Below are 115,343 nucleotides of genomic sequence, written 5' to 3' on the forward strand. Positions count from 1 at the left end.
TTTATTGGTCCTAATGCAACGGTTTCTGAAGCCGATGCATTGATGGGAGAATATCGCATCTCCGGTGTACCCGTAGTTGATGAGAGACAGAAGCTCATAGGGATTATTACCAATCGTGATATGCGTTTTATTACTGATATGTCACTTCAGGTCAAGGAGGTCATGACGCCTGCACCACTTGTGACAGCAAAGAAGGGAACAACCCTCGAAGAGGCAGCAAAGGTACTTCAGAAACATAAAATAGAGAAACTACCAATCGTTGACAAAGAAGAAAGACTTATAGGGCTGATTACTATCAAAGATATTGAAAAAAAAGAAAAACATCCCAATGCAAATAAAGATGAGCATGGTCGTCTTAGAGTAGCAGCTGCTATTGGTGTAGGACAAATTGACCGTGCCAAAGCATTGGTAGAAGCAGGGGTTGATGTGATTGTGCTTGATTCTGCACATGGGCATTCACAAGGTATTATTGATACGGTCAAACTGGTTAAGAAAGAATTTGATGTTGATGTAATTGCTGGAAATATTGCTACAGGAGAGGCTGCAAAGGATCTTATTGATGCTGGTGCAGATGGTGTTAAGGTAGGAATTGGACCAGGATCTATTTGTACGACACGCATTGTTGCTGGTGTAGGTGTACCACAAATCTCTGCTATTGATGAGGTAGCGCAAGTGGCTAATAAGGTAGGTGTACCAGTTATTGCAGATGGAGGAATTAAATATTCTGGTGATGTGGCAAAAGCACTTGCAGTAGGCGCTAGTACTGTCATGCTTGGTTCTGCTTTAGCAGGAACATATGAAGCACCAGGTGAGATGATTATCTATAATGGGCGTCAGTTTAAAGAGTATCGCGGTATGGGAAGTATTGGTGCAATGACCAAGGGGAGTACTGATCGTTATTTTCAGGAAGGAACTGCAACAGATAAACTTGTTCCTGAAGGGATTGAAGGGCGTGTACCCTATCGTGGAAAGATTACAGATGTGATTCGTCAGATGATTGGTGGATTGCGCGCATCTATGGGATACTGTGGCTCTAAAAATATTAAGGTATTTTGGGAAAAAGCAGAGTTTGTAGAGATTACTGCAGCGGGACTCAAAGAGTCCCATGTGCATGATGTAACCATCACTAAAGAGTCTCCAAATTATCATGGATAAGATATCTACAAAATAAACAGTAATTTTTTATTGTTTATAATTTTAAGAACCAATAGTTATTACCTTTATTGTATATATTTTTATTTAAATAAGATACAATATACAGATTAATTATCTCCCATTAGGGCAAAAAAAGGAATAAGATATGGCATTTTTTGGTAAAAGTAAAAGTGAATTTGATACAGAAGTGATGATGTCTAAAGTACCAATGGCACCCAAAAATAGTGCAACAACTATTATGGAGTGTATGGAGATACAAGGTAATGTTAAAGGATGTGGAGTAGTTCACGTAGATGGAAAAATTCATGGAGACCTTACTATAGATGGTGATATTATTATTGGTAAAGAGGGTGTTATTCATGGAAATGTCTCGGCAAAGAAAATTATTATTAGTGGAAAGATTAGCGGTAGCACTAAATGCGAGGCTCTTGAAGTAACACAAACTGGAGAGTTAGCAGATACTATTGTAGCTTCAAAAATTGTCTCTGATGGAAAACTTGAAGCTATAATAACTGACTGTGAATCGATTCACATCACAACAAATGGTCAAATTGTTACAAAAAAGATGGTAGGTAAAAATATTGTTATTAATGGAAAAGTAGAAGGAAATATTATTGCAACAGAATTACTTGAGATTAGTAAAAGTGGTATCGTTAAAGGAGAGATACAGGTCAAGAAGATCAAAGTCTCTGAAGGTGGGTTAATGTTGGGCACGATGCTTACCTATGAACCATCTAGTCCTGTGAGAAAAGTAGAAAAGAAAGCAGGTAACCAAAATAAAGAGACAACTTTGTCTAAGAATGAACAGGCAACTTCACTTAAAGAGATTGTCAAGACTAAAGAGAAATAAAAATAAGAGAGATATGATGCATGAGCAGACCATAGCCGTACACGCAGGTTATGACAAGGATACACAGGGTACTATGGCAGTACCAATCTATCAGAGTACAGCATATGAGTTTAGAGATACTGAACATGCGGCAGATCTTTTTGCTCTTAAAGAGTTAGGCAATATTTATACCCGTTTAATGAATCCGACTACGGATATTTTTGAGAAGCGTTTTGCTACTCTAGAAGGTGGCGTGGCAGCAATTGGTACAGCATCAGGAATGGCAGCAATTTTTTATGTTATTGCTAATGTTGCTGAAGCAGGCGATAACATTATTGTTGCCAAACAGGTTTATGGTGGAACAACCACATTGACAGGACATACCATTAAACGTTTTGGTATTGAGACCCGCTATTTTGACGTCACTGATCCTTTGCAAATAGAGGAACTCATTGATGAAAAGACAAAGTTGATTATCTTTGAAAGTATTACAAACCCAAGTATTGATGTAGCAGATATTAGTGAGATTGTTGCTGTCGCCAATAAGTATAATATTTTAACTTGTGTGGATAATACAGTTGCCACATCAGTACTGTGCAAGCCTATTGCCTATGGAGTTGATCTTGTCGTTCACAGTACAAGTAAGTATACAACAGGGCAGGGGCTAGCACTTGGTGGGATTATTGTTGAGCGTGAAAATCTTGTAGAGAAAATTAAAGATAATGACCGTTACTATCACTTTAATGAGCCTGATGCAAGTTATCATGGATTAATCTACTCTGATCTACCGTTACCACTTTTTACATTACGTGTACGTTTAGCATTATTGCGTGATCTTGGTAGTGCACCAAGTCCATTCAATTCATGGTTGCATATTCAAGGGCTTGAGCACCTCTCACTTCGTATGGAACAGCATTCTAGTTCAGCACTGATGATTGCTCAATTTCTTGAAGCACACCCAAAAGTGAAAAAAGTTAATTATCCTGGACTTAAAAGTTCTTCACAGTACCATTTGATTGAAAAATATTTTAAAAATGGGATGGCAAGTGGTTTACTCTCTTTTGAAGTAGAAAATAAAGAGGAGGCACAAAAAGTTGCTGATGCAACAGAGATTTTTTCTGTGGTTGTCAATATTGGTGATAGTAAATCGATTATTACTCATCCAGCAAGCACAACCCATCAACAACTTTCAGCGCAGGAGCTTATTGATGCTGGTGTACCAGGAGGACTTATCCGTCTTAGTATAGGACTTGAGAATACACAAGATCTTATAGATGATCTCAGAAAAGCATTGGATTAAAGCGCAAATACGATAAAATAATAAGTTAACTCCAATTCCATGCACGAAGCAGTCTATGAATATCAAAACCAAAATAGCCCATTTCAGCTCTCCACTTTACCTCGAGAGCGGTCGTATTTTAGAACCATATGAGATTGCCTATGAGACCTATGGTGAACTAAATGAAGAGAAATCCAATGTAATACTTGTTTGTCATGCGCTCAGTGGCTCGCACCATGCAGCAGGGTTTTATGATGGTGACCGGAAGCCAGGATGGTGGGATGGACTCATTGGTGAAAAAAGGGCAATCGATACAACAAAATACTTTGTTATCTGTACCAATGTTATTGGCTCCTGCTTTGGCTCTACTGGTCCCATGAGTGAAAGTTATCCATCACTTGAACCGTATCGCCTCAAGTTTCCGGTTGTAACTATTAAAGATATGATATGTGCGCAGATGCATCTGCTCTCCCAACTTGGTATCTATCATGTTAGAGCAATCATAGGGGGTTCGATGGGCGGAATGCAGGCATTACAATTTGCGGTGGACTACCCCAATTTTGCTGATGAGATTATTTCTCTTGCTGCAACTTATGCAACACGCCCATGGACAATTGCTTTTAATAAAGTTACTATTGAGGCGATTCGTCGTGATCCACGCTTTAAACATGGTAATTATGGCACAAATGACTTCAAAGAAGAGGGGCTTGATGGGCTTGCTATTGGTCGTATTGCTGGTCATATTTCTTACCTCTCTCCTGATTCAATGGATGAAAAGTTTGGACGTAACTACGTTAGTAATGATGGACTTTTTGAGCTTTTTGGGCGCTATGAGGTAGAGCGTTACATGGAGTACAATACCAATAATTTTGCACGTATCTTCGACCCACTTAGTTATCTCTATATTGTCAAAGCAATTAATACTTTTAATCTCAGTCGTGGTTATGATTCATTGCATGATGCAATTAGTCGTATTAAGGCAAGGGTGCATCTAATTAGTTTCTCTTCGGACTACCTTTTCTTTCCTTCAGAGATGGAACACATTGCCCATATGATGGCACGCAATAGACAGCCCCACACCTATGTGAAAGTAGAGAGTAGCTATGGTCATGATGCTTTTTTAGTGGAGATAGAGAAGTTTGATCAACATATTAGAAATATTTTATGTATCAAAAAGGGTAGGCACAATGAAAACTGAAACATTTGAAGAGAAGCTTGAATACTCTAAGAGGGTACTTGAAAAGTTAATGGATCCAGAGATTACGCTTGAGGAGTCTATCAAGCTTTATGAAGAGGGACTTCAAGGTATCAAGGAGGCACAGAAGATGATCGAGGAGGCAAAAATAAAGGTCTCTGTGATCGATCAAAAAAATCAGAATCTTGAAGTAGATGTGCAATGAAGAAGCTTGTAGTTGCTGCCTTACAGCTCCCAACATTGGGAATGAATGCAACCCGTTTGGAGTTCTATCTTAAGAAAGCAACTGAGCGTGGTACACAAGTAATGTTGCTTGGAGAATATGTTCTCAATCATTTTTTTAAAGAACTGGCAATAATGTCAAAAAGTATGATTAAGGCACAGACTAAGAGGCATCTTCAATTACTCAAAGAGCTTTCTATAGATTATGATATAGTCCTTATTTCCCCCATTATTCTTGTAAAGAGTGATGGTTACTATAAAACAATTGTCAAGATTACTCCTAAGAATACTAGTTACTATGAACAGCAAATACTCATTCCCTATGAACATTGGAATGAGAAGATTTTTTTCTCCAATAAGGTCAAACCATTTAAAGATCCAATGGTTTTTAGGTTACAAGGTTTTAAAATTATGGTGATGGCAGGGTTTGAGATGCATTTTGATTTATTTTGGCAGAAGGTGATGGAGAAGAAGGTTGATTTGGTATTGCTACCGACTGCTTCAACATTTGATTCACATAATCGTTGGCGTGAAATTATTAAGACTAAAGCATTTTTACATGGTTGCTTCATCTTACGTGCTAATCGACTAGGCGAATATGTGGACAAAGGGACGAAGTGGCATTTCTATGGTGACACAATGCTTGTTTCACCAAAAGGTGAAGTAGAGATGATGCTTGAGGACAAAGAGTCTATGTTGATAGAAGAGATAGATAAAAAAGAGATCACTGAGCACCGGAAGATATGGAAATTTGAAAAAATACTTAGGGAGCACAAGGAATGACACCAGAAGTATATTTTGATCGCCAAATACAGCTATGGGGAGAGGCGACACAGAAATCTTTAGAGAAAAAGAAGATTGCTATTATTGGTTCAGGTGGACTAGGATCGACACTAGCACTAGCACTAGGTACCTCAGGTATTGGTGAAATTCATCTTATTGATTTTGATACAGTCTCTATCCATAATATTCATCGACAGATTGCATTTGCATTAGACGATGAAGGAAAAAATAAAGCTAAGTGTATTGTTAATCTACTAGAGAAAAAAAACCCTTTTATTAAGGCTGTTGCTTTCAATATATCTTTTGAAGATTTTAAAGAGATGGGCAACTGCTATGACCTTATTCTTGATGCAACAGACAACCTATCTGTACGTGGAGAGATAGATAAGTATGCTAAGCAGATAAAGATACCATGGATTTATGCTTCTGTAGAGGAGTTCAACGGGCAGGTCTGCTTTTTTGATAAGGCAGATTTTAAGATCTTCAATATTTCTGATCGTAAGCCAGGAGGTGTTACTGCACCAATTGTGATGCATATAGGGTCACTTCAGGCAAATTTGGCACTACGTTATTTGGCTGGACTTCCTGTTGTGAAAGACAAGCTCTACTACCTTTGTTTTAATGAAGAGGGAGAGTTGGTGACACAGAAATTTGGGATGCCTAAGTAGTAAAAATGAGATCAGACTAACAGATTGAAAGATTTAACCAGAAGCCAATTGTGTTTTTATAATATATGGGAAAACTATAGGTTTTGTAAATTGTGTATTGGGCTCTTCCCAAAAAAATAAAAAAATCTGTTGAGTATTTGATTGTAATAATTTTTACACCCAATTGTAATTACGATATGAATATCTCTGTACCCGTTTCCCTTAATGCTAATGTGTTAGAATATAGATATCGATAGCTATACTCTTTTCTTTCGAAATATAGAAACAAATACTAAAAAAAAGGATAATTTATGATAAGACAGATTACAACTAATGAGGCGCCACAGGCTATAGGACCATACTCTCAGGCGATTGTAGCCAATGGATTGGTTCATACGTCTGGGCAGATTGCACTCATGCCAGATGGCAAGATGGAGGAGAGAGGAATCGAGTATCAGGTCAAGCAAGTTCTAAAAAATCTTTACTATGTTCTTAAGGCAGCAGGTTCTAGTTTTGATCATGTCATTAAAACAACTATCTATTTAGCAAACATGGATGACTTTGCAAAGGTGAATGAGATATATGAGCACTATTTTGCTGATCATAAACCCGCACGCAGTACTGTAGCAGTTAAAACACTCCCAAAAAATGCTTTGGTTGAGATTGAGTGTATTGCATTTGCAGATCAGCATGTTGATTTTGGTTAATTTGTGTAGTTTCAAAAAATATTAAACATTGATTGGGTATAATCACAAACTTTTTTAAAATATATAGACAGTAAAGGGTTTGCAATGTACGCAATCATTAAAGCAAGTGGTCAGCAATTTAAAGTTCAAGAGGGTGATATCATCTGTTTTGATAATATGGGTCTTGAGCCAAAAGCAACAGTAGAATTTACAGAAGTTCTTGCGCTTAATAATGGTGAATTGACAGTAGGTACTCCTCTCATAGAGAACGCAGTGGTTAAAGGTGAGGTGATTAATGAAGGAAGAGATAAGAAAATAATCATCTATAAGAAAAGAAGAAGAAAAGATTCAAAACTTAAAAGAGGTTTCAGAAGAGACTATACTAGAGTTAGAATTACTAAAATCGCATAGTTTTAAGTATACAATAGAAGGAGAAAAATATGGCACACAAGAAAGGTCAAGGGTCTACTCAGAATAACCGTGATTCCGCTGGACGTCGTCTTGGCGTAAAAAAATATGGTGGTGAAAGAGTAATCCCTGGAAATATCATCATTAGACAAAGAGGAACAAAAGTTAAGCCTGGTAATGGTGTAGGTATAGGTAAAGACCATACAATTTTTGCACTTGTTGAAGGTATAGTCAAGTTTGAAAACCATAGCAGAAGCCAAAAAAGAGTTTCAGTTATTTCAGCATAAGTATACCTCTTAAGCAATCCAGTTTTTGGATTGTACCCTCTCTCATTTTTCAAAATATTACATTCTTATTTTATTTTTTCTATCATACGTCATGACTTGTCTTGGAAAGCGATTATATTAGGTGTCTCATCGTTTGGTGCATTATATCAAAACGGATGATTTTAGATATAATTTTATAATTTATTTTTCCATCTCTAATAAAAGAGTGGTTTTGTACTATGAAAAGGTTAAATTATATGTTTGTAGATAGTGTAGATCTGATCATCAGTTCTGGCAAAGGTGGTGCGGGCGCAATCTCGTTTTGGACAGAGAAATTTGTTATTAAGGGTGGACCTGATGGTGGAGATGGTGGAAGAGGCGGCTCTGTCTTTTTAAAAGTAGATAATAATACTGATACTCTCTCTGGACTACGTGGACGTAATCATATTAAAGCAGAGAATGGTCGCCCAGGTGAAGGACGTAAAAAGTATGGACGCAAAGGAAAGGATGTAACCATCATAGTACCTTCTGGTACTGTAGTGATAGATGCAGAGACAGAAGAGGAGCTACTTGACTTGGTTGAAGAGGGGCAGATAGTGAAGTTTCTTGAAGGCGGTAAAGGTGGTTTGGGAAATATGCATTTTAAGAGCTCAACAAATCAGCGTCCAACTTATGCACAGCCAGGGCTTCCAGGTATTACTAAACATGTACGCCTAGAGATAAAGCTCATTGCTGATGTGGGACTGGTGGGGTATCCTAATGTTGGCAAATCGACACTTATTTCTACCCTTTCTAATGCTAGACCACAAGTAGCCAATTATGAATTTACCACACTAACACCCAAGTTAGGAGTTGTGCATATTAGTGATTATAACTCTTTTATGATGGCAGATATTCCAGGCATTATTGAGGGGGCAAGTGATGGACGTGGTCTTGGATTGGCATTTCTTAAGCATATTGAGCGCACCAAAACACTACTCTTAATGATCGATGCAACCAACTATCGTGAGATGAAGTATCAGTATGAAACATTGTTGGTAGAGCTAGAACGTTACTCTCTGACATTAGCAAAACGTAGATATGCGATTGCCATAACTAAAATAGATTCACTTTCTCAAGATGAGGTCAATACTCTCACAGAGCAATTTCTTAAAGATATTAACATTAAACCCAATGATGTATTGAAACAATACAAGATCAATACAGATTATGTTAGTTATGGATTTAAAGTTGATCATGGTATAGAACTACCTGAAAAAGAACCACTTTTTGTATTACCTGTCTCATCAGTGGCACATCTTAATATAGAAGTACTCCGCTATGCTCTTGGTGATTTTGTTAAGCATGTAGCAACCCAAGAAAAAGAAGAAAACAAGGAGGCATAATGCGTCTAGTTATAAAGGTTGGCTCACATGTATTAACAGAGAATGGCAAAATTGCTAGAGAGCGAATGATGGCACTGGTAGAGTTTATTGCCCAATTAAAAAAAGTAAACTATGAAATCATACTGGTTAGTTCTGGTGCAGTGGCAGCAGGATATACTCAATTACCACTTGATCGTAGCTCTGTTGCAAACCGTCAAGCACTTGCTGCCATTGGACAACCGTTATTGCTAAAAATGTATCAGGAGAAATTTGCAACATTTAATCTGCTCTGTTCGCAGGTACTACTTAGTGCCAATGTGTTTGATTCACATAGGGCAACCACTCATGCTAAAATTGCAATTGATACACTGCTTTCCAATGGTGTGGTACCGATCATTAACGAGAACGATACCGTGAGTATTGAAGAGCTTGTTTTTGGTGACAATGATAGACTCTCCGCACATACAGCACACTATTTTGATGCAAAGATGTTGGTCATACTTTCAGATATTGATGCACTTTATGATAAGGATCCTAACTCCCACAATGATGCTATGGCGAGAAAAATAGTAGAGCATATTAGCAAAGATGAGCTCTGTGCATCCCATACCCCCAATAATGAATTTGCTACAGGGGGCATTGTAACTAAATTACAGTCTGCAGATTTTCTAATGAAGCATGGTAGGAAAATGTTCCTTGCATCAGGATTCAACCTTTCCGATGCTAAATCTTTCTTACTTGAGAATATACATAAGGGTGGAACACTCTTTGTAACCCAAAAAGGTAATCAGTAGTGAAAAAGAAGATTATCTATATGGGAACCCCTCATTATGCAGCAGAGATACTTAAAACACTGATTGAAACAAATGATATGATAGTGGAGCTTGTTGTTACGCAACCTGACCGTCCTGTTGGAAGAAAAAAGATAGTGACACCATCGCCTACCAAAGTAGTTGCCAAGAAAAATAGTATTTCTGTATTGCAGCCAAATAGGCTGAGTGACAGAGGGGTAGAGGAAGCAATGAATAAAGTCAACCCTGACTTTATTGTAGTAGCAGCATTTGGACAACTTCTTCCCAAGAATATTCTTAATATTGCTCCTTGTATTAACCTGCATGCCTCCTTATTACCTCAGTATCGCGGTGCTTCACCAGTACACCAGTCTCTTCTGCATGGAGATAAAGAGACTGGTGTAACCTCTATGTTAATGGAAGAAGGACTTGATACAGGTGATATTTTGAAGAGGAAAATATTTATTATTCCACCTGATATGCGACTATATGCTTTGATGGATCAGCTAACACAAGATGCTTGCGATGTGACACTTTCAACATTACGAAACTTTGATAGTATTATACCTCAACCACAAAATAGCAAAGAGGCAACACTCTGTAAGAAGATAAGAAAAAGTGATGGAGAGATAAGCTGTTCTGATGCAATTGAGGTTTACAATAAATATAGAGCTTTTGAAGGGTGGCCTGGTATTTTTACATCTAATGGTACAAAGTTAGACAATATTGTATTGATAGAAAAAAATCAAATATATACACCATTTGAGATACTCTCTTTTAAGAATAATGATATAGTTATTGGTTGTGGTATAGGAAGCTTAAAAGTTGGCACACTTCAACCTGTAGGAAAAAAACCAATGAGTGCAAAAGCTTACTGTGTAGGAAGGGGGTTGAAAGTTGGAGATACACTCTTTTCGTAGACTTCCTTCAACACAACATTATCTAGTTGAGGCACTAAAAAAGAAAAAATTACAAGCTCCAGTTGCTGTCATTACCCAAGAGCAATATGCTGGTATTGGAAGTCGAGACAATGGATGGGAGGGCGAGCATGGAAATTTTTTTGCCTCAGTTGCCATCAAACTTATCAATCTTCCTAAAGACCTTCCTCTACCTTCAGCTTCTATCTATTTTTCATATATAATGAAAAAAGTCTTGCTGAACTACCATGAGGATGTGTGGCTTAAGTGGCCTAATGATTTTTATGTGGGAGAGAATAAAGTTGGCGGTACAATTACACAGAAAGTAGATGATGTTTTGGTATGTGGTATAGGGATTAATCTAAAAAAAAATCAAATAAATTATAGTGCTTTACAGACCAGTGTTTTACCAGAAGTGCTGCTTGAAAAGTACCTAAGTATATTACAGCAATATCCAACTTGGAAGCATATTTTTAGTAAGTATCAGGTAGAATTTGAAAAGAGCAGAAGGTTTTCGGTACATACAGAACAAGGCAGAAAGAGCTTGAAAGGTGCGCGTTTGTGCAAAGATGGTTCTTTGTATATTGATGGAGAAAAGGTATTTAGTGCAAGATGAGTGAAATAATTAGTATAGCCAATCAAAAAGGAGGGGTGGGAAAAACTACCACAGCTGTTAATTTGGCAGCTGCTCTTGCCGAAAAGGAGAAGAGAGTATTGCTTCTTGATATAGATCCACAATCTAATGCTACAACTAGTTTGGGATTTAATAGAAGTGACTATGAGTACAATATTTATCATGTACTTATAGGGAGCAAAAATCTTTCTGAAATTATTCTTAAAACACATCTTGAGTATCTTGATATAGCACCTTCTAATATAGGCTTGGTCGGAATTGAAAAAGAGTTCTATGATCCACATAAGAAAAATAGAGAGCTTGTACTCAAAGAAAAACTTAAGGAAGTAAAGGATAAATATGACTTCATTATTATTGATTCACCACCAGCATTAGGTGCTATTACCATTAATGCTTTAAGTGCATCTGATTCAGTGATTATCCCTATTCAGTGTGAATTTTTTGCCCTTGAAGGTCTTGCGCAACTTTTAAATACAGTTAGCCTACTCAAAAAGACAATTAATCCAGAATTAAAGATTAAAGGTTTTTTACCAACAATGTACTCTACACAGAATAACCTTTCCAAACAGGTTTTAGAAGACCTATCTCATCATTTTAATAATAAACTTTTTCATTTAGAGGAAAATTCTAAAGAGTATATTATGGTTCCAAGAAATATAAAGATTGCAGAATCACCCAGTTTTGGTAAACCTGTAATTGAGTATGCATCTAGCTCAAAAGGCTCAATAGCATACCGAGATCTTGCCACTGTAATTGTGAGAGGGTAGCTATGGCACTAGGTCGTGGATTGGGAGAGATCCTCTCTGAAGTAGAAGAGGCATACGAGAAGGACTTAAGTAATATTAATAGTTTTGAATTAGAGGCACAGGGTGCACGGATAGAGGAGTTACCCGTTGAGAAAATTTCACCCAATCCTTTTCAGCCTAGAAAACATTTTGATGAAGTAGCCCTAAAGGAATTAAGCCACTCCATTCAAACCCATGGTTTGCTTCAGCCTATTATTGTTATAGAAAAAGAAGATGGCTATTTGTTGGTTGCCGGTGAACGTCGTCTTCGTGCCCATAAGCTAGCACAGCTTTCTAGCATTAAATCAATTATTGTTAATGTGGAGATTGATGACTTCCGTATGCGGGAGCTTGCACTTATTGAAAATATTCAGCGTGAAAATCTCAACGCCATTGAATTAGCAAACTCCTATGCTGAATTGATTGAGGTACACAAGATTACCCATGATGAACTTGCAGACATTGTCTATAAAAGCCGTTCACAGATTACCAATACGATACGTTTGCTTACATTGAGTGAATATGCAAAAAGACAGATTGCAGAGGGTAGGATTTCCCAAGGACATGCAAAGGTTTTGGTAGGCTTGGATGAAAAGAGGCAAAAGACCATAGTTGACTCTATTATTGGGCAAAAATTGAGTGTACGCGATGTAGAAAAAATGGTTAAGCAGAACAAGAATAGAGAGGATTTAACGAAAGATATCAAAAGACCCCTTTCGTTACTTGATGAATATGCCAATGAGATTGATACACATCTTCTTTTTAAACATAAATATAAAGCCAAAAGTATTGAAATATATTTCGAAAACACACAAGAGGTTGAGAACTTTCTTGCATTCCTCAAAAATCGTTCATAATTAACCCCTATCTCATCTATAAGATGGTAATATTTTGCGAAATTACTAGAGGAGTTTGAATGCTTGATATACATATATCGTTGATAATATTTGTATTTGTGTTATTCCTAATCCTTCTTGTTGTTTTGAATCGATTGCTACTTAAACCATTATTGAATTTTATGGATTCGCGTGACCATTCTATAGCAAAAGATCTCAAGGTGGCAAAGGGGATGAATAGCAATATTGATGAACTTAATGCTAAAGCAGAGGAGAATATCAGCAATGCCAAGAGTGAAGCTGCTGCAATTAGACAAAAGGCTATTGAAGAAGAAAAGATACTTGCCTTAAGTAAGATTGAGACCAAGCAGGGAGAACTAGATAAAGTATATGCGGAGTTTATGGAAAATTTGGTTGAGCAGAGACAGAACCTTAAAAATAAGCTTTTATCACAGATGCCTCTCTTTAAAGAGAGTCTAAAGGCAAAGTTTAGCAAGCTATAAAAGGATAAATGTGAAAAGATTACTATGGATATCTCTACTTTTTTTGCCTCCCTTGCTTTTGGCAAGTAATGGAAATGGTGGAGAGGTAAATCACTATTTGGCACAGACAGGGAGAGAGAATGACTTTTGGCCTAGAGTGATTAACTTTACAATTTTTGCGGTACTGCTTTGGTATCTTGTTGCTAGTCCTATCAAGGATTTCTTTATAGGTAGGAGTGAAAGAATTGCATCACAACTAAAAGAGACTGAAGAGAAGTTACAGGTAGCCAAAGAGGAGAAGAAAGAGGCACAGGCAAGGCTTAAAGAGAGTATCAAGAAAGCTGACCAAATTATTAAAGATGCAAAAAAAGAAACCTTGATACTTGCAAAGAAGATAGCAGAAGCAAATAAGCAAGAGCTAGAAGCAATACAAAAACAATTTGAAGAAAAGATTGTGTTTGAAGAGCGTAAGGCAACAAGAGAAGTTATTGATGAGGTATTGAGTGAAAATATTACAATAGATGACATTGTACTTGATGAAGCCAAGGTTATCCATATTATTTCAGGGAAGGTGGCCTAAATGGAAGAGTTGATTGCTAAACGCTATGTGACCGCACTCACATCTGCAAGTAAAAATATTACTTCTATCACCAAAATTTTAAATGTATTGACAGAAGTAATTAGCAATGATGAAGTGATGACAATATTAAAATCACCAATTATTTTAACTGAAAAGAAGACAGAGATGATTCTTTCAGCGATAGGCGATGGGGCAGATGTAACATTAACAAACTTTATTAAAATACTTGGCGAAAATAAAAGGCTTGATCTTATTCCAGCCATTACAACAGTTTTAAATAAGGAACTTCAGAAATCTTCCAATAAATATGAAGGTGTGATAAAAAGTGCTAAAAGACTTAGCAAGGAAGACCTTTCTAAACTAGAAGAGATACTCGAAAACTATTCTGGAGCAAAGATTAAACTTAAGCAGCAAAAAGACTTACCAGATAGTCTTCGCATATTGGTAGATGATTTAGGTATTGAGGTAAACTTCTCTAAGCAGAGGGTTAAGGAACAACTAATTGATTTCATTAAGAAATCATTATAAGAAAGGAGTAGTAGTGGCAGTAAAATTGCAAGCAGATGAAATAAGTTCTATCATCAAAGAGAGAATTGAGAATTTTGAGATTGATATTAATATCAATGAAATAGGAAAAGTTGTAGGTATTGCAGATGGTATTACAACTGTATATGGTCTAAATAATGTTATGGCTGGTGAAGTTGTAGAGTTTGAGAACGGTGCAAGAGGCCTTGTTTTGAATCTAGAAGAGGCAAATGTTGGCGTTGTTGTTCTGGGAACAAGTGCAGGTATTAAAGAAGGTATGAGTGTCAAAAGGCTTGGAGAGCTTCTCAAGACACCAGTAGGCGAAGGGTTGATGGGAAGAGTAGTGAGTCCTCTTGGAGAGGCACTTGATGGCAAAGGTGCAGTTGAATTAACTGAATATCGGTTTATTGAAGAGAAGGCACCTGGTATTATGGCACGTAAATCTGTTCATGAGCCTCTTCAGACAGGGATTAAAGCAATTGATGCACTTGTGCCAGTAGGTAGAGGACAGAGAGAGTTAATTATTGGTGATAGACAGACAGGAAAGACAACACTTGCAATTGATACAATTATCAATCAGAAAGGTCAGGATGTTGTATGTATTTATGTTGCCATTGGTCAGAAGCAATCTACAGTTGCGGCAACTGTTAAAAAACTTGAAGAACATGGCGCAATGGATTATACAATTATTGTTAATGCAGGTGCTTCTGATTCTGCAGCACTTCAGTTTCTAGCACCATATGCTGGTGTTACCATGGCAGAATACTTTAGAGATAATGGTAGGCATGCAGTAATCTTCTATGACGATCTCTCTAAACACGCTGTTGCATATAGAGAGATGTCACTTATTCTTAGAAGACCTCCAGGTCGTGAAGCATATCCTGGAGATGTTTTCTATCTACACTCAAGATTGCTTGAAAGGGCTGCAAAGCTTAATGATGATCTTGGTGCAGGCTCAATTACTGCATTTCCAATTATTGAAACACAAGCAGGTGATGTTGCAGCATACATTCCAACAAATGTTATCTCTATTACGGATGGTCAAATTTTTCTTGAGACAGATCTTTTTAACTCTGGTATTAGACCTGCGATTAATGTTGGTCTTTCTGTATCAAGAGTTGGTGGTGCTGCACAGATTAAAGCAACAAAACAGGTTTCTGGTACACTAAGACTTGACCTTGCATCATTCCGTGAGCTTCAAGCATTTGCACAGTTTGCTTCTGATCTTGATGACCACACAAGAGCACAGCTTGAGCGTGGACAGAGAATGGTTGAAGTACTTAAGCAGGGACCATACTCTCCAGTACCTATTGAAAAACAGGTAGTAATTATTTTTGCAGGCGCTAATGGCTATCTTGACGATATTCCTGCTTCTGCTGTAGTAAAGTTTGAGGCAGAGCTTATGCCATTTATGGAAGCAAAATATATGAATGTGCTTGATATGATAAGAAATGATAAAAAGATTACAGATGAGACAGATACTGAATTGAGAAAAGCAATCGAAGATTTTAAAACTTCATTTGCGGTATAAGAAAGGCTAGTTATGGCTAATTTAAAAGAGATTAAGCGTAAGATTGGAAGTGTAAAGAATACACAGAAGACTACTAATGCCATGAAACTTGTCTCTTCTGCAAAATTAAGAAGAACAGAGGAGCTTGCAAAAAGATCACGAGTTTATGCCACAAAACTGACTGAACTCCTCTATGAGATTGCCCAGAAGATACAAAGAGCAAGTAAAGATGAGATTGACAATATCTACTTTAAGGCAGCAAAAGAGCCTAAGGTGGTTGATATTGTCTTTATTACAGCAGACAAAGGTCTTTGTGGTGGATTTAATGCACAGACGATCAAAAGAGTTAACCAGATGATTTCTGACTATAAGGCTACCAATATAAAAGTACGTCTTAGAGCGGTTGGAAGAAAAGGAATTGACTATTTCAAGTTTAATAATATTGAGTTAAATAATGAGATTGTGGGACTCTCTGCCGCACCAGATTATGCGCAAGCAGCAGAGTTTATCAATGAAGTCTCTCAAGCATTTGTTAGTGGTGAAACGGATCGTATCGTCATGGTTCATAATGGATATGTTAATATGATTTCACAAGAAATTAGAGAGAATCAGGTACTCCCTGTTGATCCATCTGAATTGGATTTAGTATCTGCATCTACTTCAGAACTTGAAGTAGAGCCTGATGATGATAGCACACTGCTTGATGCACTGGTTAAACGTTATGTAGAGTATAGTATGTACTATTCACTTATTGACTCACTAGCAGCAGAGCACTCTGCACGTATGCAAGCAATGGATGCGGCAACAAAGAATGCTAAAGAGATGGTTAAAACACTGACTATACAGTATAACAAAGCAAGACAAGAAGCGATTACAACTGAACTCATTGAGATTATCAGTGGTATGGAATCAATGAAATAATTAGAGGAGAAGTAATGACGGGTAAAATTGTACAGGTTTTGGGACCAGTAGTAGATGTTGATTTTAATGACTACCTTCCTGAAATTAATGAAGCACTAGAGACTACACTTGTTGTAGATGGAAAAGAGGGCAGATTGGTTTTAGAAGTTGCTGCACAGCTTGGTGATAACAGGGTTAGGACCATTGCAATGGATATGAGTGAAGGACTTGTAAGGGGGCAGGAGGTCAAAGCAACTGGTGCACCAATCAAAGTTCCTGTAGGAGAAGAGGTTCTTGGACGTATTTTTAATGTTATTGGTGAAACGATTGATGACAATGGTTCATGTGATACCAAAGAGTATTGGTCTATCCATAGAGATCCACCACCATTCGAAGAGCAAAGTACCAAAACTGAAATCTTTGAGACAGGTATTAAGGTTGTAGATTTACTTGCACCGTATGCAAAAGGTGGTAAAGTTGGACTTTTTGGTGGTGCTGGTGTTGGTAAGACTGTTATTATTATGGAATTGATTAACAATGTTGCAATGAAGCACAGTGGCTACTCTGTATTTGCTGGTGTTGGCGAAAGAACACGTGAAGGTAATGATCTCTATTTTGAGATGAAAGAGTCTAATGTCCTTGATAAGGTTGCACTTTGCTATGGGCAAATGAATGAACCTCCAGGAGCACGTAATCGTATTGCATTAACGGGTCTAACAATGGCTGAGTATTTCCGTGATGAAATGGGACTTGATGTTCTGATGTTTATTGATAATATCTTCCGTTTTGCACAGTCTGGTTCAGAGATGTCTGCACTTCTTGGTCGTATTCCCTCAGCAGTGGGCTATCAGCCAACACTTTCAAGAGAGATGGGTGCACTTCAAGAGCGTATTACATCAACAACAAAAGGTTCTATTACTTCTGTGCAGGCAGTCTATGTGCCAGCAGATGACTTGACAGACCCAGCACCTGCTTCTGTGTTTGCACACCTTGACGCGACAACAGTTTTGAATAGATCGATTGCCGAAAAAGGTATCTATCCTGCAGTTGATCCACTTGATTCTACATCAAGAATGCTTGATCCGCAGATTATTGGGGAAGATCACTATAATATAGCACGTGGTGTACAGCAGACCCTACAGAAGTATAAAGATCTTCAGGATATTATTGCAATTCTTGGTATGGATGAACTTTCAGAAGATGATAAGCTTGTAGTAGAAAGAGCAAGAAAGATTGAAAAATTCCTTTCTCAGCCATTCCATGTTGCTGAAGTATTTACAGGATCTCCAGGTGTCTATGTGACACTTGAAGATACAGTTGAAGGTTTCAAGGGACTACTTGATGGCAAATATGACCACATGAATGAAGCAGCATTCTATATGGTAGGAAATATGGCAGAAGCTATTGCAAAAAATGATAAGATTAATGCTAAATAAGCTTAGTTCTTATCTAACAAAGGATACTTATGGAACTAATGAAGCTTGAAGTTGTCACACCTAATGGTGTAATTTTTAATGATAAAATTCGACAAGTAACGTTACCGGGATCTGAAGGAGAATTTGGAGTACTTCCTGCTCATGCTACACTTGTTTCTCTACTTGATACTGGAGTGATTGAGATTGTTAGGGCCAATGGAGTTGAATTAGCAGTCGCTATTAACTCTGGATATGTCAAGGTTGATGAAGAGAAGACTACCTGTATTGTTGATGGTGCTGTAGCTTTTAGTGGAGAAGATAATGATCTTGCTAAAGCGCTTAACGAGGCAAAAGAGCTTCTGAAAAAAGCAGAGTCTTCTAACACCGTTATTGCAGCAGCAGTAAGTAAAGTAGAACAAATTGGAAAGTCTTTCTAAGTTGAATTCATTCTTTAATTATTTTGCTAGCAGTAGCGCAATCACTATATTTGTACTACTGTTATTGTCTATTTACTTCATTGTAACATTTTGGATCTTTCTAGACCGTTACTACATACTAAATTCCCGAATTTTATCTGAAGCACATTCACTCAAAGCACTTTATACGAATCAGTCAAGATCAGCGGCAAGAAATTCACTTATTTTTACTTATCTAACAAGGGTTAGTAAGCCCAATAAGGCTATACTTGAAGCAGCAATCTCTGATGCTTTACGTGTTTCGACAAAAGGATTGACGTGGCTCTCCATTATTGCTTCAACCTCTCCTTTTATTGGACTCTTTGGAACAGTTATTGGGATACTGGAGACTTTTTCAAAGCTTGGTTCGCAGTCTTCTGCCTCTCTTAGTGTGGTGGCACCAGCAATTTCTGAGGCACTGATTGCCACAGCGGCAGGTATTGCTGTGGCAATTTTTGCCTATAGCTTTCACCTTATTCTTAAGCGTAAAGCCTATGAGCTCTCCTCTTTGTTGACTTCACAATCAGAAGTGATTTTATCGCAGGCTTAAAGGATTGAAATAATGTTTTCTTGGGATGATAGTCCAGATCTAAACATTACACCTTTAGTTGATGTCATGCTAGTACTAATGGCAATTTTGATGATTACTGCACCTACAATCAATTTTCAAGAGCAAATTGATTTACCCCAAGGTTCTAAAACAGTTAAGGTAGTTAAGCCCAAAACACTTACTATCCGAATGGATAAGAATCAAAAAATTTATCTAAATAGAGATACATTTACATTAGCAACTTTTGCGGATGATTTTATTAACAAATCTATCTCCATGGATAAAAGTTCTGAGGTTTATATCCGTGCTGATGAACATTTGCGCTATAGGGATATCATGTATTTACTCAAAAAGTATTAAAAGGCAGGGTTTGAAAGGTATCACTTATAACATTATGATTCAAAAATCATTAAAATATGTTTGGGAATTATTGTTTCGATAGAGTATCTATTTTGTTGTTGTTGGAGTATTTTTATTTTACTTTAAACTATAGGCATATAGAAGGAAAAAAAAACATTATGTAAAAAGATGAACATCGTATCAAATAACACTTTCTTCGCCAAGAGAACACTATCCTCAATAAGAAGAACATAAGTAAAACCTAAAAAACCTAAAAAAGTTAAAAAAGTTAAAAAAAGTTAAAAACCTAAAAAGTTAAAAAGTTAAAAAGTTAAAAAGTAAAAAGATTTTAAAGATCTCTTCCGTGGCAAAACAGATTCAAAACCACCAAACTAAAGATTAACGTGAGCCCTCTCCGAGTCCAAACAACTTTTTGAGAAAAAAGAGAAATCACTAAGTGCAATTGAGCATATTAGAAATTCATTAAAAAAGCAGAAAGAGATGGATAGTGGTGTGGAAGATGCTTATCGCGCACATGTACAGGAGATGCTTGAAGGGTGGCCTACACAAAGTAATTTTGCTGGAGAGAAGGTGAAGGTGCATCTTATGATAGACCCAGATGGACACTTTGAGTTTATGATTAAACGTAAGTCAGCCGATTCAAATTTTAATATAGCATTAGAAGAGTATTTAAAGCAACTTCAAAAGCTTGGTTTTGGTCCACATAAAGGAAGTCGAGCCTATCTTTTTGAAGTGCATTTTATAGCCAAAGATTAATCTTTAACTGGTCTTTGTATTGGTGCAGGTAGTGACTCCACATAAATACTTTGTGAAGGAAAGGCAAAACTACTGTCATTACTTTCAACAATCTGCATAATCTTAAGATGAATATCCTCTCGTATTTCAAGGTATCTTCCCCAGTTTGTTGTCACAGTAAAGGCATAAATGAAAATATTCAATGATGAACCCCCGAAAGAGTCAAAATAGATCATTGGCATATCTTCTTGGCTGATACCTTTATGGTTTTTGAGCATTGTCTCAATCTCTTCTTTAATCTTAATGATCTGTTTCGAGGTTGTACTATAGGTCAATCCTACATACATCTTAATACGGCGAATACCTCTGCGAGAGAAGTTTTCTATGGGTTGGTTGGCAATCAATTGATTGGGTACAGTAATGAGAGTTTTTTGAAATGAACGTATTTTTGTAGTTCGCATACCAATATCTTCAACTACCCCCTCAACATTGCTAACCTTAATCCACTCACCAATACGAATAGATTTATCTGCAAGCAGTGCAAAAGAACCAAAGAGGTTAGAGGCAGTATCTTTGGCAGCTAGAGCAAAGGCAAGACCACCTAAGCCAAGTGATGCAATAAGAGCAGTGACATTGATGTTCCAGACAGTAAGTATAGTAGCAAGTCCAATACCCCCAATAAGAATCTTTAACAAAGTCAGTAAAAAATTCCCCATTTCTATAGAGAGATCAGGGTTTAAGAAAGATGTTGCACGGTACAAAAGCCCACGGAGTACTTCAATCATGTTTAGTATAGCCCAAAAGAGCGTATAGACTAGCATGGAATTGAGAAGGTTTTTAATAAAAAATGTCTCTTTGTAGGATAGAAGTAAAAAAAGATGTACCGCAATGATAATAAAAAGAAAGCGCAATGGCTGCTTAAGGGCTGCAATAATACGATCGTCGTAAATAGTTTTGGTGTACGCTGCAATTTTATATAAGAGAGTTAAAATAATATATGTAAAAAATTCTCTTAGCAATAGCACAAGAATAAATACAATAGTAGCAGCGATGAGATTTGCTAATGGGATACCTAGTATCATCTTGGTCAAAAATGGGTATTTTGTATATAGGGGATCCAAGGATCCTTGGATCTGCCATAGAATCGAATGATCGATTGTATTAACTTCTTGAGGAATTTTTTCTACAATTTGTTGTGTTGATGTGTTCACATCTAAAGGCATACACTATTCCTTTTTTACACAATTTTACTATAATCATTGAAATAGATTTGAAAAAGGGTTGCATTGTGCTAAGAAAGATTATAACGGTTTTAGGCTTAATGGTATTGATGAACAATACATTATTGGCACAAATACTACATGCAAAGTATAAAGTTACCTATGGAATTATAGGTAAAGTAGGGACTGCTCAAGCAACTCTAAAAAAGAGTGGTTCTCGCTACCGCATACATATTGATATGGCAGCAACTGGTTTGGCAAAATTTCTCAGTGGTAATCGAAAAGAGAAACATATCTCTATAGGACATATTAGGAAAGGTATTATGATAAGTGACCGCTATGAGGTTACAAGGGAATATCGAGACACCAAAGTAGTTAAATATTATGAAATCGATCATCGTCACAAACGTGTGCATAAAGTGTATAAAGAGTATAAAGAAGGGAAATTGGTCAAAGAGGAGAATCAAATACTTGACTTTTATGCCTCTAATGACCTGCTAACACTCTATTTTAATTTAAATTATCTTCTGCCCAATAAACAAAAACCAGGGCAATATGAATTTATGGCAGTTGGTGCAGAGAAGCAACACGGAAGAATATCAGTTCTTATACCATCTCATCGGGAGATTTCATCATACAAAGATGATCTAGGTAAGGGAGCGGCATGGTACGCTACGGTTATTATTCACCAAAGAATATTTATGAGCAAAGAGGGAAGGCTTCAGATTGCTGTAGGCAAAGATGGAGTTACGCAAATTGCCCTTCTTAAGGATCTCATTCTATTTGGAGATATTCGTGCAAAGAGGTTTAAATAACTTAGTATTCTATAGCTTATCATTATAAGAGCTTATTCAATTTTTCTCAGCATCGAACACTACCCCTTATGATACACTTCTACAAAAAATGAAGGATGTGTATACATTTCTACATATTTAAACATGAGATAATTACATGAAAGAAAAGATTAAAAATATGGATAGAGGTATTTTATTAATGCTTCTTGCCTCTCTAACCTTTGCTATAATGGGTGGATTTGCCAAGCTACTTACACAGCAGATGCCTGCACTTGAAGTAACCTTTTTTCGAAATATTTTTGGTGTGGTCATTATTGCTGTTGCTATTTGGAAAACCCCACTTAAGCAGCAAGGAGGTAAACCAGTTTTACTTTTTTTCCGTGGAGTTATGGGATTCTTGGCACTGCTTGCCTATTTTTATATTATGGGTCATATTCCCTTGGGCGAAGCAATCACCTACAATAAGACCTCTCCACTCTTTGTTGCTTTTTTTGCATGGATTTTTCTTAAAGAAAAACTACATTGGAGTGCAATTATTGCATTAATTCTTGGATTTTCAGGCATTGTTCTCATTGCTCAGCCTCAAGGTGGTGTGTTTGATAAGTATGACATACTCGGTATTTTCTCTGGTATTGGTGCGGCACTTGCCTATACTTCCATACGAGAATTACGTCAATATTATGATACCCGTGCTATTGTAATGAGCTTTATGCTACTTGGTACACTCGGACCGTTACTTTTTATGGCAATAGGTAGCATGTATGAGGTGCCACAGGAGTGGGATTGGATTATTGCACCTTTTATAATGCCACAAAAGGTACAGTGGCTCTATATTGTAGCAGTGGGTACCAGTGCAACCATCTCTCAATTACTAATGACTAAAGCATATGAACTGACCAAGGCAGGGGTTGTCGGAACCATTAGCTATACTAATATTATTTTTGGAATGTTTATCGGGATTGTCTTGGGTGATCCCATTCCCTCTTTTTTAACCGTTTTGGGTATAATATTAGTTATTATGTCTGGGCTAATTGTGGCATTGGTCAAAGAGAAGCCATAAAAGGATACTGATGATTTTAATTGCTGGACCTTGTGTTCTTGAGAGCCGTGATAATGTAATGCGTATTGCTGAGTCACTTAATAAATATCATGAAGACTGTACTAAAAATTTTTATTTTAAAGCAAGCTTTGATAAAGCTAATCGTACCTCGCTTGACTCATTTCGTGGACCAGGACTTGAAGAGGGTCTAAAAATGCTTGCCGAGATTAAAGAGCAGTTTGGGTATAAAATACTCACCGATGTACATGATTATACACAACCTCAAGCAGTGGCAGAAGTAGCCGATGTACTTCAAATACCAGCATTTTTGTGTCGTCAGACTGACCTATTGATTGCAGTAGCAAAGACTGATGCGGTGGTGAATATCAAGAAAGGGCAGTTTCTTGCTCCTGCAGCAATGGAGCATTCGGTCAAGAAGATACTTAAAACCCGTGGTTTTGAAGGAAAGGTAAGTTATAAAAATGCACAGAAGTATAAGGTATGGCTAACTGAGCGGGGTACAACATTTGGTTACGGTAATCTTATTGTTGATATGCGAGGCTTGGTAACTATGCGAGAGTTTGCTCCAGTTATCTTTGATGCAACCCACTCGGTACAGATGCCAGCATCTGGAGGAACAAGTAGTGGTGGAGATAGCTTGTTTGTCCCATATCTCTCGAGAGCGGCAGCTTCTGTAGGTGTGGATGGCTTCTTCTTTGAGACTCACTTTGACCCAAGTATTGCGCTCAGTGATGGTCCCAATATGATACAATTACAAAAACTAGACACACTCATTGAACAGATTGATACAATTAGATTAATTGTAGAATAATGATCAAAATAGATTTTTTTGTGTTATGTGGCACGAGCATATAAATTTATAAATATACCATTACAAAGGAATAGAATGAAAATTGTAGAAGGAAATCTCTCTGTAGATAAGAGTAAAAAAGTGGCAATTATTAATGCACGTTTTAATCATTTCATTACTGATAGACTGGTAGATGGAGCCAAAGATGCATATGCAAGACATGGTGGAGATCCAAAAACACTTGATCTCATTTTGGTACCTGGGGCATTTGAAATCCCATTTGCACTTGATAAAGCATTGACTTCAGGAAAATATGATGCTGTCTGTTGTCTTGGTGCGGTTATTCGAGGCGCAACACCTCATTTTGACTATGTCTCAGCAGAGGCAACTAAAGGTGTAGCAAATATTACACTTAGGCATGGTAAACCAGTAACTTTTGGTGTATTAACGGTTGATAATATAGAGCAAGCAATAGAGAGAGCAGGTACAAAAGCAGGGAACAAGGGTACTGAGGCAATGGTAGGATTGATAGAGTTAATGAACCTTTATGGTGAGATGGAAAACTAATGGCAACACGACATCAGGCTAGAACAGTAGTAGTGGGATTGCTCTATGCTTATGACCTTGGTAATGAAAACATTGCAAAGTTCTCTGATGAAATTCTTGAAGAAGATAAGATACGCAACAAACAGAAAGTGTTTTCCTATCAACTGTTTGATGGTACTATTGAAAACCTCAAAATACTTGATGCTGAGATACAAAAATATCTAACAGACTGGGATTATGATAGTATTGGAAAAGTTGAGAAAGCAATCTTACGTCTAGGGGCATATGAGATTCTTGTAGCCAAGACAGACCGTGCTATTATCATTAATGAGGCAGTAGAGCTTGCAAAGGCTTTGGCGGACGACAAGGCTCCAAAGTTTATTAATGGTGTATTGGATGCAATTGGAAAATGACAACAAATATGATAAAAAAACGTATGACTATCGATGAAGCAGTCGATCTTATCGAAAATACTGACCTTAAAACATTGGGGAAGATGGCATTAGAGCGAAAGTATGAGTTGCATCCTAAGAAGGTAACAACCTTTGTGGTAGATCGCAATATTAACTACACCAATATTTGCTGGGTTGATTGTAAATTTTGTGCTTTTTATACATACGAGAAGAGAGAAGATGCTTATATTCTTAGTTTTGATGAAATTGATCAGAAGATTGAAGAATTGCTTTCTATTGGTGGTACGCAGATACTCTTTCAAGGTGGAGTGCATCCCAAACTAGAAATCGAGTGGTATGAAGACCTTATCGAGCATATCCACCAAAAGTATCCACAGGTAACCATTCATGGGTTTTCTGCAATTGAGATTGACTATATTGCGCGCCGTTCCCATCTCTCTATCTCTGAAGTATTGGCACGACTTAAAGCTAAGGGACTTAGTTCTATTCCTGGTGCAGGAGCAGAGATATTATCTGATCGTGTACGTGATATTATTGCACCAAAAAAATTGGATAAAGATACATGGCTAGAAGTTCACAAAGAGGCACATAAATTGGGGATAAAGTCCACTGCAACAATGATGTATGGAACAGTAGAGACGACACAAGAGATTGTTGAACATTGGGACTATGTACGCCAGCTTCAAGATGAAACAGGTGGTTTTAGGGCATTTATTATGTGGAGTTATCAAAGTGACAATACACAGCTCAAGCGTGAGCTGCCTACTATTGTTAAAACTACTCCCAATCAGTATTTGCGTTACCTTGCTGTTGCAAGACTCTTTTTGGATAATGTACCTAATATTCAAAGTTCATGGGTAACACAGGGAAGTTATATTGGGCAGATGGCACTACTTTTTGGGGCAAATGACCTTGGATCAACAATGATGGAAGAAAATGTTGTTTCTGCTGCTGGTGCAAAGAATGAGATGAACCAAGAGGAGATGATACGACTTATTAAAGATATTGGTGAGAATCCCGCCAAGCGTAATACGGCGTATGAGATATTGGAGCGCTACTATTAAAGTTCTTAATCTAAAATAATTTAGATTATACGGTATAGTAACCTCCTCTCTTTATTGATAGGTATAAGGAAGTGTATATGTTTTTTTCAATGAAAGTATTATTACAACGTAGTGTAGATCAAAACTATTTACTAAAAAATATTATACTGATAATCTTTTTATCGCAAGGAATTCTGATGGCAGAAACTGTACAAAAAATCACTTATAAAGATACTAAAATTCCTATTGTATTTGAGACAGGAAATTTTGTACCCATTATTTCTATGCAATTGGTTTTTACCAATGCTGGACACCTTTCCAATGAGAAAGATGGGCAAGCAGATATGAGTGCAAGAATACTTAACGAAGGTACCAAAAAAGAAGGGGCAGTTGGCTTTGCTAAGAAGCTTGATGCACATGCAATTGAGCTTTCCGCACATGTAGGGCGTGAAAGTTTTGTTATTGAGCTCTCTGCACTTAAGGGTGAGTTTGAATATGGTGTAGATCGCCTTAAAGAGCTACTTGAGAATCCTAATTTTACCCAAGAGGCACTTGCGCAGGTTAAGCAACAGAAGATTGGTCAACTAACACAAAAAAAGAGTGATTTTGATTACATCGCCTCAACTGGTTTGCGTCAGGAACTTTTTAAAGGTACTCCTTTGGCACGTTCTTATAATGGGACAATGGATAGTGTTAAAGCAATGAAGATTGTAGATATTGAACATTTTCTTAAAACCCATCTGGGCTATAACAATCTTGTAGTAGTGGCAGGTGGTGATATTGATTTTGATAAGATACAACATTATTTATTACAAGTTTTGCCATTACTTCATAAAAGCAAGACCACACCTACTAAATTCGTTAGAGCTTCGGATAACAATAGAACTAGATTGATTAAGAAAGATACACAGCAAGCATATATTTACTTTGGTGCACCATTTGATTACTCCTATAAAGAGAAAGATCAGTATAAGGCTAAGATTACAGAGTATCTTCTTGGTGGAGCAGGGTTTGGGAGCCGTCTTATGGAGGAGTTACGCGTTAAACGTGGTCTAACTTATGGTGCATATTGTGTACTTCGACGTACCAAGTATAGTTCTTATCTTAGTGGTTACCTTCAGACCAAGCTTTCGACACAAGATGAGGCAGTCAAACTGGTACAAAAAGTAATTAAAGATTTTGTTGCTAAGGGAATTAGTGCAGAGGAGCTTAAGGCTGCCAAAGAGTTTCTTGTAGGCAGTGAACCACTACGTACTGAAACTCTTTCTCAGAGACTTAATCGTGCCTATAGTGAATACTATTATGGTAGACCTTTGGGTTTCAGTCAAGAGCAACTTAAAAAGATAGAGAAAGTAACACTTAAAAAGATAAATAGCTTTATTAAAGTCCATTCTGAGCTAACTGATCTTTCGTTTGTTGTTGTAACAAAGAAATAGGTATTTGATTTTTAAAATGATTGATGTATTGGCTTGTTGAGATAGTTTTTATCTAATCTAAAAATATGATAATATGACATCTTTCTTTTGTTTCTGTTAAACCTTTGTTATAATCTAACACTAACATCATTAACTTCGAATGGGGTGAGATATGCAAGAGGCAAAAGATCTGTTTAGAAAACTTAAGATCTATTCGCTGCTTGATTTAGCACTCATCATTCCTGTCTCCTATAATGATACAACACTAAGCTGTTCACTTAATATTGGTAAAAATACTACACTTGAAGCCAAGGTGATTCGAAGCAATATTAGAAATGGTAAGTTGCATGTGACATTTGAATTACCTGCATTTGAAAATTGTTATCTTTCATCACTTTTTTTTCGTACTACCCCTTATCACCACAAGCTTTTTGAGCTAGGTTCTCATCATTATATTCAGGGAAGACTAGAGAAGTATAGAGGGTATTTTCAGATGTCTCAACCACGCTCTATCAAGAAGATTGGGAAACTTACTCCAAAATATAAAACTGTACTCAAAGAGAGTGAAATATGCTCTTTGATTAAACTTTATATAACAGAAAAGAACCTTTTTAATGAGGGGCTTGACTCCAGAGAAGTGGCTATACTGATGCATATACACTTTCCTAATACCATTGAAGAGGTCCATTATAAGGGAAAATTCAAGCCTGAGATTATCTCTGTGTTGAAGTTTGTTGAGGCATACAATCATCTAAAAAAACTTAGAGGCAAGCGGATAGATTTTCCTGCCATTGTTCCATTGAAAGGAAAAATAGAGAATTTTGTCAAGAAGCTACCTTTTGTATTGACCCATGAGCAGCAAGAAGTCATTGCTGATATTAGAACCGATCTTGCCAGAAAAGATAAGGCTACTAAACGTATGGTGGTTGGAGATGTAGGTTCAGGAAAAACCATCATTATTCTTGCTGCAGCAATGATAGCATTGCCATATAAGAGTATCTTGATGGCACCCACATCACTGTTAGCAATTCAACTCTATGGGGAGGCACAAAAATATCTACCCAGTTATATTAATATTGCACTTGTGGTACAAGGAAATATGGAGGGAGACTGTATGACGGCAGACTTTATTATTGGTACCCATGCACTGCTTTATAAGAAAGATCTACCACAAGTTGCACTGGTAATGGTGGATGAGCAGCATCGTTTTGGTGCAAAGCAACGACAGATGTTAGAGGAAAAGGTTTTAGGCCTAGAAGCTGATGATTTATCTTCTCAATATTTAGAACAAAAACCTCACTATATCCAGTTTTCTGCTACACCTATCCCTCGTACACAAGCAATGATGGAGAGTGAACTGATTAATGTCAGTCTCATTGCTACCACACCTTTTGAGCGTAAGGTAAGTACTCATATTGTGGGGAGATCAGGGTTTCCAAAATTACTTGAGCACATAAAGAAGGAGATTTCACAAAAGCATCAGGTTCTTATTGTCTATCCATTAGTAGAGGAGAGTAGAGAAATACCTTATCAGTCATTAGAGGAGAGCAGGGGGTTCTGGGAGGAGCGCTTCGAAAATGTTTATGTTACCCATGGTAGAGACAAGGAGAAAGAAGAGGTGCTACTTGATTTTAGAAAAAAAGGGGATATTTTACTTGCTACGACAGTGATAGAAGTAGGTATTTCCTTAGAGAGGTTAACACTTATTGTTATTGTTGGTGCAGAGCGATTAGGACTAGCAACACTGCATCAGTTACGTGGACGGGTAGGAAGAAATGGGCTAAAGAGTTGGTGTTACCTTTTTTCTAACATACCACAAAGTGAACGACTAAAAAAGTTTTCTCAGACTACTAATGGTTTTGATATTGCTAAGCTTGATCTTAAATTTCGAAACAGTGGCGATATTATTGATGGCACCATTCAAAGTGGTCAAAAATTTAAATGGCTTGATATGGCTGAAGACGAAGTGGTGATAGAGACTGCAAAAATACGACTTCGTAGTTTAGAATCCTGAGTCACTTGAACTTGTATTTAAGTGAGATTATTGATGAAATATCTGTCTTTTTAATATTGTGATAGGGTGTAGCATTATATTTGTGGTTAATATCTAGACCTAGAAAGAGATTTTTGGTGAGTGTTGTATCTAGTTGGAGTACTTCAAAGATACGGTAATCTAAGAATTCTTCCATATTGGGCTGATAGAACCCTAGATAAGTCACAGAGACATGCTCATTGAGATTCTTGGTAAACGAGAGATAGGTATTTATTTTTGTTCTTTTGTAGAGAGGATTTAGTAATGTGATGGTATTGGGCTCCATATAGGAGTAGAAGAGTCCAAGACCAATATAGCATGTGTCAAAAAAGTTAGTAATTTTTCGGCGGATATTGGCACCAGCAATATTACGCACATTGACAGATTGAAATTTATTGGACTCAGTTTGCACAAAGAGCTCATAGTCATAAGGTGTTTTTTGAATATTGTGAATGTATCGTAGATGAAAAAGCCCATTATTTTTATTTGTATTATCATTAGTCTCACCATAGGCAGATAGGGCAAGCGAATAGAGCATCCAGAACTGCTTGTGGTACTCTGTCTTAAGTTCAAGGTGCATGGCTATAGAATTGGTATTACCAGAATTGAAGGTTCCTCCAACACTAACCTCTCCAGCAAATCCTCTCTTTTTTCCTATTTCAGGTGGCTCAAGTGAAACAAAACCATAAGAGAATGAGCAGAATGTGACAGTGAGCAGAGTAAGCTTTTTAAACATAGATTTTCCTTCTGGTTGTTACGAAATCATACAGGAAAATAGATAAAATATATTATATTATTTTTTTAGAAAACTTAATTGGAAAAAGAGAAGATTGGATAAAGAGGGGGGGGAGTTGAACACTCAGCGTTTTACGATGAGTGTTTTCTGTTAATAGAGTCCAAATTTTCCATCAACCCTCTTATACATAACACGCATATTGCCATCATAGTCATTAAAGACAATAAACTGGCGTTTCTTTTCACTTCTGAGTGCTTCGATAGCTTCATCAAAGTCAAGTGGTTTGTGCAGTTCAAGATCCATTGGGACAATTTCAACCTCCTCTATGCCGATTTCGGTAGCTGCTTCGGCATCCTCTCCAAGGTCAGCAAAACTCATAATTTTATGATTTTTAATTTTATCTGCATGGCGCCTGAGTCCTTTTTTAACACGTTCAGCTGCAAGATCAAGTGCAGCATAAACATCCTTTCCATACTCAGTAATAATAATGGTATTTTTATCCTTAAGATTGATCAAAAACTCAACACGAAAACCCTTTTTTCCATTTTTTTCATCAGCAGAGACAACAACACTTGAGGAGATGATGTTGAGGTTATACTTACCAAATCCATCCATTAATGTATATGCATATGCCTTAATAGTATCTGTGAGTTCGAAATGTCGTCCAGTAATACTTTTATTCATGATAAATCCTTAGTATTGAAGTATAAAGAAGAATCTAAAGTCATTCTTTATACCCTATTGTAGCCGATATGGCTTAATAGGGAGTGAATATAGAGGGGTTATTGATTAGGTTGGTTTACAATTTGTGCATAACCAGTTTCAGGCTGTATTTGAATGGTAAATGAGTCTCCATCAGATAGGGTAAAAGTGAATCCACAACTATTTCCTATATAGCTCCTGTGATTTGGTTGAGTGCTAGCACCATAGCCCTGATGTGGTCTGCCTAGATGATCAAAACCAATATGTGCTGTTGTATCACGACCACATGTGTTTTCAGCAAGATGTACACCATATTTTCTTCCTACTAAAATATTTGGACTTATATTGGAAGCATCACAGTTTCCACCATTTGTCATATACATTGGTTTTCCATTAGCAGGGTCTATGGCAGACTCTTTCAATGCAAAAGTGCCCCTACTATTCATATTGTTATCGCTACCAATACGGTAAAAGAGTGTACCATCACTACATGTATTGAACATGATTTTCCACCATCTTTGTTCCCATTTTGAATTAGTTGACATATGCTTATTATCAAGTAGAGCAAGATGCTGTGTATATCGAATGGCAGAGAGAATATTATCAGCAGCTTCTTGCTTGAAATCACGATCCATTCTTGACATAGAAAGTTTTGTAAGTATACCAAGTATGACAATGACAATAACAAGTTCAAGTATAGTAAAAGCAGAATGTCTATATAGTTGCATCTTCATCCTTTATATCTTCTGAACAGAACGTCTGTGCACAGTTAGCCATGAACCAGAAGGGTTTTCAGGATCCTTGTATCGTGCATAGACATCAATGAGTATGGTTAGTGGAGTACGTTGCGTAATAACATCCTTGGTTGTATTGAGTCGGGTTCCATAGCATGAACCTAGGTTGATACTATTACCAATGTAGTTAATATTGACAGTGATTTGGTATCCATTGCCTGTTGCAGGAGTACCAATGGTCCCATTGATGTCAGTAAGGCAATTTACTCCTACTCCATGGCGATTATTTCCTGTTACTGCCAGTATTGCGTACTCAGTATAACTTTTAGCGTAGAGCTCTGCTTGTTCATGTTGATACTGAGCAGTGGTAATCTTAACAGTTTTGCCACTAAGTGCCATTACAAATGCTGATATACTTCCCATGATAACAATGACGAAGATAGCAGTAATCATGGAAAACCCATTTCTCATATGAATATATTGCATCAGAATATAACCTTTTCTTTACAAGTATGTACAGTACTGTCGCCTATAGGCTCTTCTTTACAGATTTTTATACGCAAAGATCCTTCATTTCCTTTAAAGCGAAAGTTAGTAACATTTTTCAGCAACAAGCTTTTATTATCTCCGAGTCTAGCCATTGGAGTAGGCATAAAGTTATAGTAGAGAAAGAGATCGCCATTTTCTATGGTGATTGCATAAGAAGACCATGCCAGTTTGTAGCGTTCATACATATTTGAACCACTAGGAATCCCACTACCATTTAGATGAATAGTTTGATTATCGATATTTGCAATTTGATAGAATGTTCCATCAGGAAAATAGATATATGTATTGTTGGCAACAACACCACCAAGATTACTAACAACAGTGGTAACTAGGTTAAGGTTTGACCCTGGTGTTATAAGTTGTCTTTCAGATGAGGCTTGAAGGTCAATAAAGCCACTCCAGCCCGGTTTTATATTAGTATTAGTACGTGCTTCAAAACTATCTCCATCATAGGCAACCCACTGAAGGCGGTCAGAGTTTATACTAGTAATATTGTTAATGGGTACCAAAGTAGCACTTGTTCCTGTACCATTGTTTGCATAGACAGTACCAGGAATAGCATAGCGAAGACGATTAGCTATTTGGTTGAGAGCAAGTTCAGTTTTGATGGCAGCACGGTACTGGGCACGTTGAACAATGTAGCTCTCATAAACATTGGCAATAATTTCTGCACCAATAGAGGCAACAATTCCAAGTATGACAGTAACAAACACTACTTCAAGCATAGTAAAAGCATAGCGCATATGTTGTGTTTCTCTCATGGCATGACTCTTTTTTCAAATTCACGTCCACCAATATTGCAACTGAAAGCCTGAAGAGTGATATTTTTTCCATTTAGTTCCTTGGCAGCGCTAGTACTAGTAAGGGTAACAGTAAGACGTTTGATATTGCTAGTTAAGCCAGATGACAAGGTAGTGCTTGGTGCATAATGTACTAAAGGAGCACCATAGGTAGCATCATCGTTAATATAGGCAATAGTAGTGTTAATTTGAACAGTTGTATTTTCGAGATAATCTTGTCCACCATTGCCACTAAGATTTACAAGGCTACTTGTGCTACCAAAATCATCAATATCATCAAGATCCCCTCCATCAGAACCAATGGCAGAAGCATTTAGCTCTATATTGCCACAAAGGAATGTACGTGAGTTGCTCCCAATAGGAACACCAAAACGTCGGTGATTAGTTGCCACATTAAGTTCACTGTCTCCATTGGTAACATGCAGTACAGGGGGGATACATGATGTATTGGCATCATTATCATCCCATGGATAGGTCATGACTATGTTTATTCGTGAGACTGCTTCATGAATACTTTCCTGCTGGAGCACTACGTTAGCACTTTGTGTTGCAGTGCTAATAAGCATGGGAGCAGACATCATTACAATACCCATAATTACTAATGCAAAAATGAGTTCTATCATGGCAATGGCAGAACGAAAAGGGGATATATGTATCATTTACCAGTCTAACCTTTCTGTTTTTTTGGTGTTGATATCATCACCTACAACATGACCAGTCTTTCCTTCTCCTGTCCAGTGTCCAGTTTTAAGGAAGCGAACACGATAGAGTGATGTAGGAATATCATCATTATCTTTGTTGTAGATGAGCCAAAGGTTTGTATCGGTGGGCAAATTGGTTCTGAGGCCAATGCTAGCACTTACAGGTGCAACACCAGTAATGTTAATGTTGCTATCGATACCTTTACTGGTAGTATTGATTTGCGGTGTAGTATCATTAATGGTTATGGTACCATTGGTAGGGTTTGGTGTACCAAGTTCAAGTGTAATGTTGCCATCATTTTTTGTTTGCATATCGTGCGATGTAGAGATAAACCAACGATAGTCATTTGTTGCAGCTGTCAAGTCAATACCTGGGCAATTGGTAGTGGAGATCCATTTACTGCAATAAACCTGTATCATAATAGGTGTTTTGATGCTATTTTTCGTATCGGTATATAGGTACTTTGTTGGTTTTATTCTTGCATACAAGAATGTAGCATCATGGGATGGTGATATAGAGTTATTGTTGTCTTCTGTATCTCCATCACTAATATTAAGATCAGTAATATGAAACTTAAATGGATTTACTGGCGCATTATATGCTCTATCAAAATTCAGCTGTACTCCAAGTAAGGCCGATCCATTATGGTCAGTATTAAAAACACTCTTAGGTATATTAGATGAGGGTGAAGCAATTACAACACTACTTCCTAAAGTAGCAGATCTATTTCCTCCATTGACCAGAGATGAGTCATCGTACCATCGGTACAGTATGCTTGAAAGATTTCCAGGATTTATACTTGTGGGTGTTGTGTTGTTAATTTGGTAACCAATTGTGAAATGGGTTAAATTGTTTGCATAACATCCAGCATTATAGTTCTTAGTTGTTGTTTTCTGTTTAGCGGCTGCTGTGACATTTAATTCAAGTAGTGCAGTCATAAAGGTATTAATTTGATCATGTATACGATATAGGCTTTCATTGGCAGCAAGGTAGGTAAAATTTATATCAGTTGTTTCATGATGATCGTGTAGTTTAACATTTGTTACTTCAAAGTGATGAGGAATAAAAGATCTATTTACCACAGCACTTCCTATTTGACGATAGATGGTGCCCCAATAATTTTGGCTATCATGCGTTGTTTGATTAAAATCTGTATCATCAAAGTCAACGTAGGCAAAATCTGTATTGGACTGTTCGGACAATAGAAGCTTTAGGTTGCCTATTTCACTGTAAGTAAGGTCTATTTTAGCCCTCCCATTAACGAAACTACCATGAACTTTTTTTAATGTACCAGTGATACAATTTGTGTTGCTTTCACTATAATTAAGTGAAGGAGATGCTCCTCCAATATTAATAGGTTCATTGAGGTGGTTTGGTAAATATGATAATGGAAGGGAAGATGCTCCTCCAATATTAATAGATTCATTGTAGTTTAGAACATCATTTCCCTTACCATCAACAGCATGAATAATAAGAGGAAATGTCTCTCCTGCACGTATGATACTAGTATTGATATCAATTGTAAAGTGGTCTGGACGAACCGCAAAGCTATCACTACTGAATGTCTCTCTCCATCCAATAGCATTAATTGTTGAATCAGGCGTTACATTGCGAGGGTCAATATTGGAACATTTTGTATGAGGATAAAGCGTGTAAGCAGTCCCATTGTAATCTGCGCAGAAGCGGAAGACAACTTTTGTATTTGCTACTGCAGAAGACACATTGAAAGATTTATTGCGTAAACTGTGTACCTCAAAATTGATAGGAGGGTTGTCAAGTGGTGAAACAATATACTCATACTCTTTTGGTTTACCTGCTTTTGGCTTTATTAATCCATAGTATATTTGTGTTGCACCATTTTTAGTTTCCAGTGCAGTTTGTGATGCGTTTATACTTGCTAATGTAAGGCTAAATGAAGTATTGACTATCTTTGTGGAGATATTTCTGTCTGAAATATTTCTGTTAGTATCCCAAGCATCAAAGGGACCTGTTTTGTAACTTTGTACGCTACCAGATAGACAATTTCCACGTAGCCTTATCCAGCCTATTTCGTGTATATTATTTGCACCACCTGTACTTCCGGTAATAGCATATCGAACATAATCTGGAGTAGCACCTTGTTTATATCGTGAGTCCTTTGCATCAAATTGATTAATAATAGTACTCCAATTATTTCCTCTATCTAAACTTCTTTCCAGTTTAATATAGAGATGACTTGAGTCTCTTGCATCTACAGTCATTTTGTAGCGTCCAGAGTAGTAATTGTTACTATTTTTCTTGGCTAAAGGATTATTTCTTGACAATGTGACACCATCTAAATACTCATAACCTTGTTTTCTGTATACTGATGGTGTTCCATAACTATAGTTTCCGTCACCTCTAATTGCAACTGCCCCAGGTCTAAATCCTACACCCCCATTTCTACCTTCACCGGAGCTACTGTAATTTCCATACTCATCTAATCCAAGACCTAGCCAACCCCCTTGAAATCCCACATGTGCACCATCACTGAAAGCATCTTTTTGTGCATACCCCAGCGATCCCCCCATTGCTCCTGGTTCAGGAGATTCTCCACCAACCTTTGAATCATACAGAATACTAGCAATACCATCTGCTCCATTCCTACTCCAGCTATCAGTACCACCATAGGCATAGTAATCAAATTCAATAATAATTAAATTTTGGTGTGTGGAAAATTTGTAGTTTCTGGTAATAGCAGAGGCAATCTTGTAGTCAGCAGGTGTTAGTCTTAAGCGGTTTTCTCCATGGACATTCACAACTCTTGGACTATATTCTTGGCTCCCAGATGGTAAGTTTGATTGCGAAAGTACTTTCCATCTACCGTTAAGTCCATTATCAAAATTATCTTCAAAACAGACAGATGCATCAGTCTGTTCTTTAATGAAGATTTTTGTACGGTTACCATCACCAATACATACCCCACCTGAAGAATCTGCTAGTTGTATGAAAAAATATTCATTAAATTCTATTGCAGAATCATTCCATATTTGTATGGGAATTGTTGCACTTGTTGTTTGAGCAGCGATTGTGACTACACCATTAGAAATAGGTACATAGTCACCATCCTCTGCTTTTGCGGTACCATCTTCAGTATAGTAGTGTACTCTAGCATCATGATTGAGAGCTTTAGATAGTTTGATGGTTATATTGACTGTTTTAGTGGTTCCATTGGCATAAATATCCTCGCTGACTTCATACTGTGTTTTATCGAACTTTGCCTTACTGCATGCATTTGCATATATGGTATCTAGTAGCAGAAAGGGAAACAACAGCCATATAAAAAGAAGTTTTAGATATTTTTGCAATGCCCTACCTTTATTTTATATCCTTGTTTTTATCACAATCTAAAAAAGTACTAAATAAAGTTTGATATACTTATACTTCTTTTTTACTTTATTTTGCTAATTATTCAGTTTTTATTATAACAATATTTTTATTAAGAGATTTTTGGGTTTTCAGAAGAAGAGTGATCGATATCAATATATTTTTCGATATATTGATATTGTTTCCCTTTAAATATTATAGTGTAATCCACCCTGCCATTAAAAACCCAATTGCTGCTAATCCACCACCAATTAATGCATATGGTAACTGCGTTCGTACATGTTTAACATGATCACAACCTGCTGCCATAGAGCTAATGATAGTAGTATCTGAGATGGGAGAAGCATGGTCGCCAAAGATGCCACCAGAAATGACTGCAGCAATGACAAGGGAGATGTCAAGTCCCATGGTGGCACCTAGTGCTAGGGCAATGGGCATCATGATAGAGAAAGTACCCCAGCTTGTACCAGTACTAAACGCTGTTGCTGAAGAGACAAAAAAGATAAGCATAGGCATAAGTATAGGCGAGATGTTTCCATGCAGAAGATGAGCAAGGTATTTGGCAGTACCAAGGTCACCGATGACCTTACCAATAAAGATGGCAAAGAGTAAGATGGTGGCAATAGGAAGCATCTCTCCCATACCTTGAAAGAGCCCATCGAAATAGGTACGGTGTTTTAGTTTTCCACTTACAATATAGTAAGGATACATTACTGCTAGTGTAATAATGGTAGCATAATAGACCGCAGTAGATCCTGACCCTTTGAAAATATTACCTTTTCCAGTTATGTAGAGTCCTACAGGAACAGCAAATATCATTACTAGTAGCGGTAATAACATAGGAAAGAGTGCAGGGGTGATATCTTTGGTGGAGTGTTCAGGGTGATAAGGATATGGCTTGGCATGTTTCATTGGACCAATGTGCCAATTGGTGGAGATAACCACCAGCACCAGCAATAGGGTGAAAATGGCATAGAAATTATAAGGCAATGATGCTACCAGCAGTGTGATTCCGTCACCCTCTATGACATGTGTTTCAATAGCAGTAGCAATAAGTCCTAGCAGCAATGCACCCCAGGCATTTAGTGGAATAAGTGAACAGATGGGTGCAGAAGTAGAGTCACAAATATAGGCAAGTTTCTCACGACTTACTCCATTGCGATCACACAATGGCTTAGCAGCAGTACCAGCAACCAATGAGGTGATGGAGGATTCAATAAATATTACTACCCCAATGGTATAGGCAAGCAACATTGCCCCTTTGGGAGAGTTTATCTTTTTAGATTTTTCATCAAGATAGGCTACAAAATACTCTACTGAATTACTTAGTGTCAATAGCTTAATGATTGCACCAACAAAAAGAGAAAAGAGTAGAGTTTTAGTGATCCATCCTTCACTAAACTGACTGACAATACCATTAAAAAGTGCTTCCAGTGCAACAATTGGATGATAACCGTTAAGTACGAGAAGTCCAGTAAAAATACCACCCATCAAAGAAATAATAACATCTTTTGTTATAATGGCTAGAAGGATTGTTAAAAGTGGAATCACAATAGAGAAGATGCCATATTCCATCTATATATACCTTTAGAGAATTTGTTATTTTAAGGATTATAGCACAATGCAAAAAATATTAATCATATTTATTACACTAAGTACACTTATCTATGCTAAAATATCTACTACTAGGCAGCTTCTTGTTGTTACTACCAAAGGTTGGAATGATAATAATGGCATACTTCAACGCTATGAAAAAGATGTTCAAGGATGGCACAAGGTAGGTAAAGTTATTTATATTAAACTTGGACACAATGGATTAGGGTGGGGCAGAGGATTGCACACTATTCCTAAAGATGCTATATATATTAAGAAAGAGGGAGATGGCAGATCCCCTGCAGGCATCTTTTCTCTTAAGCAAGCATTTGGATATGCACCTTTTAATGCAAACTACCCCTATAGTATCTATAAGGAGACTGACCATTGTGTTGATGATGTGCATTCAAGGTTTTATAACAAGATTATTGATAGTACAAAAATAAATATGGACTATACAAGTAAAGAATATATGAAGTTCCCTAAAAACTACTATAAATATGGCATTGTAGTTAATCATAACCATATAGATGAAACTGGTGCTATCCCTGGTGCAGGGTCATGTATTTTTATCCATATCAAAGAGGTACCTACAACGGGGTGTACAGTAATGAAGGAGAAGGAGATAAAAGAGATTATTTGGTGGCTTGAGGCGAGGAAACATCCACTTTTGATACAAGGGACAAAAGAGGCAGTAGGGAGGCTATGGAAGCAAATTTGAACACCTGACTAGCATCTCTTCTTTGCTCTAATAAAGAGTATAGTTTACATTAAATATAATTTTTGTTTTTGTTTTAGGATGGGGGTAGTCTTTGTAGGCAATTTGAATTACAGAAATAGTATTTTTGTCAAGTGTTTCATAACCCATGGGCTTAATGAGTTTAAGATTACTGATATCGCCGTTAGGATATAGATAAAAAGAGACAACATTTGTTCCTTGTTGTCTAGTATGTATTGCGATACTGGGGTAACCGTTGAGGACTAGTGTATTTTGGGTAATACGGTATATCTCAAAGAGGTGGTCTTTAATAAACCTTTGCTGTGTTTTGGTAAAGGTATAGAATACTTCTCCGTAGAGACTTTGTATTAAGGGACTATTTCTTGATGAAGGTTGATTTTTGTTTCTTGTCCATTTTGGATTACGAAGTAAAGCATTAACAAGCTTATCTTTAGGATATTTTTGGACAATCTTCTTTTTAAAAAACTTCTTCTTGACAATATTGTTAGATGGAATAGGTATCGATTGAGACGGTGTAAATTGCGAGAAGCTCAAGGTTATTTTTTTCTTGTTTTGCACAGAAGGAAGCTTAAATTTTAGTGCATCAAAAGAGAGAAAAAGAAGTAAGAAAATGAAGAGATGAAGTAAAAATGAGAGTACAAAACCCTTTAACATGCGATTGTTCCTCACATTTTAGTCCCTGTAGTGTATAATCTTAAGAATTATACATAAAGAGGATTAATACTATGATATACAATAAGTCTGTAGCAGCATTTGAAGAAGCATATAAGGTTATTCCTGGAGGGGTAGATTCTCCAGTGAGAGCATTTAGTGGTGTAGAAGGCACGCCCCCATTTATAGAGAGGGGTGAAGGTGGTTACCTTTATGATATTGATGGTAACCGATATATAGACTTTGTGCAGAGTTGGGGACCACTTATATTTGGTCATTGTGATAGCGATATTGAGGCATCAGTGATTCAATCAGTTAGAAGAGGGTTGAGTTTTGGTGCACCGACAACCGTTGAGACAGAACTAGCCGAAGAGATTGTTGCACTTTTTGATACCATTGATAAAGTACGATTTGTGAGTTCAGGAACAGAAGCAGTAATGAGTGCATTGCGCTTGGCACGTGGATTTACAGGGCGTGATGATATTGTAAAATTTACAGGATGCTATCATGGCCATTCTGACTCTCTATTGGTACAGGCAGGTTCAGGTCTAGCAACTTTTGGAAGTCCAAGTAGCCCAGGTGTACCAGGAGATTTGACTAAACATACACTTTTGGCAACCTATAATGATCTTGCATCAGTTGAGAAGTGTTTTACAGATTCAGAAGGGGGTATTGCTTGTGTAATCATTGAGCCTATTGCTGGGAATATGGGACTTGTGCCTGCTGATGAGATCTTCCTTGAAGGGCTGAGAACACTTTGCAATACACATGGTGCATTACTAATTTTTGATGAGGTAATGAGTGGTTTTAGAGCCTCTTTAAAGGGAGCACAAGGTATTACACGGGTAAAGCCAGACATGGTGACACTTGGTAAAGTTATTGGTGCAGGTATGCCTGTGGGAGCATTTGGTGCACGTACAGAAATTATGGCACACCTTTCTCCTGAAGGACCGGTTTATCAGGCAGGGACACTTAGCGGGAACCCTGTAGCAATGGCAGCAGGACTGGCTAGCCTTAGAAAACTTAAAGCCAACCCAGCTATTTACGTAGAACTTGGAAATAAAGCAAAAAAACTGGTTAATGGGTTTAAAAAAGCTGCCGATGCTGTCAATGTACCAATAGTAGTAGATGTACGAGGCAGTATGTTTGGTTTCTTCTTCTCCAGTAAACCAGTAAAGAACTTCTCCGATGCAATAGAGAATGATCAGAATCTTTTTGCCAAGTTTCATAAAGGTATGCTTGATAGAGGTATCTATCTTGCTTGTTCTTCATTTGAGACAGGTTTTATCTCTACGGTTACTACCGATGAGATGATTGATGATGCAATTAAAGCAGCATATGAAACACTTGTGGAGATTGTAGCCTAATGGTAGAACAAAAAGAAGAGCCAAAGTTTAAAAAAATAGTTAATGCTGCTGATGGTTTAAGTCTTGGCATCTCTATTGTTGTTGCTGTACTTATTGGTATTGGCATAGGGGTATTGCTTAAATCGTGGACGGATGAGATATGGACACTTTGGATAGGGGTATTGATTGGTATTGGTGCAGCAGTTAATAATGTCTATATTGCTTATAAAAAACAGAAAGCCTCACTTGATGAACTTGCCAAAGATCCACGCTACAGATACGGCAGGGAGATTAGGTCTGATGAAGATGATGATGAAGACTATTGACTGGAACATGCTTCGTGGACTACTTATTATAGATGGGTTGCTTATTTTTGTTTCGGCAACCTTTTTTAGTATGAGTACACTACTCAACACCCAAATAGGATTTCTCTCTGCCACATTAGTGATATTTGCTTCCATAAAAAGCTATAAGCATATGGTTAACACAAGAGTAGAAAATGAGATTATTGCAATGGATATTGATAAAGATATTGTTGACAAACTCGATGATCCGTATGATCTTTATTCTGAAGATATCGAAGAAGAAAAACAGCATTTTAAGACCAATAGCCGATCTCTTTCTGAGGTAGTTAAAGATACTAAACCCACACTCTCTATCTACCGTATTGGTGCATACCTGCTACTCGTTTTAGGGTTTTTGTATCTTAGCCACCATGATTTCTTGCAACTACCTGCATACCTCTTATCGCTAGGTTTGTCACCACTAACTATTGTGGTATTGCTGATATACAACAAAGCAGTCTACAGTGAAGATGTAGTAGAATAGTTTTTGGAGGATTTAAGGATGTATCGCATTTCTCTTTTGATAGCCATATTATTAAGTGGCTGTAGTGCTACCTTCCTGATGTCACAGCAAGACCAAGCTAAGCCTTCACAATCACTTCATGCAGTGCTACATATTATTGATAAACCTATTGATTTTGGGAAGAGGCGTATTGCGTTAACTAAAACCTATATCAGAAATCATTATGGCAAAACGGTGGATAGTATTACCATTGTACCAAAGATTATTTTGCTCCATTATACTGCTATTGACTCATTTGAGGAATCCTATAATACCATGAGACCTGAAATGCTTGGCGGTTCACGTAATGATATTGCTAAAGCCTCTGCACTTAATGTTTCGGTACAGTTTCTTGTTGACAAAAATGGTACCATCTATCAACTGATGCCTGAAACCCAAATGGGACGGCATGTGATTGGATTGAATTATTATGCTATAGGTGTAGAAAATGTTGCCAAAGATGCTCACTCGCTCACTCCTGCACAAGTTAAGGCCAATATTGCACTAGTGAAGTATCTTAAAACCAAATACCCAACTATCAAATACCTCGTAGGACACCATGAGTACCGTCGTATGGAGCAGACTAAATTGTGGCTAGAAAAAGACAAGGGGTACCGTACGATAAAGTATGATCCAGGAGAGATATTTATGCAAAAAGTAAGAGCTGGCGTTAGAAATCTAAACCTTAAAATGCCTCCTAAGAGCTATTGATGCATTCAGCTTTTTCAGTACTTGACTGGACGGTATTTGGTGTTTATTTCTTTATTTTGATACTAACTTCTGCTATCTTTAGTCGTATCAAGGTTAAAAGTACCCGTGACTATTTTATTGGAGACAACTCTGTACCAATGTTTGCTGTAGCAATCTCGGTATTGGCAACTTCACAGTCAGCAGCAACCTTTCTTGGTGGTCCTGAGTACAGTTATAGTAAAGATCTTACCTTTATTGGTTTTTACGTTTCAGCACTTTTAGCAATTGTTTTTGTTGCCAAGGTACTCATTCCTCGTTTTTATGCCATCAAAGCGGTTACTGTTTATGAATTACTTGAAAAGTGCTATGGAAAAAAGGCAAAAAAACAGGCAGGAGTCATGTTTCTTGCTGGACGGCTTTTTGCTTCGGGGGCAAGACTCTATATAGGTGCACTTGCTATCTCAATGATACTTTTTCTTGATATTACGACCTCCCATATGGCACTCTCTATTGCCATATTAATGTTTGGAGCATTGTCATATGCATACTTTGGTGGAGTGAAGTCTGTAATTTTCTCAGATATTATTCAAGCAGTAACCTATATAGGAGCAGGAGTTTCGGTATTGGTTTACCTCTATATGAGTCTCAATGGTGACCTTGGTACAATTTATCAAACCCTTCAGATGGACAGTAAGTTGAAATTTATAGATACCTCTTTTTCAGGTAGTTTTAGTATTTGGGCATTATTTGGTGGCTGGCTACTACTTAATATTGCTGCTTACGGAATGGATCAGGATATGACACAGCGTGCATTGGCATGCAAAGACACCAAAGAGGCACAGCATTCACTGATGATGAGTATCTATATGACTATTCCAGTGGCTATCTTATTTCTTTTTATTGGACTACTGCTTTATCTCTTTTATAGACACCCTGAACTCTCAGGGTTCAAGACTGATGTGGTACAAAAATTTAATGGAGAGAAGATTACTATTTTTATGTATTATATTCTCCATGAGATGCCTGAAGGTATGCGTGGACTTGTAACTATTGGTGCAGTAGCTGCAGCATTGAGTAGTTCAAACTCTGTATTAAGTGCCATGGCATCGGTTGCAATAGAGGATCTCTATAAGCCATGGAGACAGAAGCAGGGTATATATGATGAAATGCACTTTATCAAAGCAGGACGTATAGCAGTACTTCTATTTGCTATAGCACTTTCACTCATGGCAATGCTAAGTTACTACTGGCAACGCTATACTAATTTGCCACTTTTAAGTTTTGCGCTTGGTGTCATGGCATTTGCCTATACAGGATTACTTGGAGTATATGGTGCAGCTATTTTTACAACACGAGGGTCAGCTGAAACTGTACCGCTAGCACTCATAGGTGGATTTGTAACGGTATTGCTTTTGCAGCCGTATATACTGGGTAGTATGCTTAGCTTCAAACTAGGGTTTGCATGGCAGATTGTTGCAGGAACGGTAGTAGCATTTGGGGTGATGATGACAAAACAAAAGAGAGAGAAACATGGCATATGAATACTATATAGGCATGATGTCAGGCACCTCTATGGATAGCATTGATGTAGTATTGTGTGGCCTCGATGAAACCTCTTGTAAACTACTAGCAAGCTATGAGCACCCTTTTCCCACTATACTAAAAGATGAAATTATTACAACAATACAAGATAATGTACCAATTCAGACTATAGGTGCACTAGATCATAGACTTGGTTTGCTCTTTTCTGAGGCAGTAAATACCTTTATAGATAAAAAAGAGATCAATAGGGAAGATATTGTTGCTATAGGTTCACACGGGCAGACACTTTGGCATGAGCCACTGGGAAATACACCATTTACAATGCAATTAGGCGATCCTAATATTATTGTAGCAAAAACAGGATTGAAGGTTGTAGCAAATTTTAGACACAAAGATATGGCTTTTGGTGGAAGTGGGGCACCTCTTGCACCAGCATTCCATCAGTTTCTTTTTGATAAAAGCAGTACGATGTGTATTGTAAACATAGGAGGAATTGCCAATATTACAGTACTAGGAGAACAACTACTTGGTTATGATATTGGTCCAGGGAATATGTTAATGGATGCATGGATACAAGAGCATCAGGATCAAAGATATGATGAAAATGGTGTATGGTCAAAAAATGGTAGTGTAAATTATACCTTACTTGATATGATGATGGCAGACAGCTATTTTGCACAACCATATCCTAAAAGCACAGGTCGGGAAAAGTTCAATATTGCTTGGCTAAATAAGCATATCAGTACCCAGTACCCAGTACCCAATGCCATTGATATTCAGCGTACTCTTTTGGAATTAACTGCTCAAAGTATCTCCAATGAAGTGCTTAAGTTTAGCCCCGATATGCTATTGCTTAGTGGTGGAGGTGCAAATAATATTTTTCTCATTGAGCGTATTGCTACACTCATGCCCAACATACAGGTGAGCATCATAGAACAGAGAGACTGGATAGAGGGAATGATGATGGCATGGTTGGCATATAAACGAATTCATGAAGTACCAATTAATCTCAAAGAGGTAACGGGAGCAAAAGAAAATACTATTTTAGGTATAGTGTATATATGAAAGTTTATACAGTAGGTATTAATTGATCAATTATAAGGTAAACAATAAACAAAAAATGATACATGAAGAATAAGAAACCAAATATAAAACTCACAGAGTGGTTGGAACACTATAAGGTCAATAGCGAACTTATTCCACTTGCCGGAGATGCAAGTTTTAGAAAGTATTATCGTGTAGCAGATAATTTTCATAGAGGGATTGTCATGGATGCTTCAATGCAGCCTGAAAGTGTTGAGCCTTTTATTAATATTGCTCATCTCCTTTTTGAAACAGGAGTACGTACACCTAAGATCAATGCCTTTGATGCAGAACAGGGATTTATTTTTATGGAAGATGTGGGTAATACACATTTTTATGATGTAGTAGAAACTGAAAAAGAGACTATTTATCCAAAGGCTATTGACACTATTGTTAAAATGCAATATGTTGATGTCAGAGGGCTACCCTTGTATGACCATGATTTTCTATTTTTTGAGATGGAACTTATGGAGGAGTGGTATTTGAAAAAGTATTTAAGTAAAATACTTTCAGTCAAAGAAAAAACACAATTAAACACAATGCTGGATCAAATCACCAATGTAGTACTTGAGCAACCACAGGGATTTTTTGTACATCGTGATTACCACTCACGCAACTTAATGTTTAACCATGATGATGCACTGGTTGTGATAGATTTTCAGGATGCTAGAGTGGGGTCACTTACCTATGATTTAGTCTCTTTGCTACGCGATGTTTATGTAGAGCTTGATCCCAAAGAGGTAGAACAGATGGCACTATACTTTCGAGATGCTAAAGGACTCAACGTAGATGATGCAACTTTTATGAAGTGGTTTGATTTTACTGGACTACAACGTCATATTAAAATACTTGGTATTTTTGCACGCCTTGCATTACGTGATGGAAAAGAAAGTTACCTAAAGAATATACCTATGACACTGAAATATATTATGCAGATAGTTTCAAAATATGATGAGATAAATCCTCTTAAAATATTACTAGACACAACACAATAATAAGCACTAATTGGCTAAAATACCCCCCTTAACAGTCTTAAAAAAGGTTTGGTCATGGCAAAAAGTAGAGATTTTTTACGCAGAATTGTTGAAGAGGATCTCAAATTAGAAAAATATAGTGAGATTGTAACACGATTTCCTCCAGAGCCTAATGGCTTTCCTCATATTGGACATGCCAAATCAATTACCATTAATTTTGGTATTGCTAGAGATTACGGTGGATACTGTCATCTAAGAATGGATGATACCAATCCAACGACTGAAGATACCAAGTATGTAGAGGCAATCAAAGATGCTGTAGAGTGGTTAGGCTTTAAGTGGAACAGTAAAGTGCACTATACCTCTGACTATTTTAACAGACTGTATGCGTATGCAATAGATCTTATCAAAATGGGAAAGGCTTATGTAGATAGTCTAAGCGAAGAAGAGATGAGAGAGTATCGTGGTACAGTCACAGTACCAGGAAAACGAAGTAAATATGCACAACGCAGTATTGAAGAGAATCTTGATCTATTTGAAAAAATGAAAAATGGTGAGTTTGCAGAGGGTGCACATATTCTCAGAGCTAAAATTGATATGGCATCACCTAATATGAAAATGCGTGACCCACTGCTTTACCGCATACGTCATGCACATCACTATCGTGCTGGTGATAAGTGGGCAATTTATCCAATGTATGATTTTGCACACTGTCTTTCTGATTATATCGAAGGAATTACTCACTCACTTTGTACATTGGAGTTTGAGAATAACCGTGAGATTTATGAGTGGGTTATTGAGACACTTAAACTCAAGTCTCCACGACCATATCAATATGAGTTTGCTAGACTTAATATCAACTATACGGTAATGAGTAAACGAAAATTGCTTGAGTTGGTAGAAAAGAAAGTTGTTAGTGGATGGGATGACCCGCGTATGCCTACTATTGCAGGCTACAAGCGAAGAGGCTATACTCCTGAATCTATTCTTGCTTTTTGTGACCAGATAGGAGTTGCTAAAGCCAATTCGGTAGTGGATATTTCTCAGCTTGAATTTTGTATACGAGATGACCTCAATCTTAAAGTACCACGTGTAATGTGCGTAATGGAGCCACTCAAGGTCACTATTATTAATTATGAAGGAAGAGAAGAGATAGAAGCCTCCTATTATCCTCATGATGTCCCTAAAGAGGGCATGAGAAGATTACCGTTTTCTAATGAGATATATATCAATCGTGAGGACTTTAATGAAAATCCACCTAAAGGGTATTTTCGATTGACACCCGATCAGCCTGTACGTTTGAAGTATGCTTATATTATTGTCTGCAAAGAAGTGGTAAAAGACAAAGAGGGCAATATTGTTGAGATAAAGGCAGAGTATTATTCTGATTCTAAAAGTGGTTCAGATACCAGTGGCATTAAAGTTAAAAGTGCTATTCAGTGGGTAGAGGAGAGTAGTGCAAAGCAGATAGAAGTGAGACTTTATGATAGACTCTTTCAGACAGAAGCACCACAAGGGGTTGAAGATATTAACCCTAACTCCTTAAAGATTATTAAAAATGCACTTATTGAACCAGCTGTTGTGATAGAAAAACCTGATGTACGTTTTCAGTTTGAAAGAGAGGGATATTTTTTTGTGGAACCAGTAGATTATACCGATAGGGCACCTGTCTTTAATAAGATTGTTTCACTTAAGGATTCGTGGGGAAAAAAGAAAAAATCCTCTCAGAAAAACCTTAAAGGGTTAAAGAAAAAATTACAAAAAAATATGCAAGTAGAGGGTGAAGTAGTGCCCATGAATACAGATGAGAAGATATTGTTTAATAGATATATCAATGTGTTGAATCTAAATAGCACTGTTGCGGAGATGATTGCAAGAGATAAGCAACTCTCACAATTTTTTGAGGAGACACTTAAGGCATATAATGCACCTGCAAGCATTGCCAATTTTGTTGTAAATGAGGTTGCAAGAGAGATCAAGAAGGGCAATGTGCTAAAGTTTGCACCACAACAACTTGCTGTACTGGTGAAGATGATAGACGATGAGATTATCTCAACCAAAATTGCAAAAGAGATATTTGAGACAATGTGTCAAGAGGAGATTGACCCTATAGCTTATGTAGAAGAGAATGGGCTCAGGCAGATAAGTGACCCTGCCGATATCCTGCCCATCGTTGATGATGTTATTGTCAAAAATCCTGAAAATGTACAGAAGTATAAAGATGGCAATCAGAAGCTTTTTGGTTTTTTTGTGGGTCAAGTACTGAAGGCAACTGAAGGGAAAGCAAACCCAACAGTAGTAAATGATTTAGTACAACAACGTTTAGAAGAGTAGCCAAAAAGATGCAAACTATGATTCTTGCGGCTGGATTGGGTAAACGTATGAGACCATTAACCAATCATACGCCTAAGCCACTACTTGAAGTTCACGGTATACCGTTAATTGTTTGGCATTTGAAGAAGCTGGCACACTATGGTTTTAAAGAGGTAATTATTAATATTGCACATCTAGGTTACAAGATACCTGAAGTATTGGGAGATGGTTCAAAGTGGGGACTTTCTGTTGTATACTCTGATGAGCAGGAGGAGGGTGGTCTTGAGAGTGCAGGAGGGATTGTAAAAGCATTACCATACCTTTCTAAGAGTGACCCTTTTTTTGTCATAAATGGTGATGTATGGACAGATTATAATTTTGACCCCAATAGAATATTAGAAGATGATATTTTAGCACATCTTATTCTTGTACCCAATCCAAAACATAATCCAAAGGGTGATTTTACATTACTTGATGGTAAGGTATATGATAGTAGGCAATATACCTTTTCGGGGATAGGGTATTACTCACCAAAACTCTTTAAGGGTGTTCCATATGGCAAAAGTGCACTTGCTCCTTTGCTGCGTACTGCAATGCTTGAAGGAAAAGTTAGTGGAGAGCTTTATATGGGAGAATGGTATGATATTGGAACACCAGAGCGTCTAAAGATGCTTAATACCCATTTTTGTACTAACAACTAAGGGTTGAGAGGTATTTTGCAACAGCATCTTCATCATTACTGTGTGGAAGAATGATATTGGCAACAGACTTTACTTCATCAAGTGCATTAGAAACTGCCACTGATGTACCTGCAAGCTCAAACATTCCCACATCATTGATCGAGTCTCCAAAGACTGTTACATCAGACAGGTCACACCCTAAGTATTCGACAACTTTTTTCAATGCACAGGACTTATCACCTTCTGGGTGGAGTAAAGTCAAAAACCAGCCACCACCATATTTTTCTGGTGACATTTTTGCTTCTACCACATCACCAAAACACTCTTTTATTGCTTGATAGAGTGGACGTAACTGCGTCTCATTTCCAAAGTAGACAATTTTGAGATTCTCTTCCATTGTACGGTTAGTGGGGTTAAACTGCATACGCGGGTCATCTTTATAGCCCTTGAGTACCTCTTTTTGATAACTATTTAGACGACGAGGATAGAGAAAAGTTTCATTAATATTTTTATCTTTGATACCAATGATAAAGGGGTCAATATTGTATTGCAGACCAAGTTCTACAATGGCATCACCTAGTACTTTGTCAATACTTTTAAGATCAATAATTTTTTGTTCAGGGGTAATAATAATGGCACCATCAAGAAGAATCATGGGAGCATTGATATGTAGTTGCGAGAGTAACTCTTTAGATTTGGTAAAACTGCGTGCTGTTGCCACCCCCATTGTAGCATACCGAGCAGTATGGTTCCATGTCTGAATACTAAATGGGCTCAGTGTAAGATCAGAACGAAGAAAAGTATGATCTAAATCAGTAATGTAAACAGAGCGCATACTTTATGCCAATCTTTTACCATAAATAAGTACAGCAAAAAATCGTATTGCCCAAAGGGTAAACATGATTATCCAAACAGTAACAGAGATATCAAAAAAAATCATGAAGTTCCATCCAAATGCTGCAGCAAGAGAGACAAACAGGCGCACAATGACAACCAATTGTGTCCAGTTAAACAGTACCTTCTCCCACATGCCCACTTGCATTATATTGCCAGAGTGCCCAATGGTTACGCGGGTACCAAACCCAATCAATATGGTAAAGACAAAACCTAGCATAAGAATATGAATATCAAGAAAGAGAAAGTTGGTACCTGCAATGAGTGTTGTTAGATTTGTCATGGCACCAAAAATGAGTGCAACAGGTATCCAGTAGAGTGCTAGATGGAGGATCCAAAGTAGAGGATTGGGGTTAGGGAAAGGGAGGTTCCATCTAAGTATTTCTTTACCTATAATGTAAGCAAGAATGATGTCAACAATAAAAGAACCATTAGTATGGATGCTTTCAATGATGACATGCAATAGCAGAAGAGTAAATATTATTTTAAGTAGACTAAGATTTTTTTCTACCATGCAATGAGAAAAGAAGGGCACCATACGTTGTGCAACAGAGAAAGTTAGCGGGAAGATATAAAGGTAAATACCAGCTTCTAATGCAACATTAATCATGGGTGCATAAAAAAGTGATCCTACAATAAAAATAAAGTGTGACAAAAGCCCAAAACCCATTGCAGTTAAGATCCAAAATATATCATGATTGTCAGCCATAGCACTATTTCTATAAATATTTTGAAGAATATTAAATACCATGACATGTCCAATAAAAAGTATAAGCATACCAGTATAAGAAAAGAGAGGTGAGATTATGCTTCCAAATAGGAACAGCATCGTACCAAGACAGTAGAGACCAAAGACCTGCATATAACGTTTTTTTTCAATGGGTGGTGTAGAAGTGAAGCGTGGAAAAGTTGTAAATAAAAAGGCTACAAATGCTGGTGTAAAGAACAGGTAGAGCATACTGTAGCCATGAAAATTAGATGCAGGTATTTCTAAATTAGTGATACCTTTATAGGAGAGCATAAAAATAAGCATGGCAATAATTGCATTGATGAATGCCAAGAGAAAAAAGGGTTGATGAGGTTGCAAGAAAAAGTAGTGTGACTCAGTTTTTTTATGAAATTGCATATGCATGGATTACCTTTTTTGTGGGCATCATAACAAAAGCATTTTAAAGTACGATTGAGGCATATCAAGAAATACCCATAGATTATTGATATACCCCCATGGAAGTAATAACTTATTTAAGGTTAGGTCTTGGTGTCTTGTCTGTTATGCTTGGAAGCTGTGGATACGAAATAATAGGCTTTCTGCCTTTAAGTGCACCCAAAAATACAATAATTTTCTCTACGTCTGCATCGGAAATATCTTTACCAAGTTGTGTTCTCCCCATCTCTTGAATTGCCTCCTTGAGCGACCAGATGGCACCATTGTGGAAGTAGGGTGCAGTTTGGGTAATGTTTCTCAGTGTTGGTACTTTAACCATACCATTTTTATTGCCCTTAAAGTCACCAACATTAGCATATTTGTATGGACGAACAAGTGGGAACTTCTGCATGCTTCCACCTAGAGCAATGCCAGTATGACATGCAGTACAACCTATGTCAATAAAGGTGTTAAGTCCCTCCTTCTCGGCATCCGTTAAAGCATCTTTTTTTCCATTGAGGAAATCATCAAAGCGTGATGGTGTAACCAATGTTCTTTCAAAGATGCCAATGGTTTTTGTGATGGTTTCAAAGTCTATCTTTACATTGTTGCCATAAGCTTTTTTAAATTCAGCTATATACGCAGGCATGGAGTTAATTCTTGCCTCAACAAGTGTAGGTGGTGCGGCCATTTCTGGTACTGCTTGCATGGGACCTTTTGCTTGATCTTCAAGGGTAGGACTTCTTCCATCCCAGAACTGTTTTTGTGCAAAAACAGCATTATAAACAGTAGGAAAATACTTTTGTACTATCTGGATATGGGAATCAAATTATGCTTTTTGAGCATAAAGACAATAGCACAAAGTTTAACCTTTTAAAGATATACCATCAAGGAAATAATGCTTTTTATGATTGTAAAAGAAATATAATCATTGCTTTGCAAAATAAAAAGAGAAGGCTAAAAGAGGGAATTTTAATTTACAACATTAGCAACAATTCACAAAAACTATATGAAACAAATAGTGGATTTAATGGCATTATTGCTAAGTATAAAGATGGATTTATCTATAGCACCAGCAAAACCAAACTAAACAAAGTCAATAATAATCAATTTGGTTATATCCCAAAAAATAAAATATTTTCAAAAAGTTTGATTTTAAATAGCAAAAATAACGAATTGTGGTATCACTATACAGAAGATAGGTTTTTCGACTTAAACAAAAGGAGTGTAATCAAAACCTATCCATTTGGTATGTGGAAAATTTCCGAAATAATCAATCATGACCTATATGTTTATGCTGGAGATTTTTTAAAAATAAACCTAATAAACAAAAAAGCAACAAACCTATGGAGTATTGACCACCATATGTTAAAGCAAAATACAAAAGAGCTAAAATTACCCAAAGCAAGAGTTGGGCTTTTTGTAAATGGTGTCTATTTCATCATAACATCTTCCAAGAGTTGGGATACGGTTACAAATAGGAACAACACAAAAGCAGTCAAATTTAAAAAAGGTGCCATATATCAAATTAAAAATCAAAAACTTTCATTTACAACCCTATTACCTTTTGATGATATTGTTTATGCCAATAGTCCAGATAAAAAGTATTTATATATTTTTACAAAATCTAGAAAAGTAATCAAATACCATATTGAGAAAAATAAAATAGTACAAATATATAAATTGAACATTCATTTAGATCAAAAATTTGAATTAGCAACTGTTGGGTTTACTGATGATAATTTTATCATATCATTTGAAGAGGATAGATACAGAAATGCCTATATCGTATTAGCAAATAAAAATTTTACACATTTTAGCAAACCTTACAATATAAGAATGGGCGGCATAGACATAGCCACTCAAAAAAGTATTCATACAAACCATATGAGGGTGAACAATCTGTGAAAAGAACAGCTGTCTCGTTTAAGTTGTTGCCTATTTTTTGAGGTTATTTTGTCTGGAGATGAAAAATGCAATATTTTACCATTACTTTAGTTTTAAGCGTACAACTTTTTGCAAATAACCTATATTGGTATAACGATAATCAAAAAATACAAAATTCCATAAGTATTATAAAGATAGCAAAAAATAATCAAAGATACTCGACACTTTTTATAGCTATATAGATAGATTTTCAGATAAGTTGAAGAAAATCATCAAATAATTAAATATGATAATATATATATTTTAATGTTATAATAGTAAAAAAGTGGAGGATTGAGAATATGAATAGATTTCCATGGTGGGCAGGCGGTATCTTGATGGCTGGTTTGCTTCTAATGACATTTTCGATACTTGGTGCGGATAGACCGTTGGGTGCCTCAACCTATGTACCGTACTTTGCGGGGGTTTTGTTTGATTTGAGTCCTGAAAAGTATAGCTATCTCAAAGAGATAGAGAACCCTGGAGCATGGGAAGGTGTTATGTTGCTTGGTGTATTTTTTGGTGGCTTTGTCACTTCCGTATTTATTACCAAGAGCTTCCGTATCTCTTTGATTCCAACAGGATGGAAGAAGTACAAAAATAATTCAGTACCCTCTAGACTATTTTGGAGTTTTGTATCAGGCTTTATGATGATTATTGGTGCAAGACTGGCAGGTGGATGTACATCTGGACACTTCATATCAGGTATGAGCCAGATTGCAATCTCTTCAATGATTTTTGGTGTAGGGGTGATGATCTCTCTTGTGATTACCGGAAGACTCTTCTATAATATGAAGGAGAAAAAATAATGGGTACTACTATTACAACAGCAGCCAACAATGACCTTGTATCACGTATAGCACAGATGTTTGAGAATGTAATCCATCAGGGTCATGGTTCATTAGCACTCGTTTTTCTGATTGGTGTAATTTTTGGTGGAATCATCCAATATACACGCGTAGATAAGTTTGAGAAAATTGCAGGGTTTGCGATGCTTAAAGATACAATTGTCCCTAAGATGCTTTTTTTAACAGTAGGACTGGCAAGTATTGGGATTTACTTTATGATTGAGGCAGGGTATGCGCACTATCACGTTAAACCCATTATATTGTCTGGTCTTATTATTGGTAGTATACTTTTTGGTATTTCTATGGCAATCTTTGGGAAGTGTCCAGGGACTGGTCCTGTCTCTATTGCTGAGGGACGTATTGATGTTCTTGTTGGTGCAATTGGTGGATTGTTTGGCGGGTTAATTTTTACACTCTATTATGACGATATTTTCAAGCCCTTGATGGGAGAAAGCATGGGTAAGCTAATTTTGCCAAATCTTTTTCCAGGGCATGAGCATCTGGTAGTATTGATTTTTGGTGTGGTGGTTACATTGGTGGCAATATTTATCCCTAAAGTAGAACTTCTTGACGAAGCAGACTCTCCTAAGTCTTCTAAGTAGTTTTCAAGAGATAGAAAGCATTAGACTTGAGCCAGTATGTGGCACCTGTATTGGTGTGCCAATATGGGGGCTTCTCTTCTTTTGTATCATTTCTTAGTAAATCACGTATATTTTTGAAATGGGTAGTCCTCTATTATTTGAAGATTTTGAAGAGAAATGTGCCAATTAAGACACTTTTATAACCCCTTCTCTTTTTGGGTTATAACTCAATATCATAAATAATTTCAGTTCTATTCTTTTGTATTTGTATTTCATTAATGCGTAGTCCTTCAATAGGCAAATGCATAAATGCATCGATACACTTTACACCCGTTTTGGCAATTTCACGTAGCACAAGACCACGATATGCTTTTGCCCAGTGGCTAACCACCTTTCCCTCTTTTATAAATTTCAATGTGGTGTAAGGCTTGGTAGGCCTATAAAACTTATCATAAAAACCTGCACGTAGATCGAGTATTTCTTCATCTTCAAGGTAAGCTTCCATCAGCGGTGAACCATGTTCATGGTAGAATTTTTCTACTTTAATCTCCCCCACAGCTACTCCTTGCTTGAGACGGTACTCTGGAATAAGGTCATCTGCACGTAAAAATCCAAAGAGATTAGAGCAGAGAATGACATGATTGTCAATATAGTGCTGTGCATCATCTGAAAGATTTATATAGTCTAAGTAATCAAAAGCTACACCAGTGTAGCGTTCGATAGCTTTCATTGCTGGCTCATGGATAATATCTTTTATATGTGACTGGATATCTATCTCTTTCTTGAGACCAAACATGGTACTTAGCACTTTCATATCACTCTTTTGAAGAATATTCATATAGGTATGTAATAATTTTTTACGATAAGGGAATAGTGTGGGGAAAAGTAGATTTTCAAGTTTAAATGATATGTCACCACCATACCTTTTGGTTTCACTGGGTGCAAGAAGTATTTTCATAAATAATACCCTTTGGAAAGATTATAGTGTTGTGATTGTAGTATGAAGTAGGTAAAAAAGCAATTTTTGATTTTTTTAGAAAAAACCTTGACTTTTTAAAGCTTTTTGCCTATAATTCCCGTCCATTTTAAGTGTAAGTTACTTTTAATGTGATGGTGCTGGTGTAGCTCAGCTGGTAGAGCAGCTGATTTGTAATCAGCAGGTCGGGGGTTCAAGTCCCTTCACCAGCTCCATAAATATCATTATCAGTGTTTGACCAGTAAAGAGACAAACATTATATGTGGTGAGTTACTCAAGTGGCCAACGAGGGCAGACTGTAAATCTGCTGGCTTTCGCCTTCGGAGGTTCGAATCCTCCACTCACCACCATGTTAAGTCACATATAAAAGACGCGGGAATAGCTCAGTTGGCTAGAGCGTCAGCCTTCCAAGCTGAGGGTCGCGAGTTCGAGTCTCGTTTCCCGCTCCATAACTGGGAGCTGTGTGAATTATCTACTTAACAGAAATTACTTCACATATTAAGCTTTCCAAACAATATTAATTTTTCAGTCTATCTTACAAATAGTTTTATTTGGTGATTGTATTGATTGTTTATGCCCATATGGCTCAGGGGTAGAGCACTTCCTTGGTAAGGAAGAGGTCGTGAGTTCAAGTCTCACTATGGGCTCCAGGTAAAGTATGGACAAAAGTATTACAGTTATGTAATAGTTCTGTCCATATGGGTTTAGGGTCACTTGATGTACTCTTAAGAAGTTTTGGCTATAATACTGCCTTTAAAACAACATTTAAGCTAGGAGAAAAGCATGGCTAAAGAAAAATTCGAACGAACCAAACCGCATGTTAATATCGGTACCATTGGTCACGTTGACCACGGTAAAACTACATTGACTGCTGCAATTACTGCTGTACTTGCAACAAAAAATGATACTGCACTTATGGATTATGATCAGATTGATAATGCTCCTGAAGAGAGAGAAAGAGGGATTACGATTGCGACTTCTCACGTAGAGTATGAAACTGATACAAGACACTATGCTCACGTAGACTGTCCAGGTCACGCTGACTACGTTAAAAATATGATTACAGGTGCTGCCCAAATGGATGGTGCAATTCTTGTTATTGCTTCAACTGATGGTCCAATGGCTCAGACAAGAGAGCATATCCTTCTTTCTAAACAAGTAGGTGTACCGTATATCGTTGTTTTTCTAAATAAAGAAGATCAACTTGATGACGAAGACAAAGAAGAGATGCTTGAGCTTGTAGAGATGGAAGTACGTGAACTTCTTTCTGAATATGACTTCCCAGGCGATGATACTCCAATTGTAGCTGGCTCTGCATTCAAAGCACTTGAGGAAGCAAAAGCTGGTAAGCTTGGTGAATGGTCTGAAAAGATTATTGAACTAATGAGTCAAGTTGATACATATATTCCTGAGCCAGTACGTGAAACAGACAAAGAGTTCCTTATGCCAATTGAAGATATCTTTACTATTCAAGGGCGTGGTACAGTTGTAACTGGTAAAGTTGACAGAGGTCAGGTATGTGTAGGTGATGAAGTTGAAATCGTTGGTCTTAAGGATACCCAAAAAACAACTGTAACAGGTGTTGAAATGTTCCGTAAAGAGATGGACTGTGGTCAAGCAGGTGATAACTGTGGTGTTCTTATTCGTGGTATTGCTAAAGAAGAAGTACAAAGAGGTATGGTTCTTTGTAAGCCAGGATCTATTACACCACATACAAAGTTTGAAGCAGAAGTTTATGTACTAACCAAAGAGGAAGGTGGTAGACATACACCATTTTTCAATAACTACAGACCTCAGTTCTATGTACGTACAACAGATGTAACTGGTTCTGTTCAGCTTCAAGAAGGTACAGAGATGGTTATGCCAGGAGACAATGTTAAGATTGATGTTGAACTTATTGCACCAATTGCTCTTGAAGAAGGTACAAGATTTGCTATCCGTGAAGGTGGTAGAACTGTTGGTGCAGGTGTTGTTTCCAAGATCATCGCTTAAGACCCCATTGCAGAAAGAAGTCATTCTTCCTGCTTTTTTATAGGAGATAACTATGAGAGAAACAGTTCACCTTGGATGTGAGAAGTGTACAAGACGCAATTATCACACTACAAAGAACAAAAAGACGACAACAGAAAAGCTTGCATTGAAGAAATATTGCAAGTGGTGCAAAGAGCACACTATTCATAAGGAGATGAAACTGTAATAGGTTTCACTCTTTTTCTTTAGGCCAATAGCTCAGTTGGTAGAGCACTGGTCTCCAAAACCAGGTGCCGGGGGTTCGAGTCCCTCTTGGCCTGCCATAATAAAAGGTAATAGACTATGGGAAAAATTTCAACATTTATAGCTAATGCACAAGCAGAGCTTCATAAAGTAATATTTCCAACTAAAATACAAGTAAGACAAGCATTTTTAGCAGTTATTCTTGTGGTGACTGTCATTTCAATATTTTTAGCACTGGTTGATTTAATGATGTCGGCCATCGTATCTACAGTTTTATAGGATAGATAATGGCATTTCAATGGTATGCAATCCAAACATATGCAGGTAGCGAGCAGGCAGTTAAGCGTGGTATTGAACAATTGATTGCAGATTATGGTCTTGAAGAGAAGGTAGAGCGTATTGTTGTACCTACAGAAGAGGTTATTGAAGTCAAGAATGGTGAAAAGAAAATTACAGAACGAACACTTTATTCAGGTTACGTATTTGCACAGATAGACCTGGATACTGACTTATGGCACAAGATTCAATCTTTACCAAAAGTATCTAGATTTATTGGTGAACAAAAAACACCAACCCCTCTTACTGAAGCAGACATCAAGGTAATCTTAGAAAAGATGGATCAGAAGGTTGCTCCTCGTCCAAAAGTTGATTTTGAAACAGGTGAAATGGTGCGTATTATTGATGGACCTTTTGCAAACTTTACAGGTATGGTTGAAGAGTACGATCTTGACCATGGAAAACTAAAGTTAAATGTTTCTATTTTTGGTAGAAATACGCCAGTCGAGATTCTCTATACTCAAGTAGAGAAGATTATATAGGACCCACTAGTGGTCAAATTAAACTAAAGGAAGAATAGATGGCAAAAAAGATAGCTGAAAAGTTTAAGATGATGATCCCTGCGGGTCAAGCTAATCCATCACCACCAGTAGGCCCAGCACTTGGTCAGCGTGGTATTAATATTATGGAGTTTTGTAAAGCATTTAATGAGGCAACAAAAGATAAGATGGGGTTTAAGATTCCTGTCGTTGTCACTGCCTATGTCGATAGAAGTTTTACTTTTGAAACAAAGCAACCACCAGCAAGTGACCTTATCCTTAAGGCGGCAGGTTTAAAAAAAGGAACCGATAATCCACTTTTAAATAAAGTTGGTTCGATTACAAAAGCAAAGCTTGAAGAGATTATCGACCAAAAGATTTCAGATTTGAACACAACAAACAGAGAGGCAGCAGCAAGAATTATTGCTGGTAGTTGTAGAAGTATGGGTATAGAGATTGTAGATTAACTACAAGTACTGCCCAGAAAATATTTATATTAATATAATCTAAACCACATGATTTAAAAGATGTGGGAGCATAAAAGCGGAGAAAATAATGGCAAAAAAATTAAGCAAAAGAAGACAAGCACTACTTGAAAAGGTAGATGTGACAAAACAGTACAATGTAGATGAAGCAATGGATTTATTGAAAGATCTTAAATCTGCAAAATTTGATGAAACAGTTGAAGTAGCACTCAACTTGAATGTCGATCCAAGGCATGCTGATCAAATGGTGAGAGGATCTATTGTTCTTCCTCATGGAACGGGCAAAAATGTAAGAGTAGCGGTATTTGCAAAAGATACAAAAGCAGATGAGGCAAAAGCAGCAGGTGCTGACTTGGTTGGATCTGATGAGCTGATTGAGCAGATTCAGGCAGGAAATATTAATTTTGATATAGTTATCTCTACACCTGATATGATGGGTGTTCTTGGTAAAGTAGCAAGGGTACTTGGTCCAAAAGGTCTAATGCCAAATCCAAAGACAGGAACCGTTACAATGGATATTACCAAAGCAGTTGAAAATGCCAAGGGTGGACAGGTTAATTTTCGTGTTGATAAAAAAGGAAATATCCATGCAGGTATAGGAAAGATCTCTTTCGATAAAGAGAAAATTAAAGAGAACTTTAATACATTTATTGAAGCAATCAACAAGGCAAAACCTGCATCTTCAAAAGGTAGATATATTACAAATGCAGCAGTATCTTTGACAATGAGCCCATCTGTGACACTTGATACTACAGAAATAATGGAAATTAAATAATATAAATTTTACTTTACGGGGAATACATTTCTCCGTATCTAAATTTTCATCGGTAAAAGTGTAACTTTTACGGTTGAAGACTTAGGTCTTGATCTTAGACTGAAGATAGTAGGGGCGAAAGCTTAATTAGTCTGTGCGAAATCACAAATGAGTATGGATTCATACACCCTATTAGAAGGTCGGAAGGAGTAGAAATGACAAGAACTAGAAAAGAAGAACTAGTAGCAGAGATGACAGCAGAGTTCAAGGATGCTGGTGCGATCATCGTCTGTAATTACAAGGGTATGACTGTTGAGGCTCTTGAGACTGTGCGTAACATGGCACGTGAAGAAGAGACCAAAGTTAAGGTCATCAAGAACCGTCTTGCTTCTGTTGCATTGGAAAATGCAGGTTGTGAAGCATTGGAACTTAAAGATACAAACCTTGTAATCTGGGGCGACACACAGGTACTTCCTTGTAAGGTTGCCGATAAAGCAGCCATTCAGTTCAAAGAACACTTTTCGATTAAATCAGGTTTGATCGAAGGCAAGATTGCATCTATGGATACCATCAATGCGATGGCTAAACTTCCAACAAGAGATGAACTACTTGGTATGCTTCTTAATGTTTGGAATGCACCAATACAGAACTTTACTATTGGATTAAAAGCACTTGCTGATAAAAAAGAAGTGGAAGAAGAGGCATAATGTATGCGATGAGAGCCGCAGGCTCTTTTTTAGCAGGAGATAACTCTTGCAATATTTTGAAAATTGTTTATAAAAGGATAAAACTATGGCAACGACTAAAGAAGATGTATTAGAGTTTATTTCTAATCTTTCTGTACTTGAGCTTTCTGAGCTTGTAAAAGAATTTGAAGAGAAGTTTGGTGTAACTGCACAAGCAACTGTTGTGGCTGCTGCTGGTGGTGCTGCTGCTGGTGAAGCTGCTGAGGAGAAGACTGAGTTTGATGTTGTTCTTACCGATGCTGGTGGGAAGAAGATTAATACCATTAAAGTTGTTAGAGCAATTACTGGTCTTGGACTTAAAGAAGCAAAAGCTGCTGTTGAAGAGACTCCATCTGTACTTAAGGAAGGTGTCTCTAAAGAGGAAGCAGAAGAGTTTAAAAAACAGATTGAAGAAGCAGGTGCTTCTTGTGAACTTAAATAATTACTATGATTTTAAAGACTTCAAGCATAGGCTTGAAGTTTAGTTATATCTACCTCAACTAGATATACCGATAAGCTATTCGGAGACATTTCATACCCTCCTCTAATAGTTTCTTTGTGTATCTATATAACATATGAACTTTATTGTTCATTATTAGACATCTAAACAAATGAAATATTCATACCAATCATCATCATAAGGATAAATATGTTAAATTCTTTGCATTCTGGCAATAGACTCCGTGTCGATTTCTCTAAAACACCCAGAGAAATAGAGATCCCAAACTTGCTTCAACTTCAACAAAAAAGTTATGAAAACTTTCTAATGTTAGGAGAGAAAGATAGAAAGAACTCTACACTTGAAAAAGTATTCCGTTCAGCCTTTCCTATTCATGATCAACAAAATCGTCTGACATTGACCTATAAGAATTCTGAGATTATCAAGCCTAAGTACACTATTAGAGAGTGTATGGAGAGAGGTCTGACTTATTCAGTATCGTTAAAAATGAATATTGAGTTAATTATTTGGAACCGTGACGAGAAGACAGGTGAGAAACTAGACCCTAAAGAGATTAAGCAACAGGCTGTATTTGTTCGTGATATCCCTTTAATGACTGATAGAACTTCATTTATTGTAAATGGTGTTGAGCGTGTAATTGTTAATCAGCTTCATAGATCTCCAGGGGTTATTTTTAAAGAAGAAGAAGGTACGACTGTTGGAGGTAGTCTTCTTTATTCTGCACAGATTATTCCTGATCGCGGTAGTTGGCTCTATTTTGAGTATGATGCAAAAGATATTCTCTACGCACGTATCAATAAAAGAAGAAAAATTCCTGTGACAATTCTCTTTAGGGCACTCGATTATTCTAAAGATGACATTGTCAAACTTTTCTATCCAACCAAAGAGATTATTATTAAGGATAATAGATTCCTTGTTAGATTTGATCCAAATGACTTTGTTAGAAGGGCAGAATATGATATTAAAGATATTGATGGTAATGTTATTGTCAATGCGGGTAAACGCTTAACAAAGAAAAAAGCACAAAAGTTTTTCGAGGAAGGGCTGGAATGGGTTGAGTATCCGCTTGAAATATTAATGGAGCGTCACTTGGCTACTGCGGTTATCGATCAGGAAAGTGGCGAAGTGCTTTACGATGTTGTCGTATCACTTGATGAGGCAAAACTTAAGAAAATGATTGATCAAGGTATTGATAAGATTGAGATTATTGATGACCTTGCAGAGGGTACTGATAAATCAATTATTAATGCATTTATTGCAGACCAAGAGAGTCTTAGACTACTCAAGCAGACAGAAGAGATTGATGATGAGAATATTCTTTCTGCTATTCGCATCTATAAGGTGATGAGACCAGGTGAGCCAGTTACATCTGAAGCAGCAAAAGTATTTCTTAGGCAGCTTTTCTTTGATCCAGAAAGATACGATTTGACAGAAGTTGGGCGGATGAAGATGAATCATAAACTTGGACTCAATACACCAGAATATATTACTGTACTAACAGCAGAAGACTTGATCAATACGGTTAAGTATCTGATAAAGGTTAAGAATGGACAGGGGCATATTGATGACCGTGATCATCTTGGTAATAGACGTATACGTGCAATTGGTGAACTACTTGGTAATGAGCTTCATGGCGGATTGCTCAAAATGCAAAAGGCAATCAAAGATAAAATGACAACAATCTCTAGTACGCTTGATGATTTGATGCCACATGATCTTGTGAATTCTAAGATGATTACCAATACCATTCTTGAATTCTTTTCATCTGGTCAGCTTTCACAATTTATGGATCAAACCAATCCACTCTCTGAAGTAACACACAAACGTCGTCTTTCTGCATTAGGTGAGGGCGGTCTTGTCAAAGAGCGTGCTGGATTTGAGGTACGCGATGTTCATCCAACACATTATGGACGTATCTGTCCAATCGAGACACCAGAAGGTCAAAATATTGGTCTAATCAATACACTAGCAACATACTCAAAGGTAAATGAGCATGGGTTTATTGAGGCACCATATAAAATAGTTAGAGATGGAAAGGTAACTGATGAGATTGTCTATGTAACAGCGACACAGGAGGAGGACAAGTGTATTGCACCAGCTTCAACTAAAGTGGATGAGAATGGTTATATTGTTGAAGATCTTCTTGAAACACGATTGAATGGAAACATTGAACTAAATGAAAGAAATCGTGTTGATCTGATTGATATTTCACCATTAATGATATCTGGTTCTGCTGCAGCACTTATTCCATTCCTTGAGCATGATGATGCTAACCGTGCTCTAATGGGATCAAATATGCAACGTCAAGCGGTACCATTGCTTAAAACTGAAGCACCTGTCGTGGGTACTGGTATGGAAGCAATTATCTCCCGTGATGCATGGGAGGCAATTAAGGCAAAGCATTCTGGTAAAGTTGAAAAGGTAGATGCAGAAAATATCTATATTATGGGTGAAGATGAGACAGGTGTCTTCATCGACCACTATTCACTTGAGAAAAATATTCGCACCAATCAAAATACTACTTTCACACAGATGCCAATTGTTAAACTTGGAGATAAGATTGAAGCAGGGCAAGTAATTGCTGATGGTGCAAATATGGATCAAGGTGAACTTGCTATTGGTAAAAATATTATGGTTGCTTTTATGCCTTGGTATGGATATAACTATGAGGATGCAATCATCGTTTCTGAAAAAATTATTCGTGAAGATACATTTACTTCTATACATACCTATGAAAAAGAGGTAGAGGCACGTGAGCTTAAGCATGGAACAGAAGAAATTACTCGCGATATCCCCAATATTCGTGAAGATGAATTACTTCACCTTGATGAGAGCGGTATTGTTAAAATTGGTACTTATGTAAAACCGGGGATGATTCTGGTAGGAAAAATTTCACCAAAAGGTGAAATTAAACCAACGCCAGAGGAGAGGCTCCTTAGGGCAATCTTTGGTGAAAAAGCAGGACATGTAGTGAATAAGTCGCTTTATTGTCCAGCATCTATGGAAGGGGTTGTTGTTGATATTAAAGTCTTTACTAAAAAAGGTTACGAGAAAGATGCACGTGCGATTCAGGCATATGAAGAGGAGAAGGCAATACTTGACAGGGGTCATCATGATCAGTTATTAATGATTGACCGTGAGGAGATTTTTCGTATTGTCCACTTCCTCTCTGAGCAAGAGTTGGCAAAAGATGTCACTATTGGTAATGTTGAGTATAAATCAGGAAACAAGATTCCTGGAGAAGTAATAAAGGGTATAAATCGTTTTGCCCTTAGAAGTGTAGTACAATCTTATAGTGATGAAGTACAAAATGAATATGAAGTACTTAAAAACTACTTTCTCAAGCAGAAAAAAAGACTAAAAGTAGAGCATGAAGAAAAACTTTCTATTCTTGAAAAAGATGATATTCTTCCATCAGGTGTAACGAAACTTGTCAAAATTTATATTGCAACTAAGCGTAAACTTAAGGTTGGGGATAAGATGGCAGGACGTCATGGAAATAAAGGTATTGTTTCCAATATTGTTCCTGAGATTGATATGCCATACCTTGAGGATGGTCGTCCAGTTGAGATTATTCTTAACCCGCTTGGGGTACCTTCTCGTATGAATATTGGACAGATTCTTGAGGTACATCTTGGATTGATTGGTAAACGTTTGGGTGAACAGATTCAGGAGATGTTTGATAATCAGACAGAAGAGTTTATTCAGAAACTTCGTACAAAGATGATTCAGATTGCCGATATTGCTAAATTGATGGATGCAAAAGAGACACTAAATAGTATGAGTGATGAAGAATTACTTAAATATGCTAGGGATTGGGCAAGAGGCGTGAAGTTTTCTGTACCAGTCTTTGAGGGAGCAAATCAAGCAGAATTTGAAAAACTCTTTGAATTAGCAAAAATTGACAATGATGGCAAAATGACACTTTATGATGGTAAGACTGGAGAGAAGATGATTGAGCGTGTCAATGTTGGTTATATGTATATGCTAAAACTACACCACCTTGTTGATGAGAAAGTACATGCCCGCTCGACTGGTCCGTATTCATTAGTTACGCAACAGCCAGTTGGAGGTAAGGCACTATTTGGCGGGCAGAGATTTGGAGAGATGGAAGTATGGGCACTAGAAGCCTATGGTGCGGCACATATACTCAAAGAGATGCTCACAATTAAATCAGATGATGTAGAGGGTAGGGCTAGAGCCTATAGAGCAATTACTAAAGGCGAATCGGTACCAGCATCAGGTGTTCCTGAAACAATGTTTGTATTGACCAAAGAGCTTCAGGCACTTGGTCTTGATGCAGAGCTGTATGAGAACAAAAAAGAAGTGGAGAGCGAAGATGAGTAATAAAATTTTAGAACATTTGGTACCAATCGATTTAAATAGCGATGAGAGACCACAGGATATTGCGGCTCTTCAACTGAAAGTGGCAAGTCCTGAAAAAATTCTTTCATGGAGTTATGGAGAGGTTAAGAAGCCTGAAACAATTAACTATAGAACCCTTAAGCCTGAGAGAGATGGTCTCTTTTGTGCAAAAATATTTGGACCAATGCGTGATTATGAGTGTCTATGTGGTAAATATAAAAAGATGCGCTATAAGGGTGTTGTCTGTGAAAAATGTGGAGTTGAAGTGACTGCTTCTAAGGTTAGAAGAAATAGGATGGGGCACATTGATCTGATTGCTCCAGTAGCACATATTTGGTATGTCTCTTCATTGCCATCACGTATTGGTACACTGCTTGGTGTAAAGATGAAAGACCTTGAGCGTGTACTCTATTATGAAGCATATATTGTTAAGAATCCTGGAGAGGCAAGTTATAGTAACGAAGGGTCAAATTCTCTTCAGAAATATGATATTCTCAATGAGGAGCAGTATCAACAGATTGTATCACGCTTTGGTGATACGGGACTTGATGCACGCATGGGTGGTGAAATTGTCAAAGAGCTACTCGAAGAGCTTGATCTTGTAGAAATGTTTGCACAACTCAAAGAGGAGATTGCGGCAACAAAATCTGAAGCGAAAAGAAAAACTATTGTCAAAAGACTTAAAGTTATTGAAGCTTTTCTTCATTCAGGCAACCGTCCAGAGTGGATGATGTTGACACAATTACCAGTGCTTCCACCTGATTTAAGACCATTGGTTAGTCTTGATGGTGGAAAATTTGCTGTTTCTGATATGAATGATCTCTATAGGCGTGTTATTAACCGAAACCAACGCCTTAAGCGCTTAGTGGAGCTTGATGCACCAGAGATTATTGTACGCAATGAAAAACGTATGCTTCAAGAAGCAGTAGATGCACTTTTTGACAATGGTCGCCGTGGCAATGCCGTTAAAGGTGCCAATAAGCGTCCACTTAAGCCACTTTCTGAAGTAATTAAAGGTAAGCAAGGACGTTTTCGTCAGAACCTTCTTGGAAAGCGTGTTGACTTCTCTGGGCGTTCAGTTATTGTTGTTGGTCCTGATTTGAGAATGGATCAGTGTGGTCTACCTAAAAAGATGGCAATTGAACTCTTTAAGCCACACCTGATGGCAAAACTTGAAGAGAAAGGCTATGCAACAACATTAAAACAAGCCAAGAAGATGATTGAGAAGCAGGAGAATGAAGTTTGGGAGTGCCTTGAAGAGGTAGTTGAAAATTATCCTATTTTACTTAACCGTGCCCCAACACTACATAAACTCTCTATTCAGGCATTTCATCCTAGGTTAATTGAGGGAAAAGCAATTCAGCTTCACCCACTTGTTTGTTCTGCATTCAATGCTGACTTTGATGGTGACCAAATGGCAGTACATGTACCACTTTCAGATGAAGCAATTGCGGAAGCAAAAGTCTTGATGCTCGCATCAATGAATATTTTACTTCCAGCTTCTGGTAAAGCAATTGCAGTACCGTCACAAGATATGATTTTGGGTCTGTATTACCTGACCCTTGAAAAGAAAGATGTTAAAGGAGAGCATAAGCTTTTTGCCAATGCCGAAGAGGTAGAGATTGCATTTGAACAACAGGCACTTGATCTCAATGCGCGTATTAGAACAATTATTGATGGACGCATTACAACCTCTACGGCAGGTCGCCTAATCTTGAAATCAATTATTCCTGATTATGTACCTGAAATGTACTGGAATAAAGCACTTAAGAAAAAAGATATTGGTAATATAGTTGACTATATCTATAAAGAGAGCGGTGTTTCTGAAACAGCTGGATTTCTTGATAACCTCAAAGATATAGGTTTCAAATATGCAACCAAAGTTGGTGTCTCTATCTCTGTAGATGATATCAAAATCCCTGATACAAAAGAGGAGATTGTACGTAAAACAAAAGAGGAAGTTAAAGAGATTCAGCGTCAGTTTGGAGCAGGATTGCTAACAGATCAAGAACGATACAACAAGATTATTGATATCTGGACTGATGCGAATAATTCCATTGCCTCTGCGCTAATGGAGCTAATTAAAAAAGATAAAGATGGATTTAACTCTGTTCATATGATGGCAGACTCCGGTGCAAGGGGTTCTGCGGCACAGATTAGACAGCTTTCAGGTATGAGGGGTTTGATGGCAAAATCTGATGGATCAATTATTGAGACACCTATTACTTCAAACTTCCGTGAAGGATTGAATGTATTGGAATACTTTATTTCAACACATGGTGCACGTAAAGGTCTTGCAGATACTGCATTGAAGACAGCCAATGCAGGTTATCTGACTCGTAAACTAATTGATGTTGCACAGAATGTAAAGATATTCATGACAGACTGTGGTACGCATGAAGGTGTAGAGGTATCTGATATTGTTGTGGGCAACGAGATGATTGAGCCACTTTCAGACAGAATTTATGGACGTGTACTAGCAGAAGATATCATTGATCCTATTACCTCTGAAGTATTGGTAAACGAGAGTACAATGATTGATGAAGAGACTGCCAGGCGTGTTCAAGAAGCTGGTGTACGTTCAGTGGTTATGAGAGCACCTTCAAGTTGTAAGGCACCAAAAGGAATTTGTGCGAAGTGTTATGGGCTGAATATGGCAGATAATAAAATGGTTAAGACTGGGGAAGCAGTTGGCGTTATTGCAGCACAGTCAATTGGTGAACCAGGAACCCAGTTGACACTGCGTACTTTTCACACTGGTGGTACAGCAACAGCTGGAAAAGAAGAGCGTCAAGTTATAGCAACGCAGGAGGGTTTTGTGCGTTACTACAATCTTTCCGTCTATAAAAACTCAGAAGGACATTTAATTGTTGCCAATAGACGTAATGCAAGTGTACTCTTGGTTGAACCAAAGATAAAAGCAATCACAAAAGGAAAAGTATCTATTGTGGTTACACATGATGAGTATATTGTTTGTGTAAAGACAGATGGACAGGATGAAGTGCGTTACAATCTAAGAAAGTCTGATATTGCTAAATCAAATGAGCTTGCTGGTGTTGCTGGTAAAGTTGAAGGAAAACTCTTTTTATCGTTTAATGATGGAGATCATGTAGAAGAGGGCGACTCTATTGTTGAAGTAATCAAAGAGGGATGGTCAGTACCAAGCCGTATTCCATTTGCTTCAGAGCTAAAAGTGGAAGATGGTGCACCGGTGACACAAGAAGTCAAGGCAGAGTCTAAAGGAACTGTAAAATTTTTCCTTCTCAAGGGAGATTATCTTGAGCCAATAGATAAATTTAATGCTGGGACAAAAGTAGACGAGAAGGGTCTTTTCGCAGTTATTGTAGATGAAAATAATCGTGAAGCTGCACGTCATTATATATCAAGAGGATCGGTTGTTAAAGTTAATGTGAATGAAGTGGTAGAGAGAGGTGCAACACTCTCTGCACCTGAAGTGACCACACAGGTGGTGATTGCCGAGTGGGATCCTTACTCTGAACCAATTATTGCTGAGCAAAAAGGTACTTTAAAGTTCGAAGATATTATTCCAAGTATCACTGTGGTTGAGCAGTTTGATGAAGTAACTGGTGATACTAGACTAGAGCTTAATGAGCATATTCCTGCAGCATATAAACCAGCAATTGTGCTTGCTACCGAATCGGGAGAGCTGATTCGGTATCAGCTTGATCCTAAAACAATTCTCTTTGTCAATGATGGGGATAAGGTAAATATTGCTGATATTTTGGCAAAAACACCTAAAGCAGCAATTAAGTCTAAAGATATTACTGGAGGTCTTCCAAGGGTTTCTGAACTTTTTGAGGCAAGACGCCCTAAAGATATTGCACTGATTGCACAAATTGATGGTATAGTAAGTTTTGGTAAACCGTTACGTGGTAAAGAGAGACTTATTATTACTGGTGAGAATGGACAAGTGATTGAACAGTTTGTTGATAAGGGTAAAACGATTCTTGTCCATACAGGAGAATATGTCCATACAGGCGAGAAACTTACTGATGGTGTAATTTCAAGTCATGATATTCTGTCTTCATTAGGAGAAAAAGCACTATATGACTATATTGTATCTGAAGTACAGATGGTTTATCGTAGGCAAGGGGTTAATATCTCTGATAAACACATTGAGATTGTTGCATCACAGATGATGAGACAAATTAAGGTTATAGAAAGTGGTGACAGTAATTTCATTGCTGGAGATATTGTCTCTAGACGTAAGTTCCAAGAAGAGAATGAGAGAGTGATTAAGCTTGGTGGTGAACCAGCAATTGCTGAATCAATGCTAGTGGGTATCACTCGTGCGGCAGTTGGTGCAGACTCCATTATTTCTGCAGCATCCTTCCAAGACACAACAAAGGTATTAACCTCTGCCTCTATTGCTGGAACAATTGATGCACTTGAAGACCTTAAAGAGAATGTTGTCATTGGTTGTCTCATTCCAGTTGGTACCGGTATGATTGGTCAAGAAGATATTAAATTGACTTCTTCTTTGGAGGTGTAATTTACCTTTTGGCTACCATGATTGTTTGTGGTAGTCTCTCTATTATTTTTTTTAGTTAAGATATATAAACCCTCTTTTATACTTTTTCTCCTCATCGCTTAACTGGATAAAGCAGGGCCCTCCTAAGGCCTAGCTAGGGGTTCGAGTCCTCTTGGGGAGACCATAATTCTGTTTGTAGCTACTATATATGTATGTCTAAGGTTATTACATATTGATAATTCTATTTTCTTTACTGCGTGTTGTATCATTTAAAAGTACTATTTTTACAAGGTCTTCTTTCTCTACATTATCAATATCTTCTCCAAAACAGGCAATAGCATTACTTTCTGTTAATGGAGTAAGCATACCTGAGCCTATTTTATTGTTTCGAGTAGGGGTAAATATTCCATTTTTTATTGTTCCAATAATGATATTGGTACGCTTAGCTTTGAGCTTGATATCATGTGAGAATTTAGCATAATTAAAGGTGTGCCAGTGGGTATTGGCACCAGCAATCTTGTAAAGTATTGGAATGGAGATAAGGTGTACAGTAAGCATGGTTGTTAGTGGATTTCCTGGCATTGCCATCACAAAGGTATTGCCCATAGTGCCCATCATGGTTGGACGACCAGGTTTAAGGTTAATACCGTGAAAGAGTGACTTTAGCCCATTAGCAAGAAATGCTTCATGGAGAAAATCAGCATCACCCATACTGATGCCCCCTGTGGTAATAATTGCGTCAAAGTGTTTGAGTTTGGCAACAAATGTTTTGCTTGCTTCAAGATTGTCTGGAATACGACCTATATAGGTAGGGGAAAATCCAAAACTTTTTAGTAGAGAAGAGACACCAAAGGCATTAGCATTGTAAATATCATCCTCGCTGGCATTTTCCCACGGCTCTTTAATCTCGTCACCAGTGGATACCACAGCGATACATGGTTGCATAAATACCTCAACTGCCATGATTCCCTGAGCAGAAAGTAAAGCAATATCTGAAGCTCGAAGAATATAGCCTGCCTCGAAGATAGTATCCCCTGCCTTGAGCTCCTCACTTTTTTTTCTAAAGTTACTACCTAGCTTAATATCTTTAGGAATGGTAACTGCTTCATCAGTTATATCAATACAACTCTCAATGGGTACGACTGTATCGACATCAGAAGGTAGTTGTGCACCGGTCATAATGCGATAGCATTCATCCACTTTGAGTGATGCACTTGCCACTTCCCCAGCAAAGATAGTACTAGCAACTCTGAGCCGTTTTCCGGTATCTTTGAACCTAAATGCAAAACCATCCATGGCAGAGTTATCGAAAGAGGGGAGATTTTTTTTGGCAGTGATTGCTTTGGAGAGGATACGTCCATTTGCATCGGTAATGGCAATAATTTCACTTTTATTTTTGGGTACAGCATGATTAAAGGCTATAGTATGAGCCTCAAGAAGAGACAGAGTATCAAAAGTGGTCATAACCTTCTCCTTGCAAAACAGAAGTGTTGCTATTATAACTTAAGCGTATTAGGGAATACCTTATCTTAAGGAAAAACCAAAGATTTAAAATGATAGATTAATTTCTTTGTCTTAACAATTGTCCCATAGAGATAGTTTAAGTTAATGGATAATTATGCAAACTTCAGGAAAAGTCCAATAACCAGTGATAGCCCTATGGTGAGCGTAATAACTGATATGGTATGCCATGAAGGTGATATAATTTCTTTGGATTCAAGCCATTGAGCAATCCGCATTGCTGGGAATGCCATAAACACAAGCATGACGATACTAAAAACAAGTATAAGTATAATATCAAGCATAGTTATATTTCATAATATTGGTGTATAAAATTTAATTCTTCTATTTTTTCTATACGAAATTTTGCTTTTATAGAACTATTGTCATCAATAATAAGTAGTGTATCTCCATCCATTTTAAGATGATGCTTCCCCCATTCTTTTTCTAAGCGTTCAAACTCCTTAAAGAGACTCATATTTGTTGGTTTTTCTTTAAATGCTTTATTTTTTTTATGCTTAATTGTCAAACCACCAAAACGTTTTTCTAAATAGTAAGGACTGTAGTGCTGTACAATTTTATAGATACGCTTATTTTTAGACGAGGGTCTACTTTGGAAGAAAACTACCAATGCAGTAAAAGTAAAAGCAGCAAAGAGTGCTAGTGGTAGATACCTATTCCATGCTTGCTGTTTCATTTGTAGTTCCTAAAATCTTTTGTATAGACTACAGTATAGAGCTTTTTCTTTTATAAAATGTTGATACATATCAATCATAAGCATAAAAGGGTTATGTTATGATATTTTTCTATCTTTTAAAAAGGGCAAGACATGAAAAATTTTCTCTACTTAGAGGGTGCATATCTTATATTGGGAGGGATTATTCTTTTAGTCACATTATATGTAACAACAAGACCTTTCATGTCTTCAGGTGCAGTCAAAAAAGGCTTAATATTAATAACTACTATACTGGTATTCATGATAGGTATACACTATGTGGTTACCACTAAAAGAATGAAAGAGGTTAGGATTGCATTTGAGCAGAACAAACCAGTCATCTGTGAGAGTCGTATGCAGAGAAAAGTAGCACAAGCAGTGACGATACAGCGCTCAAAGGGATGGGTGCTTGAAGGTAAAAATTTTGTTTCCCCCAACTATACTAGACCCTTTTTTAGTGCTCGATGTATTGTAAAATAATATATCAAATGATTCCTACACCCATAAATATTTTTATGATTTTTATTTGTTTTCTTGATGCATATCAATCTCTTCGGTTTCAGAAAAGGTCATAATACCCTTATGCCTTGGATGCTTTTCGAAGTTTTTGGCAAATAGATAACTGACAGGAGGCAGACGATGGAAACGTTAATCATTAGGCCAGAGATAGCGTTGGATCAGTTCCTCCCTATTTTCATAGAGTCAACATTGGTTCTTGTCTTTGGCGTAGGGTATGCAGCAATTATTACCTTATCAAAAATGGGATTCTTCTCCAAAGGATGGATGCCTGTGGGATATCTATTTTGGGCATTACAAACCTACTTCTTGTATGATCTTTCTCTCTTGATACAGAGTAACCATTTTACGACAAAAGTATTAATGGTTACGATGCTAGTCTATATCTTTATACCGCATCTCTATTTCTATTTAATAGAAGAGGCGGAAAAGAAGTATGAAAATATACAAAAGAATATACAGGATTAAACAATGAACACAAGGTGCTTTAAAAGCTATTTAGGAGAGTTTCAATTAAGAAAAAGGAGGATACATGGCAAATGAGAATAAGTCAGTATGGGTTAGTATATCATTTTGGCGCCGTTCTGCAGCGTGGGTGACAGGATTTGCATCTATTTTGTTGATATGGTTGACATTTGATACGCTAGGTCAAATTAGTATGGGGACAGACGAGGATCTTAAAAGTGGGATAACCAAAAGGGTACCAGGTCCTACGGTAATCAATTATCATATTGATTACAAGATGAGCGAAAAAAGAGGGCATGAGGTACCAGTAATTGGAGAAAAAGAACTCTTTTTTGGTAAAGAATGGAGTAAGGAGGAAGCAGCAAAATTATTACATCTTGGTAAATTGACCTCTCAGGCAAAGAACTGTATGAATTGTCATACACTCCTAGGTAATGGTGCTTATTATGCTCCTGATCTTACCAAAGCGTGGCTTGATCCTGCATGGCAGAATGGTGGACCACTTCAGGGAATAACAGGAAAAAATACAGTAGAGGAAGCGATGGCAGAATTTCTACAACATCCATCTCGATACCCTACACATGCAAGAATGATGCCAAATCTTGGTATTACAGCAGAAGAAGCAAAAGGGTTAGTAGCATTTCTCAAACATATGAGTAGTATTGATACTAATGGTTTCCCAAGAAACTTCTCACAATCTGCTGACAGAATCAAAGGAGGTACACATGCTCACTAGTATCAAAACAAATGAATTTGCTGGAAATGAATCAAAAAAACTGGCAATGATGTATTTTAGGGTAGCGATTATACTCTTTGGCGCACAGTTGCTAATGGGACTTATTGCTGCAATTCAGTTTCTTGCACCAGGGTTCCTCTTTGAGCTTTTTGATTTCTCGGTAGCCAGAATGGTACACATCAATGCATTAGTTGTCTGGATGCTTTATGCAATGATAGGGTCAGTTTATTATATGCTATCTGATGAAACAGGGATAGAAACGGTTCATATTGGTATAGGAAAGCTTGCTTTTTGGGTATTGACTGCTGCAGTTACGGTTGTTGTACTTGTTTACATTTTTGTTCAAGTAGGTTCAGGAACAGAAGCAACTATTTGGTTAATTAATGAAGGTAGAGAGTATCTTGAAGCACCTAGATGGGCCGATATTGGTATTGTTGTGGTGGTTCTTACCTTCTATTGGAATGTATTTGCTACCTACATGAAAGGTCAAAAAACTGGAATTATGACTGTCATGGTTGCTAACTTGATGGCACTGGCGGGTCTCTATCTTGCAGGAATGTTCTTTACAGACAATATCTCTATGGACCAGTACTGGTGGTGGTGGGTTATTCATCTTTGGGTTGAAGCAACTTGGGAAGTTTTTGTTGGTACACTTGCAGCTTATGCACTAATCAAGATTATTGATGCAAAGCGTGAGATTGTTGAGATGTGGCTTTGGATTGAAGTGTTGATGTTGTTTGGATCAGGTATTCTTGGTTTAGGTCACCACTATTTTTGGATTGGTACACCTGAATATTGGTGGGAGATTGGTGCACTCTTCTCTGCACTTGAGCCAGTACCACTAGTAGCGATGTTTGTCCATGTTCTCTATGATTGGGGTAAAGAGCAAGGAATCGCTAAAGCAGAAGGAAAGCCAGGTTCAGTAATGAATAATGGTCCTGCAATGGCATGGATTGTTACTAATGCATTTGGTAACTTCCTTGGGGCAGGTATTTGGGGATTTTTCCATACCCTACCACAGGTAAATATTTATACACACGGAACACAATTTACAGCAGCACATGGACACTTGGCATTCTTTGGAGCCTATGCAACTATTCTTATTGGGATGATGTATATGGGTATTCAGGGTGCATACGGGATTGAGAGAATGAAGGCAACATTCAAGTCTAAAATGGCAATCTCTTTAATTACTTTTGGAGTACTTGGAATGACAGTAGCATTGACGATTGCTGGATATGAACAGGTACTGGTAGAAAGAGCAGATCTTGGAGCTAGCTGGAATGCATTTTTTACAGCACAGAATCTACCTTGGTATGTTCAAGCACAGCTTTGGAGAACGATTATGGGTGTGCTTACTTTTGTTGGGTTTGTCTATTTAGTATGGGATTTGCTAACAATTGGTAAATCGAAAGCAGATTAGAGGGAATCTGAGGTGGCTACAGCCTGATAATTAAAGCAGAGAGTATTTCTCTCTGCATCCTACTGTAATAAAGGAAATAAAGATGTTATTTGAACAGTTTTCAGATATCGTACCAAGTTTTTTTGGATGGCTCAATCAAGGTCCATTGACTTTGACAATCTTTCTGCATACATTGATTGTTTTGCCAATGATTTGGATCTATTTTGATGAGAAAAAAAAATTATAAGGTAAAAATATCTAATGAATGCCTCTTGTAGAAAGTGTTATCTATTGTCCAATAATATTTTTATATTATAAGTCAATAAAAAAGAGATAAGGGCTAGGTAGAGCCCTTATGAATAGTGCCACAATTAAAGAGAGGCTCAAGATTCTACCGAAAAAAGAGTAACAGAGTGTTGTATTGCTATAAAGCTTTGTTTTTCTAAAAGGAGAAAGAGATGAAATGGGATAAACTTCTAGGTTTTGTTACGGTAACAAGTTTTGCTGCAACGATGGTAATGGCAGGCACATCAAATATGGATTTTGCAAAAACATACGAGAAAGAGTGCCAAGGATGTCATGGGCCAATTCATCAGGGTGGCGTTGGATCAGATCTTAGGCCTGCAGCACTGAAGAAAAAAAGTAGAGAATTTCTTGCAGAAACAATTCTTAACGGCAGAGAGAATACGGCGATGCCAGCATGGAATCATAAGTTTTCAAAAGATGATGCGACAGGTATGATTGATTGGCTGATGGATTGGAAAAATACAGTAGAGTTGACACTGGATTTAGATGAGGTACAAAAGACATGGACCAAACTTGCCGATGTAACTAAACTGGCAAAAAAATATCCTGTAAATAAAGATGGAAAGCTTGTCTATAAAGGGGCAGAAGTAAAAAACGTTAAAGATATTACTTTTGCAACAGAGAGGGATGCCTCTTTAGTTGATTTTATAGATTCTACAAATGGAAAAGTACTCTCACGCCATAAGGCGGGTTTTGCAGTACATGTAACTGTAACCAATAAAAATGAGCCACGATATGCTTATTCCATCTCTCGTTCGGGAAGATTAACCATGTTTGATATTGGAGCACCTGGACAACCCGCAGTAGCTTCTGTACAGGTGGGACAGGAGTCTAGGGGGCTTGCAGTCTCACCTAATGGTAAATATATTATTGCAGGAAATTATAATCCAGGTGGTGCAGTGCTTTGTGATGCACACACACTTAAGCCACTTAAAGCTTATGATACTAGTCGTGTCATTGATCCCGATGGACAGATTGGACCATCACGTGTAGCAGGAATTGCAGATACACCGTATGGACCATACTTTGCCGTAGCATTGAAAGATGGCGGACATACATATATTATTGATTATTCAAAAGAGGGATTCCCTATTGTTGGAGATATACCAAATATTGGAAAGATTCTACATGACTGTTTTCTTAATGAGAACAAAGGAGAAGATTTTGGTAGATATTTTCAAATTGCTTCTCAGGGATCAGACCTTATGGGTATTGTTGACTTTAAAACCAAATCTTTGGCAGCAAAAGTTTATACAGGTAAAAAATCTAAGCCACACCCTGGACAAGGATCAAGCTGGTTTAATAAAAAAATGGGAAAACAGCTTAATGCAACAAACTCTATGAACTTTGGTTCGGTGGTTATTTGGAGTTCACCAGGATGGAAAGTAGTTAAAAAGATTAAAACTTCTGGTGGTGGACTTTTTGTTGGAACATCAGAACATACACCATGGATATGGTCTGATTGTGTACTTGCTAAACCTGCAAAATATAATGAAGTACACCTGATTAACAAAGAGACACTTAAGACAGATAGAATTATTAAAGTTGGAAAGAAAAAAGGTCAGTTAATTGATGCTAAAACGAAAAAAATTCTTCAAGAGTGGGATGCAACCCAGCACCAAAAAATAGCTGTAAATGAAAAAGTATTTGGCAAAGAGAAGATTATGCCTATACCTAACAAGGTAGGTCCTGCTGTAAAAAATCCAGTACAGCCAAGACTGCTACATGCAGAACCTGCCAATCATGGTAAATGGACTATGATTTCTGAGTGGACAACAGGAAGAATTGGTATTTATGATTCCAAAACAGGTAAATTTATCAAGTATATCGAGAACTTAACAACACCAACATTTACCTACTCTATAGAACACAGACAACACATACCTGGTGCATAAAATTTTGTGTAGTGAGAATAACCCCTCTTGCTACACTTTTATGTAGTCAACAAGAAATCTTATCTTTATATAATTACCCTATTTCCTAGTTTTCCTTATCAAAAAACCCATCAAAAGTTCTAACTATTTGATATACTAATGCCACTGTTGTGGATATTTAAGTACAATAGAATAGTTTAAAATACAAGGATATCTTTATGAAATTATTACTGTCTATTTTGGTATGGGGAAGCATGCTCTCCTTGGTATTAAATGCAAAAGAGAAATATTTTGTTGTAGAGCGAGACAGTGAATCTGTTGCAATAATAGAAGATGGTTTAACAAAGCGATATATGAAACATATGCACAATATGAACCATGGTATTATTAAATTTGATGGCAGTGATGGATACCTTATCAGTCGTGATGGGTATGTGGTGAAGTTTGATCCTAGAACAGAGAAAAAAGAGACAGAATACAAGACCTCAAAGTCTGCTATTGGATTTGTTATAGGTAAGCATTATGTTGCTGTTGCCAATTATGATGATAAATCTGTTGATATTCTTACACGTAATCTCAAGCCTATCAAAAAGATTAAGACGGGTTCGAAGAATGTTGGTATCAAGATATATAAAGATAAGCTCATCTTTGCGCAGATGGACAATGACAAGGTGAGTGTCTATGAAGATATTAACCATGAGAAAGGAATACCAAAGTTCAGGAAGCTTAAAGAGTTCAGTGTCGGTAAGATGCCTTTTGATGCGATGATCAAGGAAAATACCTATATTGTCGGGTTCTTTTTGACCAAAGGATTTGGTGTAATCGATTTAAATAGTATGCAATACAGTCAGATTGATGTAACGACTGAAGGAAACAAGCCTGTACTAAAGGTACCCCATTTTGGATTCTGGTCAATTAGTGATAAAAAAACTTTTATTCCTGCAGTAGGTGACAATAAAGTGATGGTTTATGATAAAGATTTTAAATTTATTAAAAATATTAAAACAAAAGGATTGCCTGTTTTTACCTCTTTAAGTCCAGATAAAAAATATATTGCTGTGACATTTTCAGGAAAAGATTTTCCTACCATAGAGATTGTAGATACCAACACACTTAAAGTGATTAAGTCTTTTACCTTTCCTGGTAAAGTACTACATGTGAGATGGTCCAAGGAGTATCCTGACCTTTATGTCTCTGTTAATGATGCCAATCAAGTTAGTGTAATCAATACACAGAATTGGTTCTTGCAAAGAGATATTTTTCAGGTTAAACACCCTTCGGGTATTTTTCTCTACGAAATGGATAATAAGAAATAGAAGATCAGATAGCAATACGTTTTTTGTTTAAAATAATAATTTTTTTTACCTTGGTATCAGTAATCCTCAGCTGTTTAGCTGCCTTTGGATTGACGAGATAGTATCCAAATTCAATAATGAGATGGTCACCTTTTTTTAAGGGTGTATTATAGTGTATTTTACGGGTTTCGTGTGCCTTGATGGTAGTATCTTTAAGAACCTCGGTTGCCAGCCACGGCATAGAGGGCTTGCCTGCCGTTCCAATGATTCGCATAAAAGAGTGTATTGGTAAAGTAAGGAGCTTGTCATTGCGTTCGATACTGACTCTGAGTTGGCTCATTCTTAGCGGTTGGGGAAAAAGAGTATGTGTTGCTTTATTTTTGATATACACATCAAATCCTGATGGTTGTTTATTTATAGAAAATTGAATATATCGTGAGAGGTGTTTTGGTTTTTGGTGTATGGAAATACCGTGGAAAGCATGCTTTCTATTTTGCTTCTGATTAGCTAAACTTCCTTTTTTTTGTGGCATATGACAACTAATACATGTTTCTTTAGAGTCTTTCTGTTTGACCTCAAGATCACAAACAGTAAATCCTTTATTGTTTTGTTTGTGATCATGGCACCCTAAGCAGATTCTACCATTGTAGTAAATTTCATTACCATAGTCTATATCATGATAGGGGGAACCACTCTTTTTTTTAAAGATTCCCAGAAATGAACGTTCCTCTTTAAAGACAACTTTTTCCCCTTTACGTTTGTGGTCCATAGAAAAGAAATATTTTTTCTTACGAGTGTAAATATTTTTATTAGCTTTAGCATGCTCTTCGATACGCTCTATGCGGTGACAGGTTTGACATGATATGGGTTCATCGATTTCAGCATGGTTGGGTGTGGGTAGCATGCCTTTGGTAACCGAATGATCTGAGGGTGTATGACATGAAGCACATTTATAGTTTCTTTTTACTTTGGCAGGATGCCTCTTCCATACTGCGTTATGTGTAGGGTCACCAAAGAGAGAGGAATGGCTATGCATAGAGTGTTGATATTCTGCATAAATTAGAGGATGACAGTTCTTACAAGTAGTATTTTCTAGTGCTATTATGTTACTTTGTGTAATCCATAACAGCAGTATAAAAAAGAGTATTTGTCGCATTATTACAAAAAGCCTTTTTGTATATGAATAGTGCATTGTAGTTAAACAAAAGAGTATCTCTCTTGATACAAGTCAATCATTGCATGGCTTTTTGTGAATATTAATTGATCAATAAAAATAAAAGATAATCTTTTAGTATGATTTTTTGATTAATATTTATACAATTATATGTTTATATAATTGACCTAAATCAACTTTTGATTCTATGTCTTGAATATAATAGTGGGCTTAAAAAAATACTAAGGAGAAGAAATGACTTTTGAAACTTCAGTAGAAGTGTTGAAATTTCATTGGGTGGTCTATACTATCTATGCAACACTTATCATAGCAATTATTGCATGGTTTTCCTATAATTTAACACGTAAAGAGAAGGCAAAACCGATTGTGCGTATCCCGTTTTATGGGTTTATTGCATTTTTAGTTGCAGGAGGTGTAGGTCATCATATTTTCACTTATAATACGATGCCATGGGTGTCAGAAGATATTATGCGTCATGAGATTTCACCTGACAAGGTCTTTAAAATTGAAATTGCCAAACATCAGTTCAAGCTACCTGAAAAGATGGAAATCATCAAAGGAGATAAGATACTTTTTGATGCATACAGTAGTGATTTGGTTTATGGTTTTGGACTTTTTAGACAAGATGGCAGTATGGTAGCTCAAATGCAGGTAAACCCAGGAAGTCGCAACGATCTTCTGTGGACTTTTAATGAGTGTGGCATATTTGATGTTAGGTCAACAGAGTATGCTGGACCTAAAGGGAATAGTATGTTTGTAAAAAAAGCAGTTGTTGTGACAGGATGTAATACGAAAGGAGAAAAATCATGAGTATTGTAAAGAATCTAGTGGAAGGAACAGGTTTTAATGCTTCTTCATTGACTGCTTTGCAGAAAGTTACACTTCGTGCGGTAGTGATGTCTTTTCTTTTCTATGGACTAGCATCCATTGAAGGCACATTGATGCGGGCTGCATTGGTAAATCCTATGATCCCTCCGATTAATAGTTTTCCTGATCATTATTTTTCAATTATGACAGTACACCCTATTATTGGGATTTTTGGTTCTACTTATCAGTTGGTTTTTGCTGCATTTATGTTTTTGATTCCCTATTTGACAAAAAAGCCACTCTATAGTATAGGATTGGCAAATTTTGTTTGGATTATGATTACCATTGGTTCAGCTTTAGCATGGATTGCTGCATTTATTTGGCACTATGCACCACTCTATACACTTTACTGGCCGCTACCAGCAGATGTTAGCCAGTTTAGCAGAATAGGTGGGATTGTCTTTATTATTGGGATTGCATTGATTATGGTCGGTACATTGGGGTTTATCTACAATATTTATGCGACAATCTTTGCAAAAGTAGGTATTCATACCAACAAAACAACCAAAGAGCTACTGATTTCTGGTTTTGGTATTGATGGTTTGATGAATCTAATTTATAAATTGATGGGGAAGACTCCATATACCAAAGAGCCAGCATTGTCCCTGCCAGTTGTTGCCATTTTTAGAGGAACAGTCGATACATTTCTTGATGCACTTGTAATTCTTGGTGCTGGTATTCTTGTTCTTGTCTATCTGCTTGCAGATACAGCAGGTTTGAGCTGGGATGTACATGCAGTAGATGCACTACTTTATAAAAATTTCTTCTGGTGGGGACTTGACCTTGTGGCAGATGGATTGGTGTTGATTTATGTAGCAGGCTCATGGTATCTGTTGGCAACACTAATAACAGGACAGAAGCTTTTTATGGAGAATGTTGCACGTGCAGCACTTCTCTTGGAGCTTTTTGTTTCTTGGATGGTTTGGTCGCATCACTTGCTTGCTGATCAGGGACAACCTGAAATGATGAAACTTATCTCTGGTGAGATGGTTACGGCATTTGAGTTACTCACTCAAGGGCTAGCACTCTTTATTACGCTTGTTACACTTTGGAAAGCTAGACCACTAAAAATGACTATGGAACTTAAGTATTTACTAGGAGGGCTTCTTGGTTTTGGTCTTGCGGTTCCAGCAGGGATTCTTCAAGCAGATATGGGACTAAACAGAGTATTGCATAATACCCAATGGATTATTGGTGCGCATGTACATATTGCTCTCCTTACAGGTCTCTATATGACACTTTATAGTGTTGTCTATGTACTTTGGCCTCTATTAACGAATAATACAAAGCTCTATTCCATGAAGCTTGCCAATGCACACTTTTGGCTCCATCTTATTGGAAGTATCGGTATGGGAGCCTTTATGGGAATGGCAGGTCTTGAAGGGATGCTAAGGCGTCACTTTTATATGGATGGAGAGTTTCAAACCTTCATGATTCTTGCGGCTATCTGTGCGACTATGATGGTTACGGCATGGATACTTTTTATGATTAATATTGTTATGTCTATTGGGCTGAAGGGACTTATTGGTATCTTTATTCCTGCAAAAGATAATACAGCAACATTTGGTATTGACCCACAGCCTTCGGTTGTAACCCAACTAAAAAAAGACTAAGTAATATTAATGTGATTTTCTTGTACTAGACTTATGTTGGGATTCCTTAAGAGAGCCTCGAAATAGGTTTATATGATTTTAAAGGAGACTATGTGCTAAATATGCTGAGGGTTATCGATGAGATACAACATGTAGGGCTCTATAGTCTTATACTTCAGGATATTCAGAAGATTACAGGCAAAGAGAAGCCAAGTGCCAAAGAGGTTGAAGAGGCACTACAGAAACATCCTTCTCTTCTGCGTGATTATATGCAGACAACGGTTGAATATAACCTAAGTAATATTCATCTTAAAGATATCAATCTTGATCACATTGCTGCTGATTGTCATGTAAAAGCAAAAAAAATTAATGAAAACTTAGCCATATTACGTAAACTAGAAAAGTATACACTCGATTTCGAACAGAGTTCTACGCTGGTATTAATTTTTTCAGTAGAGTTTCTTGTACTTTTTTCTGTGCAATATTTTATTGTGCTTCTTAATCTTAAGATGTGGCAGTGGTATATTTACGGTCTTTTTGCACTTTCTATTGTTGTGGCATGGATTTATGCTAAAAAAGTACGCAAAAAGTATGAAAATGGTAATACAGAATATGAAAGACTCTACAAAGAGACTCTTAAACTCATTGAGTTACTTGAAGAGAAAGGAGAACTTTGCAAAGCAGACCTCTATATAGGAAAATCAGATGAACACATCTAAACCTGTGACCATATGTTACCGTTGGGATAAAGAAAATTTAAAAAAAGCATTTGTACATGCCTACGAATATCAATTTAAACATTCAGTTAGACGCTATATAGGATGGCTATTTATTGCTATGGTACAGTTTGGAGTTGTTGTAGTACTCAAAGGAGGATCTGTCGGTCTGCTATTGTTTTCTACAATTTTGATACTCTATTGGTATTTTATCAAGAGGTGGTTAATATATAGACGCACTCTTACATCGTTTAAACACTCAGAATTTAGGGATATGCCTATTGCACTTGAGGCAAATAAAGATGGAATAAAGCAGCATGGTACAGTGATACCATGGAAGGAGATACAAAGAGTAATATTCTTAGACGATGCAATTTTGCTTTACAATAAAGATAAAACATTTTATATTCCACATAGTGCTTTCTCTTCCTTGGAGGAAAAAAGTAGGTTTAAAAGTTTTGCTAAAGAAAAAGAGAGACTAGTCAATGTTCAAGGTTAGATATATAGGTCAATATATATTGATGCTGTTGCTACTAATATTGGTAGTGCTGGAGATATGGACATATTATTTAGGGACAGCAGATGTAACATTTAAGCGACTTGTTGGCAGTAAACCCTATTCTCAAATTGAAAATCTTACACTCAGGCGTTATGAGAAAAATATGATTTCTCCACACCTCTTTACGGTAAAGACCAAAGATGAAAGAGCAGTGATCAATCAGTTTAGTAGAGACTGTCATCTTAAGCGTATTACTTCTGAGGAGTTGCCAATAGAGGTAAAGCAGACAGATTTGGAAATGGTGGAGGTGATTAAAAAATCCCCCTTTATGTATCTTAGTGAAAAATTTGATTTAGCAGAGCCAAAAAAAGGAAGAATGTGTCTCTTATTTAGAGACAAAACATACTTATATCTTTTGGTTAATGGCAATTTATAAAAGAAGAACGAGGATGACAGAGTATATTTATATAGTTACCATCATTTTTTTTGTGATTATACTACTGGTTGTAGCAAAGATAGAGGATGGAGAAGATATGGATTATGAGGAGGATGATCTGTGAGAGGTTTTTTGATTTTTTTGATTTTTAGTTTGTTGCTTTTGGTAGGATTTATTGTCTATAATATAATTTATCCCTCCGATGGGATGATTGTTAGGCAGAACGGAAAGTGGATTGTCTTAAAATATAACAATACAAAAAAGTAACATTTCTTGTTTTATATCAAGTAGGAGAAATTAAAAAAAGGTTATCATCTTTATTGTCAATATAAAGGTGCTAATAATGCATACACAAAGTATATCAATACTTTTTTTAATACTTTTTATCATCCTCTCATCAGCTTTTGGAGTAGAAGGGAAAAAAGTTTTTGAAACTTATTGCTGGGGATGTCATCATCAAACAGCAATGGCATTTGGTCCGCCACTATCCCAGATTGCAACAAAAAGAACACCAGAAGAGATACAGGCGATGATTGCTAACCCTGAAGCAGTTTCTAAAATATTTGGATATCAGCGTAATGCTATGCCTCCATTTCAGCTTAAACCAGAAGAGCTCAAAGCAATTACTGCTTATATTCTTTCTTTCGGAGTGGTTCAAGATATCAATACAGGCAAGAAAAAATAATGTTTAGACTCTCAAATCTACTTAAATCAGTAGTAGAGGGCAATCCTTCACGTATCCTTGATGGCAGTATTGCGATATGGAATTTCACCAACCGATGCAACCTTAGTTGTTTACATTGCTACTCCAGGGCTGATCTTGATGCAGTAGATACTTTAAGTACTGACGATATCATGCAGACACTTCCAAAACTTAAAAAAAATGGAGTAAAGTTCCTTATTTTTTCTGGAGGAGAGCCTCTGACACGTAAGGATCTCTTTGATATTGCTATACGGTGCAAAGAGCTTGGTATTGTGACTTATCTTTCCACAAATGGATTGTATGTTAAGCAGAGTAATGTTAAAAAAATTCTTGATACATTTGATTATATTGGCATTAGTATCGATGGAAGCCCCAAAGTGCATGATAAGTTTAGAGGGCTTGTAGGCTCATTTGTTGAGTCAATGAAGGCAGTAGACTTGCTCAACTCGTTTGGTAGAAAAAAGGTAGGAATCCGTTTTACTATTACCAAAGATACTTACAATGATTTACCATTTATCTTTGATTTGGTAGAGAGGCACCATATTCCTAAGATATATATTTCCCATCTTGTATATAGTGGACGGGGTTTAGAAAATTTAGAGATGGATTTGACAAAAGAGCAACGCATTAAAGCGGTTAATTATATTTTGGATAAAGCATTTGAGTACCATGAAAGTGGATGCGATATAGAGATTGTAACAGGCAATATGGAGATGGATGCCATCCTCTTTTATGATAGATTTATACAAAAATATCCCAAATATGCCGAAGAGATGAAGCAAAGATTGACTGCTTGGGGTGGCAACAGTGCGGGACAAAAACTACTTAATATAGATAGCGATGGGTTTGTTAAACCTGACCCTTTCTTTCCTGTTAAGATTGGCAATATCCTTCATCAGGATTTTTCTGATATTTGGATCAATAAGCCAAGCCAACTACTTCAAAAACTACGTACACATCCCCGAGAGCTTAGTGGCAAGTGTATGGATTGTCATTATTTAGATATCTGTAATGGAGGATCAAGAAGTAGAGCTTATGCGATATATGGAGATATGTGGGCACAAGATCCTTCATGTTATTTGAGTGAAGAAAAAACGAAAAGGAATAGATAATGTCAACCGTATATCTGACAGGAGCGGGACCAGGAGATGTCGATTTATTGACAGTCAAGGCATTGCGCGTAATTCGTAAAGCTGATGTAATTATCTATGATAGACTAGCCAATTCGGATATTTTGGTTGAAGCAAAGGATGGTTGTGAATTTATCTATGTTGGGAAAGAGGATTCACATCATACACTTCCACAAGAGGAGATTAATGAAGTAATTTATCAGAGTGCATTGAAATATGACAATGTTGTCAGGCTTAAAGGAGGAGACCCTTTGGTGTTTGGTAGAGGAGGAGAAGAAGCACTCTATTTGCGTGAACGTGATATAAAATTTGAATTTATTCCTGGTATTACTTCTGCCATTGCCGTACCAGAGTATGCGGGCATTCCTGTTACTCATCGTGGTGTGACTGTTTCCTTTAGGATAGTGACAGGCCATGAATCCAAGAATAAAGACCATTCTCAAATTCCATGGGAAAATTACAAGACTGATGATACAATTGTTTTTCTAATGGGTCTTCATCGTTTAGATAAAATTACTAAAAAGTTAATAGAGATTGGCAAACCCAAAGACCATCCTGTTGCAGTCATTAGTCGTGGTACCAGATTAGACGAGAAAACAGTGATAGGCACATTGGAAAATATCTATGAAAAAGCAAAAGACCTTCCTACTCCAGCATTGATTGTAGTAGGAGAAGTCGTGAAATTGCATGAGAAATTAAGTTGGTTTGAGAAATAATAATCTAAGTTATCTTTTATAAAATATGGATAGTATGAAAGCAATAGCAATAATAGATATTATAGATTGGGAGGTGTAGAAGAATGATAAAACTAGAAGAAATTCCTATATTTTCTGCACTAGAAGACAAATATCTTAAAGAGCTACAAAATGAGATTTATATCAAACATTTTCTAAAAGATAGTATTGTATTTTACGAGGGAGATAAGAGTGATTATCTACATATTTTGATAGAAGGAAGTGTTAAACTCTATAAAACATCTCCTAAGGGAAGTCAGATTCAGATCAATCGTTTTGCAGCACCATCACTTATTGCAGAGTTTGTCTGTTTTGAAAAAGAGATATTTCCAGCAACCTGTGAATTTGTTACTGATGGTACAATTGGACTATTGCATTTTGATAAACTTTATGAACATCTTAATGAGCCAATGTTTTCACTGGAGTTGATCAAGTCGTTAACCAGTAAAGTCATGTTACTCTCTTCACTTGTACACAAAGAGACAATTCTCTCTTCAGAAGCAAAAGTGGCTGATCTGATGATTAAGAAAAACTCTATTTTTAATCGCTTAAAAAATAATGAGATTGCTTCAATGCTTAATTTGACACCAGAAACATTCTCACGTATCCTCACCAAATTTAAGAAAGAGGGAATTATAGTTTTAGAGGAGCATATTCTCAAGGTAACCAATGAAGATGCACTCTATAAGATTGTAGAGACTAATACGATGAAAGAGTGCACCAACTGTATTGCACACCTTAAAGAGCAGACTGAATGTAAAGACTAGTTATTTGCAAGTCCCGTTAGTAAACTATATAACATTTTATTGACTAAATCATCATAAATCTCTTCTACATCATGAAAACAGTTAATAATTAAAGAGGTAAGACCATGTAGTGAAGACCAAACAACTACAGTTTGTGCAAAGCTGTCCTCTATTTTAATTAACCTCTTCATTTGCCCCTCTTCGATAAGTGCCTTTAAAGCCATAAAACCTTTACAATTTTCACTTCGTATTGTAATAAATGATTCTCTAACATGAGCATATTTTTTACCAAATAATAGTCGGTATAAATTAGGATTTTTTTTAGCCCAATCAATATAATATTTGGCTGCAATAAAAAATCTTTTATCTAAATCTTCATTGTCATTAGAGAGAATGGGAACAATGACTGAATCAAACTTATCAAACCCTTTTTCCATTACTGCTTTGATAAGTTCATCTTTGGAGCTGAAATGTTTATAAATTGCCGAACGTGATGTGTTGGTTACATCAGCAAGTATTTTAAGTGTAAGCTTGTCTATATCTTTTTTATGGATAAAATCTAAAGAAAATGATAATAATTCTTGTTTTAGATTACCATGGTGATAGGTATTTTTTTTCATGATTCCTATTATAACAAAATATGAACAAAAATATAAATGTAAACATTGTTTACATTGTTTACATTATTTAAGACTCTTTATGTTAACATTGTTTACTTTGTAAATAGAGGAGTATAATATAAGAAAAATAATTATTATTACAGCAATTAGTATAAATGTATTTGCACAATCTGCACAAGATGTAGTAAAAAAATCTTTTGAAGCTATTAGTGGCTATGGAGGAAGTGAGACTATAAGTGAAATGGTATTAAGAAATGCACAAGGAGTGGAAAATAAACGGAAATTAAAAGTACTTAGAAAAGAAGGAAGTCATGGAGATAGGTCATTTATAGAATTTTTATATCCTAATGATATTAAAGGTACAAAACTGCTAAGTTTTGAAGTAATAGGAAAAGATGATAAACAGTGGCTATATTTACCGGCACTGAAACGTATAAAGCGTATTAGTTCTCGCAATAAATCGGGTTCATTTGCTGCAAGCGAATTTTCTTATGAAGATATCTCTTCTGTAAATTATCAAAATTATACATATAGTGGTGAAGCAGAGATAGATACTAAAAATGGAAAGTCCTATTTTAAAATTGTACGTAAACCTATTGATAAATATAGTGGATATTCAAAACAAATAATATGGATAGACAAAAAAGATTATTTAATTCGTTTTGGAGAATATTATGATAGACATGGCAAACTCTTAAAAAAAGTACATTTTTCTAAATATAAAAAAACAGAAGGAGTTTGGCGTATATTTGAAATTGATATAGAAAATATACAAAACCATAAAAGCTCTAAACTTATTTGGAAATCAGACAAAATTCATATACCTATAAAAAATACAGATGTCTCTAAAAGAGTATTATATTGAAATGGTTATTTGGTATTGTTGTAAGTTTGCAACTATGTTTTGCAAATGAGCATATAGAATTTAGAGGAGATATTGGTATAAAAACTATCTCTTACAATGATAATAAAAATGATTTATTAAGCGTAGGTAAAAGTATAGTTACATTCAAAAAAGAGTTATTTGAATTACATACGGAAGTAGATTTTTTCTATAGTCAAAAGTATAAAGATAAAAAAGAAGTATATTTTAATGAATTATATATGACTTGGCATGATGATATGTATGCTATTAAAATAGGAAAACAACTTACTTTTTGGGGCGAACTTGAAGGATATAATATTACGGATGTAATCAACCCTAAAAATAGTATGTTGGATATTTTTGATAAAAGTGAAAAAAAAGGTGTTTGGGCATTGATGGTTAATGCTTTTGAAGAGAATAAAAATGTTGAATTAGGGATAAAAGTACATGAAGAAGATAATAAATATGTAGATGATACAAGTTCCTATTATTTTTTACCTTTGGCTTATACAAGTAATTTACAAATTAAAAACAGGTATAGCCCTACGGTATATCTAAAATATAGTTTTTTAACTGATGAAAGCATAGAGAGTGAAAGTAGCATTATTATACAAAAAGGTTATGACAATAAACGATATTTTGCACCAATTAGTGAGCATAAAATGGCACAATTTGCTTACAATGCAAACAAAGTTATGTTCTTGAGTAATATTTTATATCAAGATATTTTTTTTAAATTTGAAGCTGCATATACTGATGTACTTGATGAATCTAAAATGAGCGATTATAGACAATTGGGTGTAGGTTTTGAAAAAGGTTTTTATGATATTAATGGAATAGATATTACTTTGTATACAGAATACTATTATTATGATTATCTAAATAATGATAAACCTAAGTATGTAGATATCAGTGAATTGTATGATAATGATATCTTTATGGCATTAAGATTTACTTTGAATGATACAAGAGATAGCGAACTTAAGTTAGGCTTTTTGAAAGATATTAAAAATGGTGAAAATATTACAAAAGTTGAAATAAAAAGTAGATTGGCAGATACTATGGTTTTTATTGCTGAAGGTTTACATTTTTCCAAACAGTTTAAAACATATTCAAAGTTAACAAACCATACTCGTATGATTTTTGGTATAAAGTATTTTTTTTAAGGAGATATGTGGATGATACACTATATAAATTTTTTAGATAGATATAAAACAAAGCTTTTTATAATTATTACTATTATCGTACTCTTTTTTAGCTACTGGATAAAAGACATAGCCTTTGAAGGTAGTTATAGAATATGGTTTAGTCCTGATGCTACTATTATGAAAAATTATGATAATTTTAGAGATACTTTTAGTACGGATGATACCTTTATCGTGGCATTTCGAGATGAAAAAGGTATTTTTACTGATAAGGCTACAGATATTGTTTTAAAATTAACTGAAGAGATAGCAAATATTGATGGGGTACGAAAAGTAGATAGTCTTAGCAATTATCAATATATAAGTGCAATAGAAGATGAATTAAATGTTGAAGACTTTATTCATGAGGATGATAAAGGAGATTTAACACATAAAAAAGAGATAGCATTAAAAGATAAGCTTATTTTAAATCATGCCATTTCAAGAGATGGTAAAACTACTACGCTCTCCGTAAAACTTAGTACTGAAACTAGTTCAGGAGAAGAAGTAAATATTTATGTAATGGATGCATTAGAGCAAATAGCACATACCTATGAACAGAAGTACGGATATAAACTTTATATTTCAGGTATGCCTGCTGTGACAGCATCATTAGTGACTGTAGCAGTACATGATGCAATCTATATTATGCCTTTGGCAGTCATTATTGTTATTATATTTTTATGGATTTTATTTAGAGATATAGTTGGAGTTTTTGTACCAGCTATAATCATACTGTATACCTTTCTCATTGTATTAGGTATGCAGTTTTTAATGGGGTATAAACTCAATAATTTTACAGTGAATATTCCTGCCTTTATTGCGGCTATTGCTATTGCAGATTCTCTTCATTTACTTTTAGCTTGGCGATATTATAAAAGTAAAAAAACTGTCAATAAAGATGCTGTGTGTCAAGCAGTAAAAAATAATTTTTTACCCATTACTTTGACCTCATTTACTACTGCAACGGGATTTGCTTCCCTTATGACAAGTGATATTGTGCCTATAGCTACATTAGGGTATGCCATTACAGTAGGAGCTATTTTGGCATTTGTATTGAGTGTCACATTAGCACCTGCATTGCTACTTTATATGAAAGATGATTATATACCTAAAAGAATATTTTTTATTGATTTTACGAAACTACAGGGATATGGTAAATTTATTACAAAACATGATAAAAAAATTGTAGGTTTTTTTATGATACTAATATTGGTGTTGGGCTATGGATTAAAATATGTGAATGTAGATAATAATAGTGTAGAATATTTTGATAAAAGTACAGTAGTACGTTCAGGGAGTGATTTTGTAGAAAAGTATGTAACAGGTGCAATGACCTATGAAATTATTATAGATTCCAAAAAGAAAGATGGAATCAAAAATATAGCATTTTTAAAAAAAGTATTGGCTTTTGAGAAGACACTAAAAGATAAATATCCCAATGTCACTTTTAGTACTTCTATAAAAGATATTATACAACGTATGCATACAGTTTTAAGTGATACGCATGAGACTACATTGCCTACAGATAGCAATCTTATAGCACAATATCTTTTACTCTACTCTATGAGTGTTCCACAAGGGATGAGTATCAATGATCAGATCGATATGAGTGAACAGTTTTTACGTATGACCATTAATAGTGAGACACAAACAACTTCCAAAGATGTACAAATGATAGAGTGGATTAAACAATGGTGGAAAACACATAGTCATTATAGTGCCCAAGTAGAGGGCGAAACAGCGATATTTTCCTATATGCAAGAGCATGTGATTCATACCTTATTGGTCTCTATACTGTTCACACTTATTATCATTATACTTGCCATGTCACTAATATTTAAAAAATTAAAAATGTTATGGATTTTTGTTTTACCCAATATTGCACCTATTATATTAGTTGCAGGAGTAATGGGCTATTTAGGTATCAGTATAGATATTGGTGTGGTGATTTCTGCTTCGGTTATTTTAGGTATTGCTGTGGATGATACGATACACTTTTTTAGTAAATATTTTCAAACAAGAAAAATGATGCCTTTTGAAGAGAGTATAGACTATATTATTACACATAGTGGTAATGCAATGATTTTAACTACCATGATATTATCTTTTACCTTTCTTATTTTTGCTGTGAGTAGCTTTATACCTAATAACCACTTCTCTTTTGTGACTGTTATTGCATTAAATTTAGCACTATTATTAGATTTAGTATTATTGCCAGCACTTTTAAGTCTATTTTATAAAAAAGCTTAAGCGTGTGCTATCACATCTTCTTCCCACTCTCTAAACGTATCATCAAAATAGACCAATCTTTGTTTTTTAAACTCTACTGTGGAGTAGAGCTTTCCATATTCTGTCAAGCCACTCTCTTGCGCCATCTCTTCTATGAGCGTATCACACTCCTCTTGTGTTTTGGCATGTACCATAGCAAAGAGGTTGTAGGGCCAATTGGGGTATTTGGGTCGTAGGTAACAGTGGCTTACAGCAGAGAATTCTGCAAGCTGTTTTCCTATCTCTCCCCCTTCTCTTCAGGTACTGACCACACACTCATCGCATTGGCACTAAAACCTGCCTTTCTATGGTTAAGAATGGTTGCAAATCGACGCATGACACCACTCTCTTTTAGTTCATTGGCAATCGTAAAAAATTCATCATAGCTAAGATTTAATTTTTTGAGATACTTTTTGAAAGGTTCTGAAACTACATCTATGTCTTGTTGCAAGGCTTTTATAATTGCCATATGTCTAGCTGTGAGACCAATCTCTTTGTGGGCTAGTTTTTGAAGTTTCTCTTTTTTGGCACGTTTTCCTGTTGTATCCATCTGGACTTTAATCTTGAACATTTTTAGCGTTGGTAGTATGATTGCGTCCTCGGCACCTGTTTTATTTTTGAGTATCTCTATAGTCTTTTCGAGACCCAATTTGGAGTCTGGAGTAACTGCTATGGTAAACCAGATATTGTAGTCATGGTTACGCAGATAGTTGTGGCTGACACCTGGGTGTGCATTGATCATTTTTGCCGCTTGTTCTATTTTATTTTCTACTACTTTAAAAGCAACCAGTGAAGATTTGTAGCCTAACCGCTTAGTATCAAAGATTGCTGAAGTCTGTCGGATAATCTTCCTTTCTTTGAGTCTACGTACTGTTGCAAGTATTTCATTTTCTGTTATTCCCAGTTTTTGAGAAAGCTCTAAAAAAGGTCTTTGTGTTATAGGAAAAGCATGTTGCATTTCATAGAGGAGTTTGTTTTCTGTTTCTATCATGTATTGTTCCTATATAATCTATAGAATAAAATATATTTATTTATGTTTATAGATTATAGTCTATTATGCTTCGATAAGTATTGATACATATCAAAGCAATTATGATACACTTTGGCTAATCTGCAATATAAATATGCAATAAAGGACATATATGCCATATTTTCCTATGTTCATAAATATAGAGAAGTTAAAGGTATTGGTTGTTGGTGGCGGGGTGATTGCCACCGAGAAACTTCAGAAACTAGTAGATTTTACCAAAGAGATTACCATTATCGCTGAAGAACTGAGTCCTGAAGTTAACCGACTTATCTGCAATCATTGCCTTAGCTTCCATCAGAGAGCATACCGTAGTGGAGATATCAGAGGGTTTGATATTGTGATCATTGCAACAGATACCGCAGAACTGCATCAGCAGATATATGAAGAGAGTAGAGGTAGTGGAATACTCATTAATTCTGTAGATAATGCAGACTATTGTGATTTTATCTTTCCTTCCTATATCAAAAAAGAAGATTTGACTATTGCATTTTCCACTGGTGGGGCATCCCCTGCTTTTACAAAACAGATACGTGAATATTTTGAGAAAATTATTCCACAAAGCGTTGGAACATTTCTTACAAAAATGAAAATATTACGTACCACAATGCCCAAAGGTAAAGAGCGAATGCACTATTTTGAGACACTTGTAGAAGCATATTTTAAAAAATATTTTAAATCTTGATATAAATCAATATTATATATTAAATAAGTCCATACAATACAAGAAAATAATAAGGAGTCAAAATGTCTGAAATAGAAAAAAAAGAGATTAAAGTAGAGGGTGCAACTGTACCCTTTTATGAATATATAATTGGTGAGACGCAATACTATGAGTTTGATACCTCCAAGTGTGGACCACCCGAACCAATGGTTAATGCTATGACAGGTTTGAAGATGCTTGATAATCCGAAGAAGAAAGTGGTTATGATCAACCATAAAAAACCGATGGGGTTGCTTGAGAAAATTGGAGAGAATTATAAGATAGAGACAGAGAAGATGAATGATGGCTGTATTAAGCTTATTTTCTCATATAAAGAGGGAGAGAGCAAAAAAGCCAATCTCAACGATATGGCATGTCATGGTTAGTGAGAGGTAGATGAAGCAGATATCGAGTGATTTTGCACCACCACTAAAATTGATTGCTCCATTTTTTAGGTTTGGTGCAATCTTCTATCTTCTATCGATGACGGCATTACTCTTTTTTTCACCTTCTTTCAGTTACGTACAGATGAATATTGCAGGATGGATACATCTATTTTTACTCGGATTTGTAATGATAGTTATCTTTGGAGCAATGGCACAATTAGTACCTGTGGTACTAGAAGCAGGACATGCAGTAGTAGATGTCTATTATGTTATTATGCCACTTCTGGTAATTGGTACAGTAATCATGGTTGCAGGGTTTTGGTTTATGCCCACACTTTTGCCTTATGGTGGACTTTTAGTGCTTATAGCGATGATTATTTTTGCTGTAGAGAATTTTGCTACGCTTAAAAAGACCACACTTTGTACATTAACTATCTCTACAGTTAAGTGGAGTAATACTTATCTGTTATTTGGAATATTGACTGGATTTGCAATCACTCTCGGGATTGTAGGAGATCTCTCTATTAATGTTAGTTTGATACTTAAAGCCCATGTCTATGCAGTGCTTGGCGGATATGTGCTTTTGACGATCATAGGGCTCTCATTGATTCTAATTCCAATGTTCTCATTGGCACATGGTTTTGATGAGAAGTCAATTCATATTGCCTTTAAGTTGACTGTTGGTGGTGTAGCAGTTGTTTTTCTGGGTGCATTGATTGGTATGGAGCAGATAATGTATTTGGGATACCTCCTTACAATAATAGGAGTATTCTTCTATTTGCGGCAAATATATATTATTGCCAAACTAACAGTACGAAAAGAATTGGATATTTGGGCAAAATCAATGCTTTTTGCTTATGGTATGCTGATACTCTCTCTTATAGTTGTAGCAGCTTATTTTATTAGTGATAGTGAAAATCTATTACATGCTTCAATTTGGTTTCTGTTAATGGGGTTTATCTCCTCTATGATTACTGGACACCTTTATAAGATTGTACCATTTTTAGTTTGGTTTGAACGCTTTGCTCCATTTGTGGGAAAGAAAAAAGTACCTATGTTGCATGAAATGTACTCCAAGGAGGGAGCCTCAGTATTTTTTTGGTTTACTGCTTCAGGAGTAATCTTATCTGGGATAGGTTTGCTGCTAGAGAGCAATCTTTTTTTTAAAGCCGGAGGGAGTTTTCTATTTATAGGGGCACTTTTTTTGACACTAACAATCTATAAAATGCTAGCATATGGTAAAGAAGAAATATAAGGAGTTGTAGGAATATGTGCAATATTACAAAAGAAGTAGTTTTTGATGCGATCTCAACAGTGATTGATCCTGAGGTAGGGTTCAATCTGGTAGAGATGGGTTTGATTTATGATGCAATTATTGATGAGAAATATAATGTACATGTAGTGATGACTCTTTCGACACAGGGGTGTCCACTACACCAAATGATTACTCAGTGGGTCAAAGAGGCAACAGAACGCATTGAAGGTGTTGGTGAGGTTGACATAGAAGTGGTCTGGGAGCCAGCATGGAATATTTCTATGGCAGATGATAATGTTAAAAAGGCACTTGGGGGGATGTGACCCCTTGAAGTATCAAAATAATTTAGTTTTTTTTAAATTTTCATACTATTTATTGATAAAAGACTTTTTTACTCTGATTTATAATAGAGAATTATTACCCTTTCATAAGTCCTAACATATACTTTCCTTGATACGTATCAAGACTTTTTCTCTTTTATGGGGTTATTCTAATAAGGTATATTTATGCTAAATATAAATCTATTATGTGATTTGTCTTTTAGGCAGATCTAGATAACTAAAAGGAGGAAAAATGTCACTGAACAGACGTGAATTTTTAAAAAATTCGGCAGCAGTTGCAGCAGCAAGTGCAGTAGGTATCTCTGTACCCCAAGAGGCACAGGCACAAGCATCAAACACTGAAAAAGATTGGAGGTGGGACAAGGCAGCGTGTCGTTTCTGTGGTACAGGGTGCGGTATCATGCTTGCGACTAAACAGGGTAGAATTGTTGCGGTCAAGGGTGATCCAGCAGCACCAGTTAACAGGGGGCTAAACTGTATCAAGGGATACTTTAATGCAAAGATTATGTATGGTGCAGATAGACTGAAGACCCCACTGTTAAGGATGAACAGCAAGGGTGAGTTTGACAAGAATGGAAAATTTCGCCCTGTTAGCTGGAAACGTGCTTTTGATGAAATGGAAAAGCATGCCAAGAAGGCACTTAAAGAGAATGGTCCTGAAGGTGTGGCAGTATTTGCTTCTGGACAATACACCATCATGGAGGGATATGCTGCACAGAAGATGATGAAGGCTGGTTTTAGATCTAATGCAATAGATCCCAACGCACGTCACTGTATGGCATCGGCTGTTGTTGGCTTTTATCAGACATTTGGTATTGATGAGCCTTCAGGATGCTATGATGATATCGAGATTACTGATACCATTGTTACATGGGGCTCTAATATGGCAGAGATGCATCCAATACTTTGGTCACGTGTTACAGATAGGAAACTTTCCAATCCAGACAAAGTAAAAATTGTTAATATTCAGACCTATACACACCGAACATGTGATTTGGGAGACTTTAATATTATCTTTTCACCAAATACAGATTTGGCACTTTGGAACTATATTGCACATGAGATCGTTTTTAATCATCCTGAGGCAATTGATTGGGATTTTGTTAAGCAGAACATTGTATTTACGGCAGGACCGCTAAATATTGGATATGGTATGAGAAGGGCAAGCGATAAGTCACTCAAAGAGGGTAAATATAGTGCTAAAGAGATGGAGACCATTAGGAAAGAGATGGAAAAGGAGATCTCTGCTAAAGAGGCACCTGCATTAGCTCCGTATGGTATTAAAAAGGGTGATATTATGAAAAATACCCCAGGTACACTCAAGCATTGGAAGATCTCATTTGAAGAGTACAAAAAGTCACTCGAGCCATTTACACTTGACTATGTTGCCAAGATTGCCAAAGGAGATCCAAATGAGTCAATTGAATCATTTAAGAAAAAACTCAAAATGTTAGCAGATCTTTATATTGAAAAAGACAGAAAAGTTGTTTCTTTCTGGACCATGGGTATGAACCAGCACACTAGAGGTACATGGGTCAATACCCTCTCCTATAATGTACATTTCTTGCTTAACAAGCAGGCACTTCCAGGAAATGGTGCATTCTCTTTGACGGGACAACCGAGTGCGTGTGGTACAGCAAGAGAAGTTGGTACTTTCTGCCATAGATTACCGGCAGATATGATGGTTAAAAATCCTAAACATAGAGCACACGCAGAGAAAGTATGGAATATTCCGGCAGGGACACTTAATCCAGTAGGCAATCAGCATATCATGAAGATACATAGGGATATTGAGGATGGTATAGTCAAGTTTGCATGGGTTAATGTCTGTAATGCGTATCAAGATTCTGCATCTGCCAGCCACTGGATTAAAGCAGCAAGAGAGATGGATAACTTTATTGTTACCTCTGATGGGTATCCAGGTATTTCTGCAATGGTTTCTGATCTAGTCCTTCCGTCTGCAATGATCTATGAAAAATGGGGTGCATATGGAAATGCTGAGAGGCGTACGCAACATTGGAGACAGCAAGTTCTCCCTGTGGGTGATGCAATGTCAGACACATGGCAGTGGTTTGAGTTTTCTAAGCGTTTTACCGTAAAAGATCTTTGGGGTAAATATACACTTAGAAATGGCAAGAAGCTACCAAATGTTATCAAAGATGCAAAAAAGATGGGTTACAGTGAAGATACAACAATGTATGAAATTCTTTTTGCTAATGAAAAAGCAAAGAAAAATTACCCACTTAAGTCAAATCAGTTTCCTCAAAAAGGATATGATAACTCAGAAGCAATGGGTGACAGTAGAAATGTTGTTGGTTCTGACGGAAAAGTATTCAAAGGATACGGCTTTATGATTCAAGAGTACCTCTTTGAAGAGTACGCAAGTTTTGGTAGAGGACATGGACATGACTTGGCTCCATTTAATGTTTATCATAAGGTACGTGGACTTAAGTGGCCGGTTGTCGATGGCAAAGAGACACAGTGGCGATTTAATGTTAAGTATGATCCATATGCAGCAAAAGCAGCCAAAAAAGCGGGTAGCAATTCAACACATGCTTTTTATGGTCCATTAGCAAAGAAGATTCTTCAAGGAACACTGACTGGTCCAGATAAGAAGCTTGGGAAGTATGCCTTGCCAAATAAAGCAAAAATATTTGCAAGACCATATATGGATCCACCAGAAATGCCAGATAGTAATTACGATACATGGCTTTGTACAGGGCGGGTACTTGAGCATTGGCATTCTGGAACCATGACAATGAGAGTACCTGAACTCTATCGTGCGGTACCAGAAGCACTCTGTTACATGAATCCTAAAGATGCCAAAGAAAAAAGTGTTAAACGTGGTGAGCTCGTATGGGTTGAGAGTAGACGTGGCAAAGTTAAGGCAAGAGTTGAGACTAGAGGACGTAATAGACCACCTCAAGGATTGGTATTTGTTCCATGGTTTGATGAAAAGGTATTTATTAACAAAGTGTGTCTTGATGCAACTTGTCCAATGAGTAAGCAGACAGATTACAAAAAGTGTGCAGTTAAAATATATAAAGCATAAGGTAAGTGTAGATGGCAAACAGCTCTAACAACAATAGACGAAAGTTTATAGCAACAACTTTTCAAAGTGTTGGCTTGACAGCTCTTGGCGGGTTGTTGTGGAGTGGGTATGTAGACGAAACAAAAGCATCACCATTAGTGCTTAGACCACCTGGTGCACTAAAAGAAGAAGATTTCATTAAGGCATGTATCAAATGTGGACTCTGCGCAGAGGCATGTGTTAATCGTGATAGCAATATTGATAAAGAAACGGGAGAACAGCGTCCTGGCACCATTAAAATGGCAAAGGGAGGTAATCATGTTCTGATAGGTACACCCTTTTTTGTGCCTAGAGATATACCATGTTATATGTGTGATGATATCCCTTGTGTTCCAGTCTGTCCGTCTGGTGCACTGAATGAAGCATCTGTTACGAATGATAAAGGAGAGCTTGATATCGAAAAAGCACATATGGGATTAGCAGTTGTGCACAAAGAGAGTTGTGTTGCTTTTTGGGGACTACAGTGTGATGCATGTTATCGTGCTTGCCCACTACTTGATGAGGCGATTACTTTAGAGTATCATAAAAATGAACGTACTGGAAAGCATGCATTTTTGTTACCAGTGGTTCATTCAGGCATCTGTACAGGCTGCGGACTGTGTGAAAAGGCATGTGTCACCGAAAAGCCAGCAATTTTTGTATTGCCAATCGAGTATTCGACGGGTAGAGTAGGTGATCATTATGTTAAAGGTTGGGATAAAAAAGATCAGCAACGTGTAGGTGACCGTAAACTTGATAAGATAAAAACAAAGACTAAGCGAAGTGAAAAAACACCAATAGACTATCTAAATAAGGGAATAGAGTATTGATAAAAAATCTAAAATATCTACTACTTAGACGTACAACGCAGATATTGCTTTTGGTACTCTATTTTGGTGCAAATGCCTATGGTTGGCATATTCTCGAAGGGACATTTGGCTCCTCTGTACTCTTTGGAACCATTCCTCTAGCAGATCCCTATACGACACTACAGGTGCTCGCTACTGGGCTTGTACTGGGAACTGATGTATTATTTGGTGCTGTGATTATTACGTTGTTTTACTTTATCATAGGTGGTAGAGCATTTTGTTCATGGGTCTGCCCTATCAATATGGTGACCGATCTTGCCAATTGGTTTAGACGTATACTCAAGCTAGATAAGGAGGAGGTTAACTATCGTTTCATTAAACGTAGTGCACGCTACTGGATTATGGTACTAGGTCTTATTGTCTCTACCGTAGTTGGTGTAGCAGCGTTTGAAGCACTTAGCCCCATTACCATCATGCAAAGAGGTATTATCTTTGGTTTTGGTGTAGGTGTTTCTGTAGTGGTAGCAATTTTTCTGTTTGACCTGTTTGGAGTTAAAAATGGTTGGTGTGGATACTTGTGTCCACTTGGTGCAGCCTATAGTTTAATAGGTTCCAAAAGTCTTATTAGGGTCGAACATAATCATGAGTTATGTACAACATGCATGGAGTGTAAAGTGGTATGTCCTGAAAATCAGGTCTTATGGATGGTTGACAAAGAGAGTACCTCAGTTATAGATGGAGAGTGTACCAACTGTGGTCGTTGCATTGATGTATGTAATGACGACGCATTAGGGTTTGGTATTAGAAACTTTACAAAAAAAGTAAACAGCAAAAAGGAGTAAAGAATGAAAAGAATAATAAAACCACTGGTAATGGGTTCATTGCTTATGGCATCAACACTTTATGGCACAAATACAGCCGCATGTAAGGGATGCCATGGTCAAAATTTTGAAAAGCATGCAATGGGAAAATCAAAAATTGTAAAAGATATGAGTAAAGCAGATATTGTTACAGCTTTAAAAGGGTATAGAACTGGCACTTATGGTAGAGGAATGAAAGGGATAATGATTGGACAGGTTAAAGCACTTGACAATAAAGCAATTAAAGCACTAGCAAATGAAATCAAGAGTGCAGGAACGGTAAAAAGCAATAAACCGTCTACCAGTAAAGCAAAAGTCATTGATATTAATGCTAAAGCATCTGACCCAAATAGAATCATAAAAGAAGATCTCGGTAATAAAAAAGTTATTGACGAGACCGTACTAGGACTACGCAAAAAGTCACTTTTCAAGGAAGATGATGTTGCGCCAGTAAATGTTAAAGAGAATAGACCAGCACCAGGAACTTCATCAAGATTTGAAAGAGCTTATGTCAATGCGCCACCAATGATTCCTCACTCTGTAGAAGGACTACTGCCGATTATGAAGAATAACAACCAGTGCTTGGGTTGCCATATGCCAGATGTAGCAAAAGGAATAGGCGCAACACCGATTCCTTTGTCTCACTTTACAAACTATAGACCTGAAACAGTTCTTAAAAATGGTGAGATGGTTAAAGAAGGTAAGGTGGTTGGACTTCATGGTGATTTAGGTAATGTTGGTGATATTAAGCTGGCAAAGGTAAAAAAACTCAATCATCTTTATCAGGGACGCTTCAACTGTTCTCAATGTCATGCACCGCAGGCAAAAGTACAGACAGCTGTTGCGAATACATTTAGGCCTGATGGATTAACCGGAGATATGAAAACACGCTCAAATCTTTTTGATACTATCAGTGAAGGTGTTAAATAGTGACAAAACGAAGAGTATTTTTTCATACTTTGGGTGGTTCATCGCACTACAACAGGGAGCACAACTCTCTGTATGTACGACCACCTTATGGAAATACAGAATCTCTTTTTCAGAAGGAGTGTCCTACCTGCGAAAGCAACAGCTGTGTAGCTTCTTGTGATGAAAAGATTATCTTTATTGCCGACGATAATACACCTAGGCTAACATTTAAACAAAATGGTTGCACCTTTTGTGATGCCTGTGCACAAGCATGTGAACTGGGGGTACTTTCTCTTGAAAATAAAGAGACAGCCATGCAACTCAATGCTATATTTCGTATCTCTCTTAATACTTGTGTAGCACATCACGGTGTGATCTGTCATACCTGTAAAGAGCCTTGTATTGATGATGCCATTTTATTTAATGGACTTTTTAATCCTATTATTGATAATGAGAAGTGTACTGCTTGTGGTTTTTGCCTTTCGCGCTGTCCAACACAGGCAATTACCTATGAGCCATTTGTATTAGAAAAAAATAAAGAAAATATCACTATGGCTTAATTGTCTTAGATAAAAACATAATACTATTTAATAGAGACAATATAAGGGAGTATATAGCATGAATCTACAAAAGTGTTATCCAAAACTATTTAAAAAGCTTAAAGATAAAAATCTTGAACTACGTCATCTTCTTAATGTTGATGAGAACTACGAGGACTATGATTCTGAAGAATTTGAGTTTGAGCCTGATGAATATAATTTTATTATCTATATTGCTGATCCAATCAAACTGGTACTAGGAGAGGAAAGGTTTAAAATATTTGTAGAGCATTTGGGTAATCTAGAAGCATTTGAAAATTTTGTACTCTCCGAAGAGGATCTTTACGGTATAAAGAGCACACTAAATGATGAGGAGATTGCAGCATTGATACTCGAGAAGGTAGAGGCATTATTGTGAGAACCTTGCTACTTTTACTAATATTGAGTCTATATGCTCTGTCGGTCACAGAAATTGTACCAGTACACCAGATTGATGTTAATGGAACTGTGAAAGATATGGTGTTGCATAATAGAACACTAGTTATTGCCACAGATATGGGACATATTGAGGTATGGAATATTGATAATTATACTAAAAAGAAAGAGGTTTCAATTCCTGATGTGAAGGACTTTATGGGTGATATAATGCCTGCACGACTAATGAGTACTGACGTGAATGATGGCAGATACTTACTTCTAAGCGATAGCGGTATTGGCGGATACAGTAATCTTTTCCTTTATGAAAATGGTACACTTAAACAGATTTTTTCCCATAAGGAGAAAAAAGTTTTAATTAAAGCCCGTTTTATTGATCATGACCATATCTTATTTGGTTACCTCGGTAATGAGGCAGCACTATATGACCTAAAAAGTAACCAAGAGAGGTATCGGGTACAGTTAAGCGAGTCAAAATTTTCAGACTTTGCACTGAATGATGATAAAACCTTAGCAGTGTTCTCTTGCGAAAGTGGGGTGCTTAGTGTAATTGATGTCCAGCATGGAAAAATAATCAGAAAACTTGAAGGTCAAAATGTAGACAATGTGTATAAAGTTGACTTTAAACACAATATTATCTCAGGAGCTGGACAGGACCAACGTGGTTCACTTTATGATGTTGCAACAGGAAAAGGAGGCTACATTAAAGGACATTTTTTAATCTATGCAACTGGCCTAAGTCCTTCTGCATCCAAAGTAGCATTTGCAATGGATGAAAAAAATAATATAACAATTTATAATACTAATACCAGATCAAAATTAGCTTTACTCAAAGGGCAAAAGAGTACACTTAATGTGATTATTTTTGAAAATGAGAAAAGACTCTACTCTGCCAGTGATAATGGTAGTGTTATGGTATGGGAACTCAATCAATAAAAGGAGTATGAATGAATGTATCCAGCATTGTAGTACAGGCACTTCCTGAGCATATAGACGAATTAGTTGAAATGTTTAAAGAAGTTGATTATGCAGATTATCATCTACACGATAAAGAGAAGGGAAAGATTATCATTACCGTAGAGGGTGAAGGAGTAGAAGAGGAGATTAAAAAATTGGTAGAGATACAGCGCCTTCCTCATGTATTGGCAGCTGATATGATGATGACCTATCAGGAGGATGAACTTGATGAAGAGGTTAAGCGCCTTGAGGCGGAAGACTTGGTGCCATCAATTCTTAACAAAGAGGATGTCGATGTAAAGGATGTAGTCTATCACGGTGACCTCAAACATAAAAATTTAGGGTTCTAAAATGGCAGGTATTTTTGAATCAGTCATCAAGACTTCTCCATTGGGTCGCTGGTATATTGAATTAACAGATACAATAAAGTTGGATACTGAGCCAACAATATGTATGGATGTGTATGAATATGCCGATAAGATTGAAGAGTTGGGCAAAGAGTACAATGGTGTAGTAGAGGTAATTTGGAGTAGTGATGAGAAGGTCACCCCTGAACAGATAAATGAAGTACGAATGCAAATGAATGCCTATGAGGCAGAGCAGGAGACCATACGCAATGGTGAAAATCATTTGGTGGATGGTACCCCTAACTTTAGCAGCCCAAATGACCACGAAGATGCGTAGCATATTCAAAGAGCTCTATGGCACGGGTATTCTCTTTTTCTACTATATGAAGTACATCATTCTCACTGGATGGCCGCTGTTGCGTTTTGGGTTGGAGTACAAAGATAATATCATCATCGATATTCTATGGGTTTATTGTCTTGTTTTGATGATCAAGGATATTGTCTATAAGTTTATACTTAAAAAGAGCTACTGCCAAAAAAAATAATGATTTAATATAAAAAATCTTATTATGTGATTGTGTGCCTATTAAAGCATTGGACTCTTTGTAGAAGGATGCATTAAGCAAGTTGTGCAAAATACTTCCGAAGGTATTTGAAAAGTTGAGTACTATATCGTCTAAATATACCTAAAGTCTCTATTCGCGCTTCTTCAAGGATTGTGATGGTTTTGAATCATTTAATCTCTAAAGTTTCTATGTTATAATCATTTCAATTTTTACTGCATAAGAGATATACCTTGTTCGAAATATTTAATAACAAAAATGATATAGCCGAAGCGAAGATATTTTTTGGCTCGACCGAAGCGATCAAAGAACAGATGAGTGAACGCAAAAGCCCCTATGACGGCAGTGTAGTCTCTACCGCACCGGTGTGTGACGCAGACGATACCGTCAAAGCTCTCGAGATCGCCAAGGCGACGACGAAGACTGCTGCGGCAAGTCCGCTCTCTCAGCGTATTGCTTGGCTGGAAGATGTGGCAATACAACTGAATGAGGAGAAGGAGAGCTTTGCTCTCATGCTTGCCAAGGAGGTGGCAAAACCCATTGCTTTTGCACGTATCGAGGTAGAGCGGTGTGCTGAGACTATTAAGCTCACCGCAATGGAAGTTGCCAACTTGTGTGGTGAGACCATTCCAACCGACATCATGCCAAGTGGAAAGAGGACTATGGCATACTACCGTCGTGAGCCTGTAGGAGTTGTTGTATGCATTACTCCGTTTAATTTTCCACTTAATCTCATTGCCCATAAGATTGCACCAGCATTGGGAGCAGGAAATACTGTTGTACTTAAGCCGACTCCCGAAGCACCTATGACTGCTTATATGTTGGCTAAACTCTTTATTAACTCTAAGTATGCTGTTAAAGATGCCCTCTCAGTTGTCTATGGAGATGCCGAAGTGGGCTCAACACTGGTAAAAAGCCCTATTCCACGTGTTATTAGTTTTACTGGTTCAGTACCAGTAGGAAAGATCATCATGTCACAGGCAGGCATCAAGAAAGTGAGCTTGGAGCTTGGTGGAAATGCAGCGACTTACATTGACAAAAGTGCTGATTTGGAATTAGCAGCTAAGCGTTGCGCCTACGGAGCGTTCTACAACTCTGGTCAAGTGTGTATCTCGCTGCAACGTATCTATGTGCATGAAGAGGTGTATGAGATATTTTCAGAATTGATGGCAAAAGAGACCAAAACACTAAAGGTTGGCTCTCCGTATGATGAGGATACTTTTATGGGACCACTTATTGATGAAGAGTCCAAACACCGTGCCAAGACGTGGGTTGCCTCCGCCAAGAATGAAGGGGCATACGCAGTTGCCGGTGACAATGAAGTGGACGGTATCTTTACCCCAACAGTTATGACAAATGTGACAGATGATATGAAGATTATCTGTGAAGAGGTTTTTGCACCTATTGTTTCTCTTGTTTCTGTTCCTAGCTATACTGCTGCAGTAGAAAAGATGAATAATTCTCCTTATGGTTTACAATTTAGTATCTTTACCAATAATCTGAAAATGACACAGCATTTTATTGATGATACTCAATGTGGTGGCGTAGTTATTAATGATATTCCAACTTTACGTTTTGATGTACAGCCTTATGGTGGTGCAAAACTATCTGGAGTTGGGCGTGAAGGTCCAAAGTGGGCACTAGAGGAGTTTACAGAGATTAAGAGTATTGTTATTTGTTAATTTTAATAAGGTAGTATAAATAATTTAAGGAGTAATGATGGATTATATGTTTCAATCTGGATTCTTAGGTACTAAGGCTCCATTTTTTATGGATTTTGTGACTTTGGTAGTAGCTTTACTACCACTGTTAGTTGGTATAGCAATTTTATTTGCCCGTAAAGGTTACTATAATTTACATGGTAAAGCACAAGGACTTATTTTTATTATCTCTGTGATTGTAGTAGGATATTTTGAATATGGAGTACGTTTTGGGGGCGGCTATAAAGTATTTATACAAAACACACAGGTTTCATATGACTACCTGTTTGTTGTATTGGTTGTGCATATTACTATTGCTATTTTAACACTTAGTATTTGGTATTTGACATTGCAACGAGCCCATAAAGAGTATCGGCATCGATACAGAACAAGTACACTACCTGGTATTGGTTCTGAGGCACACAAAAAGGCAGGAAAGTATACTTTTTTAGGAATTGTCGCAACCTCTCTAACTGGTATTTGGGTTTATCTACTTCTGTTTGTATGTTAACAAAAAAAGTTGCTGTATCTGCCTGTTTGATGGGTGAATCCTGTCGTTATGATGGTACTAATAATTACAATAATATGCTACTTGAAGCCTTGAGGTGTATGGAAGTTGTACCATTTTGTCCAGAAGATTTTTCTTTTGGTACACCACGCCCAACCATGGATCTCGTAAAAAAAGAGAAAAACAATATACGCGCTATTTCCAATGAGTCAGGCACTGACCTTTCTGAACCAATCATTGCTTATGCTAAAGACTTTTTTGATACCCATTCCGATATTGATCTTTTTATCGGTAAAGATAGAAGCCCAAGCTGTGGAGTATGTAGTTCTAAGTGCTATGATCAAGCAAAAAAATTAATCTCTACAGAGGAAACTGGACTAATGGCAATGGAGGCCAAACATAGAGGCATTAAAGCAGTTGATGTCCAAACTTATCTCAAAGATTTTAGAGTGTAATGCGGAACAACTATAAGACTTAATGCTTATTACGTTTCAAGTAACATGCCTCTAATTTGATCCTCATCAATCAAATCCTTTTCATACTTTACTACAGCAATATTTTCTGTTTCATTAACATAGCTTTCAACAACAGCAGGATGCCCCGTTAATGTGGAGATTCTATTTCTATCAAAAATATTAAGTGGTAGATAGACATTACCACGGTTATTTGGGTTAGGCATGGTAGCAACCCATAAAAACCATAACATACACAAAAAACCTACAATAAGTGCCAAGATATGTTGGTCATAGTGTTGCATAACCCATCCAGAAAGTAAGCCACCAAAGAATATACCAATATATGCAAAGGTATTGGCAACACCAAGTGCAGCACCTTTTTGATGTACTTTGGCAAATTTGGCAACAAAGCTTTGCAAAAGAGGCTCAAACATATTAAAACCAATAAAGAATAAGACAACACCCATGACAAATATCCAAGCTTTTGAGGCAAACCCCATTGCTATAAACCCCAAAAATGTAAAGATGATTGATATAATAAAAATAAGTTTACCTTTATTATACTTCTCCCCTAAAATGGCGGCAGGTGCCATGGCAATAAACCCAAAAATCATTGCAGGAAAGTAGACTTTCCAAAGTTCGGACTTTTCCCATCCAAAACCACCCAAATCAATACTCCGTGTTAAGACTAAGGGGATAATATAGAATGCCATCATCATAATGGAGGAGTGAAAAAGAAATGTAATGTACATACGCACTAACGCTTTATCTTTAAAAACATCAGTTGTTTTTGCTTCTCTCTCTGAGTAAGAGTGGATAATTTTAGGTGGTTGGGGTACTGCTGTAAATAGTACCCCAATTGATACAATCGATAAGGCTGCTGTAAGCCAAAATAGTTTGTCAATACCCCAGTTTCCACCAACAATAGGTGCAATAATCATCGCTGCAGCAAAACTCATTGCAATTGTTCCGCCAAGAATTGCCATGGCATGAGCACGCTCTTCTTCTTTAACCAGATCAGCCACCATAGCAGAGACAACAGAACCAATTGCACCCGCACCTTGTAAAAATCGACCAATTAATAGCATATAGATGCTATCGCTTAAGGCAGAAATGATAGAGCCAGCAATGAAAATAAGTAGACCAACAAGAAGGGTTTTTTTTCTACCTATTTTATCACTCATAAGCCCAAAAGGAACCTGAAATAATGCTTGTGTCAGTGCATAGCCACCAACAACCAAACCAGCAAGAAATGGTGTGGCACCTTTCATGTCAAGTGCATAAATAGAGAGTACTGGAAGTACAATAAAGAGTCCAAAGAATCGTAATGCAACAACAAGACTAAGAGGCATAATCTGTTTAATCATCTTAATATCTCCAATAGGGTAAAATCTGCCCTAATTATAGTCCCATAAAGTAAAATGAAGGTTAACTTAAAATGAAATTGATTTTAGCAACAGGGAATAAAGGGAAAATACGTGAGTTTCAGCAAATGTGTCAAGATGAGGTGTTGGGCTTTTCAGTACTTTTGGGTGATATGGAGATTGTAGAAGATGGTAACACATTTGCTGCTAATGCACTTATTAAGGCACACGCTATTTATGAAACATTACAAAAAAAATACCCTCAGGAGAGTTATTTGGTTATATCGGATGACAGCGGTATTTCCTTGCCGGTACTAGGCGGTGCACCAGCTATTTACTCGGCACGTTATGCTGGTGAAGGTGCGAGTGACAAGGATAACCTTTATAAGCTTATTAATGCACTCAAGAAAAGAAGGCTTAAGGAGACACCAGCTTATTATACAGCTGCGATTGCTATTGTTTCGAAGTATGGTGAATATGTGGTACATGGATGGATGCATGGTAAGGCAATAGATGATCCAAGAGGAGAGAAGGGTTTTGGGTATGATCCAATATTTGTTCCTGTAGGATCTGATAGGACATTGGGAGAATTAGATGACAATATTAAGTTAAATATCTCTCATCGTGCTAAGGCAATTGCTTTGGCAAAGCCAATTATTCAAATGTTAAAAAATAAGTAGTAGCAATGATAGAAAGGGTATTCATAGTGGAGATATTTATTATGGTTTCCTTGGTGAAATACAGAGGAAAAAAAGAATGACTAAAGAGCAATTTATAAAAGATTTACAGATTATCTATGATGAACTGCAAAGTAGGCAGGCAAGTTTAAACAGTTACTATGACTTACTCGATAAAAACAAAACCCATAAACATGCTGATGCAGTCATTGATGCTTTTTTAAAGTTGATAGATATACCACGCAACAAAGAGAGTGAGATGGCAGCCCTTACACGCATTATTCATTTACAAGAAGATGCGTTAGAACAGGTGCTTCAAAAACAGGGGTATAGTGATAAGGAGATATGTCTTAAAAAAGAACTTGCCTATGGTTTTGTCTCCACATTGCATATTGCACGCCACGAGAGTCTTATTGGATGGATTGAGGAGAAGAAACTGTTAACATCTTTCTATCGAGGACTTATCTTCGGTGTACACTTTGTGGGAGTACGTCTTAGTGAGTGGCAGAGTCATTGGGTACACCATATTATTAATGGAGTCAATGTTGAGTTGAGTGAAATGTTCCATGGAGATGATACGAAAATCTTTGAGATGCTACGAGAAAAGTCATTATTGGAGTGCGATGAATATGGTCATATAGCTGATCGAAGTTATTCAGTGTTAGTGAAAGAGGATGATCATTATAAGAGTGTGTCATATGCTAAAGCCTTTAAAAAAGAGGTAGGGGACGTAGTTGTTGCCCTAGAACAACTTATTGCCTTGCTAGAACAGGATGAAGATAAGATTTTCAATAAAAAGCAAGAGTGGATTGCCTACTTTGTAGCACTTCAAGAAGCATTTTCTCATACCAAAAATGATGAACTTATTAAAATGTGGGCAGAAGTTGACAGATGCTGGATGGCATTAGATACACCTATCCAGGTAGGGCATCCGCTGGAGTATTATGAAGACCATTATCGTAAAGCAGTGGCATTAGAGTGGGATCTTCGTATTGTTAATCCCAAACTTCAAGAGAGATCACATACTCACAACAACATCAAACTTTTTGCTCAGAAAATGGTAGAAAAATTTAATGATGAAGCAGAATGTATTATGGCTAAGAATTTGTTGCAGGTTGATCAGACACAACTTTATATTGGTCAGCCTATGCTCTACTACGCAGCAGAGTTCAATGGACTCTTCTCGGCACAAGTTGTTCCCAATGATGAAACCGTCAGTATTGAATTTGGAAAGAAAATCTTTGCCTATGCTGATTTCGTACTGGAGAATAAGAAGTCTAAGCCGATCATGAAGCTCTCTGTCGAGATAATGGGAGAGAAGTTTGTACGTAAGCAACGTACATTGGCAGAGAATAAGCCTGAGCTTTGGCATGAACTCTATGATATTTCTACTATTGGACATGAATATGGACATATTCTTTGGATAGATTCTAATACTGAGACCAAGATGAATACTGCAGGACAGTTTAAAAATATTGAAGAATTTAAAGCAACAACTGGTGGATTAATGGCATTTTTTTATCATGAAAGAGAAGAGCTCAAAACACACATCATTGATGATCTTGTCTCGCGTGCAGTTGGACTTATGTCATGGCGTGAGGTAGGAGAGGTGTTACCATACTACTGTGAAGGCTTAATTCACCTTGATATTCTTTTTAGTTCGGGTGTCATCTTCTATGATGGTCAAATCAAGATAGACTACAGTAGATATGATGCAATGAAAACAGCCTACATTGAAGCCTATGAAGTATTGGCAACAAGTTACCTTGCAAAGAGTGATGCGAGTGAGTATCTGAAGCAGTATGCCCAGAAATCCAATAGTGTTTATTTGCCTGTTAAAGAGAGTGTTAGAAGTTTTGTAGAGCACTATTATGCCCGCTACAAGGAGATTGGGCAGCAGATAGTCAATATGAATTAATACTGTTTCACCAAATTCTAACCTCCTTTTCGATATAATCCCGATAATTACGCCGTCGTCAATGATGGCGATTGCGAGGATTATAATGCTACTTTTTACCCCAGGACCTACTCCGGTACCCGAGTCTGTTAGACTGGCAATGGCAGAACCAACACTACACCACAGAACACCAGAATTTGAAGCAATCTTTAAAGAGACACGAGAATTACTGTTTGAACTAATGGAGACTGATGAGGTGATTATGCTTGCCTCTACTGGAACTGGTGCAATGGAAGCAGCAGTGGTCAATCTTTGCCATAATACCCTGCTTAATGTAAATTCTGGAAAGTTTGGTGAGCGTTTTGGTAAGATCGCCAAAGCACACGGGTTGCATAATGTTGAGATAAAACATGAGTGGGATACACCTGCAACAGTGGAAGAGATTATTAAAGTGGTGAAGACCAATGAGCAGATTGATGCGATTGCTATTCAGATTAGTGAATCTGCAGGAGGATTACGTCATCCCGTAGAAGAGATTGCTAAAGCAATTAAAGAGATTAGACCTGACGTAATGGTTATTGCTGATGGAATCACAGCAGTTGGAGTAGAGCGTATTGACACAACACACATCGATGTATTGATTGCTGGAAGTCAAAAGGCACTGATGCTTCCTCCGGGCCTGGCGATCTTAGGGATGAGTAATGCTGCGATCAAAAAAATTGGTGAAGGGAAAGGTTATTATTTCAACCTTACTTCTGAAATCAAGAAACAGCAACAGAACACAACAGCCTACACAGCAGCAACTACACTGGTTATTGGGCTTGGAAAAATTCTCAAAGAGATTAAAAAAGATGATGGATTAGGTAAACTCTATTGCGATACGGCACGTCGTGCCAAAGCAACCCGCTTTGCACTTGAGGCACTAGGGTTGCACTCTTACCCAAAAATACCGGCACGCTCCATGACCACTATTGATGATAAAAACGCTAAAGAGATACGTGATTTACTAAAAACCGATTTTGGCGTTAATGTTGCAGGTGGACAAGATCATCTTAAAGGAAAGATTTTCCGTATCAACCAAATGGGACTCATTAAACCTTATGAGATGGTATGGGTAGTCAATGCTGTGGAACTAGTATTAGCAAAATTGGGACGCAGACCCTACGATGGGACGGCAAGCAAGGTATTTAGTGAAGAGTACTTTAAAAATATCCTCAAAAGTGAAAATACATGATATTCGAACATGAAATCCCCAGTGGGTCAAAACTCTATTTTGGAAAAAGTGCCAAAATTAAGCGTGAGATTGAGTTTATTTCGGCAGAAATACTGGAAAATCTTGGTTTTGAGGAGATTGTAACACCATTTTTCTCCTATCACCAACATGAGAGCTTTGAAGACAAAAAGCCATTAGTAAGACTCAATGATGAGCAGAATCATGAAGTAACGCTCCGTGCAGATTCAACAGCAGATGTAGTACGTATTGTTACTAAAAGATTGGGACGCTCTACCACTTCAAAAAAATGGTTTTATATTCAGCCAACAGTATCCTTCCCAACAAAAGAACAGTATCAGATTGGTGTAGAGGTAATTGATGGTAGTTTTGAGGAGATTGTACGTACTTCCACTGTACTTTTGAAGGAGATTGGTGCTTTACCGGTTATGCAGGTAGCAAATATTTGTATCCCACATCTACTTAATGAAAAATATGGTATATCGCTTGAGGCACTAAAAGCAATGCACCTTGAGAAAATACTTAATAGTGGTTTACCATGGATAGAGCAATTGATACAGATTAATACTGTAGAAGATCTTGAAGATCTCTCTATTTTTCCTGATGATATTTGTATAGAGCTAGAAAAGATTAAAATGGCCATACAGATGGTGGAGTATGAAAATATGATTATCTCTCCACTTTTTTATGCAAAGATGCGGTACTATGATTCACTGACTTTTCGTATGTTTGAGGGAAATACACTTCTTGCGATGGGCGGTACTTATACAATTGATGATATAGAAGCAGCAGGTTTTGCACTTTATACTGATGAGTGTATTGTAAGCAAAATAAACAAGGGTAAAAAATAGATGAGTAAAGCAGATCTGATTGTAGGACTCCAGTGGGGTGATGAAGGTAAAGGAAAGATTGTAGATCATATGGCACAGACATATGACTATGTGTGTCGTTTTGCCGGTGGACACAATGCAGGACATACAATTGTCATTGGTGACAAGAAATATGCACTGCATCTGATTCCCTCCGGTGTGCTTAACCCAAATGCAAAAAATATTGTTGGTAATGGTGTGGTACTTTCTCCGAAAGATTTTGTCAAAGAGATGGAGCAGTTTGATAACCTTGAGGGTAGACTTTTTCTTTCTGATAAAGCTCATGTATTGCTGCCATATCATGCTCAAATTGATCAGGCAAAAGAATGTCTTAAGGGTGACAAAGCTATTGGAACAACAGGAAAGGGTATTGGTCCTGCTTATGGGGATAAGGTTGCACGTGTTGGTTACCGTTTGGGAGAATTACTAGATCCGGAGAAGCTTGCAACAAAGATTATGGCATTTTTTACTGCCAATAAACCAATTTTTGACACCATAGGTATTGAAGCACCAATTGAATTGGAACTTTTAGAAGAACTTCAAGGCTATAAAAAGGTACTTTTGCCTTATATCTGTGATACGACACAATTAATATGGGAGACACTTGATGCAGGAAAAAAAGTACTACTTGAAGGAGCACAAGGAACCATGCTTGATATTGATCATGGAACCTACCCTTATGTAACCTCTTCTACAACAGTAAGTGCAGGATCGTGTTCAGGGCTGGGTCTTAACCCTAAGGATATTGGAAAAATTACTGGGATTGCTAAGGCTTATTGTACCCGTGTAGGAAATGGTCCTTTTCCAAGCGAAGACTTTGAATCAGAAGGTGATAGGCTTAGAGAAAATGGACATGAGTTTGGCACAACCACAGGTCGCCCTAGACGTTGTGGTTGGTTTGATGCGGTTGCAATGCGACATGCTGTACGCGTTAATGGTGTTGACCAGGTGGCATTAATGAAGCTTGATGTTCTTGATGGTTTTTGTGAGATTAAAGTCTGTGTTGCTTATATGTTTAGAGGAAAAGAGATTAACTATGTGCCATATGATTTGGAAGATGTTAAGCCAGTATATAAAACTTTTCCTGGATGGGAGAAGACGGAGGGTGTCAGAATATTTGATGAGTTGCCTGAGACAGCAAAATCATATATTCTAGCACTTGAAGAGATGATTGGTACAAAGATAGGAATCATCTCTACATCTCCTGAACGAGAAGATACTATAATTAGATAAAAGGGGTAAATATGAGATTAAAACCACAACAGACACGATATATAGCAACAAAGATAGGGATTGACCTTGCAAATGCTCCTTTTGTTACACTACCAAAAGGGCGTGAAATAGTTGTAGAGACGGCTAAATGCATTATTGATAAAAACCTTGCCAAGGAGCATACACTTGATGAACAAGTTAAGAAGATACTTGATGAAAATTATGATGAGATTGAGTTTCAACATGCTGATGAGCGTCAACTCTTCTTCATGATTAAAAAGAAGATGGCACCAGAATATGATGTAATCATGAACTATGATGATCGCTATAATGATTTGGCACATCTAATCCTTGATGAACTTTATGAAAATTATATTGCAGAATATACTGTAAGTGATAATCAGGTCAAGAATGTTATCTTTAAATCTTTTAAGGCTTTTGCCGATGCATTTGATGAGATCGATGATATTGTCTACAGTAAGATTAAAAATATGGAGAAAGAGGTAATTCCAGGTTCTCAGGATTTTGAACTACTCTATGAACGACTCTATCAAGAA

119 protein-coding genes, 6 tRNA genes and 2 pseudogenes (2 of these 127 only partly in view) are annotated in these 115,343 nt (G+C 36.9%); 106 read left to right on the top strand and 21 right to left on the bottom strand.

Annotated elements, in window-relative coordinates; translation table 11 throughout:
• The 26 genes from guaB to LGB01_03795 all read left to right on the top strand — a co-directional run.
• Nucleotides 1-1,155, top strand: partial view of an IMP dehydrogenase gene (gene guaB, locus LGB01_03670; protein ID MCB4753300.1) — the 3' portion only. It extends 291 nt beyond the left edge of the window; only the last 1,155 of its 1,446 coding nucleotides appear in the window; its start codon lies beyond the left edge, outside the window; its stop codon occupies nucleotides 1,153-1,155.
• A gap of 145 nt (nucleotides 1,156-1,300) precedes the next feature.
• The gene (locus LGB01_03675; GenBank protein MCB4753301.1) at nucleotides 1,301-2,005 is read left to right on the top strand and encodes a polymer-forming cytoskeletal protein; all 705 of its coding nucleotides are present in this window, start codon (nucleotides 1,301-1,303) and stop codon (nucleotides 2,003-2,005) included.
• Between the two features lie 16 nt (nucleotides 2,006-2,021).
• Nucleotides 2,022-3,284 (top strand): O-acetylhomoserine aminocarboxypropyltransferase/cysteine synthase, encoded by a 1,263-nt coding sequence (locus tag LGB01_03680; protein ID MCB4753302.1) that lies wholly within the window; start codon nucleotides 2,022-2,024, stop codon nucleotides 3,282-3,284.
• A 55-nt stretch (nucleotides 3,285-3,339) separates the two neighbouring features.
• The gene (locus tag LGB01_03685; protein MCB4753303.1) at nucleotides 3,340-4,461 is read left to right on the top strand and encodes a homoserine O-acetyltransferase; all 1,122 of its coding nucleotides are present in this window, start codon (nucleotides 3,340-3,342) and stop codon (nucleotides 4,459-4,461) included.
• Nucleotides 4,451-4,663 (top strand): exodeoxyribonuclease VII small subunit, encoded by a 213-nt coding sequence (xseB, locus tag LGB01_03690; protein ID MCB4753304.1) that lies wholly within the window; start codon nucleotides 4,451-4,453, stop codon nucleotides 4,661-4,663. The genes LGB01_03685 and xseB overlap by 11 nt, the downstream gene beginning before the upstream one ends.
• Complete coding sequence (locus LGB01_03695) at nucleotides 4,660-5,463, top strand: carbon-nitrogen hydrolase family protein (GenBank protein MCB4753305.1); 804 nt, start codon at nucleotides 4,660-4,662, stop codon at nucleotides 5,461-5,463. Before xseB ends, LGB01_03695 begins: the two co-directional genes overlap by 4 nt.
• Nucleotides 5,460-6,131, top strand: coding sequence for a HesA/MoeB/ThiF family protein (locus LGB01_03700; GenBank protein MCB4753306.1), 672 nt, complete (start codon nucleotides 5,460-5,462; stop codon nucleotides 6,129-6,131). The genes LGB01_03695 and LGB01_03700 overlap by 4 nt, the downstream gene beginning before the upstream one ends.
• Before the next feature lie 293 nt (nucleotides 6,132-6,424).
• Entirely contained in the window at nucleotides 6,425-6,817 is a 393-nt protein-coding gene (locus LGB01_03705) for a RidA family protein (GenBank protein MCB4753307.1), read from the top strand.
• A gap of 84 nt (nucleotides 6,818-6,901) precedes the next feature.
• Nucleotides 6,902-7,207 (top strand): 50S ribosomal protein L21, encoded by a 306-nt coding sequence (gene rplU / locus LGB01_03710; protein MCB4753308.1) that lies wholly within the window; start codon nucleotides 6,902-6,904, stop codon nucleotides 7,205-7,207.
• 29 nt (nucleotides 7,208-7,236) lie between these two features.
• Nucleotides 7,237-7,491: a 50S ribosomal protein L27 gene (gene rpmA, locus LGB01_03715; GenBank protein ID MCB4753309.1), complete on the top strand. Its 255-nt coding sequence runs from the start codon at nucleotides 7,237-7,239 to the stop codon at nucleotides 7,489-7,491.
• Nucleotides 7,492-7,727: 236 nt separating this feature from the next.
• Nucleotides 7,728-8,855: a GTPase ObgE gene (gene obgE, locus LGB01_03720; GenBank protein ID MCB4753310.1), complete on the top strand. Its 1,128-nt coding sequence runs from the start codon at nucleotides 7,728-7,730 to the stop codon at nucleotides 8,853-8,855.
• Nucleotides 8,852-9,628, top strand: coding sequence for a glutamate 5-kinase (gene proB / locus LGB01_03725; protein MCB4753311.1), 777 nt, complete (start codon nucleotides 8,852-8,854; stop codon nucleotides 9,626-9,628). The genes obgE and proB overlap by 4 nt, the downstream gene beginning before the upstream one ends.
• Nucleotides 9,628-10,545 carry a methionyl-tRNA formyltransferase gene (fmt, locus tag LGB01_03730; GenBank protein MCB4753312.1) on the top strand — a complete coding sequence of 306 codons (918 nt, stop codon included), beginning with the start codon at nucleotides 9,628-9,630 and terminating at the stop codon, nucleotides 10,543-10,545. Before proB ends, fmt begins: the two co-directional genes overlap by 1 nt.
• The gene (locus LGB01_03735; protein MCB4753313.1) at nucleotides 10,523-11,158 is read left to right on the top strand and encodes a biotin--[acetyl-CoA-carboxylase] ligase; all 636 of its coding nucleotides are present in this window, start codon (nucleotides 10,523-10,525) and stop codon (nucleotides 11,156-11,158) included. Before fmt ends, LGB01_03735 begins: the two co-directional genes overlap by 23 nt.
• A complete protein-coding gene (locus LGB01_03740; GenBank protein MCB4753314.1) occupies nucleotides 11,155-11,943 on the top strand; it encodes an AAA family ATPase in 789 nt (262 codons plus the stop codon). Before LGB01_03735 ends, LGB01_03740 begins: the two co-directional genes overlap by 4 nt.
• 2 nt (nucleotides 11,944-11,945) lie before the next feature.
• Nucleotides 11,946-12,818, top strand: coding sequence for a ParB/RepB/Spo0J family partition protein (locus LGB01_03745; GenBank protein MCB4753315.1), 873 nt, complete (start codon nucleotides 11,946-11,948; stop codon nucleotides 12,816-12,818).
• Nucleotides 12,819-12,877: 59 nt separating this feature from the next.
• The gene (locus LGB01_03750; protein MCB4753316.1) at nucleotides 12,878-13,300 is read left to right on the top strand and encodes a F0F1 ATP synthase subunit B'; all 423 of its coding nucleotides are present in this window, start codon (nucleotides 12,878-12,880) and stop codon (nucleotides 13,298-13,300) included.
• A 10-nt stretch (nucleotides 13,301-13,310) separates the two neighbouring features.
• On the top strand, nucleotides 13,311-13,859 hold the full coding sequence (locus tag LGB01_03755; GenBank protein ID MCB4753317.1) for a F0F1 ATP synthase subunit B: 549 nt from the start codon (nucleotides 13,311-13,313) through the stop codon (nucleotides 13,857-13,859).
• The gene (locus tag LGB01_03760; protein ID MCB4753318.1) at nucleotides 13,860-14,387 is read left to right on the top strand and encodes a F0F1 ATP synthase subunit delta; all 528 of its coding nucleotides are present in this window, start codon (nucleotides 13,860-13,862) and stop codon (nucleotides 14,385-14,387) included.
• A 13-nt stretch (nucleotides 14,388-14,400) separates the two neighbouring features.
• Nucleotides 14,401-15,915, top strand: a complete 1,515-nt coding sequence (gene atpA / locus LGB01_03765) for a F0F1 ATP synthase subunit alpha (protein MCB4753319.1) — start codon at nucleotides 14,401-14,403, stop codon at nucleotides 15,913-15,915.
• Nucleotides 15,916-15,927: 12 nt separating this feature from the next.
• A complete protein-coding gene (locus tag LGB01_03770; protein ID MCB4753320.1) occupies nucleotides 15,928-16,815 on the top strand; it encodes a F0F1 ATP synthase subunit gamma in 888 nt (295 codons plus the stop codon).
• Between the two features lie 14 nt (nucleotides 16,816-16,829).
• A complete protein-coding gene (atpD, locus tag LGB01_03775) occupies nucleotides 16,830-18,230 on the top strand; it encodes a F0F1 ATP synthase subunit beta (protein MCB4753321.1) in 1,401 nt (466 codons plus the stop codon).
• 29 nt (nucleotides 18,231-18,259) lie between these two features.
• Nucleotides 18,260-18,646: a F0F1 ATP synthase subunit epsilon gene (locus LGB01_03780; protein MCB4753322.1), complete on the top strand. Its 387-nt coding sequence runs from the start codon at nucleotides 18,260-18,262 to the stop codon at nucleotides 18,644-18,646.
• A 1-nt stretch (nucleotide 18,647) separates the two neighbouring features.
• Entirely contained in the window at nucleotides 18,648-19,214 is a 567-nt protein-coding gene (locus LGB01_03785; GenBank protein MCB4753323.1) for a MotA/TolQ/ExbB proton channel family protein, read from the top strand.
• A gap of 12 nt (nucleotides 19,215-19,226) precedes the next feature.
• Entirely contained in the window at nucleotides 19,227-19,574 is a 348-nt protein-coding gene (locus LGB01_03790) for a biopolymer transporter ExbD (GenBank protein ID MCB4753324.1), read from the top strand.
• A gap of 480 nt (nucleotides 19,575-20,054) precedes the next feature.
• Nucleotides 20,055-20,330 carry a TonB C-terminal domain-containing protein gene (locus tag LGB01_03795; protein MCB4753325.1) on the top strand — a complete coding sequence of 92 codons (276 nt, stop codon included), beginning with the start codon at nucleotides 20,055-20,057 and terminating at the stop codon, nucleotides 20,328-20,330.
• Here the strand turns inward: LGB01_03795 and LGB01_03800 are convergent.
• Nucleotides 20,327-21,532 (bottom strand): mechanosensitive ion channel family protein, encoded by a 1,206-nt coding sequence (locus tag LGB01_03800; GenBank protein ID MCB4753326.1) that lies wholly within the window; start codon nucleotides 21,530-21,532, stop codon nucleotides 20,327-20,329. The two genes, LGB01_03795 and LGB01_03800, sit on opposite strands and share 4 nt — an antisense overlap.
• 65 nt (nucleotides 21,533-21,597) lie before the next feature.
• On the opposite strand from LGB01_03800, the gene LGB01_03805 reads away from it, so the two are divergent.
• The 8 genes from LGB01_03805 to recG all read left to right on the top strand — a co-directional run bounded on the left by LGB01_03805 (nucleotide 21,598) and on the right by recG (nucleotide 29,604).
• Nucleotides 21,598-22,344, top strand: a complete 747-nt coding sequence (locus LGB01_03805) for a DUF3108 domain-containing protein (protein MCB4753327.1) — start codon at nucleotides 21,598-21,600, stop codon at nucleotides 22,342-22,344.
• 136 nt (nucleotides 22,345-22,480) lie between these two features.
• A complete protein-coding gene (locus LGB01_03810) occupies nucleotides 22,481-23,383 on the top strand; it encodes a DMT family transporter (protein ID MCB4753328.1) in 903 nt (300 codons plus the stop codon).
• A gap of 10 nt (nucleotides 23,384-23,393) precedes the next feature.
• Nucleotides 23,394-24,194, top strand: coding sequence for a 3-deoxy-8-phosphooctulonate synthase (gene kdsA, locus LGB01_03815; GenBank protein ID MCB4753329.1), 801 nt, complete (start codon nucleotides 23,394-23,396; stop codon nucleotides 24,192-24,194).
• Nucleotides 24,195-24,269: 75 nt separating this feature from the next.
• Nucleotides 24,270-24,740 (top strand): 6,7-dimethyl-8-ribityllumazine synthase, encoded by a 471-nt coding sequence (gene ribH / locus LGB01_03820; protein MCB4753330.1) that lies wholly within the window; start codon nucleotides 24,270-24,272, stop codon nucleotides 24,738-24,740.
• Complete coding sequence (gene nusB / locus LGB01_03825; protein ID MCB4753331.1) at nucleotides 24,740-25,132, top strand: transcription antitermination factor NusB; 393 nt, start codon at nucleotides 24,740-24,742, stop codon at nucleotides 25,130-25,132. Before ribH ends, nusB begins: the two co-directional genes overlap by 1 nt.
• An 8-nt stretch (nucleotides 25,133-25,140) precedes the next feature.
• The gene (locus LGB01_03830; GenBank protein MCB4753332.1) at nucleotides 25,141-26,196 is read left to right on the top strand and encodes a dehypoxanthine futalosine cyclase; all 1,056 of its coding nucleotides are present in this window, start codon (nucleotides 25,141-25,143) and stop codon (nucleotides 26,194-26,196) included.
• A 176-nt stretch (nucleotides 26,197-26,372) separates the two neighbouring features.
• The gene (locus tag LGB01_03835) at nucleotides 26,373-27,611 is read left to right on the top strand and encodes an insulinase family protein (GenBank protein MCB4753333.1); all 1,239 of its coding nucleotides are present in this window, start codon (nucleotides 26,373-26,375) and stop codon (nucleotides 27,609-27,611) included.
• 151 nt (nucleotides 27,612-27,762) lie between these two features.
• Nucleotides 27,763-29,604, top strand: a complete 1,842-nt coding sequence (gene recG, locus LGB01_03840) for an ATP-dependent DNA helicase RecG (protein MCB4753334.1) — start codon at nucleotides 27,763-27,765, stop codon at nucleotides 29,602-29,604.
• Between the two features lies 1 nt (nucleotide 29,605).
• On the opposite strand, the gene LGB01_03845 is transcribed toward recG, so the two are convergent.
• The 8 genes from LGB01_03845 to LGB01_03880 all read right to left on the bottom strand — a co-directional run bounded on the left by LGB01_03845 (nucleotide 29,606) and on the right by LGB01_03880 (nucleotide 38,765).
• Entirely contained in the window at nucleotides 29,606-30,358 is a 753-nt protein-coding gene (locus LGB01_03845) for a DUF481 domain-containing protein (GenBank protein MCB4753335.1), read from the bottom strand.
• A 150-nt stretch (nucleotides 30,359-30,508) separates the two neighbouring features.
• Entirely contained in the window at nucleotides 30,509-31,042 is a 534-nt protein-coding gene (raiA, locus tag LGB01_03850; GenBank protein MCB4753336.1) for a ribosome-associated translation inhibitor RaiA, read from the bottom strand.
• Between the two features lie 98 nt (nucleotides 31,043-31,140).
• Nucleotides 31,141-31,788: a type II secretion system GspH family protein gene (locus LGB01_03855; GenBank protein ID MCB4753337.1), complete on the bottom strand. Its 648-nt coding sequence runs from the start codon at nucleotides 31,786-31,788 to the stop codon at nucleotides 31,141-31,143.
• 9 nt (nucleotides 31,789-31,797) lie between these two features.
• A complete protein-coding gene (locus LGB01_03860) occupies nucleotides 31,798-32,280 on the bottom strand; it encodes a type II secretion system protein (protein ID MCB4753338.1) in 483 nt (160 codons plus the stop codon).
• Nucleotides 32,280-33,104 carry a prepilin-type N-terminal cleavage/methylation domain-containing protein gene (locus LGB01_03865; GenBank protein MCB4753339.1) on the bottom strand — a complete coding sequence of 275 codons (825 nt, stop codon included), beginning with the start codon at nucleotides 33,102-33,104 and terminating at the stop codon, nucleotides 32,280-32,282. The genes LGB01_03860 and LGB01_03865 overlap by 1 nt, the downstream gene beginning before the upstream one ends.
• A complete protein-coding gene (locus LGB01_03870) occupies nucleotides 33,101-33,802 on the bottom strand; it encodes a type II secretion system protein (protein MCB4753340.1) in 702 nt (233 codons plus the stop codon). The genes LGB01_03865 and LGB01_03870 overlap by 4 nt, the downstream gene beginning before the upstream one ends.
• Nucleotides 33,803-37,171, bottom strand: coding sequence for a hypothetical protein (locus LGB01_03875; protein MCB4753341.1), 3,369 nt, complete (start codon nucleotides 37,169-37,171; stop codon nucleotides 33,803-33,805). It lies immediately after the preceding gene.
• Nucleotides 37,172-37,385: 214 nt separating this feature from the next.
• A complete protein-coding gene (locus LGB01_03880; GenBank protein ID MCB4753342.1) occupies nucleotides 37,386-38,765 on the bottom strand; it encodes a sodium:proton antiporter in 1,380 nt (459 codons plus the stop codon).
• A 46-nt stretch (nucleotides 38,766-38,811) separates the two neighbouring features.
• Here LGB01_03880 and LGB01_03885 point away from each other — a divergent pair, with 46 nt between their 5' ends.
• Nucleotides 38,812-39,504, top strand: a complete 693-nt coding sequence (locus LGB01_03885; GenBank protein MCB4753343.1) for a hypothetical protein — start codon at nucleotides 38,812-38,814, stop codon at nucleotides 39,502-39,504.
• A 27-nt stretch (nucleotides 39,505-39,531) separates the two neighbouring features.
• Here the strand turns inward: LGB01_03885 and LGB01_03890 are convergent, their stop codons facing one another.
• On the bottom strand, nucleotides 39,532-40,176 hold the full coding sequence (locus tag LGB01_03890) for an energy transducer TonB (protein MCB4753344.1): 645 nt from the start codon (nucleotides 40,174-40,176) through the stop codon (nucleotides 39,532-39,534).
• A 74-nt stretch (nucleotides 40,177-40,250) separates the two neighbouring features.
• Here LGB01_03890 and hemL point away from each other — a divergent pair, with 74 nt between their 5' ends.
• The 9 genes from hemL (at nucleotide 40,251) to LGB01_03935 (ending at nucleotide 49,668) form a co-directional block, all read left to right on the top strand.
• Nucleotides 40,251-41,540 carry a glutamate-1-semialdehyde 2,1-aminomutase gene (gene hemL, locus LGB01_03895; GenBank protein MCB4753345.1) on the top strand — a complete coding sequence of 430 codons (1,290 nt, stop codon included), beginning with the start codon at nucleotides 40,251-40,253 and terminating at the stop codon, nucleotides 41,538-41,540.
• A complete protein-coding gene (locus LGB01_03900) occupies nucleotides 41,540-41,845 on the top strand; it encodes an AtpZ/AtpI family protein (GenBank protein ID MCB4753346.1) in 306 nt (101 codons plus the stop codon). The genes hemL and LGB01_03900 overlap by 1 nt, the downstream gene beginning before the upstream one ends.
• Nucleotides 41,820-42,347 carry a hypothetical protein gene (locus LGB01_03905; GenBank protein ID MCB4753347.1) on the top strand — a complete coding sequence of 176 codons (528 nt, stop codon included), beginning with the start codon at nucleotides 41,820-41,822 and terminating at the stop codon, nucleotides 42,345-42,347. The genes LGB01_03900 and LGB01_03905 overlap by 26 nt, the downstream gene beginning before the upstream one ends.
• Nucleotides 42,348-42,425: 78 nt before the next feature.
• A complete protein-coding gene (locus LGB01_03910) occupies nucleotides 42,426-43,076 on the top strand; it encodes a peptidoglycan recognition protein family protein (GenBank protein MCB4753348.1) in 651 nt (216 codons plus the stop codon).
• Nucleotides 43,076-44,596: a sodium:solute symporter gene (locus LGB01_03915; protein ID MCB4753349.1), complete on the top strand. Its 1,521-nt coding sequence runs from the start codon at nucleotides 43,076-43,078 to the stop codon at nucleotides 44,594-44,596. The genes LGB01_03910 and LGB01_03915 overlap by 1 nt, the downstream gene beginning before the upstream one ends.
• Complete coding sequence (locus LGB01_03920) at nucleotides 44,586-45,662, top strand: anhydro-N-acetylmuramic acid kinase (protein ID MCB4753350.1); 1,077 nt, start codon at nucleotides 44,586-44,588, stop codon at nucleotides 45,660-45,662. Before LGB01_03915 ends, LGB01_03920 begins: the two co-directional genes overlap by 11 nt.
• Nucleotides 45,663-45,724: 62 nt before the next feature.
• Entirely contained in the window at nucleotides 45,725-46,675 is a 951-nt protein-coding gene (locus tag LGB01_03925; protein ID MCB4753351.1) for a phosphotransferase, read from the top strand.
• 54 nt (nucleotides 46,676-46,729) lie between these two features.
• The gene (locus LGB01_03930) at nucleotides 46,730-48,988 is read left to right on the top strand and encodes a glutamine--tRNA ligase/YqeY domain fusion protein (GenBank protein MCB4753352.1); all 2,259 of its coding nucleotides are present in this window, start codon (nucleotides 46,730-46,732) and stop codon (nucleotides 48,986-48,988) included.
• A gap of 8 nt (nucleotides 48,989-48,996) precedes the next feature.
• Entirely contained in the window at nucleotides 48,997-49,668 is a 672-nt protein-coding gene (locus tag LGB01_03935) for a nucleotidyltransferase family protein (protein MCB4753353.1), read from the top strand.
• Here LGB01_03935 and LGB01_03940 read toward each other — a convergent pair.
• The 3 genes and pseudogenes from LGB01_03940 to LGB01_03950 all read right to left on the bottom strand — a co-directional run bounded on the left by LGB01_03940 (nucleotide 49,658) and on the right by LGB01_03950 (nucleotide 52,478).
• The gene (locus LGB01_03940; protein ID MCB4753354.1) at nucleotides 49,658-50,482 is read right to left on the bottom strand and encodes an HAD family hydrolase; all 825 of its coding nucleotides are present in this window, start codon (nucleotides 50,480-50,482) and stop codon (nucleotides 49,658-49,660) included. The genes LGB01_03935 and LGB01_03940 overlap by 11 nt on opposite strands.
• 3 nt (nucleotides 50,483-50,485) lie before the next feature.
• Nucleotides 50,486-51,667: an NnrS family protein gene (locus tag LGB01_03945; GenBank protein MCB4753355.1), complete on the bottom strand. Its 1,182-nt coding sequence runs from the start codon at nucleotides 51,665-51,667 to the stop codon at nucleotides 50,486-50,488.
• Between the two features lie 112 nt (nucleotides 51,668-51,779).
• Nucleotides 51,780-52,478: pseudogene (locus LGB01_03950) on the bottom strand (c-type cytochrome).
• 38 nt (nucleotides 52,479-52,516) lie between these two features.
• On the opposite strand from LGB01_03950, the gene LGB01_03955 reads away from it, so the two are divergent.
• The 3 genes from LGB01_03955 to LGB01_03965 all read left to right on the top strand — a co-directional run bounded on the left by LGB01_03955 (nucleotide 52,517) and on the right by LGB01_03965 (nucleotide 55,061).
• Entirely contained in the window at nucleotides 52,517-53,593 is a 1,077-nt protein-coding gene (locus LGB01_03955) for a hypothetical protein (GenBank protein MCB4753356.1), read from the top strand.
• Nucleotides 53,594-53,913: 320 nt separating this feature from the next.
• The gene (locus tag LGB01_03960) at nucleotides 53,914-54,420 is read left to right on the top strand and encodes a YeeE/YedE family protein (protein ID MCB4753357.1); all 507 of its coding nucleotides are present in this window, start codon (nucleotides 53,914-53,916) and stop codon (nucleotides 54,418-54,420) included.
• Nucleotides 54,420-55,061 (top strand): YeeE/YedE family protein, encoded by a 642-nt coding sequence (locus tag LGB01_03965; protein MCB4753358.1) that lies wholly within the window; start codon nucleotides 54,420-54,422, stop codon nucleotides 55,059-55,061. The genes LGB01_03960 and LGB01_03965 overlap by 1 nt, the downstream gene beginning before the upstream one ends.
• A gap of 199 nt (nucleotides 55,062-55,260) precedes the next feature.
• Here LGB01_03965 and LGB01_03970 read toward each other — a convergent pair whose 3' ends face one another.
• Nucleotides 55,261-55,998, bottom strand: a complete 738-nt coding sequence (locus LGB01_03970; GenBank protein MCB4753359.1) for a YaaA family protein — start codon at nucleotides 55,996-55,998, stop codon at nucleotides 55,261-55,263.
• A gap of 157 nt (nucleotides 55,999-56,155) precedes the next feature.
• Between LGB01_03970 and LGB01_03975 the strand changes: the two genes are divergently transcribed.
• From LGB01_03975 to LGB01_04050, 16 genes are all read left to right on the top strand, one after another.
• A tRNA-Thr gene (locus LGB01_03975) sits at nucleotides 56,156-56,231 on the top strand.
• Nucleotides 56,232-56,280: 49 nt separating this feature from the next.
• Nucleotides 56,281-56,366, top strand: a tRNA-Tyr gene (locus LGB01_03980).
• A gap of 22 nt (nucleotides 56,367-56,388) precedes the next feature.
• Nucleotides 56,389-56,465: transfer RNA gene (locus LGB01_03985), tRNA-Gly, on the top strand.
• 126 nt (nucleotides 56,466-56,591) lie between these two features.
• Nucleotides 56,592-56,666, top strand: a tRNA-Thr gene (locus LGB01_03990).
• A gap of 133 nt (nucleotides 56,667-56,799) precedes the next feature.
• Nucleotides 56,800-58,008: an elongation factor Tu gene (gene tuf / locus LGB01_03995; protein MCB4753360.1), complete on the top strand. Its 1,209-nt coding sequence runs from the start codon at nucleotides 56,800-56,802 to the stop codon at nucleotides 58,006-58,008.
• Between the two features lie 52 nt (nucleotides 58,009-58,060).
• Entirely contained in the window at nucleotides 58,061-58,213 is a 153-nt protein-coding gene (rpmG, locus tag LGB01_04000) for a 50S ribosomal protein L33 (GenBank protein ID MCB4753361.1), read from the top strand.
• Between the two features lie 21 nt (nucleotides 58,214-58,234).
• Nucleotides 58,235-58,310, top strand: a tRNA-Trp gene (locus LGB01_04005).
• Between the two features lie 19 nt (nucleotides 58,311-58,329).
• The gene (gene secE / locus LGB01_04010; protein ID MCB4753362.1) at nucleotides 58,330-58,509 is read left to right on the top strand and encodes a preprotein translocase subunit SecE; all 180 of its coding nucleotides are present in this window, start codon (nucleotides 58,330-58,332) and stop codon (nucleotides 58,507-58,509) included.
• A gap of 8 nt (nucleotides 58,510-58,517) precedes the next feature.
• Entirely contained in the window at nucleotides 58,518-59,048 is a 531-nt protein-coding gene (gene nusG / locus LGB01_04015; GenBank protein MCB4753363.1) for a transcription termination/antitermination protein NusG, read from the top strand.
• A gap of 38 nt (nucleotides 59,049-59,086) precedes the next feature.
• On the top strand, nucleotides 59,087-59,512 hold the full coding sequence (rplK, locus tag LGB01_04020; protein MCB4753364.1) for a 50S ribosomal protein L11: 426 nt from the start codon (nucleotides 59,087-59,089) through the stop codon (nucleotides 59,510-59,512).
• Nucleotides 59,513-59,600: 88 nt separating this feature from the next.
• Nucleotides 59,601-60,305, top strand: a complete 705-nt coding sequence (gene rplA, locus LGB01_04025) for a 50S ribosomal protein L1 (GenBank protein MCB4753365.1) — start codon at nucleotides 59,601-59,603, stop codon at nucleotides 60,303-60,305.
• A 194-nt stretch (nucleotides 60,306-60,499) separates the two neighbouring features.
• Nucleotides 60,500-60,991, top strand: coding sequence for a 50S ribosomal protein L10 (gene rplJ, locus LGB01_04030; GenBank protein MCB4753366.1), 492 nt, complete (start codon nucleotides 60,500-60,502; stop codon nucleotides 60,989-60,991).
• 85 nt (nucleotides 60,992-61,076) lie between these two features.
• Nucleotides 61,077-61,451, top strand: coding sequence for a 50S ribosomal protein L7/L12 (gene rplL, locus LGB01_04035; GenBank protein ID MCB4753367.1), 375 nt, complete (start codon nucleotides 61,077-61,079; stop codon nucleotides 61,449-61,451).
• Nucleotides 61,452-61,658: 207 nt separating this feature from the next.
• Nucleotides 61,659-65,816, top strand: a complete 4,158-nt coding sequence (gene rpoB / locus LGB01_04040) for a DNA-directed RNA polymerase subunit beta (GenBank protein ID MCB4753368.1) — start codon at nucleotides 61,659-61,661, stop codon at nucleotides 65,814-65,816.
• A complete protein-coding gene (rpoC, locus tag LGB01_04045) occupies nucleotides 65,809-70,347 on the top strand; it encodes a DNA-directed RNA polymerase subunit beta' (GenBank protein ID MCB4753369.1) in 4,539 nt (1,512 codons plus the stop codon). Before rpoB ends, rpoC begins: the two co-directional genes overlap by 8 nt.
• Nucleotides 70,348-70,434: 87 nt before the next feature.
• Nucleotides 70,435-70,510 (top strand) — tRNA-Arg (locus tag LGB01_04050).
• 41 nt (nucleotides 70,511-70,551) lie between these two features.
• Here the strand turns inward: LGB01_04050 and LGB01_04055 are convergent.
• Both LGB01_04055 and LGB01_04060 read right to left on the bottom strand, forming a co-directional pair.
• Nucleotides 70,552-71,790, bottom strand: coding sequence for a molybdopterin molybdotransferase MoeA (locus tag LGB01_04055; GenBank protein ID MCB4753370.1), 1,239 nt, complete (start codon nucleotides 71,788-71,790; stop codon nucleotides 70,552-70,554).
• A gap of 343 nt (nucleotides 71,791-72,133) precedes the next feature.
• Entirely contained in the window at nucleotides 72,134-72,523 is a 390-nt protein-coding gene (locus LGB01_04060; GenBank protein MCB4753371.1) for a hypothetical protein, read from the bottom strand.
• A 132-nt stretch (nucleotides 72,524-72,655) separates the two neighbouring features.
• Here LGB01_04060 and LGB01_04065 point away from each other — a divergent pair, with 132 nt between their 5' ends.
• From LGB01_04065 to LGB01_04095, 7 genes are all read left to right on the top strand, one after another.
• Nucleotides 72,656-73,021, top strand: a complete 366-nt coding sequence (locus tag LGB01_04065) for a hypothetical protein (GenBank protein MCB4753372.1) — start codon at nucleotides 72,656-72,658, stop codon at nucleotides 73,019-73,021.
• A 159-nt stretch (nucleotides 73,022-73,180) separates the two neighbouring features.
• Nucleotides 73,181-73,525 carry a hypothetical protein gene (locus LGB01_04070; protein MCB4753373.1) on the top strand — a complete coding sequence of 115 codons (345 nt, stop codon included), beginning with the start codon at nucleotides 73,181-73,183 and terminating at the stop codon, nucleotides 73,523-73,525.
• 64 nt (nucleotides 73,526-73,589) lie between these two features.
• Nucleotides 73,590-74,258, top strand: coding sequence for a cytochrome c (locus tag LGB01_04075; protein MCB4753374.1), 669 nt, complete (start codon nucleotides 73,590-73,592; stop codon nucleotides 74,256-74,258).
• Nucleotides 74,248-75,681 (top strand): cbb3-type cytochrome c oxidase subunit I, encoded by a 1,434-nt coding sequence (locus LGB01_04080; protein ID MCB4753375.1) that lies wholly within the window; start codon nucleotides 74,248-74,250, stop codon nucleotides 75,679-75,681. The genes LGB01_04075 and LGB01_04080 overlap by 11 nt, the downstream gene beginning before the upstream one ends.
• A gap of 82 nt (nucleotides 75,682-75,763) precedes the next feature.
• Nucleotides 75,764-75,907 (top strand): hypothetical protein, encoded by a 144-nt coding sequence (locus LGB01_04085; protein ID MCB4753376.1) that lies wholly within the window; start codon nucleotides 75,764-75,766, stop codon nucleotides 75,905-75,907.
• Nucleotides 75,908-76,118: 211 nt separating this feature from the next.
• On the top strand, nucleotides 76,119-77,861 hold the full coding sequence (locus tag LGB01_04090; protein MCB4753377.1) for a nitrite reductase: 1,743 nt from the start codon (nucleotides 76,119-76,121) through the stop codon (nucleotides 77,859-77,861).
• A gap of 197 nt (nucleotides 77,862-78,058) precedes the next feature.
• Nucleotides 78,059-79,156, top strand: coding sequence for a nitrite reductase (locus tag LGB01_04095; protein MCB4753378.1), 1,098 nt, complete (start codon nucleotides 78,059-78,061; stop codon nucleotides 79,154-79,156).
• Nucleotides 79,157-79,160: 4 nt separating this feature from the next.
• Here the strand turns inward: LGB01_04095 and LGB01_04100 are convergent, their stop codons facing one another.
• Entirely contained in the window at nucleotides 79,161-80,291 is a 1,131-nt protein-coding gene (locus LGB01_04100) for a cytochrome c family protein (GenBank protein MCB4753379.1), read from the bottom strand.
• A gap of 252 nt (nucleotides 80,292-80,543) precedes the next feature.
• Between LGB01_04100 and LGB01_04105 the strand changes: the two genes are divergently transcribed.
• The 9 genes from LGB01_04105 to LGB01_04145 all read left to right on the top strand — a co-directional run bounded on the left by LGB01_04105 (nucleotide 80,544) and on the right by LGB01_04145 (nucleotide 87,753).
• Nucleotides 80,544-81,119, top strand: coding sequence for a hypothetical protein (locus LGB01_04105; protein MCB4753380.1), 576 nt, complete (start codon nucleotides 80,544-80,546; stop codon nucleotides 81,117-81,119).
• Nucleotides 81,116-82,789: a cbb3-type cytochrome c oxidase subunit I gene (locus LGB01_04110; protein MCB4753381.1), complete on the top strand. Its 1,674-nt coding sequence runs from the start codon at nucleotides 81,116-81,118 to the stop codon at nucleotides 82,787-82,789. The genes LGB01_04105 and LGB01_04110 overlap by 4 nt, the downstream gene beginning before the upstream one ends.
• 101 nt (nucleotides 82,790-82,890) lie before the next feature.
• Nucleotides 82,891-83,487: a hypothetical protein gene (locus LGB01_04115; GenBank protein ID MCB4753382.1), complete on the top strand. Its 597-nt coding sequence runs from the start codon at nucleotides 82,891-82,893 to the stop codon at nucleotides 83,485-83,487.
• Nucleotides 83,474-83,983: a YcxB family protein gene (locus tag LGB01_04120; protein ID MCB4753383.1), complete on the top strand. Its 510-nt coding sequence runs from the start codon at nucleotides 83,474-83,476 to the stop codon at nucleotides 83,981-83,983. The genes LGB01_04115 and LGB01_04120 overlap by 14 nt, the downstream gene beginning before the upstream one ends.
• Entirely contained in the window at nucleotides 83,970-84,419 is a 450-nt protein-coding gene (locus LGB01_04125; GenBank protein MCB4753384.1) for a hypothetical protein, read from the top strand. Before LGB01_04120 ends, LGB01_04125 begins: the two co-directional genes overlap by 14 nt.
• Before the next feature lie 343 nt (nucleotides 84,420-84,762).
• The gene (locus tag LGB01_04130; GenBank protein MCB4753385.1) at nucleotides 84,763-85,104 is read left to right on the top strand and encodes a cytochrome c; all 342 of its coding nucleotides are present in this window, start codon (nucleotides 84,763-84,765) and stop codon (nucleotides 85,102-85,104) included.
• Nucleotides 85,104-86,234 carry a radical SAM protein gene (locus LGB01_04135; protein MCB4753386.1) on the top strand — a complete coding sequence of 377 codons (1,131 nt, stop codon included), beginning with the start codon at nucleotides 85,104-85,106 and terminating at the stop codon, nucleotides 86,232-86,234. The genes LGB01_04130 and LGB01_04135 overlap by 1 nt, the downstream gene beginning before the upstream one ends.
• Nucleotides 86,234-86,968: a uroporphyrinogen-III C-methyltransferase gene (cobA, locus tag LGB01_04140; GenBank protein ID MCB4753387.1), complete on the top strand. Its 735-nt coding sequence runs from the start codon at nucleotides 86,234-86,236 to the stop codon at nucleotides 86,966-86,968. Before LGB01_04135 ends, cobA begins: the two co-directional genes overlap by 1 nt.
• Before the next feature lie 83 nt (nucleotides 86,969-87,051).
• The gene (locus LGB01_04145) at nucleotides 87,052-87,753 is read left to right on the top strand and encodes a Crp/Fnr family transcriptional regulator (GenBank protein MCB4753388.1); all 702 of its coding nucleotides are present in this window, start codon (nucleotides 87,052-87,054) and stop codon (nucleotides 87,751-87,753) included.
• Here LGB01_04145 and LGB01_04150 read toward each other — a convergent pair.
• Nucleotides 87,750-88,352 carry a TetR/AcrR family transcriptional regulator gene (locus LGB01_04150; protein MCB4753389.1) on the bottom strand — a complete coding sequence of 201 codons (603 nt, stop codon included), beginning with the start codon at nucleotides 88,350-88,352 and terminating at the stop codon, nucleotides 87,750-87,752. The genes LGB01_04145 and LGB01_04150 overlap by 4 nt on opposite strands.
• A 241-nt stretch (nucleotides 88,353-88,593) precedes the next feature.
• On the opposite strand from LGB01_04150, the gene LGB01_04155 reads away from it, so the two are divergent.
• From LGB01_04155 to LGB01_04165, 3 genes are read left to right on the top strand one after another with little or no spacing between them, the layout of a single operon-like run.
• Complete coding sequence (locus LGB01_04155; protein MCB4753390.1) at nucleotides 88,594-89,217, top strand: outer membrane lipoprotein-sorting protein; 624 nt, start codon at nucleotides 88,594-88,596, stop codon at nucleotides 89,215-89,217.
• Nucleotides 89,214-90,383: a hypothetical protein gene (locus tag LGB01_04160; protein MCB4753391.1), complete on the top strand. Its 1,170-nt coding sequence runs from the start codon at nucleotides 89,214-89,216 to the stop codon at nucleotides 90,381-90,383. Before LGB01_04155 ends, LGB01_04160 begins: the two co-directional genes overlap by 4 nt.
• A 12-nt stretch (nucleotides 90,384-90,395) precedes the next feature.
• Nucleotides 90,396-92,654, top strand: coding sequence for an MMPL family transporter (locus tag LGB01_04165; protein ID MCB4753392.1), 2,259 nt, complete (start codon nucleotides 90,396-90,398; stop codon nucleotides 92,652-92,654).
• On the opposite strand, the gene LGB01_04170 is transcribed toward LGB01_04165, so the two are convergent.
• Both LGB01_04170 and LGB01_04175 read right to left on the bottom strand, forming a co-directional pair.
• The gene (locus LGB01_04170; GenBank protein ID MCB4753393.1) at nucleotides 92,651-92,914 is read right to left on the bottom strand and encodes a hypothetical protein; all 264 of its coding nucleotides are present in this window, start codon (nucleotides 92,912-92,914) and stop codon (nucleotides 92,651-92,653) included. The genes LGB01_04165 and LGB01_04170 overlap by 4 nt on opposite strands.
• A complete protein-coding gene (locus LGB01_04175; protein MCB4753394.1) occupies nucleotides 92,911-93,663 on the bottom strand; it encodes an Lrp/AsnC family transcriptional regulator in 753 nt (250 codons plus the stop codon). Before LGB01_04175 ends, LGB01_04170 begins: the two co-directional genes overlap by 4 nt.
• A gap of 151 nt (nucleotides 93,664-93,814) precedes the next feature.
• On the opposite strand from LGB01_04175, the gene LGB01_04180 reads away from it, so the two are divergent.
• From LGB01_04180 to LGB01_04265, 18 genes and pseudogenes are all read left to right on the top strand, one after another.
• A complete protein-coding gene (locus LGB01_04180) occupies nucleotides 93,815-94,384 on the top strand; it encodes a bifunctional precorrin-2 dehydrogenase/sirohydrochlorin ferrochelatase (GenBank protein ID MCB4753395.1) in 570 nt (189 codons plus the stop codon).
• Nucleotides 94,385-94,446: 62 nt separating this feature from the next.
• Nucleotides 94,447-94,788 carry a hypothetical protein gene (locus tag LGB01_04185; GenBank protein MCB4753396.1) on the top strand — a complete coding sequence of 114 codons (342 nt, stop codon included), beginning with the start codon at nucleotides 94,447-94,449 and terminating at the stop codon, nucleotides 94,786-94,788.
• A gap of 10 nt (nucleotides 94,789-94,798) precedes the next feature.
• A complete protein-coding gene (locus LGB01_04190) occupies nucleotides 94,799-96,043 on the top strand; it encodes a hypothetical protein (protein ID MCB4753397.1) in 1,245 nt (414 codons plus the stop codon).
• 14 nt (nucleotides 96,044-96,057) lie between these two features.
• Nucleotides 96,058-96,366 (top strand): metal-sulfur cluster assembly factor, encoded by a 309-nt coding sequence (locus LGB01_04195; GenBank protein ID MCB4753398.1) that lies wholly within the window; start codon nucleotides 96,058-96,060, stop codon nucleotides 96,364-96,366.
• Nucleotides 96,367-96,616: 250 nt separating this feature from the next.
• Entirely contained in the window at nucleotides 96,617-99,436 is a 2,820-nt protein-coding gene (napA, locus tag LGB01_04200) for a nitrate reductase catalytic subunit NapA (GenBank protein ID MCB4753399.1), read from the top strand.
• A gap of 11 nt (nucleotides 99,437-99,447) precedes the next feature.
• Nucleotides 99,448-100,284, top strand: coding sequence for a ferredoxin-type protein NapG (gene napG / locus LGB01_04205; protein ID MCB4753400.1), 837 nt, complete (start codon nucleotides 99,448-99,450; stop codon nucleotides 100,282-100,284).
• Nucleotides 100,281-101,105, top strand: coding sequence for a quinol dehydrogenase ferredoxin subunit NapH (gene napH, locus LGB01_04210; protein MCB4753401.1), 825 nt, complete (start codon nucleotides 100,281-100,283; stop codon nucleotides 101,103-101,105). The genes napG and napH overlap by 4 nt, the downstream gene beginning before the upstream one ends.
• A gap of 3 nt (nucleotides 101,106-101,108) precedes the next feature.
• Nucleotides 101,109-101,351: pseudogene (locus LGB01_04215) on the top strand (cytochrome C).
• Nucleotides 101,328-102,053 carry a nitrate reductase cytochrome c-type subunit gene (locus LGB01_04220; GenBank protein MCB4753402.1) on the top strand — a complete coding sequence of 242 codons (726 nt, stop codon included), beginning with the start codon at nucleotides 101,328-101,330 and terminating at the stop codon, nucleotides 102,051-102,053. The pseudogene LGB01_04215 and the gene LGB01_04220 overlap by 24 nt, the downstream one beginning before the upstream one ends.
• Nucleotides 102,053-102,592 carry a ferredoxin-type protein NapF gene (locus LGB01_04225; protein MCB4753403.1) on the top strand — a complete coding sequence of 180 codons (540 nt, stop codon included), beginning with the start codon at nucleotides 102,053-102,055 and terminating at the stop codon, nucleotides 102,590-102,592. Before LGB01_04220 ends, LGB01_04225 begins: the two co-directional genes overlap by 1 nt.
• Before the next feature lie 58 nt (nucleotides 102,593-102,650).
• The gene (locus LGB01_04230; protein ID MCB4753404.1) at nucleotides 102,651-102,989 is read left to right on the top strand and encodes a hypothetical protein; all 339 of its coding nucleotides are present in this window, start codon (nucleotides 102,651-102,653) and stop codon (nucleotides 102,987-102,989) included.
• Nucleotides 102,986-103,942 carry a hypothetical protein gene (locus LGB01_04235; GenBank protein MCB4753405.1) on the top strand — a complete coding sequence of 319 codons (957 nt, stop codon included), beginning with the start codon at nucleotides 102,986-102,988 and terminating at the stop codon, nucleotides 103,940-103,942. The genes LGB01_04230 and LGB01_04235 overlap by 4 nt, the downstream gene beginning before the upstream one ends.
• 11 nt (nucleotides 103,943-103,953) lie before the next feature.
• The gene (locus LGB01_04240; GenBank protein MCB4753406.1) at nucleotides 103,954-104,313 is read left to right on the top strand and encodes a chaperone NapD; all 360 of its coding nucleotides are present in this window, start codon (nucleotides 103,954-103,956) and stop codon (nucleotides 104,311-104,313) included.
• A gap of 1 nt (nucleotide 104,314) precedes the next feature.
• Entirely contained in the window at nucleotides 104,315-104,647 is a 333-nt protein-coding gene (locus LGB01_04245; protein MCB4753407.1) for a hypothetical protein, read from the top strand.
• Nucleotides 104,628-104,855 carry a hypothetical protein gene (locus LGB01_04250; protein MCB4753408.1) on the top strand — a complete coding sequence of 76 codons (228 nt, stop codon included), beginning with the start codon at nucleotides 104,628-104,630 and terminating at the stop codon, nucleotides 104,853-104,855. Before LGB01_04245 ends, LGB01_04250 begins: the two co-directional genes overlap by 20 nt.
• Nucleotides 104,856-105,115: 260 nt before the next feature.
• Nucleotides 105,116-106,555 (top strand): aldehyde dehydrogenase family protein, encoded by a 1,440-nt coding sequence (locus LGB01_04255; GenBank protein ID MCB4753409.1) that lies wholly within the window; start codon nucleotides 105,116-105,118, stop codon nucleotides 106,553-106,555.
• An 88-nt stretch (nucleotides 106,556-106,643) separates the two neighbouring features.
• Nucleotides 106,644-107,084 carry a DUF420 domain-containing protein gene (locus LGB01_04260; protein MCB4753410.1) on the top strand — a complete coding sequence of 147 codons (441 nt, stop codon included), beginning with the start codon at nucleotides 106,644-106,646 and terminating at the stop codon, nucleotides 107,082-107,084.
• On the top strand, nucleotides 107,078-107,536 hold the full coding sequence (locus LGB01_04265) for a DUF523 domain-containing protein (GenBank protein ID MCB4753411.1): 459 nt from the start codon (nucleotides 107,078-107,080) through the stop codon (nucleotides 107,534-107,536). The genes LGB01_04260 and LGB01_04265 overlap by 7 nt, the downstream gene beginning before the upstream one ends.
• A 29-nt stretch (nucleotides 107,537-107,565) precedes the next feature.
• On the opposite strand, the gene LGB01_04270 is transcribed toward LGB01_04265, so the two are convergent.
• Nucleotides 107,566-108,903 (bottom strand): MFS transporter, encoded by a 1,338-nt coding sequence (locus LGB01_04270; GenBank protein MCB4753412.1) that lies wholly within the window; start codon nucleotides 108,901-108,903, stop codon nucleotides 107,566-107,568.
• Between the two features lie 71 nt (nucleotides 108,904-108,974).
• Here LGB01_04270 and LGB01_04275 point away from each other — a divergent pair, with 71 nt between their 5' ends.
• The 6 genes from LGB01_04275 to LGB01_04300 form a co-directional block, all read left to right on the top strand.
• Nucleotides 108,975-109,580: a non-canonical purine NTP pyrophosphatase gene (locus tag LGB01_04275; GenBank protein ID MCB4753413.1), complete on the top strand. Its 606-nt coding sequence runs from the start codon at nucleotides 108,975-108,977 to the stop codon at nucleotides 109,578-109,580.
• Between the two features lie 76 nt (nucleotides 109,581-109,656).
• Complete coding sequence (gene ciaB, locus LGB01_04280) at nucleotides 109,657-111,495, top strand: invasion protein CiaB (GenBank protein ID MCB4753414.1); 1,839 nt, start codon at nucleotides 109,657-109,659, stop codon at nucleotides 111,493-111,495.
• Nucleotides 111,496-111,580: 85 nt separating this feature from the next.
• A complete protein-coding gene (locus tag LGB01_04285; GenBank protein ID MCB4753415.1) occupies nucleotides 111,581-112,708 on the top strand; it encodes an alanine--glyoxylate aminotransferase family protein in 1,128 nt (375 codons plus the stop codon).
• Nucleotides 112,705-113,556, top strand: coding sequence for an ATP phosphoribosyltransferase regulatory subunit (locus LGB01_04290; GenBank protein MCB4753416.1), 852 nt, complete (start codon nucleotides 112,705-112,707; stop codon nucleotides 113,554-113,556). The genes LGB01_04285 and LGB01_04290 overlap by 4 nt, the downstream gene beginning before the upstream one ends.
• On the top strand, nucleotides 113,557-114,807 hold the full coding sequence (locus LGB01_04295) for an adenylosuccinate synthase (GenBank protein MCB4753417.1): 1,251 nt from the start codon (nucleotides 113,557-113,559) through the stop codon (nucleotides 114,805-114,807). It begins immediately after the preceding gene.
• A gap of 11 nt (nucleotides 114,808-114,818) precedes the next feature.
• Nucleotides 114,819-115,343, top strand: partial view of a DUF507 family protein gene (locus LGB01_04300; GenBank protein ID MCB4753418.1) — the 5' portion only. Its footprint extends 27 nt past the window's final position; only the first 525 of its 552 coding nucleotides appear in the window; the start codon lies at nucleotides 114,819-114,821; its stop codon lies off the right edge, out of view.

It is taken from the genome of Sulfurovum sp. (assembly GCA_020525365.1).
Classification (GTDB): domain Bacteria; phylum Campylobacterota; class Campylobacteria; order Campylobacterales; family Sulfurovaceae; genus Sulfurovum.

Excerpts from the sequence above, each read along its gene's own strand:
- LGB01_03675 (MCB4753301.1), top strand. The coding sequence starts at position 1,301 with ATGGCATTTTTTGGTAAAAGTAAAAGTGAATTTGATACAGAAGTGATG.
- LGB01_03680 (MCB4753302.1), top strand. The coding sequence starts at position 2,022 with ATGCATGAGCAGACCATAGCCGTACACGCAGGTTATGACAAGGATACA.
- LGB01_03685 (MCB4753303.1), top strand. The coding sequence starts at position 3,340 with ATGAATATCAAAACCAAAATAGCCCATTTCAGCTCTCCACTTTACCTC.
- xseB (MCB4753304.1), top strand. The coding sequence starts at position 4,451 with ATGAAAACTGAAACATTTGAAGAGAAGCTTGAATACTCTAAGAGGGTA.
- LGB01_03695 (MCB4753305.1), top strand. The coding sequence starts at position 4,660 with ATGAAGAAGCTTGTAGTTGCTGCCTTACAGCTCCCAACATTGGGAATG.
- LGB01_03700 (MCB4753306.1), top strand. The coding sequence starts at position 5,460 with ATGACACCAGAAGTATATTTTGATCGCCAAATACAGCTATGGGGAGAG.
- rplU (MCB4753308.1), top strand. The coding sequence starts at position 6,902 with ATGTACGCAATCATTAAAGCAAGTGGTCAGCAATTTAAAGTTCAAGAG.
- rpmA (MCB4753309.1), top strand. The coding sequence starts at position 7,237 with ATGGCACACAAGAAAGGTCAAGGGTCTACTCAGAATAACCGTGATTCC.
- obgE (MCB4753310.1), top strand. The coding sequence starts at position 7,728 with ATGTTTGTAGATAGTGTAGATCTGATCATCAGTTCTGGCAAAGGTGGT.
- LGB01_03740 (MCB4753314.1), top strand. The coding sequence starts at position 11,155 with ATGAGTGAAATAATTAGTATAGCCAATCAAAAAGGAGGGGTGGGAAAA.
- LGB01_03745 (MCB4753315.1), top strand. The coding sequence starts at position 11,946 with ATGGCACTAGGTCGTGGATTGGGAGAGATCCTCTCTGAAGTAGAAGAG.
- LGB01_03750 (MCB4753316.1), top strand. The coding sequence starts at position 12,878 with ATGCTTGATATACATATATCGTTGATAATATTTGTATTTGTGTTATTC.
- LGB01_03760 (MCB4753318.1), top strand. The coding sequence starts at position 13,860 with ATGGAAGAGTTGATTGCTAAACGCTATGTGACCGCACTCACATCTGCA.
- LGB01_03770 (MCB4753320.1), top strand. The coding sequence starts at position 15,928 with ATGGCTAATTTAAAAGAGATTAAGCGTAAGATTGGAAGTGTAAAGAAT.
- atpD (MCB4753321.1), top strand. The coding sequence starts at position 16,830 with ATGACGGGTAAAATTGTACAGGTTTTGGGACCAGTAGTAGATGTTGAT.
- LGB01_03780 (MCB4753322.1), top strand. The coding sequence starts at position 18,260 with ATGGAACTAATGAAGCTTGAAGTTGTCACACCTAATGGTGTAATTTTT.
- LGB01_03790 (MCB4753324.1), top strand. The coding sequence starts at position 19,227 with ATGTTTTCTTGGGATGATAGTCCAGATCTAAACATTACACCTTTAGTT.
- LGB01_03795 (MCB4753325.1), top strand. The coding sequence starts at position 20,055 with ATGGATAGTGGTGTGGAAGATGCTTATCGCGCACATGTACAGGAGATG.
- LGB01_03800 (MCB4753326.1), bottom strand. The coding sequence starts at position 21,532 with ATGCCTTTAGATGTGAACACATCAACACAACAAATTGTAGAAAAAATT.
- LGB01_03810 (MCB4753328.1), top strand. The coding sequence starts at position 22,481 with ATGAAAGAAAAGATTAAAAATATGGATAGAGGTATTTTATTAATGCTT.
- kdsA (MCB4753329.1), top strand. The coding sequence starts at position 23,394 with ATGATTTTAATTGCTGGACCTTGTGTTCTTGAGAGCCGTGATAATGTA.
- ribH (MCB4753330.1), top strand. The coding sequence starts at position 24,270 with ATGAAAATTGTAGAAGGAAATCTCTCTGTAGATAAGAGTAAAAAAGTG.
- nusB (MCB4753331.1), top strand. The coding sequence starts at position 24,740 with ATGGCAACACGACATCAGGCTAGAACAGTAGTAGTGGGATTGCTCTAT.
- LGB01_03830 (MCB4753332.1), top strand. The coding sequence starts at position 25,141 with ATGATAAAAAAACGTATGACTATCGATGAAGCAGTCGATCTTATCGAA.
- LGB01_03835 (MCB4753333.1), top strand. The coding sequence starts at position 26,373 with ATGGCAGAAACTGTACAAAAAATCACTTATAAAGATACTAAAATTCCT.
- recG (MCB4753334.1), top strand. The coding sequence starts at position 27,763 with ATGCAAGAGGCAAAAGATCTGTTTAGAAAACTTAAGATCTATTCGCTG.
- LGB01_03845 (MCB4753335.1), bottom strand. The coding sequence starts at position 30,358 with ATGTTTAAAAAGCTTACTCTGCTCACTGTCACATTCTGCTCATTCTCT.
- raiA (MCB4753336.1), bottom strand. The coding sequence starts at position 31,042 with ATGAATAAAAGTATTACTGGACGACATTTCGAACTCACAGATACTATT.
- LGB01_03855 (MCB4753337.1), bottom strand. The coding sequence starts at position 31,788 with ATGCAACTATATAGACATTCTGCTTTTACTATACTTGAACTTGTTATT.
- LGB01_03860 (MCB4753338.1), bottom strand. The coding sequence starts at position 32,280 with ATGCAATATATTCATATGAGAAATGGGTTTTCCATGATTACTGCTATC.
- LGB01_03865 (MCB4753339.1), bottom strand. The coding sequence starts at position 33,104 with ATGAGAGAAACACAACATATGCGCTATGCTTTTACTATGCTTGAAGTA.
- LGB01_03870 (MCB4753340.1), bottom strand. The coding sequence starts at position 33,802 with ATGATACATATATCCCCTTTTCGTTCTGCCATTGCCATGATAGAACTC.
- LGB01_03880 (MCB4753342.1), bottom strand. The coding sequence starts at position 38,765 with ATGGAATATGGCATCTTCTCTATTGTGATTCCACTTTTAACAATCCTT.
- LGB01_03885 (MCB4753343.1), top strand. The coding sequence starts at position 38,812 with ATGCAAAAAATATTAATCATATTTATTACACTAAGTACACTTATCTAT.
- LGB01_03890 (MCB4753344.1), bottom strand. The coding sequence starts at position 40,176 with ATGTTAAAGGGTTTTGTACTCTCATTTTTACTTCATCTCTTCATTTTC.
- LGB01_03900 (MCB4753346.1), top strand. The coding sequence starts at position 41,540 with ATGGTAGAACAAAAAGAAGAGCCAAAGTTTAAAAAAATAGTTAATGCT.
- LGB01_03905 (MCB4753347.1), top strand. The coding sequence starts at position 41,820 with ATGAAGATGATGATGAAGACTATTGACTGGAACATGCTTCGTGGACTA.
- LGB01_03910 (MCB4753348.1), top strand. The coding sequence starts at position 42,426 with ATGTCACAGCAAGACCAAGCTAAGCCTTCACAATCACTTCATGCAGTG.
- LGB01_03915 (MCB4753349.1), top strand. The coding sequence starts at position 43,076 with ATGCATTCAGCTTTTTCAGTACTTGACTGGACGGTATTTGGTGTTTAT.
- LGB01_03920 (MCB4753350.1), top strand. The coding sequence starts at position 44,586 with ATGGCATATGAATACTATATAGGCATGATGTCAGGCACCTCTATGGAT.
- LGB01_03925 (MCB4753351.1), top strand. The coding sequence starts at position 45,725 with ATGAAGAATAAGAAACCAAATATAAAACTCACAGAGTGGTTGGAACAC.
- LGB01_03930 (MCB4753352.1), top strand. The coding sequence starts at position 46,730 with ATGGCAAAAAGTAGAGATTTTTTACGCAGAATTGTTGAAGAGGATCTC.
- LGB01_03935 (MCB4753353.1), top strand. The coding sequence starts at position 48,997 with ATGCAAACTATGATTCTTGCGGCTGGATTGGGTAAACGTATGAGACCA.
- LGB01_03940 (MCB4753354.1), bottom strand. The coding sequence starts at position 50,482 with ATGCGCTCTGTTTACATTACTGATTTAGATCATACTTTTCTTCGTTCT.
- LGB01_03945 (MCB4753355.1), bottom strand. The coding sequence starts at position 51,667 with ATGCAATTTCATAAAAAAACTGAGTCACACTACTTTTTCTTGCAACCT.
- LGB01_03955 (MCB4753356.1), top strand. The coding sequence starts at position 52,517 with ATGCTTTTTGAGCATAAAGACAATAGCACAAAGTTTAACCTTTTAAAG.
- LGB01_03960 (MCB4753357.1), top strand. The coding sequence starts at position 53,914 with ATGAATAGATTTCCATGGTGGGCAGGCGGTATCTTGATGGCTGGTTTG.
- LGB01_03965 (MCB4753358.1), top strand. The coding sequence starts at position 54,420 with ATGGGTACTACTATTACAACAGCAGCCAACAATGACCTTGTATCACGT.
- LGB01_03970 (MCB4753359.1), bottom strand. The coding sequence starts at position 55,998 with ATGAAAATACTTCTTGCACCCAGTGAAACCAAAAGGTATGGTGGTGAC.
- tuf (MCB4753360.1), top strand. The coding sequence starts at position 56,800 with ATGGCTAAAGAAAAATTCGAACGAACCAAACCGCATGTTAATATCGGT.
- rpmG (MCB4753361.1), top strand. The coding sequence starts at position 58,061 with ATGAGAGAAACAGTTCACCTTGGATGTGAGAAGTGTACAAGACGCAAT.
- secE (MCB4753362.1), top strand. The coding sequence starts at position 58,330 with ATGGGAAAAATTTCAACATTTATAGCTAATGCACAAGCAGAGCTTCAT.
- nusG (MCB4753363.1), top strand. The coding sequence starts at position 58,518 with ATGGCATTTCAATGGTATGCAATCCAAACATATGCAGGTAGCGAGCAG.
- rplK (MCB4753364.1), top strand. The coding sequence starts at position 59,087 with ATGGCAAAAAAGATAGCTGAAAAGTTTAAGATGATGATCCCTGCGGGT.
- rplA (MCB4753365.1), top strand. The coding sequence starts at position 59,601 with ATGGCAAAAAAATTAAGCAAAAGAAGACAAGCACTACTTGAAAAGGTA.
- rplJ (MCB4753366.1), top strand. The coding sequence starts at position 60,500 with ATGACAAGAACTAGAAAAGAAGAACTAGTAGCAGAGATGACAGCAGAG.
- rplL (MCB4753367.1), top strand. The coding sequence starts at position 61,077 with ATGGCAACGACTAAAGAAGATGTATTAGAGTTTATTTCTAATCTTTCT.
- rpoB (MCB4753368.1), top strand. The coding sequence starts at position 61,659 with ATGTTAAATTCTTTGCATTCTGGCAATAGACTCCGTGTCGATTTCTCT.
- rpoC (MCB4753369.1), top strand. The coding sequence starts at position 65,809 with ATGAGTAATAAAATTTTAGAACATTTGGTACCAATCGATTTAAATAGC.
- LGB01_04055 (MCB4753370.1), bottom strand. The coding sequence starts at position 71,790 with ATGACCACTTTTGATACTCTGTCTCTTCTTGAGGCTCATACTATAGCC.
- LGB01_04060 (MCB4753371.1), bottom strand. The coding sequence starts at position 72,523 with ATGAAACAGCAAGCATGGAATAGGTATCTACCACTAGCACTCTTTGCT.
- LGB01_04065 (MCB4753372.1), top strand. The coding sequence starts at position 72,656 with ATGAAAAATTTTCTCTACTTAGAGGGTGCATATCTTATATTGGGAGGG.
- LGB01_04070 (MCB4753373.1), top strand. The coding sequence starts at position 73,181 with ATGGAAACGTTAATCATTAGGCCAGAGATAGCGTTGGATCAGTTCCTC.
- LGB01_04075 (MCB4753374.1), top strand. The coding sequence starts at position 73,590 with ATGGCAAATGAGAATAAGTCAGTATGGGTTAGTATATCATTTTGGCGC.
- LGB01_04080 (MCB4753375.1), top strand. The coding sequence starts at position 74,248 with ATGCTCACTAGTATCAAAACAAATGAATTTGCTGGAAATGAATCAAAA.
- LGB01_04085 (MCB4753376.1), top strand. The coding sequence starts at position 75,764 with ATGTTATTTGAACAGTTTTCAGATATCGTACCAAGTTTTTTTGGATGG.
- LGB01_04090 (MCB4753377.1), top strand. The coding sequence starts at position 76,119 with ATGAAATGGGATAAACTTCTAGGTTTTGTTACGGTAACAAGTTTTGCT.
- LGB01_04095 (MCB4753378.1), top strand. The coding sequence starts at position 78,059 with ATGAAATTATTACTGTCTATTTTGGTATGGGGAAGCATGCTCTCCTTG.
- LGB01_04100 (MCB4753379.1), bottom strand. The coding sequence starts at position 80,291 with ATGCGACAAATACTCTTTTTTATACTGCTGTTATGGATTACACAAAGT.
- LGB01_04105 (MCB4753380.1), top strand. The coding sequence starts at position 80,544 with ATGACTTTTGAAACTTCAGTAGAAGTGTTGAAATTTCATTGGGTGGTC.
- LGB01_04110 (MCB4753381.1), top strand. The coding sequence starts at position 81,116 with ATGAGTATTGTAAAGAATCTAGTGGAAGGAACAGGTTTTAATGCTTCT.
- LGB01_04115 (MCB4753382.1), top strand. The coding sequence starts at position 82,891 with ATGCTGAGGGTTATCGATGAGATACAACATGTAGGGCTCTATAGTCTT.
- LGB01_04120 (MCB4753383.1), top strand. The coding sequence starts at position 83,474 with ATGAACACATCTAAACCTGTGACCATATGTTACCGTTGGGATAAAGAA.
- LGB01_04125 (MCB4753384.1), top strand. The coding sequence starts at position 83,970 with ATGTTCAAGGTTAGATATATAGGTCAATATATATTGATGCTGTTGCTA.
- LGB01_04130 (MCB4753385.1), top strand. The coding sequence starts at position 84,763 with ATGCATACACAAAGTATATCAATACTTTTTTTAATACTTTTTATCATC.
- LGB01_04135 (MCB4753386.1), top strand. The coding sequence starts at position 85,104 with ATGTTTAGACTCTCAAATCTACTTAAATCAGTAGTAGAGGGCAATCCT.
- cobA (MCB4753387.1), top strand. The coding sequence starts at position 86,234 with ATGTCAACCGTATATCTGACAGGAGCGGGACCAGGAGATGTCGATTTA.
- LGB01_04145 (MCB4753388.1), top strand. The coding sequence starts at position 87,052 with ATGATAAAACTAGAAGAAATTCCTATATTTTCTGCACTAGAAGACAAA.
- LGB01_04150 (MCB4753389.1), bottom strand. The coding sequence starts at position 88,352 with ATGAAAAAAAATACCTATCACCATGGTAATCTAAAACAAGAATTATTA.
- LGB01_04155 (MCB4753390.1), top strand. The coding sequence starts at position 88,594 with ATGGTATTAAGAAATGCACAAGGAGTGGAAAATAAACGGAAATTAAAA.
- LGB01_04165 (MCB4753392.1), top strand. The coding sequence starts at position 90,396 with ATGATACACTATATAAATTTTTTAGATAGATATAAAACAAAGCTTTTT.
- LGB01_04175 (MCB4753394.1), bottom strand. The coding sequence starts at position 93,663 with ATGATAGAAACAGAAAACAAACTCCTCTATGAAATGCAACATGCTTTT.
- LGB01_04180 (MCB4753395.1), top strand. The coding sequence starts at position 93,815 with ATGCCATATTTTCCTATGTTCATAAATATAGAGAAGTTAAAGGTATTG.
- LGB01_04185 (MCB4753396.1), top strand. The coding sequence starts at position 94,447 with ATGTCTGAAATAGAAAAAAAAGAGATTAAAGTAGAGGGTGCAACTGTA.
- LGB01_04190 (MCB4753397.1), top strand. The coding sequence starts at position 94,799 with ATGAAGCAGATATCGAGTGATTTTGCACCACCACTAAAATTGATTGCT.
- LGB01_04195 (MCB4753398.1), top strand. The coding sequence starts at position 96,058 with ATGTGCAATATTACAAAAGAAGTAGTTTTTGATGCGATCTCAACAGTG.
- napA (MCB4753399.1), top strand. The coding sequence starts at position 96,617 with ATGTCACTGAACAGACGTGAATTTTTAAAAAATTCGGCAGCAGTTGCA.
- napG (MCB4753400.1), top strand. The coding sequence starts at position 99,448 with ATGGCAAACAGCTCTAACAACAATAGACGAAAGTTTATAGCAACAACT.
- LGB01_04220 (MCB4753402.1), top strand. The coding sequence starts at position 101,328 with ATGATTGGACAGGTTAAAGCACTTGACAATAAAGCAATTAAAGCACTA.
- LGB01_04230 (MCB4753404.1), top strand. The coding sequence starts at position 102,651 with ATGAATCTACAAAAGTGTTATCCAAAACTATTTAAAAAGCTTAAAGAT.
- LGB01_04240 (MCB4753406.1), top strand. The coding sequence starts at position 103,954 with ATGAATGTATCCAGCATTGTAGTACAGGCACTTCCTGAGCATATAGAC.
- LGB01_04245 (MCB4753407.1), top strand. The coding sequence starts at position 104,315 with ATGGCAGGTATTTTTGAATCAGTCATCAAGACTTCTCCATTGGGTCGC.
- LGB01_04250 (MCB4753408.1), top strand. The coding sequence starts at position 104,628 with ATGACCACGAAGATGCGTAGCATATTCAAAGAGCTCTATGGCACGGGT.
- LGB01_04260 (MCB4753410.1), top strand. The coding sequence starts at position 106,644 with ATGGATTTTGTGACTTTGGTAGTAGCTTTACTACCACTGTTAGTTGGT.
- LGB01_04265 (MCB4753411.1), top strand. The coding sequence starts at position 107,078 with ATGTTAACAAAAAAAGTTGCTGTATCTGCCTGTTTGATGGGTGAATCC.
- LGB01_04270 (MCB4753412.1), bottom strand. The coding sequence starts at position 108,903 with ATGATTAAACAGATTATGCCTCTTAGTCTTGTTGTTGCATTACGATTC.
- LGB01_04275 (MCB4753413.1), top strand. The coding sequence starts at position 108,975 with ATGAAATTGATTTTAGCAACAGGGAATAAAGGGAAAATACGTGAGTTT.
- ciaB (MCB4753414.1), top strand. The coding sequence starts at position 109,657 with ATGACTAAAGAGCAATTTATAAAAGATTTACAGATTATCTATGATGAA.
- LGB01_04285 (MCB4753415.1), top strand. The coding sequence starts at position 111,581 with ATGCTACTTTTTACCCCAGGACCTACTCCGGTACCCGAGTCTGTTAGA.
- LGB01_04290 (MCB4753416.1), top strand. The coding sequence starts at position 112,705 with ATGATATTCGAACATGAAATCCCCAGTGGGTCAAAACTCTATTTTGGA.
- LGB01_04295 (MCB4753417.1), top strand. The coding sequence starts at position 113,557 with ATGAGTAAAGCAGATCTGATTGTAGGACTCCAGTGGGGTGATGAAGGT.